General features: G+C 63.3%; 107 protein-coding genes, 1 tRNA gene, 2 pseudogenes and 1 riboswitch (2 of these 111 cut by a window edge). Of the genes and pseudogenes, 60 read left to right on the plus strand and 50 right to left on the minus strand.

The genetic code is table 11. The features are described 5' to 3' along the window. The 6 genes from proS to DBIPINDM_RS32860 form a co-directional block, all read left to right on the plus strand. Window positions 1-1,048 carry the 3' portion of a proline--tRNA ligase gene (gene proS / locus DBIPINDM_RS32835; protein WP_258583091.1) on the plus strand. It extends 281 nt beyond the left edge of the window, so the window shows 1,048 of its 1,329 coding nt (coding positions 282-1,329); the start codon falls outside the window, past its left edge; the stop codon is at window positions 1,046-1,048. Then, window positions 1,045-2,331 (plus strand): lipoprotein-releasing ABC transporter permease subunit, encoded by a 1,287-nt coding sequence (locus tag DBIPINDM_RS32840; RefSeq protein WP_258583092.1) that lies wholly within the window; start codon window positions 1,045-1,047, stop codon window positions 2,329-2,331. Before proS ends, DBIPINDM_RS32840 begins: the two co-directional genes overlap by 4 nt. After that, a complete protein-coding gene (locus tag DBIPINDM_RS32845; protein WP_258583093.1) occupies window positions 2,283-3,011 on the plus strand; it encodes an ABC transporter ATP-binding protein in 729 nt (242 codons plus the stop codon). The genes DBIPINDM_RS32840 and DBIPINDM_RS32845 overlap by 49 nt, the downstream gene beginning before the upstream one ends. Before the next feature lie 131 nt (window positions 3,012-3,142). Next, window positions 3,143-3,436: a GYD domain-containing protein gene (locus DBIPINDM_RS32850; protein ID WP_258583094.1), complete on the plus strand. Its 294-nt coding sequence runs from the start codon at window positions 3,143-3,145 to the stop codon at window positions 3,434-3,436. A gap of 445 nt (window positions 3,437-3,881) precedes the next feature. Then, window positions 3,882-4,034 (plus strand): hypothetical protein, encoded by a 153-nt coding sequence (locus DBIPINDM_RS32855; protein WP_258583095.1) that lies wholly within the window; start codon window positions 3,882-3,884, stop codon window positions 4,032-4,034. Between the two features lie 387 nt (window positions 4,035-4,421). After that, the gene (locus tag DBIPINDM_RS32860) at window positions 4,422-5,672 is read left to right on the plus strand and encodes a site-2 protease family protein (RefSeq protein WP_258583096.1); all 1,251 of its coding nucleotides are present in this window, start codon (window positions 4,422-4,424) and stop codon (window positions 5,670-5,672) included. Between the two features lie 22 nt (window positions 5,673-5,694). Here DBIPINDM_RS32860 and lipB read toward each other — a convergent pair whose 3' ends face one another. Beyond that, window positions 5,695-6,438, minus strand: a complete 744-nt coding sequence (gene lipB / locus DBIPINDM_RS32865; RefSeq protein ID WP_258583097.1) for a lipoyl(octanoyl) transferase LipB — start codon at window positions 6,436-6,438, stop codon at window positions 5,695-5,697. Window positions 6,439-6,674: 236 nt separating this feature from the next. On the opposite strand from lipB, the gene DBIPINDM_RS32870 reads away from it, so the two are divergent. Further along, window positions 6,675-6,759 (plus strand) — tRNA-Leu (locus DBIPINDM_RS32870). Between the two features lie 292 nt (window positions 6,760-7,051). Here the strand turns inward: DBIPINDM_RS32870 and DBIPINDM_RS32875 are convergent. Next, window positions 7,052-8,014 carry an AraC family transcriptional regulator gene (locus DBIPINDM_RS32875; RefSeq protein ID WP_258583098.1) on the minus strand — a complete coding sequence of 321 codons (963 nt, stop codon included), beginning with the start codon at window positions 8,012-8,014 and terminating at the stop codon, window positions 7,052-7,054. 213 nt (window positions 8,015-8,227) lie between these two features. Here DBIPINDM_RS32875 and DBIPINDM_RS32880 point away from each other — a divergent pair, with 213 nt between their 5' ends. The 4 genes from DBIPINDM_RS32880 (at window position 8,228) to DBIPINDM_RS32895 (ending at window position 10,739) form a co-directional block, all read left to right on the plus strand. Continuing rightward, a complete protein-coding gene (locus DBIPINDM_RS32880) occupies window positions 8,228-8,998 on the plus strand; it encodes an alpha/beta hydrolase (RefSeq protein ID WP_258583099.1) in 771 nt (256 codons plus the stop codon). Window positions 8,999-9,147: 149 nt separating this feature from the next. Next, entirely contained in the window at window positions 9,148-10,008 is an 861-nt protein-coding gene (locus tag DBIPINDM_RS32885; protein WP_258583100.1) for an alpha/beta fold hydrolase, read from the plus strand. 67 nt (window positions 10,009-10,075) lie between these two features. After that, window positions 10,076-10,570 carry a DUF302 domain-containing protein gene (locus DBIPINDM_RS32890; protein ID WP_258583101.1) on the plus strand — a complete coding sequence of 165 codons (495 nt, stop codon included), beginning with the start codon at window positions 10,076-10,078 and terminating at the stop codon, window positions 10,568-10,570. A 4-nt stretch (window positions 10,571-10,574) separates the two neighbouring features. Then, the gene (locus DBIPINDM_RS32895; RefSeq protein ID WP_258583102.1) at window positions 10,575-10,739 is read left to right on the plus strand and encodes a glycine cleavage T C-terminal barrel domain-containing protein; all 165 of its coding nucleotides are present in this window, start codon (window positions 10,575-10,577) and stop codon (window positions 10,737-10,739) included. 53 nt (window positions 10,740-10,792) lie between these two features. On the opposite strand, the pseudogene DBIPINDM_RS32900 reads toward DBIPINDM_RS32895, so the two are convergent. From DBIPINDM_RS32900 to DBIPINDM_RS32935, 8 genes and pseudogenes are all read right to left on the minus strand, one after another. After that, window positions 10,793-10,984, minus strand: a pseudogene (locus DBIPINDM_RS32900) (succinate--CoA ligase subunit alpha); the annotation flags it as partial. A 37-nt stretch (window positions 10,985-11,021) separates the two neighbouring features. Beyond that, window positions 11,022-13,706 (minus strand): phosphoenolpyruvate carboxylase, encoded by a 2,685-nt coding sequence (locus tag DBIPINDM_RS32905; RefSeq protein WP_258583103.1) that lies wholly within the window; start codon window positions 13,704-13,706, stop codon window positions 11,022-11,024. Between the two features lie 73 nt (window positions 13,707-13,779). Beyond that, window positions 13,780-13,923 (minus strand): annotated as a pseudogene (locus tag DBIPINDM_RS43720) (D-glycerate dehydrogenase); the annotation flags it as partial. A gap of 46 nt (window positions 13,924-13,969) precedes the next feature. Then, window positions 13,970-14,869, minus strand: coding sequence for a succinate--CoA ligase subunit alpha (gene sucD / locus DBIPINDM_RS32915; RefSeq protein WP_258583105.1), 900 nt, complete (start codon window positions 14,867-14,869; stop codon window positions 13,970-13,972). A gap of 14 nt (window positions 14,870-14,883) precedes the next feature. Continuing rightward, window positions 14,884-16,068, minus strand: coding sequence for a malate--CoA ligase subunit beta (locus DBIPINDM_RS32920; protein WP_258583106.1), 1,185 nt, complete (start codon window positions 16,066-16,068; stop codon window positions 14,884-14,886). A 19-nt stretch (window positions 16,069-16,087) separates the two neighbouring features. After that, window positions 16,088-17,047, minus strand: coding sequence for an HpcH/HpaI aldolase/citrate lyase family protein (locus tag DBIPINDM_RS32925; protein ID WP_258583107.1), 960 nt, complete (start codon window positions 17,045-17,047; stop codon window positions 16,088-16,090). An 11-nt stretch (window positions 17,048-17,058) separates the two neighbouring features. Then, window positions 17,059-18,249, minus strand: a complete 1,191-nt coding sequence (locus DBIPINDM_RS32930; protein ID WP_258583108.1) for an aminotransferase class V-fold PLP-dependent enzyme — start codon at window positions 18,247-18,249, stop codon at window positions 17,059-17,061. 147 nt (window positions 18,250-18,396) lie between these two features. After that, window positions 18,397-19,017: a response regulator transcription factor gene (locus DBIPINDM_RS32935; protein WP_258583109.1), complete on the minus strand. Its 621-nt coding sequence runs from the start codon at window positions 19,015-19,017 to the stop codon at window positions 18,397-18,399. 426 nt (window positions 19,018-19,443) lie between these two features. Here DBIPINDM_RS32935 and mgtE point away from each other — a divergent pair, with 426 nt between their 5' ends. Next, on the plus strand, window positions 19,444-20,856 hold the full coding sequence (mgtE, locus tag DBIPINDM_RS32940) for a magnesium transporter (protein ID WP_258583110.1): 1,413 nt from the start codon (window positions 19,444-19,446) through the stop codon (window positions 20,854-20,856). A gap of 140 nt (window positions 20,857-20,996) precedes the next feature. After that, entirely contained in the window at window positions 20,997-21,383 is a 387-nt protein-coding gene (locus tag DBIPINDM_RS32945) for a MerR family transcriptional regulator (RefSeq protein ID WP_006203215.1), read from the plus strand. A 6-nt stretch (window positions 21,384-21,389) separates the two neighbouring features. Here the strand turns inward: DBIPINDM_RS32945 and DBIPINDM_RS32950 are convergent, their stop codons facing one another. Then, window positions 21,390-21,866 (minus strand): methyltransferase family protein, encoded by a 477-nt coding sequence (locus DBIPINDM_RS32950; RefSeq protein ID WP_258583111.1) that lies wholly within the window; start codon window positions 21,864-21,866, stop codon window positions 21,390-21,392. Beyond that, the gene (locus DBIPINDM_RS32955) at window positions 21,863-22,861 is read right to left on the minus strand and encodes a heparan-alpha-glucosaminide N-acetyltransferase (RefSeq protein ID WP_258583112.1); all 999 of its coding nucleotides are present in this window, start codon (window positions 22,859-22,861) and stop codon (window positions 21,863-21,865) included. Before DBIPINDM_RS32955 ends, DBIPINDM_RS32950 begins: the two co-directional genes overlap by 4 nt. 209 nt (window positions 22,862-23,070) lie before the next feature. Between DBIPINDM_RS32955 and DBIPINDM_RS32960 the strand changes: the two genes are divergently transcribed. Beyond that, a complete protein-coding gene (locus tag DBIPINDM_RS32960) occupies window positions 23,071-24,270 on the plus strand; it encodes an MFS transporter (RefSeq protein ID WP_258583113.1) in 1,200 nt (399 codons plus the stop codon). 3 nt (window positions 24,271-24,273) lie between these two features. Here DBIPINDM_RS32960 and DBIPINDM_RS32965 read toward each other — a convergent pair whose 3' ends face one another. Then, entirely contained in the window at window positions 24,274-25,431 is a 1,158-nt protein-coding gene (locus tag DBIPINDM_RS32965) for an aromatic ring-hydroxylating oxygenase subunit alpha (RefSeq protein ID WP_258583114.1), read from the minus strand. 141 nt (window positions 25,432-25,572) lie between these two features. Continuing rightward, window positions 25,573-25,771, plus strand: a riboswitch (cobalamin riboswitch). 32 nt (window positions 25,772-25,803) lie between these two features. Here DBIPINDM_RS32965 and DBIPINDM_RS32970 point away from each other — a divergent pair. Genes DBIPINDM_RS32970 through cobO form a run of 4 tightly spaced genes read left to right on the plus strand, consistent with a single transcriptional unit; the run spans window position 25,804 to window position 27,932 of the window. Next, window positions 25,804-25,983 (plus strand): CbtB domain-containing protein, encoded by a 180-nt coding sequence (locus tag DBIPINDM_RS32970; RefSeq protein ID WP_027029535.1) that lies wholly within the window; start codon window positions 25,804-25,806, stop codon window positions 25,981-25,983. A 15-nt stretch (window positions 25,984-25,998) separates the two neighbouring features. Beyond that, complete coding sequence (locus DBIPINDM_RS32975; RefSeq protein WP_258583115.1) at window positions 25,999-26,808, plus strand: CbtA family protein; 810 nt, start codon at window positions 25,999-26,001, stop codon at window positions 26,806-26,808. Then, window positions 26,801-27,316 carry a bifunctional adenosylcobinamide kinase/adenosylcobinamide-phosphate guanylyltransferase gene (gene cobU / locus DBIPINDM_RS32980; protein ID WP_258583116.1) on the plus strand — a complete coding sequence of 172 codons (516 nt, stop codon included), beginning with the start codon at window positions 26,801-26,803 and terminating at the stop codon, window positions 27,314-27,316. The genes DBIPINDM_RS32975 and cobU overlap by 8 nt, the downstream gene beginning before the upstream one ends. Window position 27,317: 1 nt before the next feature. Beyond that, window positions 27,318-27,932, plus strand: a complete 615-nt coding sequence (gene cobO / locus DBIPINDM_RS32985; RefSeq protein WP_258583117.1) for a cob(I)yrinic acid a,c-diamide adenosyltransferase — start codon at window positions 27,318-27,320, stop codon at window positions 27,930-27,932. A gap of 123 nt (window positions 27,933-28,055) precedes the next feature. Here cobO and cbiB read toward each other — a convergent pair whose 3' ends face one another. Further along, window positions 28,056-29,027 (minus strand): adenosylcobinamide-phosphate synthase CbiB, encoded by a 972-nt coding sequence (gene cbiB / locus DBIPINDM_RS32990; RefSeq protein WP_258583118.1) that lies wholly within the window; start codon window positions 29,025-29,027, stop codon window positions 28,056-28,058. Between cbiB and cobD the strand changes: the two genes are divergently transcribed. Together cobD and DBIPINDM_RS33000 are read left to right on the plus strand one after the other, a co-directional pair. Next, a complete protein-coding gene (gene cobD, locus DBIPINDM_RS32995; RefSeq protein ID WP_258583119.1) occupies window positions 29,026-30,072 on the plus strand; it encodes a threonine-phosphate decarboxylase CobD in 1,047 nt (348 codons plus the stop codon). The genes cbiB and cobD overlap by 2 nt on opposite strands. After that, window positions 30,069-30,578 carry a tyrosine phosphatase family protein gene (locus DBIPINDM_RS33000; RefSeq protein ID WP_258583120.1) on the plus strand — a complete coding sequence of 170 codons (510 nt, stop codon included), beginning with the start codon at window positions 30,069-30,071 and terminating at the stop codon, window positions 30,576-30,578. The genes cobD and DBIPINDM_RS33000 overlap by 4 nt, the downstream gene beginning before the upstream one ends. Window positions 30,579-30,582: 4 nt before the next feature. Here DBIPINDM_RS33000 and DBIPINDM_RS33005 read toward each other — a convergent pair whose 3' ends face one another. Continuing rightward, the gene (locus tag DBIPINDM_RS33005; protein ID WP_258583121.1) at window positions 30,583-31,386 is read right to left on the minus strand and encodes a creatininase family protein; all 804 of its coding nucleotides are present in this window, start codon (window positions 31,384-31,386) and stop codon (window positions 30,583-30,585) included. 54 nt (window positions 31,387-31,440) lie between these two features. Further along, entirely contained in the window at window positions 31,441-31,824 is a 384-nt protein-coding gene (locus DBIPINDM_RS33010) for a RidA family protein (protein ID WP_258583122.1), read from the minus strand. A gap of 265 nt (window positions 31,825-32,089) precedes the next feature. Here DBIPINDM_RS33010 and DBIPINDM_RS33015 point away from each other — a divergent pair, with 265 nt between their 5' ends. The 7 genes from DBIPINDM_RS33015 to DBIPINDM_RS33045 all read left to right on the plus strand — a co-directional run bounded on the left by DBIPINDM_RS33015 (window position 32,090) and on the right by DBIPINDM_RS33045 (window position 38,876). Beyond that, window positions 32,090-33,094 carry an ABC transporter substrate-binding protein gene (locus tag DBIPINDM_RS33015; protein WP_258583123.1) on the plus strand — a complete coding sequence of 335 codons (1,005 nt, stop codon included), beginning with the start codon at window positions 32,090-32,092 and terminating at the stop codon, window positions 33,092-33,094. A gap of 12 nt (window positions 33,095-33,106) precedes the next feature. Beyond that, window positions 33,107-33,931 (plus strand): ABC transporter ATP-binding protein, encoded by an 825-nt coding sequence (locus tag DBIPINDM_RS33020; protein WP_258583124.1) that lies wholly within the window; start codon window positions 33,107-33,109, stop codon window positions 33,929-33,931. Next, window positions 33,918-34,769, plus strand: coding sequence for an ABC transporter permease (locus tag DBIPINDM_RS33025; protein ID WP_258583125.1), 852 nt, complete (start codon window positions 33,918-33,920; stop codon window positions 34,767-34,769). The genes DBIPINDM_RS33020 and DBIPINDM_RS33025 overlap by 14 nt, the downstream gene beginning before the upstream one ends. Before the next feature lie 4 nt (window positions 34,770-34,773). After that, window positions 34,774-36,075 carry a cytosine deaminase gene (locus DBIPINDM_RS33030; RefSeq protein WP_258583126.1) on the plus strand — a complete coding sequence of 434 codons (1,302 nt, stop codon included), beginning with the start codon at window positions 34,774-34,776 and terminating at the stop codon, window positions 36,073-36,075. After that, entirely contained in the window at window positions 36,075-37,478 is a 1,404-nt protein-coding gene (locus tag DBIPINDM_RS33035) for an FAD-binding oxidoreductase (RefSeq protein ID WP_258589401.1), read from the plus strand. The genes DBIPINDM_RS33030 and DBIPINDM_RS33035 overlap by 1 nt, the downstream gene beginning before the upstream one ends. Before the next feature lie 229 nt (window positions 37,479-37,707). Further along, the gene (locus DBIPINDM_RS33040; RefSeq protein ID WP_258583127.1) at window positions 37,708-38,289 is read left to right on the plus strand and encodes an NAD(P)H-dependent oxidoreductase; all 582 of its coding nucleotides are present in this window, start codon (window positions 37,708-37,710) and stop codon (window positions 38,287-38,289) included. Continuing rightward, window positions 38,289-38,876 (plus strand): NAD(P)H-dependent oxidoreductase, encoded by a 588-nt coding sequence (locus DBIPINDM_RS33045; RefSeq protein WP_258583128.1) that lies wholly within the window; start codon window positions 38,289-38,291, stop codon window positions 38,874-38,876. The genes DBIPINDM_RS33040 and DBIPINDM_RS33045 overlap by 1 nt, the downstream gene beginning before the upstream one ends. A gap of 146 nt (window positions 38,877-39,022) precedes the next feature. On the opposite strand, the gene DBIPINDM_RS33050 is transcribed toward DBIPINDM_RS33045, so the two are convergent. The 5 genes from DBIPINDM_RS33050 to DBIPINDM_RS33070 are packed head-to-tail and all read right to left on the minus strand — an operon-like array spanning window position 39,023 to window position 46,611. Further along, complete coding sequence (locus DBIPINDM_RS33050) at window positions 39,023-41,476, minus strand: GcvT family protein (protein WP_258583129.1); 2,454 nt, start codon at window positions 41,474-41,476, stop codon at window positions 39,023-39,025. Next, window positions 41,473-42,654, minus strand: coding sequence for a pyridoxal phosphate-dependent aminotransferase (locus DBIPINDM_RS33055; protein ID WP_258583130.1), 1,182 nt, complete (start codon window positions 42,652-42,654; stop codon window positions 41,473-41,475). The genes DBIPINDM_RS33050 and DBIPINDM_RS33055 overlap by 4 nt, the downstream gene beginning before the upstream one ends. Next, the gene (locus DBIPINDM_RS33060; RefSeq protein WP_258583131.1) at window positions 42,647-43,552 is read right to left on the minus strand and encodes a homocysteine S-methyltransferase family protein; all 906 of its coding nucleotides are present in this window, start codon (window positions 43,550-43,552) and stop codon (window positions 42,647-42,649) included. Before DBIPINDM_RS33060 ends, DBIPINDM_RS33055 begins: the two co-directional genes overlap by 8 nt. After that, window positions 43,549-46,002 carry a GcvT family protein gene (locus tag DBIPINDM_RS33065; protein ID WP_258583132.1) on the minus strand — a complete coding sequence of 818 codons (2,454 nt, stop codon included), beginning with the start codon at window positions 46,000-46,002 and terminating at the stop codon, window positions 43,549-43,551. Before DBIPINDM_RS33065 ends, DBIPINDM_RS33060 begins: the two co-directional genes overlap by 4 nt. Before the next feature lie 21 nt (window positions 46,003-46,023). Beyond that, the gene (locus DBIPINDM_RS33070; RefSeq protein ID WP_416361726.1) at window positions 46,024-46,611 is read right to left on the minus strand and encodes a helix-turn-helix domain-containing protein; all 588 of its coding nucleotides are present in this window, start codon (window positions 46,609-46,611) and stop codon (window positions 46,024-46,026) included. 180 nt (window positions 46,612-46,791) lie between these two features. On the opposite strand from DBIPINDM_RS33070, the gene DBIPINDM_RS33075 reads away from it, so the two are divergent. After that, window positions 46,792-47,496, plus strand: a complete 705-nt coding sequence (locus DBIPINDM_RS33075) for a nitroreductase (protein WP_258583134.1) — start codon at window positions 46,792-46,794, stop codon at window positions 47,494-47,496. 98 nt (window positions 47,497-47,594) lie between these two features. On the opposite strand, the gene DBIPINDM_RS33080 is transcribed toward DBIPINDM_RS33075, so the two are convergent. Continuing rightward, window positions 47,595-49,037, minus strand: a complete 1,443-nt coding sequence (locus tag DBIPINDM_RS33080; RefSeq protein WP_258583135.1) for an MFS transporter — start codon at window positions 49,035-49,037, stop codon at window positions 47,595-47,597. 164 nt (window positions 49,038-49,201) lie between these two features. Continuing rightward, window positions 49,202-50,098, minus strand: a complete 897-nt coding sequence (locus DBIPINDM_RS33085) for a LysR family transcriptional regulator (RefSeq protein ID WP_258583136.1) — start codon at window positions 50,096-50,098, stop codon at window positions 49,202-49,204. Window positions 50,099-50,184: 86 nt separating this feature from the next. Here DBIPINDM_RS33085 and DBIPINDM_RS33090 point away from each other — a divergent pair, with 86 nt between their 5' ends. Together DBIPINDM_RS33090 and DBIPINDM_RS33095 are read left to right on the plus strand one after the other, a co-directional pair. Then, on the plus strand, window positions 50,185-50,697 hold the full coding sequence (locus DBIPINDM_RS33090; protein ID WP_258583137.1) for a DMT family transporter: 513 nt from the start codon (window positions 50,185-50,187) through the stop codon (window positions 50,695-50,697). Then, window positions 50,694-51,104, plus strand: a complete 411-nt coding sequence (locus DBIPINDM_RS33095) for a VOC family protein (protein WP_258583138.1) — start codon at window positions 50,694-50,696, stop codon at window positions 51,102-51,104. The genes DBIPINDM_RS33090 and DBIPINDM_RS33095 overlap by 4 nt, the downstream gene beginning before the upstream one ends. Window positions 51,105-51,227: 123 nt before the next feature. Here the strand turns inward: DBIPINDM_RS33095 and DBIPINDM_RS33100 are convergent, their stop codons facing one another. The 4 genes from DBIPINDM_RS33100 to DBIPINDM_RS33115 are packed head-to-tail and all read right to left on the minus strand — an operon-like array spanning window position 51,228 to window position 56,378. Then, window positions 51,228-51,815 carry a sarcosine oxidase subunit gamma gene (locus DBIPINDM_RS33100; protein ID WP_258583139.1) on the minus strand — a complete coding sequence of 196 codons (588 nt, stop codon included), beginning with the start codon at window positions 51,813-51,815 and terminating at the stop codon, window positions 51,228-51,230. After that, window positions 51,808-54,801 carry a sarcosine oxidase subunit alpha gene (locus DBIPINDM_RS33105; protein WP_258583140.1) on the minus strand — a complete coding sequence of 998 codons (2,994 nt, stop codon included), beginning with the start codon at window positions 54,799-54,801 and terminating at the stop codon, window positions 51,808-51,810. The genes DBIPINDM_RS33100 and DBIPINDM_RS33105 overlap by 8 nt, the downstream gene beginning before the upstream one ends. Next, window positions 54,798-55,094, minus strand: coding sequence for a sarcosine oxidase subunit delta (locus DBIPINDM_RS33110; RefSeq protein WP_224689726.1), 297 nt, complete (start codon window positions 55,092-55,094; stop codon window positions 54,798-54,800). Before DBIPINDM_RS33110 ends, DBIPINDM_RS33105 begins: the two co-directional genes overlap by 4 nt. A gap of 24 nt (window positions 55,095-55,118) precedes the next feature. Next, entirely contained in the window at window positions 55,119-56,378 is a 1,260-nt protein-coding gene (locus tag DBIPINDM_RS33115; protein WP_258583141.1) for a sarcosine oxidase subunit beta, read from the minus strand. Between the two features lie 184 nt (window positions 56,379-56,562). On the opposite strand from DBIPINDM_RS33115, the gene DBIPINDM_RS33120 reads away from it, so the two are divergent. Next, entirely contained in the window at window positions 56,563-59,052 is a 2,490-nt protein-coding gene (locus DBIPINDM_RS33120; protein WP_258583143.1) for a mechanosensitive ion channel family protein, read from the plus strand. A gap of 14 nt (window positions 59,053-59,066) precedes the next feature. On the opposite strand, the gene DBIPINDM_RS33125 is transcribed toward DBIPINDM_RS33120, so the two are convergent. Together DBIPINDM_RS33125 and DBIPINDM_RS33130 are read right to left on the minus strand one after the other, a co-directional pair. Beyond that, entirely contained in the window at window positions 59,067-59,942 is an 876-nt protein-coding gene (locus tag DBIPINDM_RS33125; RefSeq protein ID WP_258583145.1) for an NAD(P)H-binding protein, read from the minus strand. 141 nt (window positions 59,943-60,083) lie between these two features. Continuing rightward, complete coding sequence (locus tag DBIPINDM_RS33130) at window positions 60,084-60,905, minus strand: helix-turn-helix transcriptional regulator (protein ID WP_258583146.1); 822 nt, start codon at window positions 60,903-60,905, stop codon at window positions 60,084-60,086. A 225-nt stretch (window positions 60,906-61,130) separates the two neighbouring features. On the opposite strand from DBIPINDM_RS33130, the gene DBIPINDM_RS33135 reads away from it, so the two are divergent. The 14 genes from DBIPINDM_RS33135 to DBIPINDM_RS33200 all read left to right on the plus strand — a co-directional run bounded on the left by DBIPINDM_RS33135 (window position 61,131) and on the right by DBIPINDM_RS33200 (window position 76,312). After that, entirely contained in the window at window positions 61,131-61,394 is a 264-nt protein-coding gene (locus tag DBIPINDM_RS33135) for a hypothetical protein (RefSeq protein ID WP_032930670.1), read from the plus strand. Window positions 61,395-61,620: 226 nt separating this feature from the next. Continuing rightward, window positions 61,621-63,054, plus strand: a complete 1,434-nt coding sequence (locus DBIPINDM_RS33140) for a UbiA family prenyltransferase (protein ID WP_258583148.1) — start codon at window positions 61,621-61,623, stop codon at window positions 63,052-63,054. Window positions 63,055-63,056: 2 nt separating this feature from the next. Continuing rightward, the gene (locus DBIPINDM_RS33145) at window positions 63,057-64,409 is read left to right on the plus strand and encodes an FAD-binding oxidoreductase (RefSeq protein ID WP_258583150.1); all 1,353 of its coding nucleotides are present in this window, start codon (window positions 63,057-63,059) and stop codon (window positions 64,407-64,409) included. A 124-nt stretch (window positions 64,410-64,533) separates the two neighbouring features. Further along, window positions 64,534-64,968 (plus strand): EamA family transporter, encoded by a 435-nt coding sequence (locus DBIPINDM_RS33150; RefSeq protein WP_258583151.1) that lies wholly within the window; start codon window positions 64,534-64,536, stop codon window positions 64,966-64,968. Further along, window positions 64,965-65,972, plus strand: coding sequence for an NAD-dependent epimerase/dehydratase family protein (locus tag DBIPINDM_RS33155; protein WP_258583153.1), 1,008 nt, complete (start codon window positions 64,965-64,967; stop codon window positions 65,970-65,972). The genes DBIPINDM_RS33150 and DBIPINDM_RS33155 overlap by 4 nt, the downstream gene beginning before the upstream one ends. 61 nt (window positions 65,973-66,033) lie before the next feature. After that, window positions 66,034-67,506, plus strand: coding sequence for an aspartate aminotransferase family protein (locus DBIPINDM_RS33160; protein ID WP_416361727.1), 1,473 nt, complete (start codon window positions 66,034-66,036; stop codon window positions 67,504-67,506). An 8-nt stretch (window positions 67,507-67,514) separates the two neighbouring features. Further along, complete coding sequence (locus DBIPINDM_RS33165) at window positions 67,515-68,747, plus strand: glycosyltransferase 87 family protein (RefSeq protein ID WP_258583155.1); 1,233 nt, start codon at window positions 67,515-67,517, stop codon at window positions 68,745-68,747. Then, entirely contained in the window at window positions 68,744-69,502 is a 759-nt protein-coding gene (locus DBIPINDM_RS33170) for an FkbM family methyltransferase (protein WP_258583156.1), read from the plus strand. The genes DBIPINDM_RS33165 and DBIPINDM_RS33170 overlap by 4 nt, the downstream gene beginning before the upstream one ends. A gap of 151 nt (window positions 69,503-69,653) precedes the next feature. Then, window positions 69,654-72,215, plus strand: coding sequence for a GcvT family protein (locus DBIPINDM_RS33175; protein WP_258583157.1), 2,562 nt, complete (start codon window positions 69,654-69,656; stop codon window positions 72,213-72,215). Between the two features lie 93 nt (window positions 72,216-72,308). Further along, window positions 72,309-73,157 (plus strand): DUF1194 domain-containing protein, encoded by an 849-nt coding sequence (locus DBIPINDM_RS33180; RefSeq protein WP_258583158.1) that lies wholly within the window; start codon window positions 72,309-72,311, stop codon window positions 73,155-73,157. A gap of 88 nt (window positions 73,158-73,245) precedes the next feature. Continuing rightward, window positions 73,246-73,587, plus strand: a complete 342-nt coding sequence (locus DBIPINDM_RS33185) for a peptidase inhibitor family I36 protein (RefSeq protein ID WP_258583159.1) — start codon at window positions 73,246-73,248, stop codon at window positions 73,585-73,587. A gap of 140 nt (window positions 73,588-73,727) precedes the next feature. Further along, window positions 73,728-74,678, plus strand: coding sequence for an ABC transporter substrate-binding protein (locus DBIPINDM_RS33190; protein WP_258583160.1), 951 nt, complete (start codon window positions 73,728-73,730; stop codon window positions 74,676-74,678). An 87-nt stretch (window positions 74,679-74,765) separates the two neighbouring features. Then, complete coding sequence (locus DBIPINDM_RS33195; RefSeq protein ID WP_258583161.1) at window positions 74,766-75,539, plus strand: ABC transporter permease; 774 nt, start codon at window positions 74,766-74,768, stop codon at window positions 75,537-75,539. Further along, a complete protein-coding gene (locus DBIPINDM_RS33200; RefSeq protein WP_258583163.1) occupies window positions 75,536-76,312 on the plus strand; it encodes an ABC transporter ATP-binding protein in 777 nt (258 codons plus the stop codon). Before DBIPINDM_RS33195 ends, DBIPINDM_RS33200 begins: the two co-directional genes overlap by 4 nt. A gap of 28 nt (window positions 76,313-76,340) precedes the next feature. Here DBIPINDM_RS33200 and DBIPINDM_RS33205 read toward each other — a convergent pair whose 3' ends face one another. The 3 genes from DBIPINDM_RS33205 to DBIPINDM_RS33215 form a co-directional block, all read right to left on the minus strand. After that, entirely contained in the window at window positions 76,341-77,279 is a 939-nt protein-coding gene (locus DBIPINDM_RS33205; RefSeq protein ID WP_348647147.1) for a GlxA family transcriptional regulator, read from the minus strand. Window positions 77,280-77,646: 367 nt separating this feature from the next. Then, a complete protein-coding gene (locus DBIPINDM_RS33210; RefSeq protein ID WP_013894968.1) occupies window positions 77,647-77,781 on the minus strand; it encodes a hypothetical protein in 135 nt (44 codons plus the stop codon). A gap of 364 nt (window positions 77,782-78,145) precedes the next feature. After that, complete coding sequence (locus DBIPINDM_RS33215; RefSeq protein ID WP_095199791.1) at window positions 78,146-78,331, minus strand: hypothetical protein; 186 nt, start codon at window positions 78,329-78,331, stop codon at window positions 78,146-78,148. A 231-nt stretch (window positions 78,332-78,562) separates the two neighbouring features. Between DBIPINDM_RS33215 and DBIPINDM_RS33220 the strand changes: the two genes are divergently transcribed. Further along, a complete protein-coding gene (locus tag DBIPINDM_RS33220) occupies window positions 78,563-79,462 on the plus strand; it encodes a LysR substrate-binding domain-containing protein (RefSeq protein WP_027043894.1) in 900 nt (299 codons plus the stop codon). A 33-nt stretch (window positions 79,463-79,495) separates the two neighbouring features. Here DBIPINDM_RS33220 and DBIPINDM_RS33225 read toward each other — a convergent pair whose 3' ends face one another. From DBIPINDM_RS33225 to DBIPINDM_RS33265, 9 genes are all read right to left on the minus strand, one after another. Then, window positions 79,496-80,449, minus strand: coding sequence for an alpha/beta hydrolase (locus DBIPINDM_RS33225; protein WP_258583169.1), 954 nt, complete (start codon window positions 80,447-80,449; stop codon window positions 79,496-79,498). A gap of 127 nt (window positions 80,450-80,576) precedes the next feature. Then, window positions 80,577-80,867 (minus strand): hypothetical protein, encoded by a 291-nt coding sequence (locus DBIPINDM_RS33230; protein WP_258583171.1) that lies wholly within the window; start codon window positions 80,865-80,867, stop codon window positions 80,577-80,579. A gap of 189 nt (window positions 80,868-81,056) precedes the next feature. After that, entirely contained in the window at window positions 81,057-83,186 is a 2,130-nt protein-coding gene (locus DBIPINDM_RS33235; RefSeq protein ID WP_258583172.1) for an ASKHA domain-containing protein, read from the minus strand. Then, the gene (locus DBIPINDM_RS33240; RefSeq protein WP_258583175.1) at window positions 83,137-84,111 is read right to left on the minus strand and encodes a methyltetrahydrofolate cobalamin methyltransferase; all 975 of its coding nucleotides are present in this window, start codon (window positions 84,109-84,111) and stop codon (window positions 83,137-83,139) included. Before DBIPINDM_RS33240 ends, DBIPINDM_RS33235 begins: the two co-directional genes overlap by 50 nt. An 82-nt stretch (window positions 84,112-84,193) precedes the next feature. Next, window positions 84,194-85,285: a methylenetetrahydrofolate reductase gene (locus DBIPINDM_RS33245; RefSeq protein ID WP_095199795.1), complete on the minus strand. Its 1,092-nt coding sequence runs from the start codon at window positions 85,283-85,285 to the stop codon at window positions 84,194-84,196. Further along, the gene (locus DBIPINDM_RS33250; RefSeq protein WP_258583178.1) at window positions 85,282-85,878 is read right to left on the minus strand and encodes a methylenetetrahydrofolate reductase C-terminal domain-containing protein; all 597 of its coding nucleotides are present in this window, start codon (window positions 85,876-85,878) and stop codon (window positions 85,282-85,284) included. The genes DBIPINDM_RS33245 and DBIPINDM_RS33250 overlap by 4 nt, the downstream gene beginning before the upstream one ends. Further along, a complete protein-coding gene (locus tag DBIPINDM_RS33255) occupies window positions 85,871-86,173 on the minus strand; it encodes a virulence factor (protein ID WP_258583179.1) in 303 nt (100 codons plus the stop codon). The genes DBIPINDM_RS33250 and DBIPINDM_RS33255 overlap by 8 nt, the downstream gene beginning before the upstream one ends. A gap of 202 nt (window positions 86,174-86,375) precedes the next feature. Continuing rightward, window positions 86,376-87,149, minus strand: coding sequence for a formyl transferase (locus DBIPINDM_RS33260; protein ID WP_258583181.1), 774 nt, complete (start codon window positions 87,147-87,149; stop codon window positions 86,376-86,378). Between the two features lie 103 nt (window positions 87,150-87,252). Further along, window positions 87,253-87,828, minus strand: coding sequence for a DUF4893 domain-containing protein (locus tag DBIPINDM_RS33265; RefSeq protein WP_258583182.1), 576 nt, complete (start codon window positions 87,826-87,828; stop codon window positions 87,253-87,255). 154 nt (window positions 87,829-87,982) lie between these two features. On the opposite strand from DBIPINDM_RS33265, the gene DBIPINDM_RS33270 reads away from it, so the two are divergent. Further along, window positions 87,983-88,906, plus strand: a complete 924-nt coding sequence (locus DBIPINDM_RS33270) for an NAD-dependent epimerase/dehydratase family protein (protein ID WP_258583183.1) — start codon at window positions 87,983-87,985, stop codon at window positions 88,904-88,906. A gap of 6 nt (window positions 88,907-88,912) precedes the next feature. Here the strand turns inward: DBIPINDM_RS33270 and DBIPINDM_RS33275 are convergent, their stop codons facing one another. Next, the gene (locus DBIPINDM_RS33275; protein ID WP_258583184.1) at window positions 88,913-89,542 is read right to left on the minus strand and encodes a DUF1638 domain-containing protein; all 630 of its coding nucleotides are present in this window, start codon (window positions 89,540-89,542) and stop codon (window positions 88,913-88,915) included. A gap of 64 nt (window positions 89,543-89,606) precedes the next feature. On the opposite strand from DBIPINDM_RS33275, the gene DBIPINDM_RS33280 reads away from it, so the two are divergent. Next, window positions 89,607-89,744: an EncA/B family entericidin gene (locus tag DBIPINDM_RS33280; RefSeq protein WP_172227922.1), complete on the plus strand. Its 138-nt coding sequence runs from the start codon at window positions 89,607-89,609 to the stop codon at window positions 89,742-89,744. Window positions 89,745-89,829: 85 nt separating this feature from the next. On the opposite strand, the gene DBIPINDM_RS33285 is transcribed toward DBIPINDM_RS33280, so the two are convergent. Next, complete coding sequence (locus DBIPINDM_RS33285) at window positions 89,830-90,528, minus strand: corrinoid protein (protein ID WP_184873536.1); 699 nt, start codon at window positions 90,526-90,528, stop codon at window positions 89,830-89,832. 289 nt (window positions 90,529-90,817) lie between these two features. On the opposite strand from DBIPINDM_RS33285, the gene DBIPINDM_RS33290 reads away from it, so the two are divergent. From DBIPINDM_RS33290 to DBIPINDM_RS33305, 4 genes are all read left to right on the plus strand, one after another. Next, a complete protein-coding gene (locus tag DBIPINDM_RS33290; RefSeq protein WP_258583185.1) occupies window positions 90,818-92,392 on the plus strand; it encodes a trimethylamine methyltransferase family protein in 1,575 nt (524 codons plus the stop codon). Between the two features lie 89 nt (window positions 92,393-92,481). Further along, window positions 92,482-93,168: a hypothetical protein gene (locus DBIPINDM_RS33295; protein WP_258583186.1), complete on the plus strand. Its 687-nt coding sequence runs from the start codon at window positions 92,482-92,484 to the stop codon at window positions 93,166-93,168. Between the two features lie 107 nt (window positions 93,169-93,275). Then, window positions 93,276-94,013: a dienelactone hydrolase family protein gene (locus DBIPINDM_RS33300; protein ID WP_258583188.1), complete on the plus strand. Its 738-nt coding sequence runs from the start codon at window positions 93,276-93,278 to the stop codon at window positions 94,011-94,013. A 111-nt stretch (window positions 94,014-94,124) separates the two neighbouring features. Beyond that, window positions 94,125-95,303, plus strand: a complete 1,179-nt coding sequence (locus tag DBIPINDM_RS33305; RefSeq protein ID WP_258583189.1) for an NAD(P)/FAD-dependent oxidoreductase — start codon at window positions 94,125-94,127, stop codon at window positions 95,301-95,303. A 1-nt stretch (window position 95,304) separates the two neighbouring features. Here the strand turns inward: DBIPINDM_RS33305 and DBIPINDM_RS33310 are convergent, their stop codons facing one another. Then, window positions 95,305-95,856 (minus strand): chromate transporter, encoded by a 552-nt coding sequence (locus tag DBIPINDM_RS33310; protein WP_258583191.1) that lies wholly within the window; start codon window positions 95,854-95,856, stop codon window positions 95,305-95,307. Beyond that, window positions 95,856-96,410, minus strand: a complete 555-nt coding sequence (locus tag DBIPINDM_RS33315) for a chromate transporter (RefSeq protein ID WP_258583192.1) — start codon at window positions 96,408-96,410, stop codon at window positions 95,856-95,858. Before DBIPINDM_RS33315 ends, DBIPINDM_RS33310 begins: the two co-directional genes overlap by 1 nt. Before the next feature lie 212 nt (window positions 96,411-96,622). On the opposite strand from DBIPINDM_RS33315, the gene DBIPINDM_RS33320 reads away from it, so the two are divergent. The 3 genes from DBIPINDM_RS33320 (at window position 96,623) to DBIPINDM_RS33330 (ending at window position 99,816) form a co-directional block, all read left to right on the plus strand. Beyond that, the gene (locus DBIPINDM_RS33320) at window positions 96,623-97,183 is read left to right on the plus strand and encodes an RNA polymerase sigma factor (protein WP_258583193.1); all 561 of its coding nucleotides are present in this window, start codon (window positions 96,623-96,625) and stop codon (window positions 97,181-97,183) included. 2 nt (window positions 97,184-97,185) lie between these two features. After that, window positions 97,186-99,336, plus strand: a complete 2,151-nt coding sequence (locus tag DBIPINDM_RS33325; protein WP_258583194.1) for a vWA domain-containing protein — start codon at window positions 97,186-97,188, stop codon at window positions 99,334-99,336. Window positions 99,337-99,546: 210 nt separating this feature from the next. Further along, window positions 99,547-99,816: a hypothetical protein gene (locus DBIPINDM_RS33330; protein ID WP_258583195.1), complete on the plus strand. Its 270-nt coding sequence runs from the start codon at window positions 99,547-99,549 to the stop codon at window positions 99,814-99,816. Between the two features lie 15 nt (window positions 99,817-99,831). Here the strand turns inward: DBIPINDM_RS33330 and bmt are convergent, their stop codons facing one another. Further along, window positions 99,832-100,854, minus strand: coding sequence for a betaine--homocysteine S-methyltransferase (gene bmt / locus DBIPINDM_RS33335; RefSeq protein ID WP_258583196.1), 1,023 nt, complete (start codon window positions 100,852-100,854; stop codon window positions 99,832-99,834). A gap of 152 nt (window positions 100,855-101,006) precedes the next feature. Continuing rightward, window positions 101,007-101,864: a helix-turn-helix domain-containing protein gene (locus DBIPINDM_RS33340; RefSeq protein ID WP_258583198.1), complete on the minus strand. Its 858-nt coding sequence runs from the start codon at window positions 101,862-101,864 to the stop codon at window positions 101,007-101,009. 230 nt (window positions 101,865-102,094) lie between these two features. Here DBIPINDM_RS33340 and DBIPINDM_RS33345 point away from each other — a divergent pair, with 230 nt between their 5' ends. Beyond that, the gene (locus DBIPINDM_RS33345) at window positions 102,095-103,105 is read left to right on the plus strand and encodes a fatty acid desaturase (RefSeq protein WP_258583199.1); all 1,011 of its coding nucleotides are present in this window, start codon (window positions 102,095-102,097) and stop codon (window positions 103,103-103,105) included. 70 nt (window positions 103,106-103,175) lie between these two features. After that, window positions 103,176-104,003, plus strand: a complete 828-nt coding sequence (locus DBIPINDM_RS33350; RefSeq protein ID WP_258583200.1) for a phosphate/phosphite/phosphonate ABC transporter substrate-binding protein — start codon at window positions 103,176-103,178, stop codon at window positions 104,001-104,003. Here the strand turns inward: DBIPINDM_RS33350 and DBIPINDM_RS33355 are convergent. From DBIPINDM_RS33355 to DBIPINDM_RS33365, 3 genes are all read right to left on the minus strand, one after another. Then, entirely contained in the window at window positions 103,968-105,323 is a 1,356-nt protein-coding gene (locus tag DBIPINDM_RS33355; protein WP_258583201.1) for a M24 family metallopeptidase, read from the minus strand. The two genes, DBIPINDM_RS33350 and DBIPINDM_RS33355, sit on opposite strands and share 36 nt — an antisense overlap. Before the next feature lie 9 nt (window positions 105,324-105,332). Beyond that, complete coding sequence (locus DBIPINDM_RS33360) at window positions 105,333-107,903, minus strand: GcvT family protein (RefSeq protein ID WP_258583202.1); 2,571 nt, start codon at window positions 107,901-107,903, stop codon at window positions 105,333-105,335. A gap of 74 nt (window positions 107,904-107,977) precedes the next feature. After that, window positions 107,978-109,555, minus strand: coding sequence for a trimethylamine methyltransferase family protein (locus DBIPINDM_RS33365; protein WP_258583203.1), 1,578 nt, complete (start codon window positions 109,553-109,555; stop codon window positions 107,978-107,980). A 253-nt stretch (window positions 109,556-109,808) separates the two neighbouring features. Here DBIPINDM_RS33365 and DBIPINDM_RS33370 point away from each other — a divergent pair, with 253 nt between their 5' ends. The 3 genes from DBIPINDM_RS33370 to DBIPINDM_RS33380 all read left to right on the plus strand — a co-directional run. Then, window positions 109,809-110,984, plus strand: coding sequence for an MFS transporter (locus DBIPINDM_RS33370; RefSeq protein WP_258583204.1), 1,176 nt, complete (start codon window positions 109,809-109,811; stop codon window positions 110,982-110,984). A 92-nt stretch (window positions 110,985-111,076) separates the two neighbouring features. Continuing rightward, entirely contained in the window at window positions 111,077-112,231 is a 1,155-nt protein-coding gene (locus tag DBIPINDM_RS33375) for an MFS transporter (protein ID WP_258583205.1), read from the plus strand. An 84-nt stretch (window positions 112,232-112,315) separates the two neighbouring features. Continuing rightward, window positions 112,316-112,506, plus strand: partial view of a prolyl oligopeptidase family serine peptidase gene (locus DBIPINDM_RS33380; RefSeq protein ID WP_258583206.1) — the beginning only. The gene runs 1,873 nt beyond the window's last position; 191 of the gene's 2,064 nt are visible here — the first part of the coding sequence; its start codon is at window positions 112,316-112,318; its stop codon lies off the right edge, out of view.

The raw sequence follows: 112,506 nt of genomic DNA on the forward strand, positions 1-112,506 counted from the left end.
GCGCATCAAGGATCGCCAGGACCGCGACATGCTCTACGGTCCGACCAATGAGGAAGTGGTCACCGAAATCGTCCGCGCTTACGTCAAGTCCTACAAGGACCTGCCGCTCAATCTCTACCACATCCAGTGGAAGTTCCGTGACGAGGTGCGGCCGCGCTTCGGCGTCATGCGCTCACGCGAATTCCTGATGAAGGACGCCTATTCCTTCGACCTCGATTTCGAAGGCGCGAGAGCTGCTTATAACAGGATGTTCGTGTCCTATCTCAGGACCTTCACGCGCATGGGCCTGCAGGCGATCCCGATGCGGGCCGATACCGGGCCGATCGGCGGCGATCTCAGCCACGAATTCATCATCCTGGCCGACACCGGCGAGAGCCAGGTCTATTGCGATCGCGATTATCTGTCGCTCCAGGTGCCTGGCGAAAACACCGACTTCGCCAATGACGCCGAGATATCAGACATCGTCAAAACGTGGACGACGCCTTACGCCGCCACCGACGAGATGCATGACGAGGCGGCCTGGGACAAGCTCGGCGAAGCGGACCGGGTCTCGGCGCGGGGCATCGAGGTCGGCCACATCTTCCATTTCGGCGACAAATATTCCAAGCCGATGGGCGCCAAGGTGACCGGGCCCGACGGCAAGGATCATTTCGTCTCCGGCGGCTCCTACGGCATCGGCCCGTCGCGGCTTGTCGCGGCGATCATTGAAGCCAGCCACGACGAGAACGGCATCATCTGGCCGGACGCCGTGGCGCCGTTCGACATCGGCCTGATCAACATGAAGGTGGGCGACGCCGACTGCGACCGTGTCAGCGACGAGCTCTATGCCGCCTTCGCAGCCAGCGGCAAGGATGTGCTTTACGACGACACCGACCAGCGGCCGGGTGGCAAGTTCGCCACCGCCGACCTGATCGGCCTTCCCTGGCAAGTGATCGTCGGGCCGCGCGGCGTGGCCGCCGGCGAGGTCGAGATCAAGAATCGCAAGACCGGCGAGCGCGAGACGCTGCCGATGGCTGAGGCGAAAAAACGCTTTGGTGCCGCCGCATGAGCGAGGCGGCGGCAGCAAGATCGGCGGGCGCCGGCCCGTTCTCCTTCTTCGAACGTACGGTGGCGTGGCGCTATCTGCGCTCGCGGCGCAAGGAGACGGTGATCTCGGTCATCGCCTCGATCTCCTTCCTCGGCATCATGCTGGGCGTGGCGACGCTGATCGTCGTCATGGCCGTCATGAACGGGTTTCGCGCCGAGCTTCTGACGCGCATCCTCGGCGTCAACGGCCATCTGATCGTGCAGCCGCTCGATTCGCCACTTGAGGACTACGCCCAGGTTGCCGGCCGCATCAATGGCGTGCCCGGCGTCAAATACGCCATTCCGCTGATCGACGGCCAGGTTTTGGCGCAAGGCAATGTCGGCGGCGGCACCGGCGCGCTGGTGCGCGGCATACGTGGTGAAGATCTCGGCAAGATCGCCATCGTCGCCAACAACATCAAGCAGGGTTCGCTCGCCGGTTTCGATTCCGGCGAGGGTGTCGCCATCGGCAAGCGCATGGCGGAGAATCTCGGCCTGACGCTCGGTGACACCATTACGCTCATCTCGCCCGATGGCGACGTGACGCCGATCGGCACGACACCGCGCATGAAGGGCTACAAGATCGCGGCGATCTTCGAAGTCGGCATGTCCGAATATGACACGTCCATTGTCTACATGCCGTTTTCCGAAGCGCAGCTCTATTTCAACATGGACGGGCGCGCGCAGACGATCGAGATCTATGTCGACAATCCCGACGATGTCGACGCGCTGAAACCGAAGGTGGAAGAGGCGGCGCAGCGGCCGATCGACATGGTCGACTGGCGCCAGCGCAACGAGACCTTCTTTTCGGCCCTGCAGGTCGAGCGCAACGTGATGTTCATGATCCTGACGCTGATCGTGCTGGTGGCGGCGCTCAACATCATTTCCGGACTGATCATGCTGGTGAAGGACAAGGGGCACGATATTGCCATCCTGCGCACCATGGGCGCGACGCGCGGTGCTATCCTGCGCATCTTCCTGATGACGGGGGCGGCGATCGGTGTGACCGGTACGCTTGCCGGCGTGCTGCTTGGCGTCGTCATCTGCACCAACATCGAATCGATCCGCCAGTTCTTCTCCTGGATGACCGGCAAGGTGCTGTTCAACCCGGAGCTCTATTTCCTCAGCCAGTTGCCGGCGAAGATGGATCCGCGCGAGACGACCTATGTCATCATCATGGCGCTCGGCCTGTCCTTCCTGGCAACGGTGTTTCCGGCATGGCGGGCGGCCCGGCTCGATCCCGTCGAAGCCTTGAGGTACGAGTAGTGGCCGAGGTCATTATCGAGCTGAAGAGCGTCGAGCGGCACTATGTGCAAGGGCCGCGCAAGCTCACCATCCTGAACGGCGCCGATTTTTCGCTGAAGCGCGGCGAGATGGTGGCGCTGGTGGCGCCGTCGGGCACCGGCAAGTCGACGCTGCTGCACACGGCCGGCCTGCTGGAACGCCCCGACGCCGGCGATGTGATCCTGTCCGGCCGGGCCTGCGGGCGGCTGTCCGACGACGAGCGCACGTCGATCCGGCGCAACGATGTCGGTTTCGTCTACCAGTTCCATCATCTGCTGCCGGAGTTTTCCGCGCTGGAAAACATCATGATGCCGCAGCTCATCAAGGGCCTGCCGCGCAAGGAGGCGTCCGAGCGTGCGGCGCAACTGCTCGACTATATGCAGATCGGCAAGCGCGCATCGCACCGGCCGGCCGAATTGTCCGGCGGCGAGCAGCAGCGCGTGGCCATAGCGCGTGCAGTCGCCAATGCGCCGCTGGTGCTGCTGGCCGACGAGCCGACCGGCAATCTCGATCCGGTCACCGCCTCCTATGTGTTCGAAGCCCTGGAGGCGCTGGTGCGGCAGTCGGGCCTCGCGGCGCTGATCGCCACCCACAATCACGAGCTGGCGTCGCGCATGGACCGGCGCGTTACGCTGGCCGACGGCAAGGTGGTGCCGTTGTAGGCTGCGTTGTGGTGCGCGATGGCGCGTCTGGCCGCCTGTGGTTCGCACACCCGGCTCGTGTTATCTTAGGGCCCTGGGAGACGGCGGACGCGCCGTGAGCGCCCGCCCGCTCCCCACTGTGGGAGGAACGAATGGCTTACTACGTACTGCTGTCGAATTTCACAGATCAAGGTATCAAGAGCATAAAGGATACTCAGAAGCGTGCTGAGGCCTTCAAGGCGATGGCCAGCAAAAGCGGTATCAAGGTTCACACCCTGTTGTGGACGCTTGGTCAACATGACGTCGTGGCGATTGCCGAAGCGGACGACGACATTGCAGCGACGGCACTAGCCCTGTCGATAGCGTCGCAAGGTAACATCAGAACTCAGACGCTGAGGGCGTTCGACACGGCAGATATGACCAAGATAATGGCAAAGATGGCCTGACCGGTGCATAGGCATTCACGCCATCTCGGCTAGTCACCACGGCTCACACCAAGGTGCGTTGGAGGCTTCCCGCCCGCAGCGGGCTTAATGGCAGCAATCGCAGTTGCGACTTCCGGATTATCGGGAACTGCCCGACTGTGGGCGAGAAGATCGCTTGCCGCAGAGTTGAGATCACCAAGGGCGAGGTGCGCCATACCGCGCTGCTTCAGTGCGCCAAATTGCCGAGGCCCCGGGCAATGGTGCGAGAAAGATCCTCTATGGTCTCACTTGGACGGCCGACTTCCACGTTGATCCTTGCACGCTCGACCAAGAACCTCGCATTTTTTGGGTCGAGGGAAATGCTCGGTCGAAATCGCTGAAAGCAGCAGCAAATTGTCGACAATCGCCTGGCCGCCCCACCGCTTCGGTGTGGTATCGTCCGGGCACTCGCTGGTCGGAGGCCACCGTGAAAAAGATCATTCTCGGGGTTGCGGCGTTGCTGTTCTTGGTAGCCGTCCTGGCGACCGTCTATTCATTGATCTTCGGTTGCCCGCATGGCGGTTCATACCGGTGCGTGCAGGGCTTCAACCGGGAAGTCTGTAGCTGCCCGCAATCGTAATTTTCGCGGCGCTCCTCGCCGAAGGCTTGCCTCATGTGGTCAATAGCAGCGTCACTCGTACCTCCCAGCGAACGGTTAACCTTTCACTAACCGTGCCCAATTCCCATTCTATCTCCGTATCTCTCCGGACGTTGACATTGAAACAAAATTAGAACAAATTGCGAACATATCAACAACAGGAGAGAGTTATGACCGATCTGGTTCAGGATGTCATCTCACTGGTTTGCATGAGCACATTCCTCATTTCCATGGCGATCTGGATCGGCGCCATGTGATTTGGCGGCTCTCGCCGCCGCAGTTTTCCGGTGGGCGAACACCGTTCCCCCGTTAAGCCTTTCTTGCCGCCGCGGCGCTAGGGTGCGCCTCTAAGGCAGGAGCAACGTCCAGGTGTCGCCCATCGTCACGGCCATTCTGGTGGCCAGCAATCTCGGGCTGATCTTTCTCTTGATGACCGTGCCGCTTGGTTTGCGCACGGTCAGGATGAGCTGCGTGATCGCGATGGACCGCCATCGCCTCTGGCAGGCACTGTGGCCGCTTGGCAGCGATGCCGGCTGGTCCGGCGAGATCCTGTCGGCGCAGCCGCTGGACGGGGAGGGCGTGTCTCGCATCATGCTGTCGTGGGAAGGCCGCGACGGCAAGCCGATCGAACGCAGGGCGCGGTTTGAAGACGTTGTCGAGGGCAGCCGCTTCGCCATGCGCGTCCTCGAGGATACCGCGCTCGATGGCTCGTTCTGGAAAGACTATCGCGAAACCGCCGAACTCGTCTCCGAAGGCAGCGGCACGCGGGTGTCGCTCAGCCAGACGGATCGTTACCGCGGCGCTGCCTTTCTGGTGTTTCGGTACTTCGCCATGCGCCGCGAGCTGTCCAAGCTGGAGCGTTGGGCGGTAACCGGACAGTATCGCAAGGGTGGCTGGTTCGAGCATCCGCTGAGCCAGGTCGGCTTTGCCGTGCTGTCGGCATTGATCCTGTGGCCGTTCTTCGGCCTCCATCTCGGCGGGCTGGCGCTGGCCGCTATCCTCACCTCGGTCGTGGCCCTGCACGAGCTCGGCCACATGGCGGCATTCCGGCTGATGGGCCACCGCAAGGCGCGGATGATCTTCATCCCGCTGCTCGGCGGCATCGCCATTGGCGGCCGGCCCTATAACAGCCGTTTCGAGGTGGCCTTCGTGGCGCTGATGGGGGCGGGTTTCTCCGCCTTCCTGGTGCCGATCGTCATTGCCGCCAGCGCGCTGGCCGGTAGCGAGGGGCACAAGGCCGCGGCCGCGCTGCTGGCAGCGCTGGCAGGCTGTGCGGCCCTGTTCAACATCGCCAATCTGGTGCCGGTGTGGAAGTTCGACGGCGGCCAGGTGCTGCGCCAGATCTGCCCCGGGCCGATCGCGCTGGCGCTGGCCTCGTTCTTCCTGCTTTCCGTCTTCCTGGCACTCGGCCGACAGGCAGGCTTCTCCTCCGGCTTTCTAATCGTGGCGGGAGCGGTCTTTTCGATCCTCAGCCTGCTCACTGTCGGCAGTGGCGTGAAGCCTCGCCACGAGTTGGAGCCAATCCGCACCGTTGACCGCTTCGCCATCGCCGGCGCGCTGCTGGCGGTGTTCACCATTCATGGCTGCGGCGTTTTGTGGGCGTCGGCGCAGCTGCTTTGAACTCGAGTTGAACCGGAAAGGGTCAACCGGCCTTGCGGGCTGCTTCGGCAGTCAAGGCCGTGGCAGGACCGAACACATCCTCGAAGGCTGATTTCAGCGCCAGATCAAGGTCGGCCATGCCAACGGGAAGGCCGAGATCGACGAGGCTGGTGACGCCGTGGTCCTGCACGCCGCAGGGCACGATGCCGCCGAAATGGGAGAGGTCCGGTTCGACATTGATGGCGATGCCGTGAAAGCTCACCCAGCGCCGGAGCCGGATGCCGATCGCCGCGATCTTGTCCTCGGCCGGCGAGCCGTCCGGCAGGCGAGGGCGATCGGGCCGCACCACCCAGACGCCGACACGGTCCTCGCGGCGCTCACCATGGACGTTGAAGGCAGCAAGCGTGGCGATGATCCACTGTTCGAGCGCGGCGACGAAGGCGCGCACGTCTTCACGCCGCCGCTTCAGGTCAAGCATGACATAGGCGACCCGCTGGCCGGGCCCATGATAGGTGTATTCGCCGCCACGGCCGGCCGAAAAGACCGGAAAGCGATCAGGCTCGATCAGGTCCTCGATGCGGGCGCTGGTGCCGGCGGTGTAGAGCGGGGGATGTTCGACCAGCCAGACCATTTCGCCGGCGGCGCCGCTGCGGATCGCCTCGGCCCGCGCTTCCATGAAGGCGAGCGCCTCGGGATAGGCGGTGAGACCAGGCTCGATGCGCCATTCGACTGGTGCCGAGCCGGGCAGGGGCAGGAACGACGTGGCAATCTGGCTGCGTTCTGGCATGGCTTTTCGTTTTTCGCTTATGCATGTCGCGCCCTCAAAACCGCTTTGCACTTTTGGGCAACGTGCATCTGTCCTCCATATGGCGGTATCAGGCGCAAACGTCCAGTTCCGGCCCTGCATTCCAATCCTGTGGACCGTTATGCCAATCGCCTGAGATTATTGCATGCGGCGCACTTGTTTCGCCGGAAACGATTTGCTACACGCCGCGAGCCGGTCGGTTCCGGCTCCTACCACGTGCGGTCGTGGCGGAATTGGTAGACGCGCAGCGTTGAGGTCGCTGTGGGGCAACCCGTGGAAGTTCGAGTCTTCTCGACCGCACCAACTCTCGATCCGTCGGCATCGCGATTGCCGCCATCCGAAGCCGAAACAGAGATCAGATCTTGAGGTCGAGCAGCCGCGGGCCTTGTTGCACACCCTCGTGGAGCCGGCAGTGCGCGGCGTTGAGGTCGCTGTAGGGCAACCCGTGGAAGTCGATTCTTCTCGACCTCGCCATTTCGGTACAAAACTGGGCGCTCCTGCCGGAGCCGCTCCGCCGCCTATTTTCAGAACCGTCCGCCTTCCGTGCCGTCCACGTCGACGTTGTCGATCACCGCGCGGCGACAAGCGCGGGAGGTCAATCGACGACTTCTGCTTCCAGATCGTCCCCTTGCCTCCGGCCACCGGCAGAGCGGCGAAATGCTCGGTAACGGCCAGGCGATAGGCCGTGATGTCGATGGAACAGCTTCGAAAACGCGGCCGCGGTCTCATAGCCGACACGGGTCGCAATCCGTGCAATCCCCTCGTCGCTTGTTTCGAGCAGAAACGCGGCCTCCGACATCCGGCGTGCGATCAGATAGCGGTACATGGACTCGCCAACGAGCTTGGTGAAGCGAGCCGAAAACGCCGAACGACCAAGTCCCACGCTTTGCCCGAGGTCGCCAAGCGTCCAGGGCCGATCCGGTCGTTCGTGGATCAACTGAAGTGCCGGTCCTATGTGCGGGTCCGCCATCGCCCCCAGCCACCCGCCTTCTCCGGGGCCGAGCGACTTGATCCAGCTTCGCAACACCTCGACGAAGAGCACTTCAGTCAGACGTGAGAGCGCGACGCCTTGTCCGGGGCGCTCGAACGCCGCCTCGCTCACCATGCGTTGCAGAATCGCCTCGAGCCATCCTCCGTCTTCCGTCGGCTTCAGGAGAAGCAGGGGCGGAAGCAATTCCAAAACGCTACCGCGCGACGGCCGTGCCACAGTGAAATTACCACAGATCATCGTCGCGAGCGGCTGCTCGCCGCCTCCATGACGAACGAGGCCAAGACGCCCGGCTAATCGATCGATGTCGACAATCGGCACCGGCTCCGTCCGGCTATCCGAGTAGATCACATGGGGCTCGCCACGCGTGACGACAACAAAGTCGCCCTCGGTCATGTGGAGCTCTCGTCCCTGTTCGAGCGCGAGGGTAGCCGAACCACGGCTGAGATAGTGGAACAGGGCGTAGGGGCGCTTTGGCAGCGCGAGATTCCAGGGATGGCCGAGCTCGAAGTGGAACAGCAAGGTTCCGCCAAGGCGAACGCGATCGAGCACTTCAGCGAGGATGTCCATGCCACTGACGTTAATCCTCCGGACGGTCAGACACAACATTCGGACGATTGAGGCCTAACGTCCAAATGCTCCACGTACTAGTTGATCGCAAGTCGAGCCAACAGGTCGCGCGGCAACCATCACCCGAACGGCAGATGGGAGAGCCGCGACTGTTGCCGACACGCCTGCCTTTCCTCGGACTCGCGTCGTCCGTCATCTCAACAGGAGCAACCAATGCGAAATCTTCTACTCTCAGTCGCCACCGTCCTCATGGCCGGAGCAACAGTCGCCGCCCCCGCCCAATCAGCTCAACTGCCCAAGGGGGCGGCTCACAATATCGTGCTCGTCCATGGCGCTTTCGTCGACCAGACGAGCTGGAAGCCGGTTGCCGATATCCTCACGAAGAAGGGCTACAACGTAACGCTCGTCGAAAACCCGCTCACCTCCCTCGCTGCGGACGTCGATGCCACCAAACAGGCGCTCGCGAAACAGAACGGCAAGACCGTCCTCGTTGGCCACTCCTGGGGCGGTGTGGTCATCACGCAGGCAGGTGACGATCCCAACGTCTCGGCGCTCGTCTACGTCTCCGCATTCGCGCCCGACATGGGAGAATCTTTGGCGAGCTTAGCCAAGAGCGGTCCGGCAACCGAAGGCGCCGCGGCGATTCATCCCGACGAAAAGGGCAACCTCTACATCGATCCTAAAGTGTTTCCTTCAGCAGTCGCGGCTGACCTTCCTCCGGAGATCGCCGAATCCTTGGCAAATCATCAGCTCCCGTTGAACCACACGGCGTTCGAGGCTCCCGTCGATAAGGCAGCTTGGCACGACAAGCCGACGTTCTATGTGATCAGCACGAAGGACAAGGTCATCGCACCCGAGATCCAGAAGATCTTCGCCAACAGGATGAAGGCACAGACGACGGAGGTCGCCGGCAGCCATGCCTCCCTGGTCGTCCACGCTAAGGAAGTCGCCGCAGTGATTGAAAAGGCCGCACTCGTGAAGTGACGATACCGCTCCCGGCACTTTCGTGCCGGGAGCGCCACGCGTGCTCGGCGGGCTACGGAATGCCTTGGGCCGCGAGCGGCTCAGACCTAGCCAAAACCGCACCAGCTACTCCCACTCGATTATTTTATGCCAAGCATCCGGAGGATGACATGACTGAGTTCGACACCGCGAGCCAGGACGCCGCCATGCTAGAAACGGCGCCCACCCGTTATATCGAAGGCAGCGGAATCCGCTTCGCCTATCGCCGCCTCGGCCCATCGACCGGAACGGCGTTGATTCTCCTGCAGCATTTCTCGGGCAACATCGACGCCTGGGACCCCGCTGTCGTGAATGCCCTGGCCGCCGATCGCCCGGTGATCGCTTTTGACAACGCCGGGGTCGGCCGCTCGACAGGACAAACGCCGGACAGTATCGAGGCGATGGCCCGAGACGCGGTCGCCTTTATCAACCTGCTCGGCCTCTCCCAAGTCGACCTGCTGGGCTTTTCCCTCGGCGGCTGCGTCGCGCAGCAGATCGCCGCCGAGCACGGAACGCTGGTCCGCAAGCTCATCCTCGTCGGCACCGCTCCGAAAGGCGGAGAGGAACACCTATTGGCGGTTCTGCAGGACGCGTTTTCCCAAACCGAGGCGCCGGACCCCCGCCTGCCGCTGTTCTTCACGAAGTCGTCCGCCAGCCAGTCGGCCGGCCGAGCGTTTCTGAAGCGGGCGAAGGTGCGCAAGGAAGATCGGGATACCGATAACGGCAGCACGGTGACCGATCCGCAGGCCAAGGCGCTTATTACCTGGTGCGCCACTCCTGATCCCGAGCACGCCACGCTGCGCGCCATTCACCAGCCCGCCCTTGTGGTCAGCGGCAGCCACGACACCATGCTGCCGGCGGACAACGCCTACGCAATGTTCAAGGCTCTAAGCAACGCCCAGCTTGTCCTCTATCCCGATTCCGGCCACGGCGCCCTGTTTCAGTACCACGAATTGTTTGCCAGCCACGTCCGTACCTTCCTGGAAGCGTAACCGGCGTTGCCTAATCCCGGCGCAATCGGCCGCGCCTTTATTCATGAGAGCTGTTGCGGAGAAAGAAATGACAATCGCCAAGGTCGAGGTTGAGCGTTTCAGCCTGACGAGTTCCAAACCATTCGACGCCGTTGTGGCCGCGCTCAAGTCAACGGTTGGGCAACCTGACATGGTAGAGTTTTTCAAGGCCACGAGCGCCGCAAGTTCCTTTCCGGAATTGGAGCGCGTTGTGCAAAGCGGCCTCGGCCGCACAGGTCTCATGCTCTTCGCGGAATTCGACTTGGGCGCCATTCTGCGCCGCGAAACTGGAACCGAGACTCCCAAGAGCATGCGGTTTCTGGTGGGCAATCCACTCATCATGAAAGAAATGGTCAAGCACGTTCCGGATGCTGGATCTTACGCTCCAGTCACAGTCCTTGTTGATGAACGTCCCGATGGCGTGCATGTCTCGTACGACAAAATGGAGAGTTGTCTGCTCTCTTATGGTAGTTTGGAGGCTCTTGCTGTCGCCCGCAATCTTGATGCCAAAATCACAACCTTGTTACGCGAATGCGCAAGCTAAGCTCATGATGACGCTTCAGGCGGCGGGTTACTCCCAGGCGTTTGGCCATGACATAGCATTGGCGCTGCTGCCGCTGGGGCTTGGCACGCCCGGCACGGCGCTGGAGGTTTCAATTCTCGGCGAGCGGCGCCCGGCAAGGGTGATCGCCGATCGCCGACTTTCCCTGTGACCCGGAAGGCGCGCGGGCGTATGAGGGACCCCCAGCGTGGAGAGGCGCGGAAATCACGCCGCCTTCTTCATCCGTGCCAGCGTATCCGCCACGACCTCACCAAACGACGACGGCGTCGGCACGATGATCACGCCGGCCTCTTTCAGGATTTCGACCTTTTCCTGCGCCGACTCGCCGAACGCCGAGATGATGGCGCCGGCATGGCCCATGCGTCGGCCCTTTGGCGCCGAAAGCCATGCGCTGTAGGTGCCTTGAACGACCACGCGCTGGCAAAAGCCGAGCCTATCCCGTCCACCCGAGGCCGGCCGAGATGCAATTGATCGATACGAGCAGAGCGTCGGTGGCCCGCTTTTGATCCGCCGTGCCGGTATTTGTCCGAACTTCACGCAACAGATCGACCTGCAGCCGGTGAATGTCATCCATCTGTCGCCGCAGATTGTCGAAACGCCGCTTGAACATCGGAAAGCGCGCGGAAAGATCGCCTCCCGTGAGGTCACCAATCAGGCGCCGCGTCAGCTCGTATTCGGCGGCGATGCGGGCGTGGATCCGTCGGGCCGCATCGCTGTCGGACACCAGGCGGGCGTAGAGCTGAGCGATCTCCATGTCGGACTGGTAAAGCGTCTTTTCAGCCTCGTCGACGATCAGGCGGAAGAAGCGCGAGTGCTCGAACATGCGAGCCAGAAGCTCGCGCCCGGCCTCGCCGCGCACCGCGACGAAAGCGCTGAGCGCGCTGCCGATGCCATACCAGCCGGTCAACAGATGACGGTTCTGGCTCCAGGCGAACACCCATGGAATGGCGCGCAGGTCAGCAATACCGCTGGCGCCGAAACGGCGCTCCGGCCGTGAGCCCATTTTCAGGAGCGCCAGTTCCGCGACCGGGCTCGCCTGGTTGAAATAATGAAGAAAGCCAGGCTCAGCCATCAGCCCGGCATAGGATGCCTGCGACATGCCTGCCAGCGCTTCCAGCGCTTCGTTGAATTCCGGCGTTTCCTTCGTCTCGACATCACCGGGCGATCCGACACTGTGGGCCAGCACGCCGGCGGCGAGAATCTCGAGCTGGTTGAGGCCGGTGCCGCGATTGGCGAATTTCGACGATACGACCTCGCCCTGCTCGGTCACCCGCATGGTTCTAGCGACAGTGCCTTCGGGCTGCGCCGCGATCGCCCGGCCGGTCGGTGCGCCGCCACGGCTGACCGAGCCGCCGCGACCGTGGAAGAAACTGATCCTGACCTTGTGCTTGTGCCCGACGGCAGCGAGGCGCTTTTGCGCTTTGGCTAGTTCCCAATTGGAAGCGAGGAAACCGCCGTCCTTGTTGGAATCTGAATAGCCAAGCATGATCTCCTGGCGCGCGCCGAAATCTCGCACCGTCCGCCTTACCAGCGAAACGCCGAGCAAATCATTCAGGATGCCAGGGGCGGCCTGTAGATCAGCGATGGTCTCGAACAATGGCACGATCCGCAGCCTGATTGTGCCGCCGCCACCGGGCGAGGTTGAAAGTCCGCAATATTGCGCCAGCAGATAGACCGCGAGAAGATTGTCGGCCGAGCGAGTCATGCTGAGGACGAAAGAGCCGACAGCGTCGGCATCCAGGCCGGAGGTATGGTCGCGGACGACAGAGAATGTCGAAAGCAGTTCACCTGCCTCAGGCGAGAGCCGGCCTGCGTCGATCTCCAGCCGCTCGCCCTGGCTGACGGCTGCGCGAATGCGCGCCGACCATTGCGGCGTGCCAGCTGCGACCGGATCGGTGGGATTTGTCAGCGCAAACAACTCGGCTAGCACCCGGTTGACCACCGTGGAGTTCTGCCGGATGTCGAGCGAGACCGTGCGGAAGCCGAAGCTTCCGACTTGCCAGAGCAGAGGCTGGACGAAACGCTTGGCTACCGCGCGTCCTCCGATCGCTTCGAGAACACAAGACAGGCCGTTCAGATCAGCACGAAACGCCTCTGCCGAGTGGTACGCCGCCGTACCGCCGTTTCGCGTGGCCTCCAGCCGGGCAAGCAAGACCGAAGCGAACTGGCGAAGCGGTTCGTCAGGGTTGCGGGTGGCGATCATGTGCGCCTGTCCGCTTTTATCAAGCGCGGTCTGCAGCACCGGTTTGAAGCTGGCCGGCAGAGCGACGACATTCGAGCTGGCGCTGAGCACCGTCACCAGCCGCTGCACCTGCGTCAGATACCAGCTTATGGCGGTATCGCGGTACTCGGTCATGGCATGGGCGGTGACCGCAGCCGTCACATTGGGATTGCCATCGCGATCGCCGCCGATCCACGAGGCATAGCGCATGAAGGAGGGAATTCTGATCGGCTCTCCCGGATAGTGACGCTCGAAGGCGCCTTGAAGCTTGCCATAGAGCTGCGGCGTTGCCTCGAAGATGACTTCGCGAAAGAAATGCAGCCCCCAGGCGATTTCGCGTTCGACAGTCGGGCGCTCAAGTCGCAACTCGCCCGTCATCCACAGAAGCTCGATCTCGCTTTCCAGATCGGCGATCAACAGGTCGCGTTCGCGCGGCGCCCAGCGCGGCTGATCGAGCTCGGTCAGCTTGCGATAGATACGGCGGTGGATCTCCAGCACCGTGACACGTTTGGCCTCCGTCGGGTGCGCGGTCATGGTCGGGCCGACGCAAAGCTCATTGAGCGTCGCCTGGACTTCCTCCGCTGAGTGGCCGTTGGCTGCCATCTGCGCGATCACGCTGGCGAAAGAACCCGGCACTTCGTCGACACCCGCGCCTTGTTCGAGCTCGCGACGCGCCCGCATGGCAAGCAACTCGTCTGCAATCGCCAGCAACTGGAACCATACGCCGCTCGCCTGAAGTGCCGGGATGCGCTGCTCCGCGGCGAGGGAGACAAGCGACCTGCGTCCGGTCAGAACGGCGGCGATCTCGGGCTCACGCGCGCTTGCGACCTGCAGCAGCAGGCGCAACAAAAGGCTGCGCTCGTCCTCACGAAAGTTGATGCGTCTGCTCTGTTCCAAACTGCTTTCCTGATCCGTCCGCATCGATTGCTGCTATAGCCGCGCCCTGAATCGAGGGCGGCGCCGGCTGTCGGGCGACCCGATCGGGGACCGGGCGACCCTCGAAGAAGGCGGTCGAGTTCACCACCTTCATGCCCATCGCCACCCGCGTTTCCTCGGTCGCACTGCCGAGATGCGGCAACAGCACGACGTCCTCCAACAGCTTCAGTGCCGCTGGAAAAGACTTCACGTCTTGCGCTATGCGGCCTTCGCCCGGTCGGCCATCACGCCGCCTTCTTCATCCGCGCCAGCGTGTCGGCCACGACCTCGCCGAAGGACGACGGCGTCGGCACGATGACGACGCCTGCCTCTTTCAGGATTTCGACCTTCTCCTGCGCCGACTCGCCGAAGGCCGAGATGATGGCGCCGGCATGGCCCATGCGGCGGCCTTTCGGGGCGGAAAGGCCGGCAATGTAGGCGATCAGCGGCTTGCGCATGTTGTCGCGCGCCCAGATCGCGGCTTCGGCTTCCTGTGGCCCGCCGATCTCGCCGATCATCACCACGGCGTCGGTCTCGTCGTCCTGTTCGAACAGCTTCAGAATATCCTTGAAGGACGAGCCGTTGATCGGATCGCCGCCGATGCCGACGCTGGTCGACACACCGATGCCCAGCGCCTTCATCTGCGAGGCGGCCTCGTAGCCGAGCGTGCCGGAGCGCCCGACAATGCCGATACGGCCGGGCAGGTAGATGCTGCCCGGCATGATGCCCATCAGCGCCTGTCCGGGCGTGATGATGCCGGCGCAGTTCGGTCCGACGAGCCGCATGCGATCCTCATAGCGGTAGCGGCGCATGTAGCGCTTGACCTGCATCATGTCCTGCGAGGGGATGCCGTCGGTGATGCAGACGCAGAGTTTTATCCCGGCATCCGCCGCCTCCATGATCGAATCGGCGGCGAAGGGCGGCGGCACGAAGACGATGCTGGCCTCGGCGCGGGTCTCGCGCACTGCGCCTTTGACCGTGTTGAAGACGGGCAGGCCGAGATGCGTCTGGCCGCCCTTGCCGGGGGTGACGCCGCCGACAAGCTTGGTGCCGTAACGCTTCATGTCCTCGGCATGGAAGCTGCCGATCTTGCCGGTGAAACCCTGGACGATGACGCGGGTGCTGCGGTTGAGCAGGATTGCCATTTTTTCGACCTCCCTCAGGCTGCTTTTTTCTTGGCGACCGCGCGCCAGGCGGCGACGGCTTTTTCGGCGGCTTCGGCAAGCGTGTCGGCGACGATCACCTTCTCCCCGGAATCGGCCAGGATGCGACGCCCTTCCTCGGCCCTGGTGCCGGAAAGCCGCACCACCAGCGGCACGGTGACGCCGACCTCGCGTATCGCCTTGATGACGCCCTCCGCGACCCAGTCGCAGCGGTTGATGCCGGCGAAGATGTTGACCAGTATGGTCTCGACATTCTTGTCGCCAAGCACGGCGCGGAAGGATTTCGCCACCCGCTCGGGCGAGGCGCCGCCGCCAATGTCGAGGAAGTTGGCCGGCTCGCCGCCGGCGATCTTGATCATGTCCATCGTCGCCATCGCCAGCCCGGCGCCGTTGATGATGCAGCCGATGTTGCCGTCGAGGCCGACATAGGAGAGGCCGCGGTCGCTGGCGAAGGTCTCACGCGGGTCTTCCTGGCTCTTGTCGCGCAGTTCGGAGATTTCCGGCCGCCGAAACAGCGCGTTCTCGTCGAACGACATCTTGGCGTCGAGCGCGATCAGGCTGCCGTCGCGGGTCACCACCAGCGGATTGATCTCTAGCATCGAGGCGTCGTAATCGCGGAACACCTGGTAGCAGCTGAAGATGGTCTCGGTCGCCTTGCCAATGAGGTTGTCCTCCAGACCCAGGCCAAAGGCGATCTCGCGTGCCTGGAAGCGCTGCATGCCGACGCCGGGATCGACCGTGGTGCGCAGGATGGAATCGGGCGCCTTCTCGACGATGTCCTCGATCTCCATGCCGCCGGCCGCCGACGCCACGATCATGACGCGCTCTTCCTTGCGGTCGAGCACGAAGCCGACATAGAGCTCCTGGGCGATGTCGACGGCTTCCTCGAGATAGAGCCTGGAGATCAGCTTGCCGCGCGGGCCGGTCTGCTGGGTGACCAGCTTGCGCCCGAGCATCGCTTCGGCGGCACTCGAGATCTCCTCGTCATTGGCGCACAGTTTTATGCCGCCGGCCTTGCCGCGGGCGCCGGAATGAACCTGCGCCTTCAGCACCCATTTGCCGCCGCCGATCTCGCGCGCCCTGTAAGTCGCCTGTTCGGGGCTGTAGGCCAGCCCGCCGCGCGGCACATGCACGCCATGCCGGGCGAGCAGTTCCTTGGCCTGATATTCGTGGATGTCCATTTTGTCCTCCCAAAACCCGTCAGTGTGTAGCGTGCGCCTGGCCGGCGCGTTCGATGGCCTCGTTGACCACCAGAACATTGCGCGCCATGCGTTCCGACGCGGCGTCGATCATCTTGCCGTCGAGGGCGGCCGCTCCCTTGCCCTGCGCCTCGGCCTCCTTCAGCACTTCGAGAATGCGCCTGGCACGGGTGACCTCTTTTTCCGGCGGCGAGAACACCTCGTTGGCGAGCGCGATCTGCGAGGGGTGGATCGCCCATTTGCCTTCGATGCCGAGGGCGGCGGCGCGCCTGGCGCCGGCGATGTAACCCTCCGGATCGGAGAAATCGCCGAACGGCCCGTCAATGGCGCGCAGGCCATAGGCGCGGCAGGCGACGGTCATCCGCGACAGCGCGAAATGCCACTGGTCGCCGGGATAGTCGGGGTTGAGGCCGCCGATGTTGACGGTGCGCGCCTTGCAGCTCGCGGCATAATCGGCGACGCCGAAATGCATGGCTTCCAGCCGACCGGGCGTGGCCGCTATGGCCTCGACATTGGCCATGCCGAGCGCCGTCTCGATCAGCGCTTCGAGGCCGACGCGGGTCTTGAAACCCTTGGCCATCTCGATCTGGTTGACCATGGCCTCGACCATATAGAGATCGGCCGGGACGCCGACTTTCGGCACCAAAATGGTGTCCAGCCGGTCGCCGGCCTGCTCCATCACGTCGACCACGTCGCGATACATGTAGTGGGTGTCCAGCCCGTTGATGCGCACCGAGACGGTCTTGCCCTTGGCGCGCCAGTCGATGTCGTTGAGCGCCTGGATGATGTTCTTGCGGGCGCGTTCCTTGTCGGGCGGGGCGACCGCATCCTCGATGTCGAGGAAGACGAAGTCGGCGGCGCTGTTCGCCGCCTTGTCGATCATCTCCGGGCTGGAGCCGGGAACGGCCAGTTCGCTGCGCTGCAGCCTGAGTTTCTTCAGATGGTTGATGGTGTGGCTCATCGTCTGCTCCGTCAGGCGGCTTCGGCGACCGGCACGGCGGCCGAGGCGCGAAAATGCTGGATGGCGGCGCCGACACCGGAGCCCGGCGCCAGCCGCACGCCGCAATCGAGCAGCGCCATTTCGGCCGCCGACAGCGAGGCGAGCACCATCACCTCGTTCAGCCAGCCGAGATGGCCGATGCGGAAGACCTTGCCCATCACCTTGTTGAGGCCGCCGCCGAGCGACGTCTGGTATGTCTGGTAGGCGCGCTTGACGACGTCGCCGCTATCGATGCCATCGGGCACCAGGATGGCGCTGACCGTATCGGAATGCCATTTCGGCGCCCTGGCGCAGAGTTTCAGGCCCCAGGCGTCGACCGCCTTGCGTACGCCTTCGGCGAGGCGATGGTGGCGGGCGAAGATGTTGTCGAGCCCTTCCTCGGCGATCAGGTCGAGCGAGGCGCGCAGGCCGCGCAGCAGCTGCGTCGCCGGCGTGTAGGGGAAATAGCCGGCATCGTTGGCGCGGATCATGTCCTCGAAGGAGAAAAAGCAGCGCCGGTGGGTGGCGCTCCTTGAAGCGACAAGCGCCTTCTTGCTGACTGAGAGGAAACCCAGGCCGGCGGGCAGCATGAAACCTTTCTGAGAACCGCTGACGGCGCAGTCGACGCCCCATTCCTCCTGGCGGAAGTCGATCGAGCCGATCGACGAGACGCCGTCGACGAAGAGCAGGGCGGGGTGGTTTGCGTCGTCCAACACGGCGCGGCAGCCGGCGACGTCGCTGGTCACACCGGTCGCCGTCTCGTTCTGCGTGCAGAAGACGGCCTTGATGCGGTGCGTCTTGTCGGCCTTCAGCCGCTCGGCGTAGAGCTCTAGCGGCACGCCGGTTCCCCATTCGCAATCGATGACATCGACCTCGAAGCCGAGGCGTTCGGCCATGTCGACCCACAAATGCGAGAACTGGCCGAAGCGCGACATCAGCACGCGGTCGCCGGGGCTGAGCACATTGGTCATCGCCGCTTCCCAGGCGCCGGTGCCGGAGGATGGGTAAATGAAGACGCGGCCGGTCTCGTTCTTGAAAACTTTTTTGATGTCCTCGAACAGCGGCAGCGTGAGATCAGGGAAGGATGCGGCGCGCATGTCCTCCATCGGCAGGTTCATCGCCTGCCGGACCTGTTCGGGGATGTTGGTCGGCCCGGGAATGAATAGATGGGTGAAACCGGCCATGATGCGAACTCCTCCTGATCCAGCAAAGCGGTGGGGGGAGTTTCGTTTCGACGGCTAAAGCCAACAACACCTTGGCGGGTAAGATCTCGCCGCGCGCGGGTGGGGAAAGCCTACCCGGTTGGCCTACCCGAGTGCTCCGGGTTTGTCCTACCCGAAAGGCTGCTTCTGGGTACGCCTCTCTCGCGAATAGAGCGCAACAGCCATCGCCCGGTTGCGGACGTCGAGCTTGTCGTAGAGATTCTTGAGGTGGTACTTCACCGTGTTCTCGGAAATGCCGGTTCGCGTCGCGATCTGCAGATTGGTCCAGCCGTCGGAGAGCACCGCCAGCAGCTCGCGCTCACGCACTGTGAGCTGCGCCAGGGGCGTGTCGTTGACCTTGTTGATGTCGATGTAAGGGATGCAGATGCGGCCATGCGCGACGGCCAGAATCGTGTCGAAGATGATGGCTGGATCGTCGAACTGGAAACAGTAGCCCTGGGCACCGAGCCGCACGCATTGCTTCAGGATGCCGATGTCATGATCATTCGAAAAGACGGTGATGCGCACATCGAGCTTGCGGCTCTGGACCTCGGCCAGCACATCAGCGCCGTCCATGTCGGCGAGCTTCCAGCCGATCACGGCGACGTCGAACCCGCCCTTGTCAGCCAGATCCAGGAATTGCTTGCCGCTCTGCACGGTGCTCAGCAATTCGAAACGGCCGTCGCATTCGAGCATTTCGCGCAGCGCCGATATGACGAATGGATTGCGCTCGGCGACGACAATGCGCATGCGCCGATCGCCAATTGCCTTGCTCGTTTTCCCGGGCTTGCTGTTCAAGGGCCGTTTTTGTCCTGGGCTGGTTGTGCCGCAACTCGGAGGCCAGGTTTCAAACCTGGATCCTTATCATGACAATTCTGCCCCAATCGTGCTGGGGTGCTCTTTCCCCAGCGACATCGGCTGTCGCGCCGTCTGAAGCCGGGATTCGCCGGTTCGTGATGGGATTGGCATTGCCAGGTCAGGCATCCGAGATACGCCCGCCGAGTGGCGTGGAATAAGCGTTTCGTTTGATATTCCGTGCCTTAGAGCGATAAGTTCTCAAAATCGAATCGCGTCTGCACGTGAGATGCATCGGATTTCCGCGAAACCGATTTCCGCTTTGAGGTCCGATGCTCTAGACCTGAGACACAATTTTTTCCGGGATGGCGGGAGGCGCTGGTGGAGGACAAGCATACGACCTCCGCCAAGGCGGCTGACGACGCCCATGCCGACATCTATGGCGAGGACGGCGCGGTGCTTTCGTCCTTCCTTGCCCAGATCGGGGCTGCGCTCGCCGACCGCGATACGCTGGCCCTCAAGCATGAAGTCGACCATCTCCACCAGTCGGAACTCGGCGACCTGATCGAGGCGCTGCATCCTGAACAGCGGCGGACCCTGGTCGAACTCCTGGGTGCCGATTTCGACTTTTCCGCGCTGACCGAGGTCGATGAGGCGATCCGGATGGAGATCGTCGATCACCTGCCCAATGCGCAGATCGCGCAGGCGGTGCAGGCACTCGATTCCGACGATGCGGTCTACATTCTCGAAGACCTCGAAAAGGAAGACCAAGACGAGATCCTGTCGCAGTTGCCGTTCACCGAACGGATCAGGCTGCGCCGCTCGCTCGACTATCCGGAAGAGACCGCCGGGCGGCGCATGCAGACGGAGTTCGTCGCGGTGCCGCCGTTCTGGACCATCGGCCAGACCATCGACTACATGCGCGAGGACAAGAACCTGCCTGAGCGCTTCAGCCAGATCTTCGTCATCGACCCGACCTTCAAGCTGCTTGGCACCATCGACCTCGACCAGATCCTGCGCACCAAGCGCACAGTCAAGGTCGGGGAGGTCATGCATGAGACGCGGCACGCCATTCCGGCGACGATGGACCAGGAAGAAGCGGCGCGCGAATTCGAACAGTACGATCTCTTGTCGGCCGCCGTCGTCGACGAGAACGAGCACCTGGTCGGCGTGCTGACCATCGACGATGTCGTCGACGTCATCCAGCAGGAAGCGGAGGAAGATCTGCTGCGCATGGGCGGTGTCGGCGACGAAGAACTCTCCGACAGTATTTTTTCGACCTCCCGCTCGCGCGTTCCCTGGCTACTGATCAATCTCTTGACGGCATTCCTGGCGGCGTCGGTGATCAGCCTGTTCGACCGCACGATCGAACACATCGTGGCGCTTGCCGTGCTGATGCCGATCGTCGCCGGCATGGGCGGCAATGCCGGCTCGCAGACCATGACCGTCACCGTGCGGGCGCTGGCGACCAGGGATCTCGACATCTACAATGCCGGCCGCATCATCCGCCGCGAAATGGGCGTCGGTTTCATCAACGGCATCATCTTCGCCGTGCTGATTGGCATCGTCGCAGCGGCCTGGTTCCGCGATCCCAATCTCGGCGGCATCATCGCGGCCGCGATGATCATCAACATGTTCGTGGCAGCCCTGGCCGGCATCCTGATCCCGCTGCTGCTCGACCGGTTCAAGATCGACCCAGCGGTTGCTTCGGCGGTGTTCGTCACCACGGTCACCGATGTCGTCGGCTTCTTCGCCTTCCTCGGCCTTGCCACCTGGTGGTTCGGCGTCGCGTGAGCGGCCTCAATTGACTTTTACGTAAATGCCGTGCGACGCTGACGCGGGGTGCTGTGCCGATTCCGGCGTGGCAGGGATTTGGTTCGGGACAGAGGGGCGACGCCGCGTGGCGTTGCCCGGGATTCCGGCATGGAGTGACAATGCGGGAATATTATTCGATCACCGAACTGACCCGCGAATTCGACGTGTCGACGCGGACGCTGCGTTTCTATGAGGATGAGGGACTGGTGCAACCGGTGCGGCGTGGCCGCACGCGGCTGTTTCGCCCGTCCGATCGCCATCTCATCCGGCAGATCATGCGGGGAAAGAGGCTCGGCTTCTCGATCAACGAAATCCGCGAAATCATCCAGATGTACAAGGAGCCGCCGGGCGAGGTCGGGCAGCTCAAGCTGATGATCAAGCGCATCGAGGAAAAGCGCGAGGATCTGCGCCAGAAACGCCGCGACCTCGAGGAGACATTGGCCGAACTCGACCAGGCCGAGGAATCCTGCGTCGAGCGGCTGGTCGAGCTCGGCGTCAACACGTAAAGCTGTTCAAATCCAGCGCCGCACGCGCTTCGCGTAGTCGCGGTATTTCTTGCCGAATTTCGCCGCCAGGATTTTTTCCTCGCCCTCGATCGCGACCTTCTGCGTAGCGAAGGCCGCGATGAAGGCCAGCGGCAGGAACCAGACGATCCCCGAGACAAAGGCGACGCCGATCAACAGCATCGTGTTGGCGAGGTACATCGGGTTGCGGGTGATGCCGAAAGGACCTGTGGTGACGAGGTGGTCGGGTACCGCGTTGGGGTTGAGCGTGGTCTTGGCCCGCATCATGGTACGGATCGCGGTGAACCAGAGTGCCGCGACGCCGAACAGCGCCACCCAGCCGGCGGCGAACAGCAGGTCGCCCAGGAGATCGCCGATCCAGGGCAGGGGATAGAAAAGACCGAGGGCGACACTGATGGCGATGGCGGCGATATAGATCAGCGGCGGCCATGGGATCACCCCGGGCTTCGGTTGGGTTTCGGTCATTGCGTTCCTCCCTCGTCCATCTTGTCTTCGGTCTGGGCCGTGCAACTGCCGGCCAGATCGCCCAGATGCGCTCGCCATTCCGCAGTCTGGTCGTTGTTCTCGAGCCGATCAAGCGTGGCCTCACCCTCAAGCGTCGTCAGCATGCAACTGCAATAGCTCGAGCAGAAGGTTGCATTGCGCGTCTGCTCGCACGAGCGCTGGCAGGTTTTCAGGAAATTGACTTGTGGGGTTTCGACCTGGGCCGGCATGACCTGCGAAAACAGCCAGACGCAGCCGATCAGCAGCGGCTGGTGAATCAGGTAGAAGGCGAGGCTGTGGCGGCCGATGAAGAGCAGCGGATTGGCCCAGCGGCCGGGCATCAGGCCCGCCAGTCGCGCTCGTATACCGGCGGCAGAAGCGAGTTTCGTCACGCCTATGCCGATAAGCACCGCGCCGAACCATGGAAACAGCGGCACATAGTCGTTGGAGCGCGGATTGATCGCCGACAGGCCGATCCACCACAGCCAGGGGTGATCCAGGGCCTCGAAGCGCAGGTAGATGGGCGCCGCGATGACGAGCGCGGCAACGACAAGCGTCAGCAAGGCCGGCAGTTGCAAGAAGGCGAGGCCGAGCAGGCTGGCGAGCGCGATCTCGTGCAGGATGCCGAAGAAGATGAAACCGTCCGGCGTCGCGATGCGGGTGACCACCGAAATAGCGATCGCCGCACCGGCGACCATGGCGAAACGCTTCCAGAAGCCGTTCCAGCGGATTTGCTGGCCGTGCGCAAGGTAGAGGCTGACGCCGACCAGGAACAGGAAGGTCGAGGCGATGCAGCGTGCGTAGATCTTCCACCAGCCGAAGGCGGTGAGGCCGGGGTCGGTGTAGCCGAAGAATTCCAGATCCCAGGTGAAATGGTAGCTCGCCATGGCCAGCAGCGCGATGCCGCGCACGATGTCGATGGCGACGATGCGCCTGGATGGCTCCGGAACGAGTGCGGTCGGCGTGTGGATGGTCATGGTCTCGCGATCTGATTCAGCCCCGCCTGAGGACTATCACGGTTGGGCGGGACAGAAGAAGGCCGGGGCATCGGGTCAAGCGACGCTTTAGGCCAGAGCCGGGAAGCCTTTGACCGGTTTCACTTTTTGCCGGTTATGCGTCGGTTTCCTCTTATTGGCTCGGGATCGACCACGGCAGATTTGGTCGGTGATTCTGCTTTGGGGAAGCAATGTCCACCCATGTGCGCCATCCGATCTGGCTCCCGGCCCTCAAGGCCGCGGATGCGCGCACCTTCGCCTCGCTCTACGCGGTCGAATCCTTCGCCCGCGCCACGGTGTCGAGCGTCATCCCGATCCAGGCCTACGAAATCCTTCACAACGAACAGATCGTCTCGATCCTCTACACCATCGTGGCGATGCTCGGCCTGTCGGTAACGTTGTTCATGCCGATGCTGATCCGCCGGTTTGCCCGGCGCTGGGTCTACACAGCAGGCGCTTGCCTGCTCGCCATCGGCTCGTTGTTCTTCGTCACCCACACGCTTGCCGGGCAAATCGCAGGCATGTTGTGCCGGGTGATGGGCGCCAGCGCGCTGTCGATCACGCTCAACCTTTACATCATGGACCACATCCGCAAGACCGACTTCATGCAGGCCGAATCGCTGCGCATGGCGTGGTCGATGTTCGCCTGGACCGGTGGGCCGACGCTCGGCATCTTCCTCTACACACGCTTCGGCATCTATGCCGCGCACGGCGCGGTGGCGGTGTTCGCGCTGGCGCTGCTGGCGCTGTTCTGGACCTATCGGCTGGGCGACAACCGGTCGATACGGCCGGGCAAGACCCGGCCGGCCAATCCGCTCGCCAATATCGGCCGCTTCATCGCGCAGCCGAGGCTGAGGCTTGCCTGGCTGATCGCCTTCGGCCGGTCCTGCTTCTGGTCGACCTTCTTCGTCTATGGACCGCTGTTCATGGTCATCACCGGCGAGGGCGAACTGGCCGGCGGCCTGCTGGTCTCGGCCGGCAATGCGCTGCTGTTCATGGCCATCTTCTGGGGCAAGGCGGGAAAACGCTTTGGCGGCCGCAAGACCATGACTTTTGCCTATTTCGCCATGTCGGCAATGCTGCTGGCGGCAGGCACGGTGGGAGCGAGTGCGCCGCTGCTGACCGGCGCTTTCCTGCTTGGTGGCGCGTTCTTCACCATTGCGCTCGATGCACTGGGTTCAACCGCCTTCATGCGCTCGGTGCGCTCCTATGAGCGGGCGCAGATGGCGGCGGTCTACCGCACCTATCTCGATTTTTCGGAGCTGACGCCGCCGCTGGTCTATTCCGTTGTGCTGGCCTTCTTCGGACTGGGCTCGGTGTTCATCACGCTCAGCCTGCTGGCCGCTGTATGCGGCTTCGTGACGTGGCGTTACCTGCCGAAGTCTTTGTGAGGATCAGGCAGAAAGCGCTGCGTGGCGCTCGCGCACCCAGTTGTGGAAGCGGTGCAGTTCATATTCCTCGGGCATCAGCACGCCGGCTTGGTGGCGCATCGAGCGCAGGCCCTTCTGGTTGACCTCGCAGATACCAGCATCCTCTTCCAGCACCTGTGTGCCGAAGGCGACGATGTTGTCGATGTCGGTCGTGGCCAGCGCCTCGGGCGCGAACAGCCATTCGGCGACAAGCTCCGTCTGTTCGGGGCCGAGCGGCACCAGGCGCACGGTCCTGACATAATCGACATGACCGACGATGAACATCGAGGGCAGGCTGGTGGCGTAGGTCTGGCCGGCGGCACGTTCGGCCGGTGTCAACCCTGAGAAGACCGGCCCGTGCGTCTGGCCGTCGCGCGACCAGGTTTCGGCCCCGGCGCGCAGGCCGCCTGAAAATTCCGGCGCATCATTGTCGGCGTGGCGGGTCCATTCTGGATCGTCATGCCGGCTCATCAGGCCGCGGCCATAGATCGGCACCAGCCGCGACAGGTCCTTGTGGACGCCCGGACAGTGCAGGCACTCGTTGAAGTTTTCCCAAAAAATCTTCCAGTTGCACTGCATCACCTTGCGCAGCACATGGCCTGAGACCAGCGTTTCCAGCGGCCAGTTGCCGAGATTGCCGGAGGCGGGGTCGAAGGATGCCTGTGCGGAGCCCGCCGCATTCTCCTGCAAATTGATGAAGACGAAGCCGCGCCACACCGAAAGTGCGACGCGATAGAGCGGGTGGTCGGCCTTGTCGAAGCCGTCCGGCAATGATTTCGACGGCACCCGCACGAGATCGCCGCGCAGCGAATAGGACCAGGCATGATAGGGGCAAGTGATCAGCCGCGCCTTCAGCCGGCCCTCGCTCTCCTGGCAAAGCTGCGAGCCGCGATGCCGGCAGGTGTTGTGGAAGGCGCGCAACTCGCCGGTGTCGTCGCGCAGCACGATGATGTCCTGCGTGCCGATGCGGAACCGGCGGAAGGCCAGCGGCTGGGCCAGATCGGCCTCGCGACAGACCAGCAGCCAGTTCTTGCACCAGATGGCATCGAGGTCGCGCTGGTAACTCTCACCATCCCAATAGGCCGACGAGGGCAGCGTCGGTTCAACCTGGGTCAGGCCGTTGTAGGGCGCGCTCGCTGGCAATCGGCTGCATGGCTGGCTTCCTGTGAAGAGGTCAGCCGACACCCGGCCATGACAATTGTCAATTGTCGTGCTTGGGGATGGCATGGCGCAATCGCGCTGATTGCCGGCGGAATTTGGTTTGCCGCGTGTTGCGATTTTCCCTATAGTCGCACAGTCGTCGGTTCCGTTTTGGAGCCAAGAGGGAATGCGGTGCGGGCTGACTTGTTGCCCAATGCCGTGGCTGCCCCCGCAACTGTGTGCGGTAGTCCTCTCCATATGCCACTGAAGATTTGTCTTCGGGAAGGTGGAGAAGGGCGCTGATCCGCGAGCCAGGAGACCTGCCGACGACGGCAAAACTGACAGGCCCTCGGGTGGAGGGTGAAAGGACAAGATATGACTACTGCTTCCGTCTCCCTCGGCGCCTCCGTCTCCTCGCAGTCGCGCTTCATGCAGCTGGCACTCGCCGCGCTGCTCGGCACCTTCATCATCGGCTTTGTCGGCTTCTCGCACATCGATGCGGTCCACAATGCCGGTCATGATAACCGGCATTCGATGGCGTTTCCCTGCCACTGACGAGGATCTGACATCATGAATCTGTTTCGCAACGTCGTGTTCATCGCGGCGATCGCCGGGCTCGTGGCCGGCGTCGTCCTCGCCTGCATGCAGGCCTATGCCACCGTGCCGCTGATCCTCAAGGCGGAAGTCTACGAACAGGCCGAAGGCGGCCACAAGCATGAGCACGCCGCGGCGCCGGCCGAAGCCGCCAGCGGCAACGCAATGGGCTCCGCCGCTCCTGCGGCATCGAACGCCATGAGCACTGCTGCGCCGGCACCGGCCGAGGCTGCCGCTCCGGCCGAAGACGAGGGTTGGGCGCCGGCCGACGGCTTCGAGCGCTTTGCCTTCAACGTCGTGTCCAATGTCGTCACCGGCATCGGCTTCGCGCTGATCCTGGTCGCGGTTTCGGAATTCGCCGGCGGCATCGGCAATTGGCGCCAGGGCGTCTTCTGGGGTCTTGCCGGCTTTGCCGTGTTCACGCTGGCGCCCGGTCTCGGCCTGCCGCCGGAACTGCCGGCCATGCCGGCGGCCGACCTGACGCAGCGCCAGATTTGGTGGGTGGCAACCGTGATCGCGACTGCCATCGGGCTCGGCCTGATCGCGTTCCGCAAGTCGCTGCCGCTGGCCATCCTTGCCGTGCTGCTGATCGTCGCTCCGCACATCGTCGGCGCGCCGCAGCCCGACAGCTTCGAGACGCCGATCCCGGAAGGCCTGCACCACCAGTTCGTGGTGGCGGTGACCGTGACCAATCTGGTGTTCTGGCTGGTGCTTGGTGCCGTCGTCGGCGTGGTGCGCGGACGCTTCACCGGCACCGCGACCAGCCTGCGCGACAGCTTTGCCTGATCACGGCAAGCTGACCTTCATCATTGGCGGTGCGCGCTCCGGCAAGAGCGCGCACGCCGAAACCCTGGCGATGGCGTTGCCCTCACCATGGGTCTATATTGCCACCGCGCAAGCCTATGACCACGAGATGTGCGAGCGCATCGCACTGCACCGCTCGCGGCGCGGCGAAGGCTGGACGACCATCGACGCACCGCTCGACCTTGCCGGCGCGCTTACGGCTTTGCCCGACAACCAGCCGGTGCTGGTCGACTGCCTGACGCTGTGGCTGACCAATCACATGCTGGCCGATCACGATCTCGAGCTGGAATGCCGGCGGCTGACGGATGTGCTGTCGCGGCCGCGCGGGCCCTGGTTCGTGGTGTCCAACGAAGTCGGCCAAGGTATCGTGCCTGACAATGCCCTGGCGCGCCGTTTTCGCGATGACGCCGGACGGCTCAACCAGCAGGTCGCGGCGATCGCCGACACCGTGCTGCTGATGGTGGCGGGGCTGCCGCTCAAGGTGAAATGAGATGACCGACATCGACAATAAGGACGAAGAGCGCCATCGCGCCAAGATGGCCAAACGCAAGGCGGTGCAGGACGCCGAGGTGGCGAGCAAAACGGTCGAGAAGGGGCTGCTGATCGTCAACACCGGTCCGGGCAAGGGCAAGACGACGGCTGCCTTCGGCCTGGCGCTGCGGATGCTCGGCTATGGCAAGCGCGTCGGTGTCGTCCAGTTCATCAAGGGCAAGTGGCACACCGGCGAGAAGGATGCGTTTGCTGCCTTCGGTGACCGTGTCGTCTGGCATGCGATGGGTGAAGGGTTCACCTGGGAAACGCAGGATCTGAAGCGCGACATCGCGGCAGCGGAAGCTGCCTGGGCCAAGGCGCTCGAGTTGATCGCCGATCCCACGATCAGCCTCGTCGTGCTCGATGAACTCAACATCGCGCTGCGTTACGACTATCTCGATCTCGACAAGGTGGTTGCCGCGCTGAAGGGCCGCCGCGAGGGCCTGCATGTCGTCGTTACCGGCCGCAACGCCAAGCCAGCGCTGGTCGAGGCGGCGGATCTGGTCACCGAGATGGGCGTGACGAAGCACCACTTTTCGGCAGGCGTGAAAGCGCAGCAGGGGATCGAGTTTTGAGGCTTCTCACCCTCCCCCTTGTGGGGAGGGTCGATCCGCGAAGCGGAGCGGGGTGGGGGGCTTGGCGCCGCACCCCCACCCCGGCGCTGCGCGCCGACCCTCCCCACAAGGGGGAGGGTGAGATCACGCCAGAATGACGACGACCGAGACCAACCCGAACAGCACGATCAGCAGATAATCGGCGACGCGGTAGAGTTTCAGTGCCTGCCTGATGTCGTCGCTGTCGACGTCGCGGCGGCCGCCTTCGCCCATGAAGACGTCGTCGACCACGATGCCGCCATAGCTGCGCGGCCCGGCCAGTGCCAGGCCAAGCGCGCCGGCCATGGCCGCTTCCGGCCAGCCGGCATTGGGCGAGCGGTGTTTTTTCGCATCGCGCCGCACCGCCTGCCAGGCACGGCGGGGGTCGGCATCCCTGACCAGGAAAGCCGCCAGCACGATCAGCAGCGCCGTCAGCCGCGATGCCGGCAGGTTGATCCAGTCGTCGAAGCGCGCCGCCGCCCAGCCGAAGGCCTCGTGGCGCGGCGTGCGGTGGCCGATCATCGAATCGGCGGTGTTGGCGGCCTTGTAGGCGGCGCCGCCTGCCAATCCGCCGACACCGGTCCAGAAGGCGGGGGCGACGATGCCGTCGGAAAAATTCTCGGCCAGGCTCTCGATCGCCGCGCGGCAGACGGCGGCGCGGTCGAGCGCTTCGGGGTCGCGGCCGACGATTCGCGAGACGGCGACACGGCCCATGGCGAGGCCGGCGCTGTCGAGCGCATCGGCCACGGCCTCGACGTGCTCGTAGAGGCTTTTCTGCGACAGCAGCGACGTGGCCAGAAGGGCGGCGATGAAGAACCCCAGGGGAACGAACCAGAGCAGGACAAGCTGCACGCAGAGGCCAATCACCGCCGGCACCAGCACGATGACCAGCAGCGCCTGGACACCGCGTTGGCGACGCAGCGCGTCGGGATCAGTGGCGCGGTTGAGCCTGCGATCGAGAAAGGATATCAGCCTGCCGAACCACGTCACCGGATGGCCGATGGCGCGGAACAGCCAGTCCGGGTAACCCAGGATGAATTCGACGGCTAATGACAGGAAAGCGATCAGGACTGACATGAAGCTTCTTGATGGAGCGGTGGACCATGGTGGAAGTCTTGGCCGGGCGCGGGGGCTTTTCCCCAACGCTCGACAGCCTTTCGTCGACCTCTCGACTGGTATCAATCCGCACTCCTACCCGCTTTTCGACCTGCCCGCCACCTCGCTGTCGCGATTGCCGGAAGCCGGGCGCGGGCGCGAGCTGACAGAAATCGCGGCCAGCACCTATGGCGCGCCGTCGCCAGCCAATGTCGTCGCAGCGCCCGGCACGCAGATCCTGTTGCCGCGCGTGGCGTCGCTGATGGGGCCCGGCAAGGCATTGGTGCTGGGGCCGACCTATGCCGAACACGCGCGAGCAGCGGCGATCGCCGGTCACGGGGTGACGGAAGTCAGCGATTTTGCTGCACTGGCGGACGCCGACCTTGCCATTGTCGTCAATCCGAACAATCCGGACGGTCGCGTCATCGAGCGCGACCGGTTGCTGGCGCTGGCCACCGGGCTGCGCGCAAAAGGCGGGCTGCTGGTCGTCGACGAGGCATTCATGGATGTCGGCCCGCGCGAACACAGCCTCGCCGGTGATGTCGATCAAGGTGGCATCGTCGTGCTGCGCTCGTTCGGCAAGTTCTTTGGCTTGGCCGGCCTCCGGCTTGGCTTCGCGCTTTCCGATGCCGCAACCGTAGAATTGCTGGAAACGCAATTCGGCCCATGGGCCGTGGCCGGTCCGGCGCTGGAATATGGCATTCGCGCGCTTGCCGATATTGGCTGGCAGGACGCGATGCGGGCATCCCTTGCCGAGGCAGCCGCGCGGCTCGACGGACTGTTCGGCTGTTTCGGCGTGCCGGTCGCGGGCGGCACCACGCTGTTCCGCTATCTCAGCCTGCCGGATGCCGCCGGCGTGTTTTCAGCGCTGGGCGAGCGCGGCGTCCTGCTTCGGCATTTCTCCGACCGGCCGCATGTCCTGCGCGCCGGTCTGCCAGGGAGTCAGGAGGAATGGCTGCGGCTCGAATCCGCCCTTGCCGAATGGGCGACACGGCGCGAGGATCGGTCAAAGGGTTCAAAACGATGATCCATGTCTGCTCGCTGGCGAAGATCGAGGAAACGGTGGCAAGGACCGGCGCCGACCGCATGCTGTCGCTGCTTTCCGTCGGAACCGATGTGACGCGTCCGCCCTCGATAGCGAGGGAAAACCACCTGCACCTGGTCATGCACGACATCGCGGTGGCGCAGGACGGCATGACCATGCCGGGCGAGGAGCATGTCCGCAACCTGCTCGATTTCGCCCGCCGCTGGGACCGGGCGAAGCCCATGGTCGTGCATTGCTATGCCGGCATCAGCCGCTCGACGGCCTCGGCCTATATCATCGCCGCTGCACTCGCGCCAAAACGCGACGAGGCCGAACTGGCCCGGACGTTGCGGGCGCTGTCGCCGTCGGCGACGCCCAATCCACGGCTGATTGCCGTGGCTGACGCACTGCTTGATCGCAACGGCCGCATGATCGAGGCGATCCAGTCTATCGGGCGCGGCGCCGATGCTTTTGAGGGCACGCCGTTCGCGCTGAAGATCGATAGCTAGGCGGCTATCTCAGCCAGTCGGCGAGCTTCGCCTTGCGCACATCCCTGAGCAGGCTGATGAAACCATCGGCCTGATATTCAGCGGTCAGCCGGCCTTTCTCTGATGTCGCAATGCTGGCGTCGCCGACCACGCCGTTCGGGTTGAGATCCCCAGCGATCCAGGCGAAGGCGTGGGTGCCGGTGTGGCGCAGCAGCGCGAATTCCTTCTCAGCCCTGGCGACATTGGAAACGAAATTGTCGGCCTTGCCCATGTCGACGAGATCCGGCCGGAAATGCAGCATCAGCGAGGTCTCGACATCGCCGCCATGGATGCCGTGACGGTCCTCGAGCTCGGTGTACATGCCGGCCGGGCGGCCGAAGCGCTGCCAGCTGGTCTTTACCGCCAGCATCTTTTCGCGCACGCGCAATTCGCGCGTGATGATGCCCATGATCTCTTCATTGCCGCCATGCGAGTTGACGACGATGAGCTTGCGCACGCCGGCGCGCGCGATCGACAGGCCAAGCTCGGTCCAGGCCTCGACCAGCGTCGTTGCCGGCAAAGTGAGGGTGCCCGGTGCATGCAGATGCTCGTTCGACTTTCCCACCGCCTGGACCGGCAGGATACGGATGTCGAGATCGTCGGGCAGGCGGGCGATCACCGTGTCGAGCATGCCGTTCATGATCGAGGTGTCGGTCGAGACAGGCAGATGCGGTCCATGCTGCTCGATCGCCGCCACCGGCAGCACGGCGATCGTCGCCTCCGGATCGATCGATGCATATTCGGTGGTCCGGTAGTCGCCCCACCACACACGTCTTTTGGCTACAGTCATGTCATGCCTCTTGAATGGTCGGCCAGACCTAGCGCGGCGCGGGCGGCCTGTCGATCACCCGGCCGCGATGGCTTCGACCTCGACCTTGAACTCTGGCCGGGCAAAGCCGGAAACAATCATCAGCGTCGAGGCCGGCGCAGGGCTCGAAAACAGCCGGTCGCGGACGTCCATATAGGGGCGCAAATGCGCGCGGTCGGTGACGTAGGCGTTGATGCGAACGATATACTGGAGTCCCAGCCCAGCCTCGCCGAGGATCGCCTCGATGTTGCGGAAGCAGAGCTCGGCCTGGGCGCCGGCGTCCTCGGGAATCTGGTCGTCCGCCGTGATCGCGACCTGGCCGGAGCACAGCACCAGCCGCTTGCCCGGCGGCACCTCGACGCCGTGGCTGTAGCGGGCAAAAGGCGGCTTGATCGACTTCGGGGTGAGGAATCTGAACATGGCAATCTCCTGGATACCGCCAGCCTAAGGTGGGATGCGTTACAGCTTCAAGATGGCGGTGCATGTTGCCCGTGCGATTGTGGACAGGCGTTCAAAAAATAGGCACGATGCCTCCGGTGCAGCACGACCTTTCCGGCTTTCGCAGATGGCTGTGGTGCAGGCGGGCGGGTCCCGGCGCGAGACGCCGGTGGCATGTGTCTTGCTTCTTGAATCTTTGGTGTCGAGCCTGGCGCGTGGCGCCGGAGCAAACAGAGGGTGGTTGTCGATGTACGCAAAACAGAAGATCTCGGTGGCGGTGGTGGCCCTGCTGGCGGCCAGCACGCTGGGGGCCGCGGCGAATGAAAAAGTCACCTTCGGCACCAACTGGTTGGCCGAGCCGGAGCATGGCGGCTATTACCAGGCCGTGGCGGACGGCACCTACGCCGCCTGCGGCCTCGACGTCGCCATCATGCAGGGCGGCCCGCAGGTCAGCGGCCGGCCGATGCTTTTGGCCGGCAAGATCGATTTCTACATGGGCGGCAATCTGCTGTCGGCCTTCGACGCCGTCCAGCAAGGCATTCCGATGCGCGTGGTGGCCGCCGACTTCCAGAAGGACCCGCAGGTCATCATGTCCCACCCCGGCGAGGGGCTGGATAAGTGGGAAGACCTCAAGAACGCCGCGCAGTACATATTGGGTGACGAGGGTGCCCAGACCTTCTTCCAGTGGATGGTCATCGAGCTCGGCTTCGACGCCGCCAAGCGCGCGCCCTACACCTACAACACCGCTCCCTTCCTCGCCAACAAGAAGTCGATCCAGCAGGGTTACGTCACCTCGGAGCCGTTCGCGGTCAAGAAGGAAGGCGGCTTCGTGCCGAACCAGTTCCTGCTCGCCGACTATGGCTGGGACACCTATTCGACGACGATCGAGGTGATGCAGGACACGATCGACAAGAAGCCGGAAGTGGTCCAGTGCTTCGTCGATGGCTCGGCCAAGGGCTGGTACAAATACCTCTACGGCGACAACAAGGTCGCCAACGACATGATCAAGAAAGACAATCCTGACATGACGGACGACCAGATCGCCTTCTCGATCGACCAGATGAAGAAGTTCGGCCTTGCCGATTCCGGCGACACCGAGAAGCTCGGCATCGGCGCCATGACCGATGCGCGGATCAAGAGCTTCTATGACAAGATGGTCAAGGCCAAGGTCACGCCTGCAGGCATCGATATCACGAAGGCCTATACGCTGACCTTCGTCAACAAGGGCGTCGGGCTCGACCTGAAGAAATAGGCCAGTCCGGGCATGATAGGGGAAAAGGTGGCGCGAGCGCCGGCATCGGACGTCGCTCCGACCTTGCTGGCGCTGCGCGGCGTCGGCAAGGTGTTTTCCAACGGCGTGACGGCGTTGAGCGATGTCGACCTGACGATCCGGGAAGGCGATTTCCTCAGCCTGCTCGGGCCGTCCGGCTGCGGCAAGTCGACGGCGTTGCGGCTGATCGCGGGCCTGTCGACGCCGACCTCCGGCGTGCTCGACTGGCGCGGCGGCGGCTCGCTCGACCGCGCCAACATCGGCTTCGTCTTTCAGGAGCCGACGCTGCTGCCTTGGGCGAGCGTCTTCGACAATGTCTGGCTGCCGCTGCGGCTAAAAGGTATTTCCCGCGCCAAGGCCGCACCGGCGATAACGGAGATGCTGGCGCGGGTGCACCTGACCGGCTTCGAGGACGCCGTGCCGCGCGAACTGTCCGGTGGCATGAAGATGCGCGTTTCGATCGCGCGGGCCATGGTGACCAAGCCGCGCGTGCTTTTGATGGACGAACCGTTCGCGGCGCTCGACGAGATCACCCGCTTCAAGCTCAACAACGACCTGCTGGAGCTTTGGCAAGAAGAACGCTTCACCGTCGTCTTCGTCACCCACAGCGTTTTCGAGAGCGTGTTTCTCTCCAACCGGGTGGTCGTCATGGCGGCGCGGCCGGGCAGGGTCTTCGACGAACTGGCCATCGAGGCCTCCTATCCGCGCGACGAGGCGTTTCGCACCTCGCCCGACTATGCGGCGCTTTGCCGGCAAGCCTCGGACGTGTTGGTCAATGCCATCAATTCAACAGCGGGCGCGCATCATGACGGCCATTGACGAAGGTGTGCTCAAACTCGACCCGGAGGAAGCGCGCCGCGTGCGCCAGGAGCAGTTTGAACGGATCGGCCGCTGGGTGCTGCCGCTGGCGATCATGATCCTGGCGATCTGGCTGTGGGACCGCATCTGCGTGTGGAACGAGATTCCGCAATATATCCTGCCGCGCCCCGGCGTGGTGTTGCAGACACTCTTCAACGACGCTGGCCTGCTGTTCTCCTCGCTGCTGGTCACCTTGCGCATCACCTTCCTCAGCCTGGCCTTGGCTGTCATCGGCGGCGTCGGCCTGTCAGTGCTGTTCACGCAGTCGAAATGGGTGGAGATGTCGTTCTTCCCGTTCGCCATCGTGCTGCAGGTGACGCCGATCGTGGCGATCTTTCCGCTGATCAACATCTATGTGAACAATCAGACGACCAAGCTTCTGCTGTGCGCCTGGATCGTCGCCTTCTTCCCGATCCTGTCCAACACCACGCTTGGCCTGAACTCCGTCGACCGCAATCTGCGCGACCTGTTCAAGCTCAATGGCGCGACGCGCTGGCAGCAGTTGCGCTATCTCAGATTGCCGGCGGCGATGCCGTATTTCCTCGGCGGATTGAAGATCGCCGGCGGTCTGTCGCTGATCGGCGCCGTGGTGGCCGAGTTCGTCGCCGGCACCACCGGCCAGTCGTCGGGGCTCGCCTCGCGCATCATCGAGGCCGGCTATCGGCTCAACGCGCCAAGGCTGTTCGCGGCGCTGTTCCTGATCTCGCTGACCGGTATCCTGATCTTCCTCGTGCTGTCGCTGATCTCGCATCTCATTTTGCGGCGCTGGCACGAGAGCGCACTGAAGCAGGAGCGGTAGTGCCTTGATTCCAGACTCAGCTTCATACCGGCTCGCCAATGCCCGACTTCACGCATCGCTGACGTCGGGGTTCGCTGCGGCCTATGACGGGGATGGCTTTGCGCTGGTCGACATCACTGTCACCGACGGCAAGATCGCGGGCATTACCGCGCATGATCGGGCAGCGGCGCCGGATGGCGCGGTCAATCTTGCTGGCCGCATCATGCTGCCCTGCTTCGTCGACTGCCACACACATATCGACAAGGGCCATATCTGGCCGCGAAAGCCCAATCCCGATGGCACTTTCATGGGAGCGCTCAATGCCGCGGGCGCCGACCGCGTCGCGCGCTGGAGCGCCGAGGATCTTGCCAAGCGCATGGATTTCTCGCTGCGCTCGGCCTATGCGCACGGCACCAGGGCGCTGCGCACCCATCTCGACAGCGTCGCGCCGCAGGAGGAGATCTCCTGGCCGGTGTTCGAAACGATGCGCGAGGCCTGGCGCGGTCGTATCGAATTGCAGGGCGCCTGCCTGCTCGGTATCGAGGGCGTGCGCGACAGAAAGTGGTTCGACAGGCTGGCGAAACGGGTTGCCGGCGCCAAGGGCGTGCTTGGTGTGGTCACCTATATGGTGCCGGATTTGGAAGAGCTGCTCGACCATGTCTTCGCACAGGCGATCAAGCATGGCCTCGATCTCGATTTCCACGCCGACGAAACCAACGACATTGCCGCCATCTCGCTGAAGAAGATCGCCGAGGCGGCGCTCTGGAACGGCTTCGAGGGCAACATCCTCGTCGGCCATTGCTGCTCGCTGGCGCGCCAGCCCGATCTCGAGGTGCTGGACACGCTGGACAAGGTGGCGAAGGCGGGGCTGGCGGTGGTGTCGCTGCCGATGTGCAACCTCTATCTGCAGGATCGGCGCGGGGACCAGACCACGCCGCGCTGGCGTGGCGTGACGCTGCTGCATGAGATGAAGGCGAGAGGCATTCCGGTCGCCGTCGCGTCCGACAATACGCGTGACCCCTTCTATGCCTATGGCGATCTCGACATGCTGGAAGTCTACCGCATGGCGACGCGCATCCTGCATTTCGATCATCCGGTCGCCGACTGGCCGCAAGCGGTCACCGCGACGCCGGCCAGGGTGATGCGGCTCGACGGTTTCGGCACGCTTGCCGCCGGCGGCGATGCCGACTTTATCCTGTTCAAAGGTCGAAGCTGGACCGAATTGCTGTCGCGGCCCGAATCGGATCGCATCGTCGTGCGCGCCGGCCGCGCGATCGACCGGCAATTGCCCGACTATGCCGAACTCGATGAACTGATGGTGGAATGATGGATGTTTCGGCGCTCAAACGCGATCTCGACGGGCTGAAACTCGACGACAATCCGGCCATCGTCCAGCAGAAGAGCCGTGACTTCTACTGGTACAGCCCGGTGCTGAAACAGCAGCTCGACCATGTCACCGGCGATTTGATCGTGACGCCGAAGACCGAGGCCGAGTTGATCCGTGTGCTCGCCGCTTGCCATAGGCATGGCGTGCCGGTGACGCCGCGCGGCAGCGGCACCGGCAATTACGGCCAGGCGATGCCGCTCTCCGGCGGCGTGGTGCTCAACCTTGCCGAGATGAACGAGATCAAGTCGATCGCGCCGGGGCGCGTGGTGACCGGACCGGGCGCGGTCCTGGCCGATATCGACAAGGCGACGCGGGCGCATTCCGGGCAGGAGCTGCGGCTGTCGCCGTCCACCTACAACACCGCCTCGATCGGCGGCTTCATTGCCGGTGGCTCGGGCGGCGTCGGTTCGATCAATTTCGGCGGGTTGCGCGATTTCGGCAACGTTCTGCGGCTACGCGTGGTGACCATGGAGGCCGAGCCGAAGGCGCTCGAACTCACCGGCGAGGATTTGCATAAGGTGACCCACGCCTACGGCACCAACGGCATCATTACGGAAGTCGAGATGCCGCTGACCGCGGCCTATGAGTGGGTCGATGTCATTGTCGGCTTCGATGCCTTCATGGATGCGGCGCGCTATGGCAATGCGCTGGCGTGCCAGGACGGCATCCTGACCAAGCTGATCACGCCGATCGCCTCACCCGTGCCGCAGCTTTATTTCAAACGCCACCAGAAATTTTTCAAGGAAGGGCAAAGCATCTGCGTCGTCATGGTGGCGCAGCATGGGCTGGATGCCTTCCTTGCCTTCACCCGGCGCGCCGGCGGCGAGGTGATTTTCAACGCCGCCACAGCGACGCCGGAGGAGAAAAAGGGCCTGCCGCCGGCCTATGAGCTGGCCTGGAACCATACGACGCTGAGAGCGCTGCGCGTCGATCCAGACATCACCTATCTGCAATCGCTCTATCCGTTTCCCAACCAGTTGGCGCTGGTCGAAAAGATGGACGCGATGTTTCCGGGCGAAGTGTTCTCGCATCTCGAATTCGTGCGGCTGGACGGCAACATCACCTGTTTCGGCCTGCCGCTGGTGAAATTCACCACCGAGGCGCGGCTCGACGAAATCGTTCGGTTGCATGAGGAAAATGGCTGCCCGATCTTCAACCCGCACCGCTACACGCTGGAGGAGGGCGGCATGAAGCAGACGGATGCCGTGCAGCTCGCCTTCAAGCGTGAGACGGACCCGCAAGGCCTGCTCAATCCGGGCAAGATGATCGCCTGGGAAAATCCCGACTATGACTACCGGTCCGGGCGGACTTTCTTGTTCAAGGGGCTGCAGAGGGCGGGATGAGGAGAGGTTTGCGCTTGAACACCCCCCTCTGTCCTGCCGGACATCTCCCCCGCAAGGGGGGAGATCGGGCTGCCGCAACGCTTTCGCCAATTGTCAGCGTGGCAGGTTGGCCGCAGCGCTTAAGCTGCCAATCTCCCCCCTTGCGGGGGAGATGCCCGGCAGGGCAGAGGGGGGTGCCTCGCGCTGACGTCTGGGATGTGCTTCGCGCTGACCTGCGGGACGTCCTCCCGTGAACATCCTCGTCCTCCACGCCCATCCGGTCGAGACCAGCTTCAATGCCGGCCTGCACCGGTTGATCGTCGAGCGGCTGACGGCGGCGGGCCATACGGTCGACGACTGCGATCTCTACGCCGAGGATTTCGACCCGCGGCTGACGCGCCAGGAGAGGCTGGACTATCACAACCAGCGCGGCTCCGCAGACCCAGTTGCCCCTTATGTCGAGCGCCTGTTGCGGGCCGAGGCGCTGGTGCTTTCCTATCCGGTCTGGAACTACGGCTTTCCCGCGATCCTCAAAGGCTTTTTCGATCGCGTCTTCCTGCCTGGCGTTTCGTTCAGGCTGGTCGACGGCAAGGTGCAGCCGTCGCTGCACAACATCAAGAAGATCGCGGCGGTCACCACCTATGGTGGCAGCCGGTTCCGCGCCATTGTGATGGGTGATCCACCGCGCAGACTGATCAAGCGCATGCTGCGCGCCACGGTAAAGCCGGGCGCACCGGTGGCTTATCTCGCGCACTACGCAATGAACCTGTCGACCGACGAAACGCGGAAATCGTTCATGACCAGGGTTGCGGCGAGCATGGATGCGTTCTGATGCGGGTCCTCGTGGTTTATTGCCATCCGGTGCCGGAAAGCTTTTGCGCCGCCATTCGCGACACCGCTCTGGATGTGCTGAAGGCAAGGGGCTGGGAGGTGCGGCTGCTCGATCTCTATGCCGAGAAATTCGACCCGGTGATGGGCTGCGAGGAGCGGCGCAGCTACAATGACCAGGCGCCACGGGATCCGGCGCTGAAGCCGCATTTCGAACTGCTCAACTGGGCCGAGGCGATCCTGTTCGTCTATCCGACCTGGTGGTACGGGCTGCCGGCGATGTTGAAGGGCTGGCTCGACCGGGTGTGGGCGACCGACGTCGCCTTCAAGCTGCCGGCGGGCAAGGGGCGGATCAAATCGCTGATGACGCATGTTACCAAGGTCGGCGTCATCACCACCTGCGGCGCGCCGACCTGGTGGAGCGTCGTCGTCGGCCAGCCCGGACGCAAGACCTTGCTGCGCGGCATGCGGGCGCTGTGCGCGAGACGCTGCAAGACGTTCTTCTTGGCGCATTATCTGATGGATGCCTCGACGCCGGCAACGAGGGCGGCGTTTCTGGCAAAGGTGCGGACGAAGCTGGCAAGGTTTTGAGGAATTAGCGTCCTTCTCCCCGTTCTACGGGGAGAAGATGCCGGCAGGCAGATGAGGGGCAGCGCGAACTTTCGAATGCCAGCGCCGCCCCTCATCCGGCCCTTCGGGCCACCTTCTCCCCGTAAACGGGGCGAAGGAAGACCGCGCTACATCCTCGTGCGTTCCGCTTTCGGATCATACATCGGCTTCAACGACGCCTCTGCCGCAAACCGCTCGCCGGCGATCTCGATTTCGTAGGATGAGGTCAGCACATCCGCCTCGCTCTCGCCTTGGCACGGCACATAGCCCAGCCCGATCGCGCCGCCGAGATGGTGGCCGTAATTGCCTGAGGTGATCGGGCCGACGATCTTGCCGTCGCGCAGGATCGCTTCGTTGTGGAAGAGCAGGGGTTGCGGGTCCTTCAGGCGAAACTGGACCAGGCGGCGGCTCAATCCGGCTTCCTTCTTCTTCAACACCGCATCGCGGCCGAGAAAATCGCCCTTGGCCGTCTTCACCGCGAAGCCGAGACCGGCCTCCAGCACGTTGTCCTCGTCGGTGATGTCATGGCCGAAATGCCGGAAGGCCTTTTCGATGCGGCAGGAATCCAGCGTGTGCAGGCCGCAGAGTTTCAGCCCGACATCCGCGCCGGCTTCGTCGATCGCCTCGAAGACATGGGCGGCCTGATCGGTCGAGACATAGAGCTCCCAGCCGAGTTCGCCGACATAGGTGACGCGGTGGGCGCGGGCGAGGCCCATGCCGATCTCGATCTCCTGAAACGTGCCGAACGGGTTGTTCTTATTGGAGAAGTCGTTCGGGCTGACCTTCTGGATCAGCTTTCGCGCATCGGGCCCCATCAGGCAGAGCACGCTTTCAGCGGCGGTCACATCTGTGATGACGACGAATTCCTCGCCGACATGGCGGCGCAGCCAGGCGAGGTCGCGCTGCAGCGTGGCACCCGGCACGACGAGGAAGTAGGCCGTATCCGACAGCCGCGAGACGGTGAGGTCGCTCTCGATGCCGCCGCGCTGGTTGAGCATCTGCGTGTAGACGATCTTGCCCGGCGCCACGTCCATGTCGTTGGCGCACAGCTTCTGCAGGAAGGCACAGACGTCACGGCCCTCGACACGGATCTTGCCGAAGGAGGTCATGTCGAACAGGCCGACCTTGTTGCGGACCGCCAGGTGCTCCTCGCGCTGGTTGTCGAACCAGTTCTGCCGCTTCCAGGAATAGCGGTATTCGCGCTCCTGTCCCTCGCGGGCGAACCAGTTGGCGCGCTCCCAGCCAGCGACCTCGCCGAACACGGCGCCACGCGCCTTCAGGTGCTCATGCAAAGGCGAGCGGCGAACATTTCTAGACGTAGCCATCTGGCGATAGGGGAAATGGTCGGCATAGAGCAGGCCGAGCGTTTCGGAGACGCGCTCCTTGAGATAACGGCGGTTTTTCTGGAACGGCTGGGCGCGGCGGATGTCGACTTCCCAGAGGTCGAAGGGCGCTTCGCCATCGTTGATCCATTGCGCCAGCGCCATGCCAGCGCCGCCGGAGGAGACGATGCCGATCGAATTGTAGCCGGTCGCCATCCAGTAGCCGGACAATTCCGGCGCTTCGCCGAGATAGTAGCGGTCGTCGGGTGTAAAGCTTTCGGGGCCATTGAAGAAGGTGTGGATGCCGGCGGTGGCCAGCATCGGCATGCGGTTGACGCCCATTTCGAGGATCGGCTCGAAATGATCCATATCCTCGGGCAATTGGTCGAAGCAGAAATCCTCGCGGATGCCGTCCATGCCCCATGGCTTGGCCACCGGCTCGAAGGCGCCAAGCATCATCTTGCCGGCGTCTTCCTTGTAGTAGGCGCACTCGTCGGGTACGCGCAGCACCGGCAGGCGGGAGAGGCCGGGGATCGGCTCGGTGACGAGATAGAAATGCTCGCAGGCGTGCAGCGGGATGGTGACGCCGTTCTGGGCGCCCAGTTCGCGCGCCCACATGCCGGCGCAGTTGACGACGATGTCGGCCTCGATGGTGCCTTGGTCCTCGCCCTGTGCCCAGGATACGCCGGTGACGCGGCCGTTCCTGGTATGGACCCTGGTGACCTTCACATTCTCAACGATGGTGGCGCCGCGCTGGCGCGCACCCTTGGCCAGCGCCATGGCGATGTTGGCCGGGTCGCACTGGCCGTCGAGCGGCAGATGCACGGCGCCGACGACGTCGGAGACGTTGAGATGCGGATACATCTCTTTGACTTCGTTGGGAGAAATCTCGCGCACGTCGACATCGAAGGCGCGGGCGAGCGACGCCTGCCGGTAGATCTCGTGCTTGCGCTCCTCGGTGAGCGCAACGGTGATCGAGCCGACCTGGCGCATGCCGGTGCCGACCTCGGTCTCGGCTTCCAGCTTGACGTAGAGATCGGCCGAATATTTCGCCAGCCGCGTCATATTCTGCGAGCCGCGCAGCTGGCCGATCAGGCCGGCGGCATGCCATGTCGTGCCCGAGGTCAGCTGCTTGCGTTCCAGAAGCACGATGTCGGTCCAGCCGAGCTTGGCCAGGTGATAGGCGACCGAACAGCCGGAGACACCGCCGCCGATGATGACGGCCCTTGCTTTGGTGGGGATGGTCTTGGGGGCGCTCATGCGGCCTCGCGGCGATAGGTGGAAGCAAAACGGCGCAGTCGAAGTGCTGCTTCTTGGAGAATCGGCTGCGGTTGGCAGAGGCTGATGCGGATGTGGCCGGCGGCGGCTTCGCCGAAGCTGGAGCCGGGCATCACGCCGACATTCTCCTTGTCGAGGAAGGCGAAGGCGAATTTCTCGTCGTCGGGTTCGACCGCAGATATGTCGAGCATGACATACATGCCGCCTTCGGAGCCGCGCACGCTGACATCGTTCATGCCGCGCACGGCATCGAGGAAGACGGTGCGGCGCGCCGCGTAGCGCTCGGCGATGTCCTTGACGCCGTAATGGTTCTCAAGCGCCTCCGCGCAGGCGACCGAGATGAAGGCCGGCAGGCCGTAGGTCGTCACCAGATTGAGATTGATCAGCAGCGTGATCATCGCCTCAGGACCGGTCAGCCAGCCCATGCGCCAGCCGGTCATGCCATGGCTCTTGGACATGGAATTGATGACCAGCGTGCGCTCGGCCATGCCGGGCAGCGAGCGCGGCGAGACGTGCTCGCCGCCGCCCAGCGTCCAGTAGACTTCGTCCGACAGCAACCAGAGGTCATGCTCGCGGCAGATTTCGGCCAGCTGTTCGAGCCGCTCGCGCGAATAGACCGCACCGGTCGGGTTGTTCGGCGTGTTGATCAGGATGGCGCGTGTGTTGGGCTTGAGTGCAGCGCGGATCATGTCGGCGTGCGGCTGGAATCCATCCTCTGCCGGCGTCTCTACCACGGTGAAACTGGCACCTGCAGCGCTGAACGTGTTGGGATATGTAGCGTAGTAGGGGGCAACGACGATGGCGTGGTCGCCCTGGTCGAGCACGGCCTGCACGGCCGCGTAGAGTGCGGCCTGGCCGCCGGGCGTGGCGATCACCTGATCCGGCGTCGTCTCGACGCCGGTGCAGGCGCTCGATGCGACCGCCATCGCCTGACGCAGGCGCGGCAGGCCGGGCAACGGCGTGTAGTGGTGATTGCTGCCGCGAACCGCGGCCACGCAGGCCTCGATCGTTTGCGAGGGCGTGTCGAAATCATGGTCGCCGACCGACAGCATGATGATGTCCTCGCCGGCCGCCTTGCGAGCCCAGGCGGCCGAGTGGACTTCCCAGCCATCCTTGCCCGACGGGACGATGCCGGAAATGCGAGACGATGGTCTAGGCATGTATATCTCCCGAAATCTCATAGCCGGCCTGTTCGAGCCGGTCGCGCAGCGCAGCGATATGCGGCGGTCCGACTTCGCAGCAGCCGCCGACGATGTCGGCACCTGCCTCCACCCAGCCGATCGCCTGCTCGGCATAGGCGTCCGGGCCGAGGTCGTGGCGGGCGTGCAGCACATCGACGGTACCGCCGTGCTTGAGCGCCTCAGTGGAGGTGAAGCCATTGGCATAGGCGCCGACCGGGCCGCCGAGATCGATCAGTTCAGGCAAGGCGGCGGCGATCGCTTCCGGCCGGCAGCAGTTGAGCAGCCGCGCCGCTATCGGCAGGCCATCGAGCGCGCTGGCCGCGGCGGCTATTGTTTCGCCGCTGCGCAGCCGCGGTGCGCCGTGATCGGCGAGCGTCCACGACACCCAGACCGGCTTGCCACTTTCCGATGCCGCGGTGACGGCCGCGCGCGCCTCATCGGCCGACGCCATGGTTTCGCAGAGGAAGAGATCGACACCGTCCGCCTGCTCGGCAACGATGCGGCGGTAGATGTCGAGCGTCTCCTGGTAAGAGATGGTCAGCGCCGGGGCGTAGCTGCCGAAAAGCGGCGACAGGCAGCCGGCGATCGCCGCGTCGCCGGCTTCGTCGCGAGCTTGCCTGGCCAGTTCGATGCCACGCTTCTGCAACGGCTTGAACAGGTCCTCGGCGCCCTCGCGCGCCAGGCGTTCGGGTGTCGCGGAATAGGTGTTGATGGTGATGACGCGCGCGCCGGCACGGATGAATTCGGCATGCAGGTCGCGCACCAGATCCGGTTCATCGATCAGCACCCTGGCCGACCACAACGGCGTCGGCTCGGACTTGCTGCGGCGGACCAGTTCCTGGCCCATGCCGCCATCGGTGAGGATGACTTTCTTCATGCGCGCAGCCTCTCGTTCCTGGGATCCCAGAGCGGCTCATCCTTCTGCACCACCGCCTGGAAACGGTCGCCGAAGATTTCGACCTCGACGGAGGTGCCCGGCTCGGTCAAATCCACGCGCAGCATGCCGAGCGCGATCGACTTGTCGATGCGATGGCCCCAGCCGCCTGATGTGGTCTCGCCGACGATCTGGCCGCCATGCCAAAGCGTCGACATGTAGGGCGCGTCGCAATCGCCGGGGTTTTCGACGACCAGCGTGACGAAGCGCTTCTTCACGCCTTGCTGCTTTTCGTTCTGAAGTGCGGCCTTGCCACGGAAGTCGGGCTTTTCCCATTTGACGAAGCGCTCGAGCCCGCCCTGCAGGATGGAATAGTCGGTCGACAGATCGCCCTTCCAGGTGCGGTAGCCTTTTTCGAGCCGCAACGAATCCAACGCATACATGCCGAACGGTTTCAGGCCATGCTTTTGTCCTGCCGCGCAGATGGCATCGAAGATGGCGGCGGTATCGTCAACCCTGGTGTGGATTTCCCAGCCGAGCTCGCCGGCGAAGGAGACACGCACCAGCTTGGCCCAGCGGCCGGCGATCTTCGTTTCCTGATGCGTCAGCCACGGCAAGGAGAGGTCGGCGTCGCAGACATCGGCGAGGATTTTTCGTGAGTTGGGGCCAGCAAGGATCTGGGTGGAGAATTCCTCTGTCCGGTCGATCAGCTTGAATGGTGCGTCCTTGGGCATGCGCGATTTCAGCCACTCGAAATCGTGCCATTGCGCGACCGCGGCAGTGATCAGCGTCATCACATTCTCGTCGTGGCGCACGACGGACATTTCTGTGACGATGCGGCCCTTGTCGTCGGCGAAATAGACGAGGCCGATGCGGCCGGGCTTCGGCACCAGGCCGGTGACCTGCAGGCTCAGCCATTCGGCGGCACCGGGGCCTTCGAGGTTGAAGCGCGAGAAACCCGGCAGGTCGAGGATGCCGGCGGCGTCGCGCACCGCCAGGCACTCCTCGCGGACGCGATGCTGCCAGGGCCCGTTGCGGCGGAAGGTCAGCGTCGCTTCCTCGGAAATGTCGTCGCCGTCCTTCGCGTACCAGGTGGCGCGCTCCCAGCCATTGTAGGCATCGAAGCGGCCACCGAACGCCTTGATGCGGTCATGGATCGGCGACAGTTTGCGGTCACGCCCTTCAGGCCAGGCATGGCGCGGGAACTGGATGGCGTATTCGTTGCCGTAGATTTCCATGCCCTTGGCGACGCAATAGTCGGGCGCCGAGGCAAAGGACGTGAAGCGGCGCGGATCGCAGGACCACATGTCCCATTCCGTGTGGCCTTGCGTGATCCATTCCGCCAGCACCTTGCCGGCGCCACCGCCCTGGGCGATGCCGAAGGTGAAGACGCAGGCCTCGAAGGCATTGGGCACGCCGGGCATCGGGCCGATCAGCGGATTGCCGTCCGGCGCATAGGGGATCGGTCCGTTGATAACCTTGGACAGGCCGGCGGTGCCCAGGATCGGCACGCGGGCGACGGCATCGGCCAGGTAATGTTCCAGCCGGTCGAGATCGTCGGGGAAGAGCTGGAAGGAAAAATCCTCCGGCATCGGATCGTTTTGGGTTGCCCAATGCGCCCGGCAATTGCGCTCATAGGGGCCGAGATTCATGCCGGCCTTTTCCTGGCGCAGATAATAGGACGTATCGACGTCGCGCAGCAGCGGTAGTTTCTTGCCCTGTTCCTTCGACCAGGCGGCGAGCTCGGGGATCTTCTCGAACAGGATATATTGGTGGCTCATCACCATCATCGGCACCTCGCGGCCGAACATCTTGCCGACTTCGGCGGCACGGTAGCCAGCGGCGTTGACGACGATCTCGCAGCGGATCTCGCCTTGCGGCGTGGTGACCACCCATTCGTCCTTTTCGCGGCGAACGCCTGACACCGGGCAGAAGCGGATGATTTTCGCGCCCATGTCGCGCGCGCCCTTGGCCAGCGCCTGGGTGAGCTGCGCCGGGTCGATGTCGCCGTCGCTCGGGTCATAGAGCGCGCCTTTCAGGTCATGCGTCTCGATGAAGGGATAGCGGCGCTTGATCTCGTCGACGCCGACCACGTCGATGTCCATGCCCTGATAGCGGCCCATGCCCTTGGCGCGCTGGAATTCCTGCATCCGCTCCTTGGAATGGGCGAGCCGCAGCGAGCCGGTGACGTGGTAGTTCATGGGATAGTCGACCGCGTCGGCGAGGCCGCGGTAAAGCTCGGTCGAATAGCGCTGCATGTTCATCAGCGACCAGGACGAGGAGAAGGTCGGCACATTGCCGGCGGCATGCCAGGTCGAGCCCGATGTCAGCTCGTTTTTTTCCAAGAGCACGCAGTCGGTCCAGCCCGCCTTGGCAAGATGATAGAGCGAGGAGGTGCCGACAACACCACCTCCGATGATCACCACGCGCGCCGTGCTCGGCAAACCCGCCATGTTCTTCTCCCAGAAATTGACTCAATAGACCGGTGGTGAAACCACCCAGATGATGACCGCCGGCTCGGTGCCTGGATTGCGCCAGCGATAGGGCTTGCCTTCGAAGCGGAAGGAATCGCCTTCGCCGAGCCGGTGCCAGACGCCCGCTATCTCGATCTCGAAAATACCCGAGGCGATATAGCCGGCTTCCTCGGTCGGCCGCAGCTGCTCGGTCTTCATCTCCGCGCCCGCCGCGAAGATCGAGCGCACCATCTCGAAGCTACCACCGAGATCGGGCGACAGAAGTTCTTCCACCAGGCCGGATTCGCTGGTGCCAAGCGTGCGGCGCCTGCCGGCCCGCACCACGACGCCGCGCTCGCTCTCGACCGGTACGTCATGGCTGAAGAACAGGCTGATCGGTACGCCGAACAGGTCGGCGAAGGCCCTGAGATCGCTGAGCGATGGCGTCGACAGGCCGCGCTCGACCTGGCTGACCCAGCCGACCGAACGGCCGAGTTTCAGCGCGATCTCGGCCAGCGTCAGCCCGCGTGCCCGGCGCAGCGCCCTGATATCGCTGGCCAGCACGCGTTCGTCAGGCCCCTGTAATGTTCGTGCGGTAGTGGAGGGCAAAACGCGCTCTTCATGAAAATTTCAATTCGAATTTCATGAGAAATCAAGCTCATGAAAAAATCAAGCAGAATTTCACCGATGTTCAAGATTTACTTGCAGGATTTTGACGGTTCATGCAAAGGCTCCGCCGCGAGCGGCGAGTGGGGACGTCCGATCGACACAAAGGCTAAGGGACGGCCCATGCTGGAAAAGAAGGCTCGAATCGCGGATGAGGCCGAGATCGTCGACGAGGCGATCGTGTCGCGCCGTTCGGTGCGCGCATTTCTGCCCGATATGATCGACGACGACACCATCCGCGACATTCTGGCGGTTGCGGCGCGCGCTCCGTCCGGCACCAACATGCAGCCATGGCGGGTCTACGTCACCAAGGGCGAGACCAAGCAACAGATGTCGGATGCTATCCTGAATTCCGGTATCCGCGCCGAAAAGGCCGACTGGGACGAGTATCGCTACTATCCGACCCAGTTCTTCGAACCGTATCTCACCCGCCGCCGCGCCAATGGCTTCGGCCTTTATGGCGCGCTCGGCATCGGCCGCCGCGAGGTCGACAAGATGCGTGCCCAGCACGACCGCAACTTCGTCTTCTTCGACGCGCCGGTCGGCATGATCTTCACCATCGACCGCCGCCTCAACCAGGGTTCGTGGATCGACTACGGCATGTTCCTGCAGAACATCATGGTCGCGGCGCGGGGCAGGGGTCTGCACACTTGCCCGCAGGCCGCCTTCGCGCCCTATCACCGGCAGATCCGGCCGGTGCTCAACATTCCCGACGAGGAAATCGTCGTCTGCGGCATGGCGCTGGGCTATGAGGACACATCCAAGCCGGAAAACGCCTTCCGCACCGACCGTGTGCCGCTTGAAGAGTGGGTGACGTTCAGCGAATAGAGCAATTCCAGGAAAAGTGTGAAACGGTTTTCCGTCCGGAATTGCGTCAAAACAAAGAGTTAGAGCGGCCGCCGAAAAGACTTGGCGGACCGTGCTGGCTATTCGGTATTCATCTGCATCCCATGGCCACTGACATGGGCGCCGTCCTGCGGCGTCAGCTTGAGATAGGCTGATAGCGCGCAGAGCGTGATGACACCTTCGATCGCGAACAGGATCCGGAAATCATTGGTCACGGCAGGGCCGCCGCCGGCCAGGAATGACAGCATCGCCGCCGCAAGGCCGACGCTGACCGCCACCGCCAGCTGCCAGAGGATGTAATAGAGCGCACTGAAGCGGGCGAGCTGTTCGGGGGCGATGTCGGAATAGGCGAGGTTTCCGGTCGAGGCCCATTGGATGGAACGGAAGACGCCGAAAACGAAGATATAGCCAAGCACGATCCAGACCGGCGTCGTCGCCTGCATCAAGGCGAAGCCGGCAACCATGGCGGCCACGAACGGCGTGTTGAAGACCAGCACGCGGCGGAAACCGAACCGGTTGAGGACGCGCGGCATGAAGAACCGCATGATCACCGACCCGAGCGCGGCAACGAAGGTCAGCGATCCCGCCTGCACCGCGCTCATGCCGAAACCAAGCTGGAACATCAGCGGCAACAGGAAGGCGACGGAACTGAGGCCGATCGTGTCCAGCCCGCCGCCGGTGAGAAACGAGATGCGGAAAGTGCGGATACGCAGCAGCTTGAGGTCGAGCAGGGGATTGGGCACGCGCAGGCAGTAGAGCGAGGCGATCGACAGGATGACGACCGCCAGCGCCAGTTCACCGGCGACTATGCCGCCGACGGCGTCTTTGGCGGCAAGGGAGTCCATGCCGAACACAAGCAGGATCATGCCGCTGCCGACCAGCAGGAAGCCTGGAAAATCGAAGCGCGTGCGCGCGGGCTTGGTCACTGTCGGGAAGAGTGAGGCGGCAAGGATTGCCGCCGCCAGGGCGAACGGCACGTTGATGAAGAAAATCCAGCGCCAGGAAATGTAGGTGGTCAGCGCGCCGCCGACGAGCGGCCCGACCAGCGGCCCGGTCTGGCTGGCCACCGAGATATACATGTTGACCTTCAGCGTCCGGTTGCGCGGAAAGCTCGACAGGATCACGACCTGGCCGAGCGTGCCCATCAGAGCGCCGCCGAAGCCTTGCAGTGCGCGGGCGCCGACCAGCATCCAGATGTTGTCGGACAATCCGCAGAGCGCCGACGAGCCGGCGAACACCAGCAAGGCAAAGCAGTAGACGTTGCGCAGGCCGAAGCGGTCGGCGGCCCAGCCGCCGAGCGGCATCGAGATGATCAGGCTGGCGACATAGACGGTGATCAGAAGGCCGAGCTGGCTCGGCGGGCGGGCGAGGCTTTCACCGATGCCGGGCAGCGCCGTCACCACGACGTTCTGGTCGAGGCTGGTCATGAACACGCCACAGGCGACCGTCAGCGGCAGCAGGAGCAAGGCTCTCGCCGACACATCGGCGCGATCCGTGGCGCCGGCGGATATTTCTGCGGTCATGGGGATGTTCGAACCAAACGAATGTGCCGAGTCTGAGACGGGATTTTTCACCCCTTAGGCCGATTGGGCGGCCATATTTTCCACCATGGCCGCCCGCGGCGCGATTCTCTAGCGGCAGAACCGGCCGGCATTGAGGCCAGAAATGCTTTCCGTCGTTTGGCCACTCAACCGTCAAGCAGATGCTGAAGCTGCGACCGCAGCCATTGGTGCGCAGGGTCGCCATCCCGCCGCTTGTGCCAGATCTGCGTGAACTGAAAGGCCGGAATTTCGAAAGGTGGGGTGAAGACGCAAAGCCGGGTGTCCGGCGCCGGCAGGATCCGGCGGGCGACGGTAAGCACCAGGTCGGTGCCGGCGATCAGGCGCGGCGCCACGCCCCAATGCGGGATGACAAGGCATAGCCGCCGCTTGCGACCCATTTCGGCCAGGGCCTTGTCGACCTCGCTCTGACGCTCGGGCCGCAAATCGACCAGCGCGTGCGGCCGCTCGAGATAAGTCGCCAGATCCATCGTCTGTCTGCCACCAAGGCTTGCCGCGTCGGCAAGACAGGAAAAGCGCTCGTCGAACAGCCGATGTGAGCGCACGGATCGATCCAGGCCGGGAAAGACGCCAAAGGCAAGATCGATCTCGCCGTCGATGATTTGCGAAACCATCACCTCGCGGCTCGCCTGGCTGACCACGAGGTCGACCTGCGGTGCCTGCGCCCGCATGAGCGGCAGCAGGGCCGGCAGGATGACCGCCGCGCCATAGTCCGACATGGCAAGCCGAAACGTCCGGCGCTCTGTCGCCGGGTCGAAGCCAGCCGGCGCCAGAAGGTGCCGCGTGCGATCGAGCGCCTCGGTGAGCGCCGGAGCGATTTCCATCGCGCGCGCCGTCGGCTCGAGGCCACCTTGCCGCCTGACCAGCAGCGGGTCATCGAGGAGGTGGCGCAGCCTGGCCAGCGCATGGCTCACTGCGGGCTGGCTCTTGTTCAGCCGGATTGCAGCCCGCGAGACGTGGCGTTCGGCCAGCAAGGCCTCCAGCACGACGAGCAGGTTCAGATCGATACCAGCAAGATTATTCATCTCATGCATACTATGCGTGCGGCAATCGAATTTCCATACGCAAAGCTGATGGTCTAATTCGGCATGATCGATATGGAGACTATCTCATGCCCAGCACCTTTTCCTTTCTGGTCGCTGCCTTGCTGGCCGGGGCCATCGTCCCCTTCCAGGCAGGGGCGAACGCCATGCTTGGCCGCCTTCTCGGTCATCCGCTCTGGGCAACCTTCGTTTCGCTGGGGGTCAGCGTCGTGCTGATCGTCCCGGTCATGATCGGCTTCAGGCTGCCGGTTCCTGCCGTCGGATTGGCACTCAAAGGTCCATGGTGGATCTGGATCGGCGGCGCGGCAGGCGTGGCCTACATCACCGCCGCGCTGCTTCTGGCGCCGAAACTCGGTGCTGCGAGCTTCATCGTTGCCGTCATCGCCGGCCAGATGGTCGCGTCGCTGCTCATCGATCATTTCGCCTTGATGGGCTTTGCCCATCGGCCGGTGACCGTCGCTCGTTTCGCCGGACTTGCGCTGATCATCGGCGGGCTGGTCGTGACGCAATGGGCAAGCACGATTGTACCGCAGGCAACCCAACTCGACTTCAATCCGACCCAAAAAGGAGACCGCAAATGAAACCTCACCTGGTGCTGCGTGTGGCGCGGCCGACGAACGACCTGGCGGCGGTCATCCACTTCTACCGGGATGGTCTCGGTCTCCAGGAGCTGTTTCGCTTCAGCGACCACGATGGCTTCGACGGCGTCATGCTCGGGCAGCCCGGCGACGCCTATCATTTCGAATTCACCCACGCCCATGGTCACGATGCCGGCAGGGCGCCTACAGCAGACAATCTGGTCGTCTTCTACATACCGGATCGTGGCGCCTGGGAAGCGGCCATCCGGCGCATGAAGGAACACGGCTATGCCACGGTACCGTCCTTCAATCCCTATTGGGACAGGCAGGGCGTCACCTTCGAGGATTGCGACGGCTATCGCGTTGTCCTGCAGAACGCCGACTGGCACGCCGTCGCGCAGCAGCCTTAGAGCAATTCACCGTTTCACGGAAACTGCGAACTGCTCTAACTGTTTGTTTTGACGCAATTCCGGACGGAAAACCGTTTCACACTTTTCCTGGAATTGCTCTAGCCGGCACCGGGCGAGGTGGGCCTATTGCACTTCGTAGCCGACTTCCTCGCTGGCATGGCAAAGCGCCTTCCAGAACGAACGCGCGAAGGAGCGGAAGACGTAGATGTCGAACTGGTCGGCGCCGGTGCGCTGGATCTGGGCGAAGACATCGTGATGGGTGGTCGAGCGGCCGGCGCCGATCGGGAAGGCCGGCAACGCGAAGTCGATGGCGAAGAATTTCGCCAGCACCCATTCGGCCTTCGGCCCGGCGATGCGGATGGCGGTGCGGCCATGCGACAGGTCCGTCACCGTGCCGATAGAAGGCGTCACCGCCTTGGCAAAGGAAGCGGCCAGCCCTTCGGCCTCGTCGGCCACGGTGAACTTTCCCGGCGCAAAGCCGAACACAGATTTCACGCCGTCGCTCAAGCCGCCGCCGGCGCCGTCGGGGAGCGCCAGACCGGTGACGGTGCGGATGGCTGATATCAGCGTCTTCTCCTCGCCCGGCCAGGCGGCGAGCTGCACGATCGAGCCCGGCCGCGTTTCGGTGAGGATGATTTCGACACCATGCTCGAAATTGCCGTGCGAGCCGATGTGAAACTCCGACTCAAGCGGGGATTGGCGCTCAACCATGCATGCGGGTCCCTTCCGGATCGTAGAAATGGTTGGAGACGATTTCGACCGGCCCGAAGCGGTTGCGCAAGGGATCCGAGACATGGGCGCGCGTGCCGTGCCTGGCCTTGCCGCCCTCGACCAGCGCCAGCGCGATATGCTTGCCGAGCGCCGGCGAATAGCAGCAGGCGGTGATGTGGCCGATCGAGCCGTGCGGATTGGCCTCGTCAAGCTCTTCGACAATGTGCGCGCCGCCATTGAGCGGCCGGTTGTCGAGCGCGATCAGGCCGACCAGTTCCAGGCGGTCGGACGCGATCAGGCCTTCGCGATCCATCATCGCCGAGCCGATGAAGGGCTTCTTCTTCGACAGCATCCAGTCGAGATGCAGGTCGCGCGCCGTGGTGCGGCCGTCGATCTCGGCGCCGGTGACATGGCCCTTTTCGATGCGCATCGTGCCCAGCGCCTCGAGCCCGTAGGTGACCAGTCCGAACGGCTTGCCGGCTTCAATCAAAGCTTCCCAGACATGGGTGCCATGGCCGGCGCCGGAATAGACCTCGAAGGCCATTTCGCCGGAGAAGGAAAGCCGGCAGATCATCACCGGTACACCAGCGATCTCGCCACGCACGATGCCCATGAAGGGCAAGGTGGCGTTGTCGACCGCGGTGCCGGTGACGCAGGCCGCGAGGATCTGCCTGGCCTTCGGCCCGCCGATCGCGGCACCCGCCCATTCATCGGTCATCGAGGTGACGTGGACTTTCAGCTCCGGCCAGATGACGTCGAGGAAATATTCCAGATGCTGCATCACCTTGCCGGCATTGGCCGTCGTGGTGGTCATCAGGAAATCCTGTTCGCCAAGCCGCCAGGTGGTGCCGTCATCGAAGGCGAAGCCGTCCTCGCGCAGCATCAGCCCGTAGCGGGCCTTGCCGACGGCCAACGTCGAAAACATGTTGGTGTAGACGCGGTCGAGGAATGCGGCGGCGTCGGGGCCTTGCACGGCAATCTTGCCGAGCGTCGAGACATCGACAATCCCCGCGCTTTCGCGCGTCGCCTTGGCTTCGCGCACATAGGCCTGCTCGACCGTCTCGCCTGAAAGCCCGTAGATCATCGGCCGATACCAGAGGCCGGCGGAATACATTGTCGCGCCATTGGCGAGGTGCCAGTCATGCATCGGCGTCAGCCGTTCCGGCCTGAGGTCGCCAAAGCGCTCCGCCGCCAGCGAGCCGATCGACACCGGCGCGAAGGGTGGCCGGAAGCGCGTCGTGCCGACTTCGGGGATCGGCTTGCCCAGCGCTTCCGCCATGATGGCGAGGCCGGGGACATTGGAGCTCTTGCCCTGGTCGGTCGCCATGCCAAGCGTGGTGTAGCGCTTCAGATGCTCGACCGAGACAAAGCCTTCGCGATGCGCCAGGCGGACATCCTCCGCCGTGACATCGTGCTGGAAGTCGACGAAGCTCTTACCCTTGGCCCTGATCTCGAAGACAGGAGCCGGATCGGGGTCGCCGGGTACGGCTTCGACCGCGGGCAATGCCGCCGGCGTGCTGGTTCCACCAGCGGCCGCCAAGCCGGCGGCGCGGCCTTCGGCGATCGCCTCGGCGGTGGAAAAACTGCCGGTGAAGGCGCCGGCTCCGATCCATTGCTGCGTCGGCTTCGGCGGCAAAAAGGCCTGTCGCGCGGCATTCCATTCCGCTTTGGCGCCGGCCTGGCTGGCGAGATGGATGGTCGGCGACCAGCCGCCCGACATCAGCAGGCAGTCGGCATGGATGCTTCGTTCATCGCCGCTCAGCGCACCGGTGACCATGTCGAAACGCTGGACCTTGATGCCGGAGAGCGCCTTGCCGCCCTCGGTGGCGACGACGGCGTGGCCGGCAAAGATCTCGGCCTCGGCTTCCGTCGCCAGCTTGCGCATTTCTGGCGAAAGTTCGGACCTGACGTCGGCGATGGCAACGATCGCGGCGCCTGCCTTCTTCAGGGCGACAGCCGCGCGGTAGGCGCTGTCATTGTTGGTGAACAGCGCGATCCGCTCGCCCGGCAGCACGCCGAACTCATTGGCATAGCGCTCGGCGGCATGCGCCAGCATCACGCCCGGCCGGTCATTGCCCGGGAAAACCAATGGCCGTTCGAAGGCGCCGGTGGCCAGCACCACGGATCTGGCGCGGATTGCCCAATAGCGATGGCGCGGCTCGCCCTTGGCAGGCTGCTCCTTGTGGTCGCTGACCCGTTCGAGCGCGGCAAGCGTGTTGTTGTCGTAATAACCCCACACCGTGGTGCGCGGCAGAAGCCGGACATTGTCGCGGCCTTCGAGTTGGGTAACCGTGCGGCGCGCCCAGTCGGCGGCCGGTGCGCCATCGATGGTTTCGTCGGACCAATGGGTCGAGCCGCCGAAACGCGGTTCGAGATCGGCCAGCATGATGCGTGCGCCCTGATCGGCGGCGGCCTTGGCGGCCATCAGGCCGGCCGGGCCGGAGCCGACCACCAGCACGTCGCAAAAGGCGTTCATGCGCTCGTAGCGGGCAGGGTCCTTCGCCGATCCGGCGCTGCCGAGGCCGGCGGCACGGCGGATGAAATGCTCGCAGAACATCCAGAAACGCGTGCCCTTCAGCGGGCCGACCACCGGTCCCATGAAGGTCTTGTAGTAAAAGCCGGCCGACAGGATCTTGCCGCCGAGCTGGTTGACGGCATGGATGTCCCAGGCGAGCGAAGGAAAGCGGTTCTGGCTGATGGCGACCAGCCCGTCATGGATCTCGACCATGGTCGCCGGAATGTTGGGCTCGCGCACCTCGCCCTTCAGCACCGTCACCAGCGCATTCGGCTCCTCGACTCCGGCGGTGAGCAGGCCGCGCGGACGGTGGTATTTGAACGAGCGCCCGAAAAGCGTGACGCCCTTGGCCAGCAGCGCGGAGGCCAGCGTGTCGCCGGCATGGCCAGTATAGGCAACGCCGTCGAAAGTGAAGCGGATGGTCTTCAGCCGGTCGATGCGGCCGCCAGTGTCGGTGCGGCGCGGGCTCATGCCTTGTCCTCCGCCTTGCGGCGCGCGGCCGAGCCATGATCGCCGCGCACGAAGGCGACGCTGGAAATCTCATGCGTCAGTGTGTTGCGCACGACCCTGAGATGCGCGCGGCAACCGCCGGAATGCTGCCAGATCTCATTGTGGTCGCCGGCCGGGTTCAACCGGTCATAGACATAGGCGTTCCATGCCTCGAAATTCTGCGAGGCCGGGTCAGGCCGCTCACGATTGCCGTCACCTTGATAGGTGAACTCGATGACGTCGCGCGGGCCGCAATAGGGGCAAGTGATGAGCATCGAATATTCCTAATGCAGCCTTGCTTAGTGAAGTCGGGGGTTCGCGCCCTGGCCCTTGTCGTCGATGACGAGGCCACGGTGGAAACGGTCGAGGGTGAACGGGGCGTTGAAGTCGTGCGGCTCATCCTTGGCGATGGTCCAGGCAAAGGTCCAGCCGGAAGCCGGCGTCGCCTTGAAGCCGCCATAACACCAGCCGCAGTTGAGATACATGCCGGGCAGCGGGCCGGTGGTGATGATCGGCGAGCCATCCATCGACATGTCGCAGACGCCGCCCCACGAGCGCAGCATGCGCACCCGCGCAAGGCCCGGGAACAGCGCCAGCATCTCGCTCATCACCTCGTCGACGATAGGCAGGTTGCCGCGCTGGGCGTAGCTGTTGTAGCCGTCGATGTCGCCGCCATAGACAAGGCCGCCCTTGTCGGACTGCGACATGTAGAAATGCCCCATGCCGAAGGTCACGACCGTGTCGATGAAGGGCTTTAGCGATTCCGTCACGAAGGCCTGCAGCACGTGGCTTTCGATCGGCATCGTCTCGATGCCGGCGAGTTGCATGACGCGTCCGGTGCTGCCGGCCACGGCCACCGCCACCTTTTTGGCCCTGATATCGCCGCGTGAGGTGGTGACGCCGGTGACGCGGTCGCCATCGCGCAGGAAGCCGGTGACCTCGCAATTCTCGATGATGTCGACACCGCGGCGGTCGGCGCCGCGCGCATAACCCCAGGCGACCGCATCGTGGCGGGCGGTGCCGGCGCGCCGCTGCATCAGGCCGCCGACCACCGGAAAGCGTGCATCGCTGGAAATATCGAGCGCCGGGATCAGGCGCTTGATTTCGGCCGGCGCCATCAGTTCGGCGTCGACGCCGAGATGGCGCATGGCGTTGCCGCGCCTTGCATAGTCGTCGAACTGGGCCGGCGTGTGCGCCAGGTTCAGGCAGCCGCGCTGCGAGAACATGACGTTGTAGTTCAGTTCGTGCGACAGGCCCTCCCACAGCTTCATCGAATGCTCGTAGAAGCGGGTGTTGGCCGGCAGCAAATAGTTCGAGCGCACGGCCGTGGTGTTGCGCCCGACATTGCCGGAGCCGAGCCAGCCCTTTTCCAGCACCGCCACATTGGTGATGCCGTGTTCCTTGGCGAGATAGTAGGCGGTCGCCAGCCCGTGGCCGCCGCCACCGATGATGATGACATCATAGGAAGCCTTAGGGTCGGGCTTGCGCCAGGCCGGCTTCCAGTCCTTGTTTCCCTTGAGCGCGTTCGCGAGCAGCGAAAAGGCCGAGTACTCTGCCATCATTGTCATCCGGTTCGGGCGATGCGGCAGACTATAGAGCAGGCCGCATCCGCAAAGCCAATATTGCGCCATGGCCTTTCGACTGGCCGACGCCGCGATGCGACGGCTTGCCCCATGATATGGCCGTCTTTATCAAGGACAGGCTTTTTGAATGTCTTTGCCGCCGGTGAGTCGCCAACAAATCATGCTTTTTCGATTGCTTCGCCTCATCCTGATCCTCGCGCTCGTTATTTCGGCGCCGCCTTCGTTCGAGGCGATGGCGCAGGCGCTTGGCCAGGGCTCCGCCGGCTTGATTGCCGATCAGCAGAAAGTCATCCAGGGCCTGACGGCCAAGACCGACGATCTCGAGAAGAAAATGCAGCAGGACGGTGAGGACGATGCCTCGCTCGTGGATATCCGCCTGCAACTGGAGGATCTGTCGCGGGCGGCATTGACCAGTGCGCTGGCGTTCCGTTCGCGGCTGACCGACATCAACAATCGCATCGAGGTGCTCGGTCCACCGCCGGCTGCGGGCCAGCCCCAGGAGCCCGATATCGTGACCGGCGAACGCCAGGCGCTGGCGTCGGAAAAGGCCGAGATCAACGCGGTCGTCGCCGCCGCGCAGAACCTGTCGATCCGCATCAGCGGGCTGATCGACAAGATCGGCAATATGCGCAGCGCGCTGTTCCGCAACCTTTTGACCAAGCGCTACGTGCTGTCGGATGCGCTGAGCCCGCAGGTCTTCTCCGACGCCCAGGAGGAATACGCCAACTTTTACAAGGCGGTGTCGTCCTGGCTGAGCTTCGCTTTCAAGTTCAAGTTCCAGGCCATCCTGGCGGCAACCTTCGTGGCGCTCGGCCTGGCGTTGGTGCTGCTGGTCGGCGGCAGGCGCCTGTTCGGGCGCGTGTTCGAGGCCGACCCCTCCAACGAAGACCCGTCCTATCTCAGCCGCCTGTCGGTGGCCTTCTGGTCTACCTTGCTGCCGACGCTGGCGGTCGGTTCGTTTCTCGGCTCGACCATCTTCTTTTTCAACTATTACAATGTGTTGCGGGGTGACATTGGCCTGTTTCTCAATGCCCTGGCGACTGCCATCGGGGTGGTGTTCTGCGTCAACCGGCTGACCAACGCAGCGCTGTCGCCACGGCTGCCGAACTGGCGCCTCATCCCGGTCGAAACCGGGCCGGCGCGCTGGCTGGTGCGCCTGGCGACCGCCATGGCCGTGGTCATCTCAGTCAACACCTTCCTGTCGATCATCAACGACAAGATGGGCTCGCCGCTGTCGCTGACCATCGCGCGCAGTTTCGTCGCCACCATTGTCGTCGGCATCATCCTGATCCTGATGGCGATGCTGCGGCCGTTCAAGGCACGGGACGGAAGCTGGCGGCCGTGGCCGGCATGGCTGCGCTACCTGGCGCTGGCGCTTGGCCTGTTCACCATCATCGCCGCCTTGCTCGGCTATATCGGTCTCGCCCTGTTCGTCTCGCTGCAGGTCGTGGTCACCGGCACGGCACTGATCACCGCCTATATCGGCTTCCTGTCGGCGCGGGCGATCGGCGAGGAGGGGGCTTTCGCCAACACCACTGTCGGGCGCTGGCTGTCGGCCAATTCCAGCTACGAGGACACGGCACTCGACCAGCTCGGCCTCGTCGTCAGTGTCGCCATCAACCTGTTGATCGTGCTGGTTTTCCTGCCGCTGATCCTTTTGATGTGGGGGTTCCAGCCAGGCGACATCCAGGCCTGGGCCTACAAGCTGGCGACCGGGATCAATATCGGTTCGGTGACGATTTCGGTCACCGGCATCCTTTCGGGCATCGTCGTCTTCGTCATTGGCTATTTCCTGACGCGCTGGTTCCAGGGCTGGCTCGACGGTTCGGTGATGGCGCGCGGCAAGGTCGACACCGGCGTGCGCAACTCGATCCGGCTGGCGGTCGGCTATGCCGGCGTGGCGCTGGCGGGGCTGGTCGGCATCTCGGCGGCGGGCATCGACCTCTCCAGCCTGGCGCTGGTCGCTGGTGCGCTTTCCCTTGGTATCGGCTTCGGCCTGCAGAATGTGGTGTCGAATTTCGTGTCCGGCCTGATCCTTTTGGCCGAGCGGCCGTTCAAGGTCGGCGACTGGATCGTCGCCGGCGACGTCAGCGGCACGGTCAAGAAGATCAGTGTGCGCGCCACCGAGATCGAAACCTTCCAGCGGCAGTCGGTGATCCTGCCCAATTCGAACCTGATCAACAATGCCGTTGGCAACTGGACGCATCGCAACAAGCTCGGCCGCATCGACATCAAGGTCGGCGTCGCCTATGGCAGCGACGTCAAGCAGGTTCACGCCATCCTGCTGGAGATCTCACGCAGCCACCCTATGGTGCTGAAGAACCCCGAACCCTTCGTGCTGTTTTCCAATTTTGGACCCGCAGCGCTCGAATTCGAGATCCGTGTGTTCCTGGCCGATGTGATGAACGGCAACATCGTGCAGAACGACGTCCGCTTCGCCGTGCTGGATAAATTCAGCGACCAGCATATCGAGATCCCCTCGACGCCGCGCGCCGTCGTCGAGACCAAGCATGCGAAGGCCTGGCCGACCGACGACGACAAGATCGAGGCCGACTTTGCCGACCAGCAGCAGGCGAAGGCAGACGCCGCGGCCGAAGCGAAAAAGCTTGCCAAATCGGGGCGCAAGCTACGCAAGCCGGATCCCGATTAGAGGCCAGTTCCCCGTCAGCTTTTGGCAATCAGGGCGGCAAGTGCTGTCCGAAGATCGGTCTCGCCGCGCCTGATCTCGCCGACGCCGTGTTCCACATCGATGCGGCCGGCATTGTGGGCGTCGAACGTCGCTGCGACTAGTTCGGCGTAGCTCGTGCTGATGCCGCCGCCGACGAGGGCAGGGACCCAGTCCTGCCTCGGCAATTCGCGGGCGACGACCTCGCGGCCGGCAATCTCGCCAAGCGTCCGCGCTACGTCGGTTGCGCTGTAGCGATCAGGCCCTTCAGCATGGACCATGCGCAGCGCATCGCCATTGCCCGACAGGAGGAGATCCGCCGCCATCAGGCCGACATCGCCGGCCGAGACCGTCGGGAAGGATTTGGAGACGGGATGATGCAGGCTCGGCAGCACGCCGGTCTCGATCGCGCGGCCAACCAGGCGGTTCCAGTTCTGCATGTGCTCGGCGGAACGCAGCACCGTCAGCGCCGCCGGGATTTTCTTCAGCTGCGATTCCAGATGGTGGAAGGTGAGCGTGATGCCGGTGCCGGCGGCAAGCTGGGCGCCATAGTCCGAGATCGCCAGAATGCTTTCCGGCCTGACTTGATCAAGTGCATCGACGATGGACCGGATGGTGGATTCCATCTCCGCCGACGCATCATCGGCGCGGACGCCGGTGGGACAGATGACCTGAACAGCGGTGGCGCCCTTTGTTGCCCGCGCCAATGCCGGCGCATCGCGCAGATCGGCGATTTCTGTCTCGCAACCAAGCGCACGGAACTCTTCGGCATGCGCCGGGTTTCGCACCACGGCCCTGACCGGAACGCCATGTCGACGCAGTGCACCGATGCTGGCCCGTCCAATCTTTCCGGCAGCGCCCAACACAACAAACATGTCCGTATCCTTCAATCTGACCAATGGGATGTCAGCAATGCCGGATGGGCGGGCTTGGGTCGCCCAGATATGGACGGCGGAAGACAAAAACGGATGGTTGGCTTCGAAAGCCGAAGGCGGCGAAAAATGCCGGACCGCTGGCTATCGCTGCATGCGGATCAGTGCGGCAGGCGTGACGCCGAGGATGCGCTTCATGCTCTGCGCCATGTGGCTCTGATGCGAAAAGCCTGCCTCCAACGCGATCTGGCTGAGCGGCATTTTCGCCTGATGCAACAAGGTTCTGGCCCGCTCGACGCGGCGATGGATGACATATTGGTGGGGCGGCATGCCGAAGGTGCGGCGAAACAGAACCTTCAGATGCGAGACGCTGATGGCAGCCATTTGCGCCAGATCATCCAGCGAAAGGTCCTGGTCGAGATTGGCTTCGATGAAATCGGTCAGCCGGCGCTTCTGGCCGAAGGAAAGCGTTTGCCTGGCTGGAACCTCCGGCTTTGACGCAGCACCCTGTATGATCTGCACCGCCAGCGCCTTGGCCAGGCTTTCGAAATACAGCCGGTCGGATGGCACGTCCGGGCTGAGCCCGGTCGCCAGCGCATGGGCGATATGCTCGATCCTCGGATCGCGGCGTTGGAACTGCGGATTGACGACGACCCGGTTCGGATCGATTTCGAGGTCCTCGGCGGCACGGCGAACCAGCGCCGGGCTGACCCACAGCCGAAGGATGGTGCAGTCCGCGTCATCCTCCCAGTCGCCGTCGAGCCCGGCGGGCACGATATCGATATCGCCATCCGACTGGACCCGCCGGTGATGTTTTCCGTCGCAGCGGCACGATGCGTTGACCGGCGCCCCGACGTGGATTCCGAGCCGATGGTTGACGGATGCAGGCACATAGTGGGTCAGCCGCGCGGTAATCCTTCGCGACTCAACCCCAACGCCGATCGTTTCCAGCCAGTTATCGTGCATGGTCTTTTCTTCGCGTTGACCGCCTTCGACATCATATCGTGCCGGTCGGCGAAATTAACAGGGCTGGGCGTGCGCCCGCAGCCGACATTGGAGAGGCCAAAACCAATTGCGGCATGAATGCGGCATTCAGTTGCGGTTCAGCTTCCATCTCATATAAGCTCCATGCAAAGGGCGAAAATGCCTTGCGAAATGCAACAGAGGCGGTGGGAACACCGATATTGCAACATGTGGAAGTCTCTCGTCGCTGCCGTCGCCTTGCTCGCCGTGAGCGGCTCGGCTCATGCCGCCAGCGCGGTCAACAAGGACGCCGAGACCCGCACGCTGGTCGTGACCGAGGGCGGCAGCAAGACCGACCTTGCGCTGGCCGGAGGTGAAACCGTCGAGTTCTGCCAGAACGGCTGCTTCGTCACCTTGCCCAACGGTGACCTCGAAGCCCTGACCGGCTCGGAAACCGTCGAAATCTCGGGCGGCGTCGCCCGCATCAAGTAATCTCGATGGCATGATTGGAAAGGCCGGGCATTTGCTCGGCCTTTTATCGTTTCCGGTAGCCGTTGTTTAACAATGACGCCGGAAATACCGTTGCGGCAGCCGCCTGCAACCAGGCGTTTTAACGTTCGCTACGTCATCCCCCGCTATACCAGCGTCAAGACGCCGAAAAGCGGCGCGCAACCAGATTCCGGTTTCCCGGATCATACGCTGGCAGGGCAGGACGGACATGGACGCGCGGTCGGACAGGAACGCAATACCGCTTGCGGTCGATCTCGACGGCACGCTGATCGCGACCGACCTGTTGTGGGAAGGCTTGTTCCTTCTCCTCAAGAAGAACCCGCTCTATATTTTCCTGGTGCCATTCTGGGCGGCCGGCGGGCCGGCACGGCTGAAGCAGGCGATCGCGCAGCGCATCGACATCGACCCCACGACGCTGCCCTATCGCGCGCCGCTGCTCGACCGGCTCCGTGCCGAGCACGGCGAAGGCCGCAAGATCGTGCTGGCGACCGGCACGCCGCGCAAATTCGCCGAAGCCATAGCCGGCCATCTCGGCATCTTCGACCGGGTGCTGGCCACCGACGGCTTCGACAATCTCACCTCCGGCAAGAAGCGCGCCTCGCTGATCTCAGCCTATGGCGATGGCGGTTTCGACTATGCCGGCAACAGCCGCCATGACCTTCAGGTCTTCGACGCCGCGCGCAATGCAATCGTTGTCGCGCCCGACCGTCATGCCGCGCGCTGGCAGGCGGCGCATGGCGCCGAGGCGATGCCGGCGCCGAAGCCGACCTTGCGGACCATCGTCAAGATGCTGCGCGTGCATCAGTGGCTGAAGAACTCGCTGATCGCCGTGCCGATGGTGCTGTCGCACGAGTACTTCAACACCAACATGATCTGGCAATGCCTGCTGGCGTTCATCTCGTTCAGCGCGGTGGCGTCGGCGATCTATATCCTCAACGATTTCTTCGATCTCGCTCTCGACCGCAAGCACGCCACCAAACGCAACAGGCCGTTCGCCAGCGGCGCACTGTCGATCCCGTTCGGCCTCGGCGCGATCGCGGTGCTGCTGACGATCGGCATCGGCACCGGGCTCTTCCTGTCGCCCGAATTCCTGGCCGTGCTCGGTGGCTACATGGTCGTCACCACGGCCTATTCACTGTCGTTCAAGCGCATGCTTCTGGTCGACGTGCTGACGCTTGCCGGCCTCTATACGATCCGCGTGATCGCCGGTGCGGCCGCGACCGGCGTCGACGTCTCGTTCTGGCTGCTCGCCTTCTCGATCTTCTTCTTCCTGTCGCTGGCGCTGGTGAAGCGCTTCGTCGAACTGCGCACCACCGCGATTCCGCCGGGCGAACGCATCGCCGGCCGTGGCTATCGCACCGAGGACCAGGAGATCGTCGCCCAGGCCGGCATGGCCTCCGCCTTTTCCTCTGCACTGGTGCTGGCGCTCTACATGGACAGTGTCGCGGTGCGCGAACTCTATCCGCATCCGTGGCTGATCTGGCCGCTGCCGCCGATCGTGCTTTACCTCACCATGCGCGTCTGGATCCTGGCGCGCCGCGACGAGATGCATGACGACCCGGTCGTCTTCATCATCCGTGACTGGCGTAGCCAGATCGTGGTGCTGATCGGCGCCGTGCTGCTGGTCATCGGGGGCTGGTAGGCATGACCGTCGAGCGCTTCCAGAGCTTCGGCCTGGCCACGCCGCCTGCGGCAAGGGCGATTCGCGCCGACGATGCCATCGCGCTGCTGCAGAGCGGCCAGGCGAAGGATGCGTCGCTGTTGGCCTATGGCAACGGGCGGTCCTATGGCGATTCCTGCCAGAACCAGGCTGGCGCGGTCGTCGACATACGAACCCTGAACCGCATCCATACCTTCAACGCCGAGACCGGTGTCCTTGAAGCAGATGCCGGCGTGCTGTTGTCGGATATCATCGCGCACGCAGCACCCTACGGCTTCTTCCCGGCGGTTGTTCCGGGCACGCAATTCGTCACGCTCGGCGGCGCCATCGCCAATGACGTGCACGGTAAGAACCACCATCGGCGCGGCACGTTCGGCTGCCATGTCGAGAGCTTCACGCTGCTGCGCTCCGATGGAAAGACCTATCGCTGCTCGGCGACTGACAATCCGCGCTTGTTCAGGGCCACCATTGGCGGCATGGGCCTGACCGGCCTGATCCTGTCGGCCTCGATCCGGCTGATGCGGGTGCATTCGCTCGACATCGTCGAGAAGGCGACGCCGTTTCGTGATCTCGGCGAATTCTTCGATCTGGCCGAGGCGGCGGACCAAGCCAATGAATATGCGGTCGCCTGGATCGACCAGCTCGCCGGCGGCCGCAACAGTGGCCGCGGGCTGCTGTTCACCGGCAACCACGCCGAGCATGGCTCGCATGCGGCCCTGCGCGCCGGCGGCAACCTCACGGTACCGTTCCAGCCGCCGTTCAATGTGCTCAATCGGCCGTTCCTGACCGCTTTCAATGCCGCCTATCGGTGGAAGAAAGGCCGGGCGACGATACCGCGCCACACCGGCTATCAAGGCTTCTTCTTTCCGCTCGACGGCGTGCGCGACTGGAACCGGCTTTATGGTCCCAATGGGCTGTTCCAGCACCAGAGCGTGGTGCCGGAAGAGGTCGCGCGTGCCGTGGTGCCGGAACTGCTCGCCGCTGCCCGGCGGGCTGGGCAGGGGTCTTTCCTCACCGTGCTGAAACGCTTCGGTTCCATCCGCTCACCGGCGCTGCTGTCGTTCCCGCGGCCGGGCTACACACTGACGCTGGACTTCCCCAACAAGGGAGCGGCGACGCTGGCCCTGCTTGGCGAACTCGACCGCATCACCATCGCGGCCGGCGGCGCGGTCAACCCTTACAAGGATGCGCGCATGAGCGCTGCGACCTTCGCCGCCTCCTTTGCGGACTGGCCGAGGCTGGAAGCGCTGCGCGACCCTGCCTTCATGTCCGATTTCTGGGCGCGCACGGCTGGCAGCATCGACCTGCGGCGGCGCGGCGCCGAGGCTGCGGAATAGATAAAATTAGAATGAATCGTGGTTAGCGAATGATTAATTGCAAGGTTTACTCAAAACATTCTTGTGAGTTCACGAAATCTTTTCAGCTTTGTATTACTGGAAATCACGGGGTGGGTGCGCGGACATGAAATATATCGTCTTCATTCTCTTTACGGTCATGACCAATGCCGCTGCGCAGCTGATGCTGAAGCAAGGCATGATGTCGCTTGGGCCGATCTCTTTCGAGGGCGTCAATCCGCTCGTCAAGCTGTTGCAGATCGTCTTCAGCCCCTGGGTGTTCCTCGGCCTCTGCACCTTCGTCATTTCCATGGCCTCGCACCTTTATGTGCTGTCCAAGGTCGAGCTTTCCTTCGCCTATCCCTTCCTCAGCCTCGCCTATGTCGCCGTCGCCATCTTCGCCTATTTCGTCTTTCGCGAGGACCTCAATGGCTGGCGCATCGCCGGCATCGCCTTCATCTGCGTCGGCACGGTGCTGATCGCGCAAAGTGGGCGAGGGCATGAGGACCAGACCGCTTCCATCACGTCCGACAAGATCCCTGCAAACGAGACCGTTCGATGAGACATGTGATTTTCGGCGGTGACGGCTTCGTCGGCCGCCACCTTGCCCCAAAGCTTGTGGCCGATGGCGAAGAAATTGTCGTCGCCGACATCGTCAAGAGCGACCTGGCGCATTATCGCAATGTCGGCTTCGTCCAATGCGACGTCACCGATCCGGCGTCGGTCGCCGCTGTCGGGCTCAAGGCCGACGACATGGTCTACAATCTCTCCGCCAAGATGCTGTCGCCGATCCAGGTGCGCGCCAAGCGGCACGATTTTTTCTTCCCGGTCAATTTCCATGGCACCGAGCACATCATGCAGGCCATGGACAGGGCCGGCGCGCCCAGGCTCGTCCACTACACGACCGACATGATCTACGGCCACACGGTCACCCAGCCGATGACCGAGGAGCATCCGGTTGCGCCGCTCGGTGAATATGGCTGGTCGAAGCAGAAGACTGAGGAACTGGCGGCCGAATGGCGCAAGCGCGGCATGTCGATCTCGCTGTTTCGCCCGCGCCTGATCATCGGGCCCGGCCGGCTGGGCATATTGGAGAAACTGTTCAAGCTGATCGACTGGAATCTTCCCGTGCCGATGATCGGCTCGGGCAGAAACCCCTATCAGTTCATTTCTGTGTTCGATTGCGCGGAAGCTGCCCGCGCGGCCTGGAAGGCGGGTGTGCCCAACGAGGCCTATAATCTGGGTTCGCTCAATCCGCCGCCGGTGAAGAAATTGCTTGGCGACCTGATCCGTCATGCCGGTTCGAAATCGATCCTGCTGCCGACGCCCGGTTGGGCGGTCAAGCGCACGCTCGACCTGCTCGACCTCATGAACATGCCGATCATGGATCCGGAACAATATCTGATCGCCGACGAGGAGTGCGTGCTCGACGTGTCCAAGGCCGAACGCCAGCTCGGCTGGGCGCCGCAATATCGCGACGAGGACATGCTGATCGCCGCCTACAGCGAGTACCGCGCCAAGAAGGCCGGGCACGCCGTTGCCACCAAACATGTGCCCGCCGAATAGCGGGCCCGCCAAACAGTTTATGGCGCACGACGCTGGTCGTTAGCGCGGACAGGAGATTGAAATGACCGTCATGGCCAAGCCCGAACAGACGAATGCGCGCACCCTGGTCAGCGCGCCGGCGCTGTCGCCCGCCACCATCGCCAAGCCCGATTTGATCAGCGTCGAGCAGGCCAAGGCGATGGATGTCGCCCGCATGACCGATCTGTTCAAGGCGCATCTCAATCCCGGCCAGCTGCATTTCATGAAGCTGCTCGGCTTCCACAAGATCAAGATCGAGCGTGCCGAAGGCATGTTCTACATCGACCAGAACGGCCGCAAGATCCTCGATTTCTTCGGCGGCTTCGGTTCGCTGGCCTTCGGCCACAACCATCCGCGCATTCTCGAAGCGCGCAGAAAATTCCAGGAAGAAAAGCGCCAGGAAATCGCCATCGCCTTCATGTCGCAATATGCGGCGGCGCTTGCGCACAACATCGCCAAATGCTCGCCCGGCGATCTCGACATGGTGTTTTTGGGTTCGTCCGGCTCGGAGGCGATGGAAGCGGCGGTGAAGCTCGCCGAGCGCGCAGCCGGACCGAAGCGGCCGAAAATCGTCTATGCCGAGAATTCCTTCCACGGCAAGACCAAGGGCGTTCTTGGCATCACCGACGGCCAGCTTTATCGCGCTGATTTCAAGATGGCCGAGAACACGGTGCGCATTCCCTTCGGCGACATCGAGGCGGTCGAGCGCCTGTTCCGCAGCGATCCGGAGGTCGGCGTCATCGTGCTGGAAACCATCCAGGGCGGCGGTGGCATCATCCAGGCACCAGCCGAATACTGGCAGAAGCTGCGTGGGCTGTGCGACCAGTATGGCGTGCTGTGGGTGGCCGACGAAGTGCAGTGCGGCTACGGCCGCTCGGGCCGCTTCTATGCCTTCGAGCATTATGGCGTGGTTCCCGACGTGACCGCGCTGGCGAAGTCGCTCGGCGGTGGCAAGGCGGCGGTCGGCGCGATGATCGCCAAACGCGACGTCTACATGAAGGCCTATGGCACGCCGAAGACAGCGATGATCCATGCCATGGCAACCTTCGGCGGCATGGGCGAGGCCTGCGTCACCGCGATCGAAGGCCTCAATGTGCTCTATGACGAGGGGCTGATCGACAACGCCGCCGTCACCGGCGACTATTTGCTGCAGCGCTTGCAGGCGCTCAAGGACAAGTATCCCAAGATCATCAAGGATGTGCGCGGCAAAGGCTTTATGGTCGGCCTCGAGTTCCACGACTTCTCGCAGACCTTGCCGATGGTGCTGCGCCCGATCGTCAGTGTGCTCGACGACAAGCTGAAGGGCTCGCTGTCCGGTTTCGTCGGCGCGCTGCTCCTGCGCGACTACGACGTGCTCGTCGCCTTCACAGAATACAACCGCAACGTCATCCGGCTCGAGCCGCCGTTGATCTGCCAGCGCGAGCATGTCGACCGCTTCGTCGATGCCTTCGACAGCCTGCTGTCGCGCGGCATCGTGTCGATCGTGAAGGATTTCGTCAAAAGCCAGGTTCGCTGAGTTCAACAATGCTGACCAAGTCTCCCGCTGCGAAAAACCCGCTCGACCGGCTCGCCGAGGCCGGTCTGGCGTGGGGCGAGGGGACCTATGCCCGGTTGGCGGCACCGATCGGCGCGGCGGCCTTCGCGCTCTACATCCTCTTGACCGCGTTCACGGCTTGGGTGATGCCGGACGCCAATTGGGACATGCTGCCCTATCTCGCAATATCAGAGGAAGGCAGCTATCCCGATGCGCAGGCGCTGCATGACTATGCCTACAGCACCGTCAAATCAGGCGTGTCGGCCGGCGACTACAATGCGCTGACCGACGATGGCGGCGGCTTCCGCAGCCACATGACGGAGAATGCCGCCGATTTCCATTCGCTGCTCGGCATGTACCGGATCAAGTTCCTCTATGCCGAGATCCTGTCGGCGCTGAGCGCGGTGATGTCGCCGGTCGAGGCGATGCGCCTGGTGCAAGTGTTTTCGGTGCTCTTGTTCGGCGCGATCGCGCTGCTCTGGTTGCGCAGGGAAAAGGCTTTGGCCTTGGCGCCGGTGGTTGGTGCGGTGCTGATCATGGCCGATTTCGGCGACGCGGCGCGGGCTTCGACACCGGACCTGCTCACGTCGGCATTGCTGCTTGGCGGGCTCTATGCCTATGTCAGAGGCCGCGAGGTGGCGACGGCGATCCTGCTCTTCCTCGCCTTCATGGTGCGGCCGGACAATATCGTTTTCCTTGCCATATTCGCGGTGCTGCTGGTTGTCTTCCGGCAGAAGGCATGGGGTGCGCTGGCCGGCTTTGCCGCATCCTTCGTCGCCTATTTCGCCATTTCGCACTGGGCGCATCATCCCGGCTGGTGGCCGCATCTGTGGTTCTCCAGCATCGAGCAGCACTACAATATGGACGGCTTCGAGCCGGCGTTCTCGGTCACCGCCTATCTCAGGGCGTTCGCCACCTCGCTGCTGCGCGCCGTCAACCTGAACAGCTGGGTCGGCGTTTCGGTGCTGGCGATGGCCGGCTGGTTCGCCGCCGGCCGCGCCGGCTTCCGCCTCGATCGCCGTGCCGGCATCCTGTTTGCGGCGCTGGTGCTCGGCGCGCTGGCGAAGTTCACGGTCTTCCCGATCCACGACACGCGCATCTATTTCCCCCATCTGATCCCGCCCTTCCTGCTGCTGGCGCCGCCGTTCATGGCGCTGTGGGCGGCCGTGTCGCGCGGCCAGCATCGCGCCGCCTTGCACGTCATTCCCGGAGACAAGCCATGAGTTCGCTATCCAGCCTGGCGCGCATCGCCTTGTCGCTCGGCCTTCCCTCTGGCCTGCTCGATCGCGGGCCGTCGCTGCGCGGCACGAAATTCCTGGCCAAGGCGGCGCTGAAGGCCCGCTTCAGTGGGGTAGGGCAGCCGTTCCAGATGGTCAATGTCGGTGCCTGCGACGGCGCGCTGTTCGACGATGTGACGCCCTGGCTGCACAAGATTTCCGGCGCCCGCGCCATGCTGGTCGAGCCGATCCCGTACAATCAGAAGCGGCTGCGCGCCAACTATCCCGACACGGACCGCTTCATCATCGAGCCTGTGGCGGTCACCAGGACCAAGGGCACGATCACCGTCCACACCTTCGATGCCGCCGCCCTTGAGGCCGGCACGCTGCCGATCGAGTTCATCGGTTGCTCCTCAGTCACCGACACCAATCTGATGTCGGGCAAGAATGCCTGGGGCGAGGCCGATGCCAACTTCAACAAATTCGCGCCGCATCTGAAGGACATCGAAGTGCCGTCGGAGACACTGCAGACGCTGCTCGACCGCAACGGCATCACCCATATCGATGCCTTCCTCGTCGATTGCGAAGGTGCGGACTGGATCGTCTTCGAGCAGCTCGACCTCAAGCGCTATCGTCCGGGCATGATCAAGGTCGAGGTCGGCGCGCTGCCGGCAGCCGAGATCGGCCAGGTCGTGGTCAAGCTGAAGACGGCGGGCTACCAGGTCGGCTTCCAGGCCGAGGATGTCTGGGCGTTTGCCTGACAGGCCGCGATTTTTCCTGATCCATATCGGGTCGCGCCGCATCTGCGGCGTGTCGCAAACAGGCGGTAGCCTGCCCGCCGTCGCCTGCATATTGTGCGCCGATCAAACGGGCGCCGACGCTGCCCGCAATAGCACTTTGGAGTCGCGGGCAATGGCAGAGTTTCCGAAAAAGGCGAAGGTCGTCATCATTGGCCTTGGCGGCATTGTCGGCGCATCGATCGCCCATCACCTGATCGAACGTGGTTGGACCGACATTGTCGGCATCGACAAGTCCGGCATCCCGACCGATATCGGTTCGACCGCGCACGCCTCCGACTTCTGCTACACGACCAGCCACGATTTCCTGTCCTGCTGGACGACGCTCTATTCCATCGATTTCTACGAGAAGATGGGCCATTACGCCCGCATCGGCGGCCTCGAGGTGGCGCGCGTCGGCGACGACAGCCGCATGGACGAGATCAAGCGCAAGATCGCTTCGGCCAAGGCATTTGGTACACGCGCCCGCCTGATCGAACCGGCCGAGATCAAGGAAAAATTTCCGCTCATCGAAGAAGAGATTGTGCAGGGCGGCCTGTGGGATCCCGATGCCGGCCTCGTCATCCCGCGTTCGCAGACCGTTGCCGGCAAGCTGGTCGACCAGGCGGAAGCGTCGGGCAAGTTGAAATCCTTCGCCAACACGCCGGCCAGGTCGCTCGTCGTCAAGGACGGCCGCATCAGCGCCGTGGTGACCGATCGCGGCACGATCGAGGCCGATTATGTCATCGTCTGCGCCGGCATCTGGGGCCGGCTGATCGCGGAAATGGTCGACGAAGACCTGCCGGTGATGCCGATCGACCATCCGCTCACCTTCTTCGGCCCCTACAATGAGTTCGCCGGCACCGGCAAGGAGATCGGCTGGCCGCTGCTGCGCGACCAGGGCAATTCGGCCTATATGCGCGACACTGGTGATCCCAAGACCGCCGAGGGCGGCCAGATCGAATGGGGTTACTACGAAGAAAACAATCCGCGCCTTTGCCATCCGCGCGACTTGCTGGAAAAGCATGAGGCGCGGCTGTCGCCGTCACAGCGCGACCTCGACATGGAGCAGATCCTGGCGCCGCTCGAACGCGCCATGGAGCTGACGCCGATCCTGGGCGAACTCGGCTACAACGAAAGCCATTCCTTCAACGGCCTGCTGCAGGTGACCGCGGATGGCGGCCCGTCGATGGGCGAAAGCCAGAAGGTGCGGGGCCTCTGGTATGCCGTCGCCATCTGGGTCAAGGACGGCCCCGGCATGGGCAAGCTCATCGCCGACTGGATGACCGACGGCCGCACGGCGATCGACCATCACGCCATCGATTATGCGCGCTTCTATCCGCACCAGACCAAGGAGCAGTTCATCTGGGATCGCTGCACCGAGACGGCGATGAAGGTTTACAATCCGGCGGTGCATCCGCGCGAGCCGTTCTCCAAGGGCCGCAACATCAGGCGCTCGCCGTTCTGGGAGCGCGAGAAGGAACTCGGCGGCTATTTCATGGAACTGGGCGGCTGGGAGCGCGCCCATGGCTACGCTGCCAATGAGCATCTCCTGGAGAAGTATGGCAACCGGGTTCCCGTACGTGAGAACGAATGGGACAACCGCCATTTCTGGCGCGTCTCCAATGCCGAACACCTGGCGATGAGCGAGGATTGCGGCATCGTCAACCTGTCGCATTTCTCGATGTATGACGTCGAAGGGCCCGACCATGTCGCGCTGCTGGAATGGTTGTGCGCGGCCAAGATCGGCGGCGACAACAACATCGGCAAGGGCATCTACACCCACTTCCTCGACGAGGAAGGCATGGTGCGCGCCGACTTCACCGTCATCCGCATGGCTGACCGCTGCCGTTTGATCGATGGCGCCGACGCCGGCCCGCGCGACTTCCGCTACATGCAGCGAACCGCGCAGGACAAAGGTTTTGACGTCACCATCACCGATGTGACGGAGAAATACGTCACCATCGGCATCTGGGGTCCGAACGCCCGCAAGACCTTGCAGAAGGTGGTCGAGAATCCCGAGGGCCTGTCGCCGGAGAATTTCCCATTCGCGGCGATCAAGCCGGTCAGGATCGGCGGCAAGGATGTCACCGCCTTCCGCATCTCCTATGTCGGCGAGCAGGGCTGGGAACTGCACATGCGCTATGAGGACGGGCTGGCTGTCTGGGATGCGCTGCGCTCGACCGGCGTCATGCCGTTCGGCGTCGAGACCTATGCCAACACGCGCCGCATGGAAAAGAGCCTGCGGCTGCAGAACGCCGACCTGCTGACCGAGTATAATCTGCTCGAAGCCGATCTGGCGCGTCCGAAGGTCAAGGAGAACGATTTCTGCGGCAAGGCCAAGCATGTCGAATACCGCGCCCGCGACCACCAGCCGGCGACGTTGTGCACGCTGGTGATGACCGAAAACACCGATTCCAAGGGCGTGGCGCGCTATCCCGTCGGCATCATGCCGGTGCTGGATCCGGCCACCGGCGAGACACTGGTCGATGAACTCGGCCGCCGCTCCTTCACCACATCGGTCGCCTATGGCCCGACCATCGGCAAGAACATCGCGCTCGCCTATCTGCCGCACGCGTATGCGCAGGAAGGCCGCAAGCTCAATGTCGAATATTTCGGCGAGACCTATCCGGTCGAAGTCGCCGGCGTCGGCTACAAGCCGCTCTACGACCCGGAAAACCTCAAGCCGCGCAGCTGATCGCGGGGCGGAGCAACGGACAGATCGCAAAAGCCTGGTCTTTGGCCGGGCTTTTGTCTTTTTAACCAGGCTGTTTTCGCTTACCCTTGCGGCATGTCTGCTTTCCCCCGCGCAAGACATCTCCTTTCCCGCTGTGCCGCACTGGCGCTGATGCTCTGGCTGGCGCCGCAGTCCCGTGCGGACGAGCCGGTCGATGTCGAGCTGGTGCTGGCGGTCGACGTTTCACTGTCGATGTCGGCGGACGAGCTCGAGATCCAGCGTCACGGCTACGCGGCGGCGCTGACACATGACAATGTGCTGCAGGCGATCGCCGATGGTGCCTATGGCAAGATCGCGGTCACCTATGTCGAATGGGCCGGCACCACATGGCAACGCGTCATCGTGCCGTGGACGGTCATCGCCAACCGTGCCGACGCCGAGCGGGTGGTGGCGCAATTGTCGGCCCAGCCGCCGAACAGCGCGCGACGCACCTCGATCTCCGGCGCGCTGGAATTCGGCAGCGACCTTTTCGCCGAAAGTGGCTACCAGGGAACCAAGCGGGTCATCGACATTTCCGGCGACGGACCCAACAATCAGGGCGCGCCCGTCAATCTCGCCCGCGACGGTGTCGTCAGGCAAGGCATCGTCATCAACGGCCTGCCGCTGATGACCCGGGGCGGATTTTCCGGCGCCTACGACGTCAACGATCTCGACCGCTACTACAGCGATTGCGTCATCGGCGGGCCGGGAGCCTTCATGATCCCGGTCAATGACTGGACGCAATTTCCCGAAGCCATCCGCCGCAAGCTGGTGCTCGAGCTTGCCGGTCCGGCGTCACCGCAATGGGCGGCGGAGGAGGCTGATCATCCGCCAGTGGTGCTGGCGCAGGACAAGCCCCCCGCCGACTGCCAGATCGGTGAGAAAATGTGGCGCAACCGCAGCTGGATGCTGGACAGTCGCTAGCCTAGGCTGCGGGCTGGAGCATTGGCAAACGGTCCGGACCGCGCTATCCAGCGGTGGGGGACCGCGGTCGAAACCGAGGAAACATGAGATGAAACGCCTTGCTATCCTGACAGCTGTCGCGTCCGTGCTTTTTGCCGACGGCGCCAGCGCCCAATACAACGACCAGCCTGCCTGCGTCATGTTCGAGCACGCAAACTTTCGCGGGCGGTCGATCGAAATGGGACCCGACGATTCGGTGAACTTTCGTGGCGGTCAGTTCTGGAACGATCGTGTGTCGTCGGTGTTCGTTCGCCGGGGTTGCACGCTCGTTGCCTATGAAGATACGAACAGGGGGGGCGAATCGATCGAAATCAGGCGCCAGGCCCGCTGGTTGGGCGAGGACTGGAACGACCGCATCTCGTCGGCCGAGTGCTATTGCGACGGCTATTGACCGGGCAGGGCTTTAGCCCTGTCGAGCGTCGGCGACCAGTCCGTCCCAACGACCGTGCCATCGAACACGTTCCTGTTGATTGACAAGCCGATTGGCGTCTGTGAACAATTCCCCTCAAGAGAAACAAAAGGGGAACTCACATGAACCGGATCGCCGTTTTCGCCGCTACTTTGACGCTTGCCGCCAGCCTGTCCGCTCCGGTGATGGCCGCCACATCGGTCACCATCGGCATCAGCGGCTGGACCGGCTTCGCACCGCTGACGCTTGCCAGGCAGGCAGGGCTTTTCGAGAAGCATGGCCTTGACGTGACCTTGAAGAAGGTGCCTCAGGCCAGCCGTCCGCTCGCCATCGCCAGCGGCGACCTGCAATGCGCCGCCACCACCGTCGAGACCTGGCTGGTGTGGAACGCCAGCGGGGTGACCACCAAGCAGATATTCCAGCTGGACAAATCCTATGGTGCCGACGGCATTGTCGTGCGCAACGACATCAAGACCGTCGCCGATCTCAAGGGCAAGAACGTCGCCTCCTCGGCGCCGGGCACGTCGCCCTATTTCCTGCTCGCCTGGGTGCTGAACAAGAACGGCATGTCGACCAAGGACGTGACGGTCGTCAACCTTGAGCCGGACGCCGCGGCGCAGGCCTTCCTTGCCGGCCAGAACGATGCGGCGGTCACCTATGAACCGTTCATCTCGGCCGTGCGCGACAAGGCCGACCAGGGCCACATACTGGCGACCACGCTCGACTATCCGATGGTTCTCGACACCGTCGGCTGCACGCCCGAATTCCTCAAGGCCAATCCGGATGCCGCCAAGGCGCTGGCCGACAGCTATTTCGACGCGCTCGACCTGATCAAGAAGGACCCGCAGAAATCCTATGAGATCATGGGCGCCGATGTGAAACAGTCGGCCAAGGAATTCGAGGATTCGGCGAAGTACCTGAAATGGGCCGACAGGGCCGAGAACAAGCAGTTCTTCACCAAGGAATTCCTGGACTTTTCCAAGACCGCCGGCGATCTGCTGCTGCAGATGGGGCTGATCAAGGAAGCGCCCGATGTCGCCACGCTGGCCGACACCAGCGCGGTGTCGAACTGATCGTCCGGCCTTTGCCCATTATGCGGCGGCGCCTGGCGCCGCCGTCCTCTCCTGGACAAATGACCATTTGATGGGGACGATGTGAAGATGCGCCCCTTGCATCCAGTCTCGCCGGGCCTGCGGACCGTGCTCGGCATTTCCTTCTTCGTGCTGTTCATTGCCTTCTGGGCCTGGATCACGCTTGGCGGCCACGTCAACCGCATCTTCCTCGCCGATCCGCTGTCGATGCTCAGGGATGGTTGGCGGCTGCTGGTCGAGGACCGTTTCTGGCTCGACATATTGATCACCATCTGGCGCGTCTTTGGCGGCTTTCTGCTGGCGTCGGTGGTGGCCGTGCCGATCGGCATCGCCATGGGCGCCTGGAAGCCGGTGGAAGCGTTCCTGGAGCCCTTTGTCTCCTTCGCCCGCTACCTGCCGGCCTCGGCCTTCATTCCGCTGCTCATCCTGTGGGCCGGCATTGGCGAGCTGGAAAAGCTGCTGGTCATCTTCGTCGGCTCGGTGTTCCAGATCATCCTGATCGTCGCCGTCAAGGTCGGTTCGACGCGGCGCGACCTGGTCGAGGCCGCCTATACGCTGGGCTCGACCAACAACGGCATCGTCAAACGGGTGATCATGCCGGCCAATGCGCCCGAAATCGCCGAAACGCTGCGGCTGGTGCTCGGCTGGGCCTGGACCTATGTCATCGTCGCCGAGCTGATCGGCTCGTCTTCCGGCATCGGCTACATGATCATCAACAGCCAGTCGCGGCTGGCGACCGGACAGATCATCTTCGGCATCATCGTCATCGGGCTGATCGGGCTGTTGTCCGATTTCGCCTTCAAAGCGTTCAACCGCTGGCTCTTTCCGTGGAGCCTGGCGTGAGCAAGCTTCTCATCGAAGGCGTCTCGCGCACCTTTGCCGGTGTGCGCGGCGGGCAGCCGGTCAAGGCGCTGATGCCGGTCGACCTGGCGGTCGCGGCCAATGATTTCATCACCATTCTGGGACCATCAGGCTGCGGAAAGTCGACGCTGCTCAGGATCGTTGCCGGCCTCGAGGCGCCAAGCGAAGGCCGTGTGCTGCTCGACGGCAAGGCGGTGACGCGGCCGGGGCCTGATCGCGGCATGGTCTTCCAGTCCTACACGCTGTTCCCCTGGCTGACGGTGGCAGAAAACATCGCCTTTGGCCTGCGCGAACGCGGCATGGCGCAAAAGGAAAGGGATGGGATCGTCGCGTCCTATGTCGACCTCGTCGGGCTGAAGGGCTTTGAGAACCATTGGCCGAAGCAGCTTTCCGGCGGCATGCAGCAGCGCACGGCGATCGCCCGCGCGCTCGCCAACGATCCCGAGATCCTGTTGCTGGACGAGCCGTTCGGCGCGCTCGACAACCAGACGCGCGGGCTGATGCAGGAGCTTCTGCTCGGCATTTGGGAGCGGCGCAAGAAGACGGTGCTGTTCGTCACCCACGACATCGAGGAAGCGATCTTCATGGCCTCGCGCGTCATCGTGATGACGGCCCGGCCCGGCCGCATCAAGTCGGATGTCGCCATCGACCTGCCGCATCCGCGTCACTACACGCTGAAGACGAGTCCGGAATTCTCGGCGCTGAGGGCACGGCTGACCGAGGACATCCGCGTCGAAGCGATGCGCACGGCTTAGGGGCAGACAGCCTAGCCGGATTGCGGGATCAGGCCGCCAGCAACTGCTTGCGGTCGACGCGCTCCTGCTGCGGCGAGCGGGCGTAGAGCTCGCGGTAGCATTTGGAGAAATGCGAGGCCGAGACGAAGCCGCAGGCGACCGCCACCTCGACCACGGGCATCGACGACTGGATCAGCAGGTGCCTGGCGCGGTCGAGCCGGATTTCCAGATAATAGCGGGCAGGGGAGCGACCCATCTCGGTGCGGAACAGGCGCTCGATCTGGCGGCGCGACAGGTCGACATGGTCGGCGATCTCGATCAGCGACAGCGGCTCGGACAAATTGCCTTCCATCAACTCGATGATGGTCAGCACCTTCGAGTTCTGCACGCCGAGGCGCGCGCGCAGCGGCAGGCGCTGGCGGTCGGTCGGGCTGCGCACGCGGTCGGTCAGCACCTGTTCGCACACGCGGTTGACGAGGCTCTCGTCGAAATCGTCGCCGATCAGCTTCAGCATCATGTCGAGCGCGGCGGTGCCGCCGGCGCAGGTGTAGATGTTCTGGTCGATCTCGAAGAGGTCGGCAAAGACATTGGCCTTCGGGAACGCCTCGGAAAAGCCCGGCAGGTTTTCCCAATGGATGGCGCAGCGCTTGTTCGACAGCAAGCCAGCGGCGGCGAGGATATGCGCGCCGGTGCACAGACCGCCGACGGCGACGCCGCGATTGTACTCTTCGCGCAGCCAGGCGAAGGCGGATTTGTTCTGGTAGCGCTCGACATTGATGCCGCTGCAGACGATGGCCATGTTGGGCCGGTCGGGGCCTGCCATCTTCTTGCGCTCTTCCTCCAGCGAGGTGTTGACCGCGCATTCGACGCCGTTCGAGGCGCGCACCGGCTTGCCGTCAATGCTGGCCAGGCGCCAGCGATAGGCCTCGTAGCCAAGCATGCGATTGGCGGAGCGCAGCGGGTCGAGTGCGGTCGCAAAGGCGATCATGGTGAAATCAGGAACAAGGAAGAACACAAACGATCGCTTGATCGGATGCTTGACGGCGTTCACGGGAACCTCATCTGGCCATGACGCGAACAGGATGTCGCGAATAGCATAGCGACATCAGGAAAAACCATGCTTGTCAATCGGCTACGCTGCCTCAGTGAGACAAAATTTGCGACATGGGTCGCAAATGGGCAATTGCTGTGCGGCAATGCCCTTGGAACATGCAGTCATGTTCCGGGGGAGCGGCATCAACTGTCCAAGCGGCGGGCAAAATGCGCAAAGGCGAAACAAAAACGCCGCCTTGGCTGGAGCCAGGCGGCGTTACAGTCTTAAGCAGCGGCAGGGAGGCGCTGCCTTGCAAAAATGGTCAGGCGACGAAGCCGAGGCGCGCCGCAGCCATCGCGCCGGTCTGGCCGGGCATGGTGTTGGCGAGGCGCTGACGCTCGAGAGCGGTGGTCAGGTTCATTTCGCGGCGGGCGAAGAGGCGGGCAAAAAGCTTCATGATCATCTCCAATCGGTTGCTCAGACGGGTCGCCTTCGCTTGATGGAGTGGGGCAGCTCGTTTGCTGGTGGTGATATAGGCTTGTGCTGCGTGAAACTAAATCGCAAAAGCGAAGCGCTTGATATGAAATGCGACACCGAATGCGACAAATTTGGGCAGCGTGCCTGAAATTTACGATTATTTACAAGGCATTAATCGGAAATAAGCGCTGCTATGCGGCTTGCTCATATGCGCCATGCAGCGGCAGCATGGCTCGAAAACTCATTTGAATACAAATAAAGTGCAGAGGACCTAAAGGGTAAAATAGAGAAGGCCTGCCGGGCTGGGTGCGCGCGGCAGGCCTTCGGCATTTGGTACACACGGTTTACTTTGCTCCAGCCCAGGATCCAACGCCGTTGCGAATGCCGGTCTTGGTGTCGGAAGCTTCGGGCCAGCCAATATCCTTCTGCAGTTCGATCGGCAGGGAGCGGATGGCGCGTTCGGTCTGGTAGCGGGCGCGTGCTGCGCTGAATTCAGTCGCGATGCGACCGAGGGACGACAGGATAGACATTTCATTCTCCTTTGATGGCGGGCCGGAGACATTCCGACCTTTGATGGTGGGGCCTTACACGCGGGGTGTTTCAACCCCATTTCATGTCGATTGCAGGTCTGTGTCGTGGTGGTTTCGTGGCTGCTTGTGGCAGCAACCTCAATCGATGGAGTTGACTATCCTCCCAATCTGATGTTCAATCAAACGAAATGGAATGATGCTTTGTATCAGAAAAATTGAAGGCCGCTTCCCATGAACGCCCCGCTCAATCATCCGCTGCCACTGCTCGATCTCGACGTTTTGCGCACTTTCGTGGCGATTGCCGAGACCGGTAGCTTCACCACCGCCGCCAATGCCGTCTTCCGCACACCGTCCGCGGTCTCTATGCAGATCAAGAAGCTGGAGGACATCCTTGGCCGCTCGGTGTTCGCGCGCGACGCCCGCTCGGTGTCGCTGACCACGGACGGCGAGATGCTGCTCGGCTATGCCCGCCGGCTGCTGTCGATCAACCGCGAGGTGGTGTCGAAGTTCATCATTCCCGAGATTGTCGGGGTGGTGCGGCTGGGCTCGCCGGATGATTACGGCGAGCGCGTGCTGCCGCATGTGCTGAAGCGTTTCGCGCAATCGCACCCGTCGATCGCCGTGGACGTCACCATCGACCAGAGCAGCAATCTGCGCCGGCGCATGGACGACCGCGCGCTCGACATCACGCTTCTGACCAACTCCTACAAGACCAGCGCGCTCGGCGCCGAGGTGCTTTTGACCGAGCCGATCGTGTGGGCCGGCGCCAAGGGCGGTTGCGCGCATCTGCGCGAGCCCTTGCCGGTATCGCTGTGGGAAGAGGGCTGCGCCTGGCGAGCCGGCGCGCTCGATGCGCTGGGACGCGAGGGCCGCAACTATCGCGTCGCCTATATGAGCGCGCATACAGCCGGCCAGCGCGCCGCGATCATGGCCGACCTCGCGGTCGCGCCGCTGCCGCGATCATTCCTCGGCAACGACATGGTCGAACTCTGCCCGAAGGACGGCATGCCCGATATCGGCACCTACAATCTGGCCATGGTGGTGGCTCCGGACGCCAGCGCGCCGGTCAAGGCCGTCGCCGACCATATCCGCGCAACGTTCGAAGTGTTCCGGGAAACCGGCAAGTTCTGATCCGTCAACAGGATCGGACCGAAGACAGAAGCGTTACTCCGCAGCCTCCGCGGAGGGCGCTTCGAACCTTGTTCTCGTGTCTTGCTTGATCGGCAAGGGGCTCTCATTGAGAAACGCCACGATGTGCTGGCGCGCGCGTCGCGATTCCGGCATGTCGATCAATGGCCAGGCGTGGAACATGCCTTCCTCGTGGATGACATCAATCTCGACACCGGCGTCCCGCGCCTTTTGCGCGAAGATCAGATTGTCGGGCGTCAAGAGATCGTGCGAGCCGGTCAAAAGCAGCGTTTTCGGCAGCACCGACAGGTCGCCATAGATCGGGCTGATGTGCCAGTCGCTGCGGTCTATGCCGGCGCTATACATGCGGATCGCTTCGAGGCCGCCGGGAATGCCGAGCCAAGGGTCGTTGCGCTCGGCCTCGAACAGCTTTGGGTTGGAAAGCGACATGTCGAGCCCTGGCGAAATCAGCACATGGCGCGATGGCAGCGGCAAGCCTTCTTCGGCAGCCATCATGGTCAGCACCACGGCCATGTTGCCGCCGGCGGAATCGCCCATGAAGATGATGTCTTCCGCTTCCGTCTCGTCGAGCATCTGGCGATAGACGTCGCCGACCATGCCGAACATGGCGTGGAAATCGTGTTCTGGGGCGATGGGATAGATCGGCACGGTGATGCCGTAGCCCAGCCGGTCGGCCATCTCGGCAATCAGGTGCCAGTGATAGGGCGTGATCTCAAACACATAGGCGCCGCCATGCAGATAGAGGATCCGCTTGTGCTCGCCGGCCTTCGGAGCGATTTCGTAGACCGGAAAACCATCGACGGTGCGTGTCTGAATGTCCAAGCGCTGGTGTAGCGAGGCCGGCGGATGGTGATCCTCGGTCTTGCGCGCGGCAGCGATCCAGCGCTGCAGGTTTTCCGGGCTGGAAAAGGCCTTTTTGCGGCTGTACCTGAGCACGAAGGACACGAAGTGGCTTTTCAAACTTGGCATGCGGATACACGAACTTCGGCAACAGCCGACTAAGAGAAACCTCCACTATCCCCGAACATCGTACCTTGGTCGAAAATGTCAAGATTTACGCAGTGTCCACACGGCGGAGTGATCCGCGCCGCTGTCGTCAGCGGCGCGGTAAAAGTGCTGCGCGCAGCCGGTTGCTGGTTGCCGCCGGGGATGTGCGAAATCCTCGGCGCCTGCCGAGCAATTTGCATTTGTCGGCGAAGGTCATCAGCGCGCCGTACCCAGAAGCAGCGACGTGAGCGCGGCCTGCGGGTCGCTGGGCGGTGAGGCCGGCCAACCAATGTCCTTCTGGACGTGCGCCGGCAGGCTGTTCAGCGCGGATCGCCTTGTTCCTGGCATGGGTCTGCCTGATGGTCACACCGAAGCGACCGAGATTTCCGAACATCGACATTTTCATCTCCCTTGAAGAACGGCCACGGCCGAGGATTATCTTCGGCCGCCGTTCGACGCGGGGTAATTGCGCCTGCCATGTATCGGATGGATTTCGCGAAAACAGCGTTTCGGTTTCCGGATCGGTTCGATCCGGAAACATTTGCATGCAAATGAGTTTGAAGTTTGAAACGGCTTGGGAAGGCCGCGTCTATTCGCGGCTGCGCCTTGCCGCGTGGCCTTCGCGCGAGCGCCGGCGCGGGGTGGCGTCGCCGGCGACACCATCCTCGCTGACCGTCTTGCGTGGCGGCAGTTTTACCACCGCCGACAGTTTCGGGAACGGATCGACCTTGTTGGGCAGCGCCATGGCATAGACGAAATGCTCCTGGAATTTTGGCTCCAGTGCGGTCTCGATCTTCTCGATCTGGCTCACCGTCTCCTCGATCTCGCGGCGATAGCCGCGATTGAGCAGCGCCATGCGCGCGCCGGCGCCGGCGGCGTTGCCGACGGCCGAGACCTTGTCGAGGTCGCAATCGGGGATCAGGCCCAGCACCATGGCGTATTTCGGATCGATGAAGGAACCGAAGGCGCCGGCGAAATGGATGCGATCGACATGCTCGGTGTTCTGCTTTTCCATCAAGAGCTTGGTGCCGGCATAAAGCGCTGCCTTGGCGAGCTGGATGGCGCGCACGTCGGTCTGGGTGATGGTGATTTTTGGTTCGCCTTCCTTCAGCACATAGGAGAAGGTGCGGCCGTTGGCGGTGACCCGCGGCGAGCGCGCACTCAGCGACCCGTCGACGACGCCGTCCTCCGAGATGATGCCGGCGAGATACATCTCCGCCACGATCTCAATGATGCCGGAGCCGCAAATGCCGGTGACGCCGGTCGCCTGCACGCTGTCGAGGAAGCCCGGTTCGTCGGACCACAGTTCCGAGCCGATGACGCGGTATTTTGGCTCCAGCGTATCGGGGTCGATGCGCACGCGCTCGATGGCGCCGGGCGCCGCACGCTGGCCGCCGGAGATTTCGGCGCCCTCGAAAGCTGGACCGGTCGGAGAAGAGGCCGCCACGACCCGCGCACGATTGCCGAGCACGATCTCGGCATTGGTGCCGACGTCGACGATCAGCATCATCTCGTCCTGGCGATGTGGACCTTCCGACAGCGTCACCGCCGCCGCGTCGGCGCCGACATGGCCGGCAATGCAAGGCAGCATATAGAGGCGCGCGCCCTGATTGAGCTTCAGGCCGATGTCGGAGGCCTTGATGCGCACGGCGCCCGAGACGGCGAGCGCGAAAGGGGCGCCGCCGAGTTCGGTCGGATCGATGCCGAGGAACAGATGGTGCATGATCGGATTGCCGACGAAGACGGAATCCAGAATGTCGTTGCGCTGGACATTGCCTTCCGCACACACCTTGTCGACAAGGCTGGAGATCGCCTCGCGCACGGCGACCGTCATGCCTTCGCGGCCGTCCGGGTTCATCATCACATAGGAGACGCGGCTCATCAGATCCTCGCCGAAGCGGATCTGCGGGTTCGATGTGCCGGAGGAGGCGGCGACGCGGCCCGACAGCAGCGACACCAGATGCATGGCGATGGTGGTCGAGCCGATGTCACAGGCCAGCCCATAGGCCTCGTTCTTGAGGCCGGGCCACAACGCGATGACGCGCGCTATGTCGCTGTCGGCATCCTTGTGGATGGCGGCGGTGGCGGTCCAGTTGCCCTTGCGCAATATGCCTTGCACTTGTGGCAGCAGGTAGAAGTCGAATTCGAGATTCTTGAAGCCCCAATCCTTCATCAGCGCGATCTTCAGCCGGTCGAGATCGCCGAGCGGCTTGTGCATGTCGGGCTCTTCGATCTCGACATAGCACATGCGGATCGCCGTATCGCGGGCGATCACCCTGGTGTCGGCATCCTTGCGGATGGTCTGCGCATTGATGACCGTATCCTGCGGCACGTCGATGACGAGGTCGCCGAGGATTTGCGCCGAGCAGGAGAGGCGGCGCCGTTCGGGCAGGCCGCGCACGCGCTCGTAGCGCTCTTCCTTGGGGCCCTTGGGCGAAATGTGGTCGTTGGACGAGACGATCTTGTGCTTGGCGAAATTGCCTTCCTGCACCTCGATCTGGCAGCGTCCGCACGTGGCGCGGCCGCCGCACACGCTCTCGACATAGACGCCGAGCTGACGCGCGGCATCCAGCACCGGCGTGCCGACAGGAAACCGCCCGCGCTTGCCTGACGGCATGAACAGCACGAGCGGATCGGTGATGTTGGCAGGTGAATTCACGATTGCGCGCTTATCCTCGACCCATCCGGGCCTCACGGCCACCACGGCGGCGACCGCCATTGCCGCCGCCCTCGCCAGGGGCGTTGACCGCCGTCGGCGCTGCGACAGCCTGGCCGCCTTCGGCCGGCTTGTAGTCCTTGTAGGTCCTGATCCAGTTGGTGCAGTTCTCGTCGGTGCCGTTCAGCACATTGGCGCCGCGCACGGCTTCCATTTCCTGCGGCCGCACCGGGTTCATGATGGCCGAGGTCATGCCGGCGCCGATCACCATCGGGATGAAGGCGGCGTTGATGCCGTGGCGGTGCGGCAGGCCGAAGGAGATGTTGGACAGGCCGCAAGTGGTGTTGACCTTGAGTTCTTCGCGGAGCCGACGCAGCAGCGCGAACACCTGGCGGCCGGCATCGCCCAGCGCGCCGATCGGCATGACCAGCGGATCGACGACGACGTCATGCGCGGGAATGCCGAAATCGGCGCAGCGCTGCACGATCTTCTTGGCGACGGCGAAGCGCACGTCCGGATCCATCGAAATACCGGTCTCGTCATTGGAGATGGCGACGACCGGCACATTGTATTTCTTGATCAGCGGCAGGATGGCTTCGAGTTTTTCCTCCTCGCCGGTGACGGAGTTGACCAGCGGGCGGCCCTTGGCGACCTTGAGCGCTGCCTCGATCGCGGCGGTGACCGAGCTATCGATCGACAGCGGCAGGTCGACGAGACCCTGCACGATCTCCAGCGTCTGCACCAGCAGCGCCGGCTCGGTCGCGTTGGGGTCGACCGCGGTGACGCCGGCATTGACGTCGAGCATGGTGGCGCCGCAGGCGGCCTGCTCCAGCGCGTCCTTGATGACGGTGTCGAAATTGCCGGCGACCATCTCGGCGGCGAGCTTCTTGCGGCCGGTCGGGTTGATGCGCTCGCCAATCACGCAGAAGGGCTGGTCGAAGCCGATAATGATTTCTCGTGTCGCCGAGGCAACGATGGTCCGGGTCATGAAATCTCTCCGTCGTGATATAAAGAGTTCTTTATATCGTTATCTCTTGTCGATCAAGCGAATGGGTGGCCGTCCGCGCAGGTCAATGCGCGGTCTTCACCATATCCACCTGGGTTTCGGTAATCTCGTCGTGCAGGATGTGGTCGAGCCGGTCGGCAACCATCTGGTCGTCGCGACGGATTTCGCGCTTCCAGGGCTGGCGGCCCTTGAGCACGCCCGATTCATCGACGATCTCGGCGACATATTCCTCCTGGCGGTAGGCCATCACATGGATGCCCGAGATACCGGGGATTTCCTTCACCTCGTTGATGATGTCGATGCAGAGCTGCTTGCCTTCCTTTTTCTGGTCCTGGGCGCCCTCCAGCCGCTTGATGATAGCGTCCGGAATATGGATACCGGGCACGTTGGAGCGGATCCACTTGGCGGTCTTGGCCGAGGCGAGGGGGCCGACGCCGCACAGGACGAACACCTTTTCGGTGTGGCCGAGATCGCGCGCCTTCTGCATGAAGGTCCTGAACATCGGCACGTCGAAACAATACTGGGTCTGCACGAATTGCGCGCCGGCGGCGATCTTCTTGCCGAGATGGATCGGGCGGAAATCGAAGGGCGGCGCGAACGGGTTGACGGCAGCACCGAGGAAAACCTGCGGCGGCGTCGTCAGCTTGCGGCCGGACAGGAATTTGCCATTGTCGCGCATGATGCGGACGGTTTCGAGCAGCGACATGGAATCGAGATCGAACACCGGCTTGGCACCGGGCTGGTCGCCGGCCTGCACGCCGTCGCCAGTCAGGCACAGCATGTTGGCGACACCCATCGCCGCACCGCCCAGCACGTCGCCCTGGATGGCGATGCGGTTCTTGTCGCGGCAGGCGATCTGCATGATCGGGGCATAGCCCATGCGGGTCAGCAGCGCGCAGATACCAACCGAGGACATGTGGCAGTTGGCGCCCGAGGCATCGACGGCGTTGATGGCGTCGACCCAGCCATCGAAGATCTTGGCCCTGTTGTAGACGTCCTCGGGATCGGCGCTGTCGGGCGGATTGAGCTCGGTCGTCACCGCGAATTCACCGCGCCGCAGCACACGCTCCAGCCGGCCTCGGGAAGAGTGGCCGGGCAGGGGATCGAGCGGCAGGTGAATGCCGGCCGGGTTCTCGTCACGCTGACGGGCGGTCATGCGGCGGCTCCGGTCTTTGGCGCGGCAGCGGCTTCACGGGCTGCCGCCGCCTGCGCGGTGACCCGCAGCCAGGCCGAGGTTTCGCGCAGCGACTGGTCGACCGGCTTCTGCACGGTCAGGATCTTGTCTGAGTTGACCATGTTCTGCGAGCCTTCCCAGGCCTTGACCCAGACGCAGGGCATATCGGGCTCGACTTCGCAATTGCCATTGGCGCGCACGCCGCCGCAGGGGCCGTTGCGCAGCTGCTTGGGGCAGTTCATCGGGCACGACATGCCGGTCGAGGACAGGATGCACTGGCCGCACATGCGGCAGTCGAACATGAAACCCTTGACGCGCTTCTCGACGAATTTCACCGGGGCCTCGACGCGACCGTAGCCGATGCCCTTCCACAAGGGGTGGAGGAGCAGAAACATGTCGGCGAAACGGGAATAGAACCATTCGAGCAGGCGCGAATGCCGGATCGACCACAGCCTGACCGCAAACGAGCGCTGCACGCGCCGCTGCGGCGACACGTCGGCCGGCTTGTAGTCGGATTTCGGCGCTGCCTTCTTGACCAGGGTGGCCTGGGTAACCGCCGGATTCGTCTCAGACATTTTCTTTGCCGCCCGCCTTGACCAGAGCGACCAGCCGCTCGCGGTCATATTTCGTGTCGAGCTCCTGAAAAGCCCTTTCGACTTCGGCTTCGAGATCGTCGCCGACAGGAACGGGATCGGCCTTGCGCCATTCGGCCAGATAGTCGTCGGTGCCGCCGGCGCCGGTGCGCATGGCGCACATGTCGATGGCCTCGGTGAAGCGCAGCGGCAGTTCACGCTTGGCGTTCTGCCGGCCCTTCTTGACGATGACCTGGGCAGGGATGTCGCGCCAGTAGACGACGATAAGATCGGCCATGAATTCTCGCTCCTCGATCTGCGAGCATTGCCGGATGTGCAAGTGACCCGCTTGTTATGGGACGACGCGCGCGCATTCAAAAGCGACGCATTTCAATGTCGTAAAATGAAAGGCGTGTTTATTCGTTTGCGACGGGCACCGGCGGCAGGGTCGGCGTGCCAAAAATGCCGTCGTGCCTTATGCGGTTCCGGGCTGGCAAGACCTACCAGATTCCGGTTCTGACGCCTTTCCAGAGGTAGAACCAGATCGTCGGGTGATGCCATTGTTGTGACGGCAAGCCCGGATCGATGGTGGCGAGTTCTCCAGCCAGCACGTCGCGGACGGCTTCCACGCAGATGTCGCGCGAGAACGAAGCCTGCCGCAGCGCATAGCTCGAAATGTTGTCGCCGCGCTCGGGTTTGCCGCGCGCTTGCCGCAGCGCGCCGCCGGTGTCGACGCCGGCATCGACCAACAGCACTGTGGTGCCGAAATTCTGCGCATCGCCTGATGCCAGCGCCCAGTAGCCGCCGTTCATGCCACGGTATTTGGGCGTGATGCCGGCGTGATAGTTGATGACGGGACAAGCGATTTTCGACAGCGTGTCGCGTGTCAGCATGCGGCAACCGGCAAGAAACACGACGCCCGGCTGGAGCCTTGCGATGGCGTCCAGACATTCGGGTGCATTGGCCGAGGGAACATCGATGATCGATTGCCCCGGCCTCGGTTCGGTCTGCAGCTTCTGCTCAGCGATCATCCGCTCGGCATGACCGGCGAAGAAGCGCTTTCCCAGCCGCGTCAGCACCATCGTGCCAAGCTGGCCGATGACCGAGACCCAGCCCTGGCGCCGGGCACGCCTGACCAGCAATTGCTTTTTGGATTCAGGCGTTTCGAGGATGACGTTGACAGGACCCAAACTGTCGGCGATGGCGTTGATGATGGCCCAGATATGCGGGCCGCCTTCGGTGACGACGACGATGTTCGACTTCGGGGGTTCCATGGTTCGGGACGCACCGCTGGACAAGACACGGCCGGTTCCGGCCTTGGCATGTGCGATGCTAAGTCGTCCGGGTTAATCCTTGGTGATCAGCGTTCCATGAAGCTCAACGCTTGAACTCGATGATGTCGAGCTTCGATTCGTAATAGGGCGCGGGCAATTCGATGCGCCATTCCTTGGCGCCGGTGCGGAAGGCATAGCCGACCTGGTCGGTCTGCGGGCCGCTGCCATAAGGCTTTGCCCGATCGTTGTTGACGGAGCCGGAGCCGAGATAGATCGCGCGCTTCTCGCTGTCGTCGAAGAAGCGGCCCTGGGTTCGCTGCGAGCCGCTGATCTTTTCCAGCCGCCAGCCGGAGCCGTCGTCGGTCACCTTGCATTTGAACCAGCCATAGATGACGAGCGGGCTCAACCCGCCCGCCTTGATGGTGCGGCACTGCCAGTTGCCGGTCAGGTCCTTGTCGGAGAACGACACCAGCGGCTTCGCCAGCAAGGCATCGAGTTGTTTGACATCGGCGGGGTTGCCCGCCTTCGCTTCGGCGAGCGCTGCCTTGCGGGTCTCGCCATATTTGTCGAGGCGGGCCTTGTCGGCCGGCGTGATCAGCTTCTGCACCTCGCCGTCGGCAAAGGCGGGCAAGGTGCAGCAGAGCAGGCCGATGGCGACGAGCAGTGGGCGAAGGATCATCTGGAACTCCCTGAATCTATAAAATGGCAGTCGATAAAAATGGCAGTTAATGTCTGGAGCAGCGTCGTTGCCGGCCGATGGCTGATTTTACCGGGTCGCTCGCGCCTGTCATCCGTGCTTAACAGCGTCACCGTCAAAAATCATGGTGTGACGCATGCGAATCTTGCTCACGGGATCGTCGGGTTGGCTGGGCAGCGCGCTGGCGCCGCGCCTGCGTGCGCTTGGCCACGAGGTGATCGGCCTTGACCCCGTTCCTTCGGTGGAAACGCAGATGATCGGCTCGATCGCTGATCGTGACCTGGTCATGCGGACGGTCGGGGATAACAGAATCGAAGCCATCATTCACAGCGGCGCGCTGCACAAGCCCAACATAGAGAGCCGCGCCAACAGCGATTTCGTCGCGACCAATGTGCAGGGCACGCTGAACCTGCTCGACGCGGCTGTGGCGACCGGCGTGCAGCGCTTCGTCTTCACCTCGACGACTTCGCTGATGATCTCGCAGGCGATACGTGACGGCTTCGAGGGCGGTGCCCGCAAGGCCGCCTGGCTGACGGAAGAGATGTCGCCAGAGCCGCGCAACATCTATGGCGTCACCAAGCTTTCAGCCGAACATCTCTGCCGCCTCTATCATCTTCAGCACGGCCTGCCGGTCGTCGTGCTGCGCACGGCCCGCTTCTTTCCCGAAGCCGACGACATGGCGCATGCTATCGAGCAATCAGATGCCAACACCAAGGCGAACGAGTTTTTGTTCCGGCGGCTGACGGTGGAAGATGCGGCGCAGGCTCATATCGCTGCGCTGGAGAAGGCGCCGCAGCTCGGTTTCGATACCTTTATCATCTGTGCGCCGACGCCGTTCCAACCCGACGACTGCGACGCGCTGATCAGAGACGCGCCGTCGGTTGTCGCGCGCTATTTTCCGGACTTTCCGGCGCTCTACGCGCGAAAGGGCTGGACGATGTTTTCCTCCATCGACCGGGTCTATGACGCGTCTCGGTCGCGGGAGAGGCTCGGCTTTGTCTGCAAGACCGACTTTGCCGATATGCTGGCGCAATTGCGGGCTGAGGAGAGCGTCTCCTAGGAGTCGTCAGGCGTGCGCGGCCGCTTGCGCCATTCCGGCCGTCAGGTCGCCATAGCCTGTCGGCCGCCGCTCATAGGCGAGGCCAAGCAGGGCCGCGGCTTTTTCCGCGACCTTGTCGAGTTCGGGATCGTCGGTCTGGGCGAGATAGATCAGCTTCTGATAGTTGCCGAAATAGTCCTTGATCAGCTCCGGGTGCTTGTCGAGGCCCAGCGGCTTCATGAAGAAGGCATCGAACTGGCGGCACAGGAAGTCCGTCATGTAGAAGGACATCATGTCGTCATCGGCGACCTTCGCATAGGCCTCCATGCCTTGATAGAAGGCGAAGCAATGCGGTCCGGCCATGCGCTCGACGCTATGCTTCTCTAATACGCGGTCAAGCAGGCCGCCGGTGCCGCAATCGGCATAGCCGACGAAGATGTTGGTATAACCCTCCGTCTTGGCCTTCTCGATCGCCTTGTCCATGGCGGGCGCGATGCGGTCGGGATAGAAATGAAACTCTGCCGGCAAACAGGTCAAGTCGAGGTGATTCAGCCCGAGCTGTTCCTTGACGGCCAATACCTCGCGCGCAATCATCCCGCAGGCGATGACGAGCAGCCTGTCCTCTTGATTCGGTTTCGTTTTCTGTGTTTTGGCCATGGAACCAGTCGAACCGGCGTTCGTTGCTGTGGGGCTAATTTATCTGTTGAGGGAGACACCGTCCATGAAACTGCTACGCATCGCACCGATTGCCATTCTTGCCTGTGCCTTGGCCCTTTCCGCTTGCGCGAACACCGTCCGCGGCGTCGGCAAGGACGTCAAATCGACGGCCAGGGCAGTCAAGGACACTGTCGCCAACTGATCGGCAGCCTCGTCCATCAATTGGGAACAAAAAAGCCGCGCTGCAAGGCGCGGCTTTTTTGTTCGGTCCATCCTGATGCCTTGGGTCAGGCCGAAGCGCGGACGTTGTGCTTGCGCTTCATGAAGTCCTTGGCGGTCTCGACCGCCACCGCGGCATCGCGGCAATAGGCGTCGGCGCCGACGGCTTTGCCGAATTCCTCGTTGAGCGGCGCGCCGCCAACCAGCACGACATAATCGTCACGGATGCCCTTTTCCTTCATCGTGTCGATGACGACCTTCATGTAGGGCATGGTCGTGGTCAACAGCGCCGACATGCCGATAATGTCGGGCTGATGCTGCTCGATCGCATCGAGATATTTCTCGACCGCATTGTTGATGCCGAGATCGATGACGTCGAAGCCGGCGCCTTCCATCATCATGCCGACGAGGTTCTTGCCGATGTCGTGGATGTCGCCCTTGACGGTGCCGATCACCATCTTGCCCTGCTTGGGCGCGCCGGTGGCGGCGAGCAGCGGACGCAGGATGAACATGCCGGCCTTCATGGCGTTGGCGGACAACAGCACTTCGGGAACGAACAGGATGCCGTCGCGAAAATCCTCGCCGACGATGCGCATGCCTTCGACCAGCGCCTCGGTCAGCACCTTGTAGGGCACCCAGCCGCGCTCCAGCAGGATCTGCGTGCCTTCCTCGATCTCTTCCTTCAAGCCGTCATAGAGATCGTCGTGCATCTGCTGCACCAACTCGTCGTCGGAAAGTTCAGAAAGGATGATCTCGTCGTCGGACATTTTAATCCAGCTCCTCACGGCATCGCGACTGTGTCGCAAGGCACAAAATTTTAGCGTTCATACCTAACCCGCAATGGGCGGGTATCCATAGCTGATTTGCGACTTCCCGCAAAAGGAAAGCGACTGGAAAATCTATTGGTTTTCTTGTCGATTTTGCGACAGGCGTTGGCGCGGACGGGCCGTTTCGAATAGGGTGCATGGCTACGATCCGGCGAAAGCCGCGCCATGCGGCCGCAACGGTTACGGACCAGCCATCGTCAGGCCAGGCCATATTCAGGGAAGAGCGATCATGAGCGAACACGCGGCAGTCGACCAGGAAGCGTCAAACGCACGGCGTGGACGCGCTGCCAGCGGCGGCGCGGCGGCAAGGCGCGCAGCGCGTTCGGGCGGTGGCCCCGGCACGCAGCTCACCTACATCAAGCGCAAGATCAACGTCTATGAGGTGCTCGACGAGGAAGGCCTGGCGCTGATCGAGAAGAACACCGACACGGTGCTCGAAGAGATCGGCATCATCTTCCGTGACGACGCGGAAGCGCTTCAGCTGTGGAAAGAGGCCGGCGCCGACGTCAAGGGCGAGCGCGTGCATTTCCCGAAGGGGCTTTGCCGTTCGCTGCTGAAGACCGCGCCGTCCGTCTACACCCAGCATGCCCGCAATGCCGAGCGCTCGGTGCAGATCGGCGGCAATGCTACTGTCTTCGCGCCGGTCTATGGCCCGCCCTTCGTGCGCGATCTGGACGGCGTCAGGCGCTATGCGACGATCGAGGATTTCCAGAATTTCGTGAAGCTCGCCTATATGGCGCCGTCGATCCACCATTCGGGTGGCACGGTCTGCGAGCCGGTCGATGTGCCGGTCAACAAGCGCCATCTCGACATGATCTACAGCCACATCAAATATTCCGACAAGCCGTTCATGGGCTCGGTCACCGCACCGGAGCGTGCCGAGGATACGGTGGCGATGGCCAAGCTCGTGTTCGGCGACGATTTCGTCGAAAACAACACGGTGCTGACCAGCCTGATCAACGCCAACTCGCCGATGGTGTTCGACGAGACCATGCTTGGCGCCCTGAAAGTCTATTCGCGCCACAACCAGGCCTGCATCGTTACGCCGTTCATCCTGGCCGGCGCGATGAGCCCGGTGACGGTCGCCGGCACGCTGACGCAGGTCCTGGCCGAAGTGTTGGCCGGCGCGTCGTTCACGCAGTTGATCCGGCCGGGCGCGCCGGTGCTGTTCGGCACCTTCGCCTCGTCGATCTCCATGCAGTCGGGTGCACCGACCTTCGGCACGCCGGAGCCGTCGCTGGTTTCTTATGGCGCCGCCCAACTCGCACGCCGGCTCGGCCTGCCGTTCCGCACCGGCGGTTCGCTCTGCGCATCCAAGGTGCCGGATGCTCAAGCGGCCTATGAAAGCGCCAACACGCTGAACTCGACGATCCTTGCCGGCACCAACTTTGTCCTCCACTCGGCCGGCTGGCTCGAGGGTGGGCTGGCGTCCTGCTATGAAAAGTTCATGATGGACATCGACCAGCTCGGCATGACGCAGAAATTCTCCGAAGGCGTCGACCTGTCGGAGAACGGCCAGGCGATGGATGCCATCCGCCAGGTCGGGCCGGGCAGCCACTATCTCGGCTGCGACCACACCCAGGCCAATTTCCAGACCGCCTTCTACCGCTCCAACATTGCCGACAACAATTCCTACGAACAGTGGCTGGCCGAGGGCGAGAAGACCGCGCCGCAGCGCGCCAACGAACTCGCCCGCCGCTGGCTGGAAAGCTATGAAGCGCCGTATCTCGATCTGAGCATCGACGAAGCGCTGAAGGAGTTCATCGCCAAGAAGAAGGGGTCGATGCCCGACGCCTTCACTTGAAAGGAGCCCGAGTCAGGCGGGGCTAAAGTCGCCAACATCATCCACAAGGAAGTCTGGCGGAGCGCGTTCTCCGACCCGGACAAGAAGGGATGATTGCGCGCGGCATGATCGAAGAGATCACGGCCGCGCTTGGCGCCAACGGCCTCATCCTGCGCGGCGGCTTTGTTTTCCCTGATGGCGAAGATGCTCCCCATGGCTCGTCGGGCGCTCCCGCCAAATCCGTGCTGCTGGTGGGGCAGGCGGGGGCGGCACCCTGGCCGCATTTCCTGCGCTGGCGGGAGCAGCAGCCACAGGTAATCGCCAATCCGCTCGACAGCTGGTCGCGGCAGGTCATCGGCGATGTGGCGGCGGCATTCGGCGCGCGCGCTGTTTCGCCTTCCGACAAACCCTATCTGCCGTTTCAGCAGTGGGCGATGCGGGCGGAGGGATTAAAACCGTCGCCGCTCGGCATCCTCATGCATCCGCAATATGGGCTCTGGCATGCCTATCGCGGTGCTTTGCTGTTCGAGGACGAGATCGCGCTTCCGGAGCAGGGCGAGGCGCCCCATCTTTGCGACGCGTGTGTCGAAAAGCCTTGCCTGAAATCCTGTCCGGTAGACGCCTATTCCAGGGAAGGGTTCGCCTATCAGGCCTGCCTGGCGCATGTGCGGGGAGCGAACGGTGAGCCGTGCCGCAGCGGCGGCTGCCTTGACCGCAATGCCTGCCCCTATGGCACGGAGTATCGCTATCCGCCGGAGGTCCAGGCATTTCACATGGTTGCATTCGCGGGCCTGTAAACACGTCACGCGATCCTGCACGAAATGTTGACGGCCACCTCTAGGGAATGCCTTGCCGTGGCAGGCCGCGCGGATATGTATCGCGCATCTGACAAACGGAGCAGGCAATGACGAAGCAGGACCTTCAGATCAAGACCCGTGATGGTACGGCCAAGGCGGGCCTGTTCCGCTCGGCCAAGACCTCCCCGGCCAAGGCCGGTATCATTCTCTATCAGGATGCCTTCGGTCCGCGCCCGGCGCTCGATGGCATGGCCGAGCGGCTGGCGGGCGAGGGCTATGCGGTGCTGGTGCCTGATCTCTTCCATCGTAACGCGCCTTACGGTCCCTTCGACGCCAAGACCGCCTTCACCGAGGAAAAGACCAAGGCAGCATTGATGGCGCTGGTTACCGGCACGACGCAGGAGATGACCATCAGCGACAGCGCCGCCTTCCTCGAAGCGTTCGCCGGCGAAGGGGTCACCGGGCCGATCGGCACTGTCGGCTATTGCATGGGCGGCGCCCGGGCACTGAACGCCGCCGCGGCCTACCCTGACAGGATCAAGGCCGTCGCCAGTTTCCATGGCGGCAATCTCGCCAGCGATGCCGCCGACAGCCCACACCGCAAGGCGGCGTCCATCAAGGCGCGGGTCTATGTCGGCATGGCGGGCGTTGACAGGAGTTTCCCGCCGGAACAGTCGACGCGGCTGGAAGAGGCGCTGCGGAATGCAGAGGTCGACCACACGATCGAGAATTATGTCGGCATGGCACATGGCTGGTGCGTGCCTGACCATGGCGTCTATAACGAAGCTGGCGCCGAGCGCCATTGGAAGCGGTTGACGGCGCTGTTCGCCGAAACGCTGATCTGAGTTTTCGCGCGGCTGTTCTTGCCTGTTGGCTGCCCGAACCGTTCGCGGTATCAGGCAGCCTGAATGACGGCCCCTGAATTGAGCGGGGGCCGAGCGGGATCGACTAGCCTCATGCAATCCTATGATGTCGTGATCATCGGCGCTGGCGCCGCCGGAATGATGTGCGCCATGGAGGCCGCCAAGCGTGGCCGTTCGGTGCTGATCCTCGATCACGCGGCGATGCCTGGCGAAAAGATCCGCATCTCCGGCGGTGGCCGGTGCAATTTCACCAACATCCACGCCAGTCCGAAGAACTTTATCTCGGGCAATCCGCATTTCTGCATCTCGGCGCTCAGCCGCTATACGCAACGCGACTTCATCGCGTTGGTCGAGCGTCATAACATTACCTATCACGAGAAGACGCTGGGGCAGCTGTTCTGCGACGGCTCCGCGCGGCAGATCATCGACATGCTGGTCTCGGAAATGCAGGGCCGGGGCGTCCAGCTCGCACTGTCCACGGAGGTCAGGGATATCAGAAAAACCATGGAGGGGTTCGTGCTCACTCTCTCCACCGGTACGGTCACTTGCCAGTCCTTGGTGGTGGCGTGCGGCGGCAAGTCGATCCCCAAGATGGGGGCGACCAGTTTCGGTTACGATCTTGCCGAACGGTTTGGCCTTGCCATTGTCGAAACGCGGCCGGCGCTGGTGCCGCTGACCTTCGACGCCAAAACGCTCGAGCGGCTCGCGCCCTTGGCCGGCAACGCGGTCGACGCGGAAGTCAGCTGTGGCAAGACGCGATTTTCAGAGGCCATGCTGTTCACGCATCGCGGCGTCAGCGGGCCGTCCATCCTGCAAATCTCATCCTATTGGCGCGAGGGTGACGAAATCCGTATCGCCATGCTGCCCGGGGTCGATGTGGCGGACCTCATCCGCACGGCCAAGCGTGCCAATGGGCGGCAGGCGGTGCAGAGGGTGCTGGCAAATCACCTGCCGAAACGGCTTGCACAGTCGATCGCAGAGCGCACCGGGTTCGACGGCAACCTCGCCGATCTTTCGGACGCCCACATCAAAACGGTCGACGCCGCGGTTAACGACTGGCGCATCAAGCCGGCGGGTTCCGAGGGTTACCGCACCGCCGAGGTGACGCTTGGCGGGGTGGACACCAACGGACTGGACCAGAAGACGATGCAGGCGAAATCCGTGCCGGGCCTGTTCGTCATTGGCGAAGTGGTCGATGTAACGGGTTGGCTGGGCGGTTACAATTTCCAGTGGGCGTGGTCGTCGGGCTGGGTGGCAGGGCAGGCCGTCTAGACTAGACCAAGCCCGCCATGTGAAGTGTGACGAAAATGGCCACGCCTGCGCCGATCAGGAGAAGTGGATTCACCCTGGTCAGAAGAAGCGTTGCCGTTGATGCCAATGCGATGGCGCGCGCGAACCAGCCGCCATCGATGGCCTGTAGCAGCACATAGGTCGCGGCAAGGATCATCCCCGCGGCGACTGGCCGGAGCCCTGCCTCCAGCGCTCGCTTCCAGCGCGCGCCGCCATTGCGGGACCACATATGGGCGACCGCGTAGATAAGAAACGTGGTTGGACCGAAGATTGCAATCGTCGCAACCACGGCGCCCCAAAACCCCGCGACTTGCCAGCCAATCAACGTAACCAGCAGGGATCCCGGCCCTGGGGCCATCCGCGAGATGGCGAAGGCGTCGACGAATTGCGCCTGGCTCAGCCACTGATGGACGTCGACGACCTGCCGGTTGATATCAGCGATGGCGCTCTGTCCGCCGCCAATGGTGACGAGGGAGAGCGGAGCAAATACCGCCAGCAAGCTCACCAACAACGATGTGTGTGGGGTCTCGCTCATCAACTTGCCCGGGCGTAGGTGTAGGCGACGCTGACGAATCCGGCGGCGAGAACGACCCAGAAAAGCGGCCAGTGCAGGAGTGCGACGGCAATGAATGTGCCGGCCATGATCGCAATGGGAACAGCCTTTCGAGGCACCGCCCGCGCGGCCGTGATGCCCATCGACAGCAACAGGCCAACAGCGGCCGCCGCGGCTCCGGTCAACGCCACATGCGTCAGCGAATACCGCGACAACGAGGCGAATAGCGTTCCCAACAGGACTATGACAATGGCAGGGGGAACGATAATGCCGACAAAACCAACGACGGCGCCCCGCCAGCCAAGCAGCCTGTAGCCGATCCAGACGGCCATGTTCTTGACGTTCACGCCTGGCAGCGCCTGGGAAATCGACAGGCCGTTGAGAAATTCTTCCTGCGTCATCCACTTGCGGTTTTGAACAAATTCCCGCAGCAGCCAGCCGCTCAGTCCACCGCCGAAACTCGTCAAGGCGATGCGTGTGAAAATCCAGAACAGCTGCGAGCAGCTAGGGGCGGATGGTGGTTCCGGTGTCGACATGTTCAACGTTCTGGCCGCAGCCGCTGGTGAGGGAACCAGAGACCGAGTCGAGATGGATTTGCCAGCGCCATACGGATGACCACAGGTCACTCTTTTTTGCGTCTATCGTGAAGCCGTCCCAGTGGGCCATCCCACCGTCAAAGCGCTGGGCTGAAAAAAATCTTTGCATCACCCCAAGGATTCGCCATTAGCCTGCGTCCAACAGGCAAATGATGGCGATGATGCTGGATGAGAGCGAAGCCTCCGACGCCGAACTGATCGGGCGGGCGAAGGGCGGAGACAGGGGGGCCTTCGGCACATTGCTGGAGCGCCACTACGACTTCGTCTATCGCGCCGCCTATCGCTGGTGCGGCAAGAAGGCCGACGCCGAGGACATTGCCCAGGAAGTCTGCGTCCGGCTCGGCAAGGCGATCCGCGACTATCGCGGCGGCGGCGCCTTCACGACATGGCTCTATTCCGTGACGATGAACGCCGCGCGTGACATGATGCGCAAGACCCAGCGCGAGACGGTGAAGACCGAAGCTTACGGTGTCCATGCGCTGATTTCGGGCGAGGCCCCGGCCGAGAGCGAGGATCCGGCCGAGGCGCTGTGGGCCGCGGTGCGGCAGCTGCCGGACAAGCAGCGAGATGCCGTGCTGCTGGTCTATGGCGAGGGCTTGAGCCACGCGGCCGCCGCCGAGGCGATGGCGATCTCGGAGACGACGGTTTCCTGGCACATCCATGAAGCGAAGAAACGGCTGAAGACGCTGATGCGCTCGGCCGGGGAAGTGTGACCATGGTCGACGACAACGAACTCAAGAAGCTGCGCGACATCGCAGCACCGGCGCCGGGCGAGAGCGCGAAGGCGCGCGCCTTCGAAGCCGCCTTGCGCGCCTATGATCAGGAAAATATTTCTGCCGTCACCCAAGGATCGGTCGGCGGCCTTCGTCTCACAGAGCGAGCACAAAAGCTCTGGAGCGAGATCATGCAAAAGAAACTCATTGCCACGCCGGCCATTGCCGGGCTCGTCGCCCTGCCGATCGCTGGATACGCCACCTTCCATCTGCTGAGGGAACAGCCGCCCAAATTCGGTGGCGACGAAAAGATCACCGAGACGCTTGCCGACAAGCCGGCGACCCTGAAGCCGGCCGAGCCGAAGCAAGCTCCGACGGAACTGGCGAAAGACAAGAAGGCTGACGCCGATGTGGAAAGCCGCGACGCCAGCGACGCACTTGTGGCGCCGGCTTCGCCCCCAAAATCCGAATCGACCGCCCTTGGCGGGGTGGCGCAGCAAAATGCGCAAGGGCGTGGTGTGCCGGCTGATGCTCCGGCAACAATCAACGAACCGGAGTCCGACACTTTGCAGGCTTACAAGCCGGCACCAGCGCCGACGGGAGAGTTCGCACTGGATGGCACGACAAGCGCGCCCTCGCGGGTTGCCCGCATGCCGGCTGCAGAGTCCAAGCTGATAGCGCCGCAGCCCACCGCACCGGCGGATCAGATCGCGCCGCAGGAGGAAAACCGCAACCGCGTCCAGGATTTCAAGACCAATCCGGTGCATGCGGCACTCGAAGACCCGGTCTCGACCTTCTCGATCGATGTCGACACCGCCTCCTATTCCTTCGTGCGCCGTTCGCTGAAGGAAGGCGCCGTGCCCCAGGCCGACACGGTCCGTGTCGAGGAGATGATCAATTACTTCCCCTATGACTGGAAGGGACCGGACTCGGCGTCGACGCCGTTCAACTCGACCGTCAGCGTCATGCCGACGCCGTGGAACGAGCACACCAAGCTGATGCACGTCGCCATCAAGGGCTTCGACATCAAGCCGACCGAGCAGCCGAAGGCCAATCTGGTCTTCCTGATCGATGTCTCGGGCTCCATGGACGAACCCGACAAGCTGCCGCTGCTCAAATCGGCATTCCGGCTGCTGGTCAGCAAGCTGAAGGCCGACGACACGATCTCCATCGTCACCTATGCCGGCGAGGCCGGCACCGTGCTGATGCCGACCAAGGCTGCCGAGAAGGACAAGATCCTCAATGCCATCGACAATCTGCAGCCGGGCGGTTCGACCGCCGGCGAGGCAGGCATCAAGGAGGCCTACAAGCTTGCCCAGCAGTCCTTCGTCAAGGACGGCGTCAACCGGGTGATGCTGGCCACCGACGGCGACTTCAATGTCGGCCAGAGCGACGACGATGATCTCAAGCGCCTGATCGAGCAGGAGCGCAAGAGCGGTGTCTTCCTGTCGGTGTTCGGCTTCGGCCACGACAATCTGAACGACCAGATGATGCAGACCATCGCCCAGAACGGCAACGGCACCGCGGCCTATATCGACACGCTGGCCGAGGCGGAGAAGGTGCTGGTCGAAGATGCCTCCTCGACGCTGTTCCCGATCGCCAAGGACGTGAAGATTCAGGTCGAGTTCAACCCGAACAAGGTCGCGGAATACCGCCTGATCGGCTACGAGACCCGGGCGCTCAACCGGGAGGACTTCAACAATGACCGCGTCGATGCCGGCGATATCGGCTCCGGCCATTCGGTCACCGCGATCTATGAGATCACGCCGAAGGGCAGTGGTGGCGAGCAGATCGATCCGCTGCGTTATGGCCAGGCCACGGTCAACAATGGCGGTGTCGCCAATGCGGACGAATATGCCTTCGTCAAGATCCGCTACAAGCTGCCGAACGAGGACGTTTCGAAGCTGATCACCACGCCGGTGACCTCGGCCAATGAGGTCCAGTCCTTCGACCAGGCCAGCACCGACCAGCGCTTCTCCGTCGCTGTTGCCGCCTTTGGCCAGAAGCTGCGCGACGAGGATGCGACCGCCAAGTTCGGTTACGACAAGATCATGGAGATTGCCACTGCCGCCCGAGGAGCCGACCCGTTTGGGTACAGGTCCGAGTTCCTTTCGCTTGTGCGCCTTGCCTCGGCGCTGGGCGGTAACCGGTAGTGGCGATGACGGCCGGTTTCTTTCAGATGGGATCGTTCTGATACGGGAAGCCGGCCTACGGGCGGGTGAGGCAGGCCGGCGAGGGATCATTCCCTTGCCGGCCTTTTTTTCGGAATTTTCAGATCGTTAAATTTCGCGGCATTTCCGGTACCGGATCGCAATTTCCTCTTGTTACATCGGTCATGTTTACAGGGCTTGAGGGAGCCGGAATTGCAGATCAGGACTATCGCCAACTCGCCGCCGCCGGCTCGGGACACTTCGCCGGTTTCGTCAGCCCCATCAGCCGAATCCAGGCGCATCAGTGACGATGTCGCGCAGGCGCGTCACACCGCCATGTCGGCGCTGACCAACGACCGCTTCCGCGCCATGCTGGAACAGATAACGGATCCAGGCGCCTCGGGCGCGCTGATGACGATGCGAGGCGACAACGTGGTCGATTTCAAGTCGGCGCAGTCGAGCTACGCCGACAACAGCGAATAACCGTAAGATGTCGCTTCAGGCTCGGCTGCGGCGCCGTTCGCGGCGGGCTTCACTGGTCTCGGCGGTGTTTTCCGTCGCCACCTTGTTGCGCATCGGACCGATGCGCGCGACGATCGCCGCAACCGTCGGACGATCCGCCTTGGTGTGGGCGTCGAGCGCCTTGCGCATGACGGCAAGGTGCTGGAACGAGGTGCCGCAGCAGCCGCCGACGATTTTCGCGCCGGCATCGACAGCGAGACGAACATAGTCGGCCATCAGTTCCGGCGTGCCGGAGTAATGGATCTCGGTGCCGCGGAATTCGGGAATGCCGCAATTGCCCTTGACGATTACCGTCGCCTGCGGCTTCGCCTCGGTCATGTCGAGCAGCGAGGCCAGGATGTCGGAGGCACCGACGCCGCAATTGGCGCCAACACCGAGCGGTGGCTCGGACAGCCCGTCGACGACGCCGTGGATGTCTTTCGGCAGCAGGCCCATCATGGTGCGGCCGGCGGTGTCGAAGGAGCCGGTATAGGTGTAGGGCAGGCCGACGCGGATCGCCGCTTCGGCGGCGGCGCGGATCTCGTCGGGCGCCGACATGGTTTCGATCCAGGCGACTTCGGCGCCGCCTTCCTTGAGACCCTCGATCTGTTCGGCAAAGGCGTCGACCGCCTCGTCATAGGTCATGGCGCCGAGCGGCACGAGCAATTCACCGGTCGGGCCGACGGAGCCGGCAACGATCACCTTGCGGCCGGCCTTGTCGGCGACGGCCCGGGCGATCTCGGCGGCGCGCTTGTTCAGCGCATGCACGCGGTCCTGCGCATGGTGGAGTTTCAGCCGGTGGCGGGTGCCGCCGAAGGAGTTAGTCAGGATGATGTCGGCGCCGGCGTCGACGAAATTCTGGTGCAGGCTGGTGATGGTGTCGGGCGCGGTCTCGTTCAGCAGTTCCGGCGCCTCGCCGGCCTCCAGGCCCATCGCGAACAAATTGGTGCCGGTGGCGCCATCGGCCAGCAGCACGCCCTTTTCAGCCAGCAGCGCATCGATCGGATTGGTCGTCGTCATCGGATTGGCTTTCGTGTTTCGAATTCGAATAAGGATATAAAGAAGTCTTTATGTCCAGTCAATGATTTGCGGCGACCTTTCGGCAATGTGATTGACCTGGCCTTGGCCATATCGATGCCCAAGGCCGGTCGAATGACCACCATTGCTATCGATCAGACAGAGCCTGATGAGAACGACATGCCGGCCAGATTGCGCGCGTAGGCGGCGGCCTCGTGCGGGTTGACGTCGGCGGCGCGGATCAGATTGTCGAAATGCTGGGTCAGCGCCTGGATCGGCTGGGTGGCGTTCAGCACCACATACATGTCGCCGACATAGATGGCGGCGCGGTAGGGGCCGAAGATGGTCAGCGGGATCGAATAGCGCATGCGGCCGTCATAGAGAAACAGGCGGAAGGTCGGGTAGAGATCGTCGAGCAGCGTCGCCATATGGGCGAGCTGCTGCCTACGGTCGGCTTCCGGAAAGCGGTCCCAGACGCCGAGGCCGCGCGCAAAAATCTCCAGCGTGTGGCGCGGCATGCAGACTTCCATGTCGGTTTCCGGACGCCGGTTGTATTCGATGCGGTATTGGGTCTCGCTGGCCTGTGCCAGGCGGCTCCTGTTGGTGATGTTGGCCTCGTAGTCGACCAGCGCGCGGGTTCTTAGCAGATCGGGAATGCCGGCCGGGACGTAGCGGATCTTGGTGCCCGCGGCCTCGGCGAACCATTTGGCGAGCAGCGTGCGGTCGAAACCATCGGGCGCTTCCTCGATCTCCAGGCTTTCGCGGATTTCGCCGGTGACGCCTTCGTCCTGGCTCAAGCCCAGCAGCCAGTCCAGCGACACCTTGAATTCGGCCGCGATGTTGAGCAGCGTTTCGGCGCGCGGCAGACGCGTCGAGGCACCCGACATCAACTGCGACAGCGCCGATCGATCGATGCCGACTGCTGACGCGAATGCCGACTGGTTGAGGTCGGAGCGTGTCAGGAGCAGCTTCAAACGCTCCCGAAAGATTGCCGACAGGTCGCGTTTGTCCATCGTCCGGTCCTCCGAATCTTGAGGAAAAATTTGCGCCGGAGCGGCCCGGCGGGCTGTCTCAGGCGTAAATGAATCCCTAAGGTTGTTTACAATGTGTAACATGTGCAGTCAAAAATGCGCAATCGCAACATTTTGTACACTTTGTCTCGTTGAGTGGAATCACTTCTCCTGACACTATGCTGTCAGGAGCCATTGGGGGTTCCGGCGACTGAAGGACAGTGGTCGATAGCATGACAGGCAAGAGCATCAAGCGACGCAACGCACCGGCCATCGAATGGCCCACCGTGGTTCTCGCTTTCTTCTGTTACGGAACATGGCTTGCCACCGGTTTCCTGCTCTGGCCGTCCTATCCCATCCTCGCGCTCGCCATCCTCGGCTTTATCCTGGCACTGCAGTCGTCGATCATGCACGAAGTGCTGCATGGCCATCCGACGCGCAGCGCGTTGATCAACGAAGCCTTCGTCTTCCTGCCGATCGGCCTCGTCTGGCCGTTCCGTCGCTTCAAGACATTGCATTTGCGCCATCATGCCGACGAGCGGCTGACCGATCCGCTCGACGATCCGGAAAGCTATTACCAGGCGATGTGGCAGCATGACGATTTGCCGCCGACGATGAAATTCCTGCTCAAGATCAACAACACCATGGCCGGCCGTTTCTTCCTCGGCCCCTGGCTGTCCTGCATCGGCTTCTTCATCGACGATTTCAAGCAGATGATGGCCGGCGACAAGGCGATCCGCAAAGCTTGGCTGCTGCATGCGATCGGTCTCGCCATTGTGGCGCCGATCGTGCAGTTCGGCTTCGGCATTCCGCTGTGGCTCTACATCCTGGCTCCGGTGTGGCTCGGCCAGTCGCTGATTGCGATCCGCACCTTCGCCGAGCATCAGTGGTCCGAGCATCCGGAAGGTCGCACGGTGATCATCGAGCGCTCGCCGCTGTCGTTCCTGTTCCTCAACAACAACCTGCACTTCGTCCACCACAAGACGCCGACGGTGGCCTGGTACAAGTTGCCGAAACTGTTTCGCGACCGCCGTGACGAATGGCTGCGGATGAACAATGGCTATGCCTATCCGAACTATTTCGCGCTGATCAAAGCCTATGCCTTCAAGGCGAAAGAACCGATCGTGCACCCGGTGCTGCGGCGCGCGCCTGAGCACGGCCGGGCGTTCAAACCACGCATCCGGGCGCGCAACATCAATGGGCTCGGCACCGCGCCGGTGCCCGCCGAGCCGCCCAAGGAATAGTTTTGCGGCGGGCTGCCTGCTAGACTGGCTGCGGTCGGTTTCCTTCAATCCAAGAATGGTCAGATTCGGCATGAGCGAATTGGTTGCGGCGTTGCCGATGTATGATTGGCCTGAAGCGCGCGGTGAAGTTGATGCGCAATGGCTGCTGCCGCGCGACGCCTTCCGGCAAAAAGGCATCGATGCGCCGCAAACCATCGTGCGCCGCAATGGCGACCTGCCGCCGGTGCCGGGCGGCATATTCGATGCCCAAGGAACCTTGATCGCGCCGGACCCGGCGACATTGCCGCCGGACGAACTCGATTATCACAAGCTCTGGCTGCATCCGGCGCTGTTGTTCGCACAGACCTGCTGGGGGCCGATGGAACTCGGCCTGTCCCGCCATGTGCAAGTGGTCGGCCAGCCGAGCTACGACGCCTATGAAGGCGGGCAAGGCGAGCTCTATTCGAGCGCGCTGGTGATGCGGACGGGCGAGGGGCCGGAGGCGCGATCGCCCGCGGATGGCAAGGCCTTCCTCCCACTGGATCTGATCCGCGGCAAGCGCTTCACCTTCAATGGCCTCGATTCGATGTCGGGCATTATCGGGCTGACGCGTGATCTGCAGGCGGCTGGCGAAAGCCTCGATATCTTTTCGGCGCGCAGCGCAAGCGGCGGCCATCGCGCCTCGATCGTTGCCGTTGCCGAGGGCAAAGCGGATATCGCCGCGATCGACTGCGAAAGCTGGGCGCTGGCGCAGCGTTTCGAACCGGCAGCGCGGAAAGTGGCGATTGTCGGTTGGACGGCACGGCGCAAGGGCCTGCCATTCATCACCGCCAGAACAACGCCGGAAGAGACGGTCCGAGCAATGCGCGAAGCTCTTGCCGGATTAGCCGAGCAGCCTCGTATCCAACGGGTAGGTTGAAAGCTGCTTATTGCCGGTTTCGGTGATCAGGATCTGCTCCTCGATCTTGACGCCTTCGCGCCCACCCAGCCTGCCAATATAGCTTTCCACGCACAGCACCATGCCTGGTTCGAGCACGCCATCCGGCGTGTCTGGTGTCCAGTCGCTGGCATGCGGCAGTGTCGGGTATTCGTCGGCCAGGCCAACGCCGTGATAGAGCACGCCGTAGCGGGTCGGGAAACAGTCCCCAGGTGGCACCGCTGAGCGTTCGACAAGGTCGCGAAACGAGATGCCGGGTTGCATCAATTCAGTGTTGTGTGTGATCTGGTCGGCGGCGATGCGGAACAGGTCGCGCTGTTCGTTCGACGGTTTTGCGTCGCCGCACAGCCAGGTGCGCGACAGGTCGGCGCAGAAGCCGTAGGGGCCGATCAAGTCGGTGTCGAAGGCGACGAGGTCGCCAGCCTCGATCTTGCGCGACGAGCACTCCTGGAACCACGGATTGGTGCGCGGGCCTGATGCCAGCAGCCGTGTCTCGATCCATTCGCCGCCGCGCGCAATGTTGCCACGATGCAGTTCCGCCCACAATTCGTTCTCGGAAATGCCTGATATCAGCGCCTGTTCCATCTCGCCCATCGCCGCCTCGCAGGCGACGATGGCGCGGCGCATGGCAAGGATTTCGTCTGATGATTTGATCAGCCGCGCATTCTCCATCACCGCTTCACCATTGCCGATGGAGACACCAAGCCGCGCCAGTTCCTCGACGCCTTCGGGATTGAGGTGGTCGACCGCGATGTGGCTGTTGCCGCCGCCATGGTCTCTCACCAGATCGGCGATGCCGGCGGCCCAGCGGCGGACCTTTTGCTCCGTCAGCTCGCCGCCATAGAGATACATCCACGAGACGGCCGGGCGCACCTCGTCGACGACGCCGGAATGGTCGGACAGATGCTCGCAGGAAAAATAGTCGAACAGCACCACCGGCCCTTCGGTGGCGACGAAACAATGCCGCGTCGGATTGTGCGCAACCCACAGCTGCATGTTGGTGCTGTCGGTGGCGTAGCGGATGTTGACAGGGTCATAGAGCAGGGCGCCGGCATAGTTGCGGCGCTTCAGTTCGGCGCGGATGCGCTCCAGCCGGTATTTTCGCATCGCCGGCAGGTTTGGCGCGGCAATGCCTGCCGCCGCCCATTCCGCCTCAGCTTGCGCGCCATAGCCCAGCACATGCTGGTTGAGCGAAGCCGCCTTCTGGCGAGAGCCTTCGCGCAGGGCCTCGATCGAGCCTGGCTCGAACGGCATGATCTTGCGGTGGCGGCCGAAACCGCCTTTTGGCGCCGCGCTGTCCATGACTGAGCCTCAGGTCCGCATCTTCTCGCCGCTCGGGTCGAAAGGCGCCTCGACATTGATGCGGGCCGGCCGCCGGTGTCCGAGGATCTCGATCTCGAACAGGCCCGCACTTTCGTCTTCGGCAAGGGCTGCCGGCACATAGCCCTGCGCCATCGACTTCTGGACATAGTGGGCGTAGCCGCCCGACGTGACCCAGCCGACCACGCGCCAGTCGCCGTCGACAATGCCGCGCACGGCGGAAGCGCCTTCCGCCGCCTTGGAGCCACGCACTTCCTTGCCCTTGTCGTCGAAACGCGGCGCGCCGTAGCCATGCGGCTTTTCCACCGTGCCGAAATCCTTGCTGACCTTGGCCCAGATCGGCTCGTCGCCCATCACGTCGGCGTCGGCAGCGTCGACGATGAAGGAGACACGGCGCAGTTTTGGTCCTTCCGCCTGTTCCTTGGCGGCGGCTTCGCGTCCAATGAAGTCGTTCTTCTCGAGCTTGATGAAGCGATCCATCGAGCCTTCGAAAGGGCCGTAGATCGGACGTAGCTCGCGGAACCAGGTCGGGAAGTTCTTCTCGAGACGCATGGAGAGCAAAGCGCGCATGCCGAAATCGACCAGGCCGAATTCCTCGCCGGCATCCTTGATCGCCTTGTACACCAGGCGCTGGTAGGCGGGGGCCATCCATATCTCGTAGCCGAGATCGCCGGTATAGGTGATGCGGTTGACCATGCAGGGTGCGCCGCCGACCGCCATCTCACGGAAATCCATGAAGCGGAAGGCCTTTGTCGAGATGTCGACATCGACCAGCTTCTGCAGCAGGTCGCGTGATTTCGGTCCGGCGATCGAGAGGCCGACCAGCGTCTGGTCGAAGCGATGGATGCGCACCGAACCGTCCTTCGGCAGGTGCTTTTCAAACCAGCGCATGTGGTATTTCTGCGCCGCCGACGAGCCCCAGATCATGAAGCGGTCTTCGCCGGCCTTGGCGATGGTGAAGTCGCCGATCAGCTTGCCGAATTCGTTGATCATCGGGGTGAGCACGATGCGGCCGGTCTTCGGCATGCGGTTGGTCATCAGCCGGTTGAGGAATTCTTCCGCGCCGGGTCCCGACACTTCGTATTTGGCGAAGTTGGCGATCTCGGTGACGCCGACGCGCTCGCGCGTGGCGCGCACTTCCTCGCCGATCGGGCCAAAGTCGTTGGAGCGGTGGAAGGAGACGATATCCTTGGGTTCCTTGCCCTTCGGTGCGAACCACAGCGGCGTCTCAAGTCCCCAACTGTCGCCCATGACCGCATTGTTGGCGAGCATTGTGTCGTAGAGCGGCGTCGTCTGTGCCGGGCGTGCGGCCGGCAGTTCCTCATTGGGGAAGCGGATCGAGAAGCGGCGCGAATAGTTTTCGCGCACCTTGGCGTTGGTGTAGCGCAGGCCGGCCCATTCGCCGAAGCGGGCGACATCCATGCCCCAGACGTCGAAGCCCGGATCGCCATGCACCATCCAGTTCGACAGAGCGAGGCCGACGCCGCCGCCCTGACTGAAGCCCGCCATGACGGCGCAGGCGCACCAGAAATTGGTCAGGCCCTGCACCGGGCCGACCAGCGGATTGCCGTCGAGCGCGAAGGTGAACGGGCCGTTGATGATCTGCTTGATGCCGGCCTTCTCGATGCCGGGGAAATGCTTGAAGCCGATCTCCAGCGACGGCGCGATACGGTCGAGATCTGGCGGCAGCAATTCATGGCCGAAATCCCACGGCGTGTTGACCGGCGACCACGGCTTGCAGGCCTTTTCATAGGTGCCGAGCAGGATGCCGTTGCGCTCCTGGCGGGTGTAGATTTCGCCCTTGAAGTCGAGCACGCCGATCATCTCGCGGCCGGTCGACTTGTTGAACTCCTCGACCTCCGGCATCGGCTCGGTAAGCAGGTACATGTGCTCCATGGCCAGCACCGGCAGCTCGACGCCAACCATGCGACCGATCTCGCGCGCCCACAGGCCGCCACAATTGACGACATGCTCGGCGTGGACCGTGCCCTGTTCGGTGACGACGTTCCAGGTGCCGTCCGGCTGCTGCGTCAGGTCGACGACGCGGTTGCGCAGCACGATCTCGGCGCCGAGTTTCTTGGCCGCCTTCGAGTACGCGATCGTGGTGCCCGAGGGATCGAGATGGCCCTCGACCGGATCCCACATGGCGCCGACGAAGTTCTTCTCGTCCATCAGCGGGAACATCGCCTTGGCTTCGGACGGTGTAATCAGTTCGGTGTCCATGCCGAGATAGCGGCCCTTGGCGTGGGCAAGCCGCAGGAAGTCCATGCGCTCCGGCGTATCGGCCATCATCACGCCGCCGGTCAGATGCAGCGAGCAGGACTGGCCGGAGATTTCCTCGATCTCCTTGTAGAGCTGCACGGTGTAGGCCTGCAGCTTGGCGACGTTGGGGTCGCCGTTCAGCGTATGGAAGCCGCCAGCTGCGTGCCAGGACGAGCCGGAGGTCAGTTCCGAGCGCTCGATCAGCATGATGTCGGTCCAGCCGGCCTTGGCCAGATGGTAGAGCACCGAGCAGCCGACGACGCCGCCGCCGATGACAACCGCTTTTACATGGGATTTCATGAAGATAGGTCCGTTTTTGCGTAAATTGAATCAGAGGTTTTGGTCGCTGTCGTGACGACGTACGTCAAGCACGATCAAAAATCGGTCGGCGCGCCGCCTTCGGCCGTGCGCTTCTGGACGAAGTCGTTGAGCTCCTCGCGGATCGCCGGGTCCATGTAAGGTTCTTCGTAGGACGCCAGCCGTTCCTTCCAGACCTTGTTGGCCTTTTCCAGCGCTGTCGGCGAGCCGGCTTCCGCCCAGGTCTCGAAGTTGCGCCAGTCGGAAAGGATCGGCGAGTAGAAGGCGGTCTTGTAGCGGTCCTGCGTGTGCTGGGTGCCGAAGAAGTGGCCACCGGGGCCGACCGACTGGATGGCGTCGAAACCGAGCGCCTCTTCGGACAGGTCGAGCGGGGTGAGGAATTCGGCCACCATCTGCAACAGGTCGATGTCCAGAATGGTTTTTTCGTAGGAGCAGCGCAGGCCACCCTCGAGCCAGCCGGCGGCGTGCATCATCAGATTGCCGCCGCCCTGGATGGCGCCCCATAGCGAGAACACGCTCTCATAGGCCGCCTGTGCGTCGACCGTGTTGGCGGCGCAGGTGTTGGAGGTGCGGTAGGGGATGTTGTAGCGGCGGGCAAGCTGGCCGCCGACGAGCTGCGCCTTCATATATTCAGGCGTGCCGAAGGCCGGTGAACCGGACTTCATGTCGACATTGGAGGTGAAGCCGCCATAGCCGACCGGCGCGCCCTTGCGCACCATCTGGGCAAAGGCGATGCCGGACAGCGCCTCGGCATTCTGCTGCACCAGCGCGCCGGCGATGGTGACCGGCGCCATGGCGCCTGACAGGGTGAAGGGCGTGACGACGACGACCTGGCCCTTGCTCGACATCTGGATGATGCCTTCCATCATCGGTACGTCGAGCTTGAGCGGCGAATTGGTGTTGATGATGGTGAAGACGGACGGCTCCTCGAGCAGTTGCTCGTGGCTGATGCCGCGCGCGATCCTTGCGATCTCGATACCGTCGACATTGCGCTCCTTGCCGAGCGAATAGATGTGGAACACCTTGTCGGTCAGCGTGGCGAGGTCGCGGATGCATTCGAGGTGGCGGACCGAGGGATGGATATCGGTCGGCTCGACCGGATAGCCGCCGGTGCAGTTCAGGATGTTGTGCATCTGCGCAAGACGCAGGAAATTGCGGTAGTCCTGCTGGTTGCCAGGCCGGCGGCCACGATCGATGTCGGAGCAATTGGGCGCCGACGCCATCATCGAGATGATCAGATTGTCGCCGCCGAAGCGCACATTGTGCGCGGGATTGCGGGCATGGATGGTGAATTCGGACGGGCAGTTCGACACCAGATCGAGGATCATGTCGCTGTCGAAGCGGACACGCTCACTGCCTTCGCTGACATCGGCGCCATGCGCCTTCATGATGCGGCGGGCCTCGTCATGCAGGACATCGACACCGATTTCCCTGAGCACGCGTAAGGAGGCGAGGTGGATCGATTCCAGCTCGTCTTCGGAAACCAATTTGGTGGGCGTGAGCGGGTTTCTCAGCTGGCGGAAAGCCGGCTGCTCGAACGCGGCGGAACCGCCGGCGCGCTTTCCGGCGCGGCCGCCACGGCGGGCACGGTCGGGTGCCTGTGCCGATTCTAAGGGTTGTAGGGCGGCGGTCATGATGGTCCTCGTAGGATGCGATAGTGGGCGGCATAATGGACCGGCGGCCCCCCGGCCATTGCGGAGGTGGCGACCACTAGGGCGAGGGAAGCGACATGCCGGAACGGCAGCTGCGTGGCCATGACATCGCCTGACCACCGTGCGGTTGGCGCAAGCGGATTTCCCTTGCCGGCCCTTTCTTTCCCCGGATTGAACCAGTAGCAGTGACCTTGCCGGCCGGGAGGTCTGCCGGCACCTCACATGGAATGACGGAATGGTGGCAACCGGCTCTAGCGAAGGCGAAGCGGGAACGCAGTGGGCAGCGCTCGCTGGCGTCACTGCCGCACTTGCCATGTTCGGCGCCGCGCAAGGGCTGAGCTCGCCGCTGTTCACGCTTCTGATGCAGAAGCAAGGCATGTCGCCCGGGCTGATCGGCCTGTCGGCGGCGATGATGCCTCTCGGGCTCATCCTGTCGGCATCGTTCGTGCCGGCGGCGGTGCGGATGGTCGGTGCGCGCAACCTGGCGGTCGGCTGCTCGCTGATCGGAGCTCTGTGCTTCCTGGCGATCGGCTATCTGCAGAACTGGGTGGCCTGGTACCTCATCCGCTTCATCATCGGCGTCGTCATCAACCCGCTCTATATCCTTGGCGAGGTCTGGGCACTGTCGCTGGCGCCGCCGTCGCGGCGCGGCCGGGTGATGGGGGTGTTCAACACGCTGATGGGTGCCGGCTATGCGGCGGGGCCCTTCACCTTGACCCTGGTCGGCACATCGGGCTGGGCACCCTTCAGCGTCGGTGTCGGCGGCTTCATGCTTTGCGCGGTCATTTTGCGCCTTGTCTCGTCAAAACTCACCGGCTTCGAGGATGACGGTCAGCCTGCCGGCAGCTTTATCGGCTTTGCCCGGCTGGCGCCGGCGCTGCTGCTGGCCGTGCTGGTGTCGGCCGCCGTCCAGCAAAGCACCTATGCGCTGGTCCCGGTCTTCGGTGCCGGCTATGGCCTACCGGAAGCGATCCTCGCCGCGCTGGTGATGGCGCTGTCGCTCGGCAACATCCTGCTGCAGATCCCGCTCGGCCTGCTCGCGGAGCGGTTCGGCGGCCGCCCGATGATCGTGGCCTGCGCGGTGGCGACGGCAATCTGCGCGGCGCTGCTGCCGCTGCTGATCACGACGCCGCTGATCTGGGGCGTGCTGCTGGTGATGGGCGCGGTCGGCTACGGCGTCTATACGATGGCGCTGGTCGAACTCGGCAGTCGGTTCAAGGGCACGCTGCTTGTCACCGGCAATGCGGCCTTCGCCTTGCTGTGGGGCGTTGGCGGCATTGTCGGCCCGCCGGGTGCCGGCCTGTTGATGCAAGGCATCGGTCCGCTGGGGCTGCCCGTGGTGATCACCGGTCTCGACGCGGTTCTGGTTGCCTTCGCTTTGTACCGCTCCTGGCAACGTCGAGCCTCCTGACATGCATCTGGCTGGAGCAAGCGCTTTCCACCGGCGGGGCTTACCGCTGTTTGGCCGAACCGCTAATCCTGCCGCACACCAACGGTAGGACCATGGCCGCAGCGGAAACTGGCGAAGGGATGCAATGGGCAGCGATCACCGGTGTGATCGCGACCGTCTCGGTGTTTGCCATCGCCCAGGGGCTGTCCTATCCGCTGTTGAGCTTCATCCTGCAGCGCCAGGGCGTCTCGCCGGCAATGATCGGCCTGTCGGCGGCCATGACGCCGATCGGCTTCATCGTCTCGTCGCCACTGATCCCGGGGCTGGCGCGGCGGTTCGGGGCAGGGCGCACGGCGCTGACTTGTGCCGCGCTCTCGGCTGTCGTGCTGGCGCTCATCGGCTGGACGCAGAATGTCTATCTCTGGTTTCCGCTGCGCTTCCTGATCGGCGTGGTGACCAATCCGCTCTATGTCTTGAGCGAAATCTGGGTGATCGCACTGGCGCCGCCGGCCCGGCGCGGCCGCATCATGGGCGTCTATTCGACGATCATCTCGGCCGGATTTGCGACCGGGCCGCTTTGCCTGCTTGCCGTCGGCACGCAGGGGTGGCCGCCCTTCCTCGTCGGTATCTGCGCCTTCGTGCTGTGCGGCATCTGCCTGGCGTCGGTGCTGCCGCGCCTGCCGAAGGTCGACGAGGCCGGTCATCAGGTTTCCGTCCTGGGCTTCGTGCCGATGGCGTGGCTGCTCTTGTTCGCCGTCATCGTGGCCGCGGGTTTCGAGCAAGGCGCGCTGGCTTTGCTGCCGGTCTATGGCACCCATCACGGCATTGCGGAAATCCGCATGTCGGCGCTGCTGTCGATGATGATCGCCGGCAACATCGCCATGCAGGTGCCGCTCGGCCTGCTGGCGGAGAGGCTGACCGCGCGCTTGGTGCGGCTTGCCTGTGTTTCCTTGACGGCACTTGGATGTGTCCTGCTGCCGCTTCTCATCGAAACGCCGCTGATCTGGCCGATGATTTTCGTCTGGGGCGCGGTTTCCTACGGCATCTACACGATGTCGATCATCGAACTCGGCGAGCGCTTCACCGGCTCGACACTGGTCGCCGGCAATGCCGCCTTCTCGCTGATGTGGGGCGTCGGTGGCATTGCCGTGCCGCCGCTGGCCGGCACCGCCATGGATATACTGGGCGCAAGAGGCCTGCCGATCACGCTTGGCCTGATGTGCCTGGCGCTGGCGGTGGCGAGCGTCGCCGGTCGCGGGAAGGCCTGAATCCTCTGTCGAGATGCCGCAACTCTTGAATATCGGACGCGGCATGTCGATGTTGCGTGCCGAAGCATGCCTATTGGAGATTCCATGACCAAGCCCATCGCCAAGCCGGAAGCCAGCACCGCGGATCCCTTCCTCTGGCTGGAGGACAGGACCAGCAAACAGTCGCTCGACTGGGTGCATGGCCAGAACGAGATCACGACAGGCGAATTGCAGGGCGATCCGTCCTATCAGGCGTCGTTCCAGACGGCGCTCGATTTGATGACGGCCGAGGACAA

This window comes from Mesorhizobium sp. AR02 (genome assembly GCF_024746835.1).
Taxonomy (GTDB): domain Bacteria; phylum Pseudomonadota; class Alphaproteobacteria; order Rhizobiales; family Rhizobiaceae; genus Mesorhizobium.

Coding starts and splice junctions, on each gene's coding strand:
- DBIPINDM_RS32950 (WP_258583111.1), bottom strand. CDS start 21,866: ATGACCGAAACCCAACCGAAGCCCGGGGTGATCCCATGGCCGCCGCTG.
- DBIPINDM_RS33035 (WP_258589401.1), top strand. CDS start 36,075: ATGGATGTTTCGGCGCTCAAACGCGATCTCGACGGGCTGAAACTCGAC.
- DBIPINDM_RS33240 (WP_258583175.1), bottom strand. CDS start 84,111: ATGACCCGGACCATCGTTGCCTCGGCGACACGAGAAATCATTATCGGC.
- DBIPINDM_RS33175 (WP_258583157.1), top strand. CDS start 69,654: ATGGCAGAGTTTCCGAAAAAGGCGAAGGTCGTCATCATTGGCCTTGGC.
- DBIPINDM_RS33345 (WP_258583199.1), top strand. CDS start 102,095: ATGACAGGCAAGAGCATCAAGCGACGCAACGCACCGGCCATCGAATGG.
- DBIPINDM_RS33050 (WP_258583129.1), bottom strand. CDS start 41,476: ATGAGCGCCCCCAAGACCATCCCCACCAAAGCAAGGGCCGTCATCATC.
- DBIPINDM_RS32875 (WP_258583098.1), bottom strand. CDS start 8,014: ATGGACATCCTCGCTGAAGTGCTCGATCGCGTTCGCCTTGGCGGAACC.
- DBIPINDM_RS32925 (WP_258583107.1), bottom strand. CDS start 17,047: ATGAGCCACACCATCAACCATCTGAAGAAACTCAGGCTGCAGCGCAGC.
- DBIPINDM_RS33165 (WP_258583155.1), top strand. CDS start 67,515: ATGCTGACCAAGTCTCCCGCTGCGAAAAACCCGCTCGACCGGCTCGCC.
- DBIPINDM_RS33315 (WP_258583192.1), bottom strand. CDS start 96,410: ATGTCGACACCGGAACCACCATCCGCCCCTAGCTGCTCGCAGCTGTTC.
- DBIPINDM_RS33255 (WP_258583179.1), bottom strand. CDS start 86,173: ATGGCCGATCTTATCGTCGTCTACTGGCGCGACATCCCTGCCCAGGTC.
- DBIPINDM_RS33075 (WP_258583134.1), top strand. CDS start 46,792: ATGCTGGAAAAGAAGGCTCGAATCGCGGATGAGGCCGAGATCGTCGAC.
- DBIPINDM_RS32850 (WP_258583094.1), top strand. CDS start 3,143: ATGGCTTACTACGTACTGCTGTCGAATTTCACAGATCAAGGTATCAAG.
- DBIPINDM_RS33125 (WP_258583145.1), bottom strand. CDS start 59,942: ATGTTTGTTGTGTTGGGCGCTGCCGGAAAGATTGGACGGGCCAGCATC.
- DBIPINDM_RS33365 (WP_258583203.1), bottom strand. CDS start 109,555: ATGACCGCCGCCCTACAACCCTTAGAATCGGCACAGGCACCCGACCGT.
- DBIPINDM_RS33305 (WP_258583189.1), top strand. CDS start 94,125: ATGCAATCCTATGATGTCGTGATCATCGGCGCTGGCGCCGCCGGAATG.
- DBIPINDM_RS33135 (WP_032930670.1), top strand. CDS start 61,131: ATGTGGAAGTCTCTCGTCGCTGCCGTCGCCTTGCTCGCCGTGAGCGGC.
- DBIPINDM_RS33275 (WP_258583184.1), bottom strand. CDS start 89,542: ATGGCCAAAACACAGAAAACGAAACCGAATCAAGAGGACAGGCTGCTC.
- DBIPINDM_RS33080 (WP_258583135.1), bottom strand. CDS start 49,037: ATGACCGCAGAAATATCCGCCGGCGCCACGGATCGCGCCGATGTGTCG.
- DBIPINDM_RS33105 (WP_258583140.1), bottom strand. CDS start 54,801: ATGAGCCCGCGCCGCACCGACACTGGCGGCCGCATCGACCGGCTGAAG.
- cobD (WP_258583119.1), top strand. CDS start 29,026: ATGAAGCTTCTTGATGGAGCGGTGGACCATGGTGGAAGTCTTGGCCGG.
- DBIPINDM_RS33120 (WP_258583143.1), top strand. CDS start 56,563: ATGCTTTTTCGATTGCTTCGCCTCATCCTGATCCTCGCGCTCGTTATT.
- DBIPINDM_RS33045 (WP_258583128.1), top strand. CDS start 38,289: ATGCGGGTCCTCGTGGTTTATTGCCATCCGGTGCCGGAAAGCTTTTGC.
- DBIPINDM_RS33210 (WP_013894968.1), bottom strand. CDS start 77,781: ATGAAGCTTTTTGCCCGCCTCTTCGCCCGCCGCGAAATGAACCTGACC.
- DBIPINDM_RS33000 (WP_258583120.1), top strand. CDS start 30,069: ATGATCCATGTCTGCTCGCTGGCGAAGATCGAGGAAACGGTGGCAAGG.
- cbiB (WP_258583118.1), bottom strand. CDS start 29,027: ATGTCAGTCCTGATCGCTTTCCTGTCATTAGCCGTCGAATTCATCCTG.
- DBIPINDM_RS33170 (WP_258583156.1), top strand. CDS start 68,744: ATGAGTTCGCTATCCAGCCTGGCGCGCATCGCCTTGTCGCTCGGCCTT.
- DBIPINDM_RS33095 (WP_258583138.1), top strand. CDS start 50,694: ATGAAACCTCACCTGGTGCTGCGTGTGGCGCGGCCGACGAACGACCTG.
- DBIPINDM_RS33280 (WP_172227922.1), top strand. CDS start 89,607: ATGAAACTGCTACGCATCGCACCGATTGCCATTCTTGCCTGTGCCTTG.
- DBIPINDM_RS33060 (WP_258583131.1), bottom strand. CDS start 43,552: ATGAAGAAAGTCATCCTCACCGATGGCGGCATGGGCCAGGAACTGGTC.
- DBIPINDM_RS33190 (WP_258583160.1), top strand. CDS start 73,728: ATGAACCGGATCGCCGTTTTCGCCGCTACTTTGACGCTTGCCGCCAGC.
- DBIPINDM_RS33015 (WP_258583123.1), top strand. CDS start 32,090: ATGTACGCAAAACAGAAGATCTCGGTGGCGGTGGTGGCCCTGCTGGCG.
- DBIPINDM_RS33245 (WP_095199795.1), bottom strand. CDS start 85,285: ATGACCGCCCGTCAGCGTGACGAGAACCCGGCCGGCATTCACCTGCCG.
- DBIPINDM_RS33290 (WP_258583185.1), top strand. CDS start 90,818: ATGAGCGAACACGCGGCAGTCGACCAGGAAGCGTCAAACGCACGGCGT.
- DBIPINDM_RS32975 (WP_258583115.1), top strand. CDS start 25,999: ATGAATCTGTTTCGCAACGTCGTGTTCATCGCGGCGATCGCCGGGCTC.
- DBIPINDM_RS33350 (WP_258583200.1), top strand. CDS start 103,176: ATGAGCGAATTGGTTGCGGCGTTGCCGATGTATGATTGGCCTGAAGCG.
- sucD (WP_258583105.1), bottom strand. CDS start 14,869: ATGGCAATCCTGCTCAACCGCAGCACCCGCGTCATCGTCCAGGGTTTC.
- DBIPINDM_RS33225 (WP_258583169.1), bottom strand. CDS start 80,449: ATGCCAAGTTTGAAAAGCCACTTCGTGTCCTTCGTGCTCAGGTACAGC.
- DBIPINDM_RS33320 (WP_258583193.1), top strand. CDS start 96,623: ATGGCGATGATGCTGGATGAGAGCGAAGCCTCCGACGCCGAACTGATC.
- DBIPINDM_RS33110 (WP_224689726.1), bottom strand. CDS start 55,094: ATGCTCATCACTTGCCCCTATTGCGGCCCGCGCGACGTCATCGAGTTC.
- DBIPINDM_RS33055 (WP_258583130.1), bottom strand. CDS start 42,654: ATGCCTAGACCATCGTCTCGCATTTCCGGCATCGTCCCGTCGGGCAAG.
- DBIPINDM_RS32845 (WP_258583093.1), top strand. CDS start 2,283: ATGGCGGGCGGCCCGGCTCGATCCCGTCGAAGCCTTGAGGTACGAGTA.
- DBIPINDM_RS32920 (WP_258583106.1), bottom strand. CDS start 16,068: ATGGACATCCACGAATATCAGGCCAAGGAACTGCTCGCCCGGCATGGC.
- DBIPINDM_RS33085 (WP_258583136.1), bottom strand. CDS start 50,098: ATGAATAATCTTGCTGGTATCGATCTGAACCTGCTCGTCGTGCTGGAG.
- DBIPINDM_RS33150 (WP_258583151.1), top strand. CDS start 64,534: ATGAAATATATCGTCTTCATTCTCTTTACGGTCATGACCAATGCCGCT.
- DBIPINDM_RS33025 (WP_258583125.1), top strand. CDS start 33,918: ATGACGGCCATTGACGAAGGTGTGCTCAAACTCGACCCGGAGGAAGCG.
- DBIPINDM_RS33065 (WP_258583132.1), bottom strand. CDS start 46,002: ATGGCGGGTTTGCCGAGCACGGCGCGCGTGGTGATCATCGGAGGTGGT.
- DBIPINDM_RS33360 (WP_258583202.1), bottom strand. CDS start 107,903: ATGAAATCCCATGTAAAAGCGGTTGTCATCGGCGGCGGCGTCGTCGGC.
- DBIPINDM_RS33285 (WP_184873536.1), bottom strand. CDS start 90,528: ATGTCCGACGACGAGATCATCCTTTCTGAACTTTCCGACGACGAGTTG.
- DBIPINDM_RS33130 (WP_258583146.1), bottom strand. CDS start 60,905: ATGCACGATAACTGGCTGGAAACGATCGGCGTTGGGGTTGAGTCGCGA.
- DBIPINDM_RS33140 (WP_258583148.1), top strand. CDS start 61,621: ATGGACGCGCGGTCGGACAGGAACGCAATACCGCTTGCGGTCGATCTC.
- DBIPINDM_RS32895 (WP_258583102.1), top strand. CDS start 10,575: ATGATGACGCTTCAGGCGGCGGGTTACTCCCAGGCGTTTGGCCATGAC.
- DBIPINDM_RS33005 (WP_258583121.1), bottom strand. CDS start 31,386: ATGACTGTAGCCAAAAGACGTGTGTGGTGGGGCGACTACCGGACCACC.
- DBIPINDM_RS33270 (WP_258583183.1), top strand. CDS start 87,983: ATGCGAATCTTGCTCACGGGATCGTCGGGTTGGCTGGGCAGCGCGCTG.
- DBIPINDM_RS32930 (WP_258583108.1), bottom strand. CDS start 18,249: ATGGCCGGTTTCACCCATCTATTCATTCCCGGGCCGACCAACATCCCC.
- cobO (WP_258583117.1), top strand. CDS start 27,318: ATGACCGACATCGACAATAAGGACGAAGAGCGCCATCGCGCCAAGATG.
- DBIPINDM_RS32885 (WP_258583100.1), top strand. CDS start 9,148: ATGACTGAGTTCGACACCGCGAGCCAGGACGCCGCCATGCTAGAAACG.
- DBIPINDM_RS33195 (WP_258583161.1), top strand. CDS start 74,766: ATGCGCCCCTTGCATCCAGTCTCGCCGGGCCTGCGGACCGTGCTCGGC.
- DBIPINDM_RS33020 (WP_258583124.1), top strand. CDS start 33,107: ATGATAGGGGAAAAGGTGGCGCGAGCGCCGGCATCGGACGTCGCTCCG.
- DBIPINDM_RS32935 (WP_258583109.1), bottom strand. CDS start 19,017: ATGCGCATTGTCGTCGCCGAGCGCAATCCATTCGTCATATCGGCGCTG.
- DBIPINDM_RS33310 (WP_258583191.1), bottom strand. CDS start 95,856: ATGAGCGAGACCCCACACACATCGTTGTTGGTGAGCTTGCTGGCGGTA.
- DBIPINDM_RS32970 (WP_027029535.1), top strand. CDS start 25,804: ATGACTACTGCTTCCGTCTCCCTCGGCGCCTCCGTCTCCTCGCAGTCG.
- bmt (WP_258583196.1), bottom strand. CDS start 100,854: ATGACGACGACCAATCCGATCGATGCGCTGCTGGCTGAAAAGGGCGTG.
- DBIPINDM_RS33230 (WP_258583171.1), bottom strand. CDS start 80,867: ATGTCGATGTTCGGAAATCTCGGTCGCTTCGGTGTGACCATCAGGCAG.
- DBIPINDM_RS33010 (WP_258583122.1), bottom strand. CDS start 31,824: ATGTTCAGATTCCTCACCCCGAAGTCGATCAAGCCGCCTTTTGCCCGC.
- DBIPINDM_RS33155 (WP_258583153.1), top strand. CDS start 64,965: ATGAGACATGTGATTTTCGGCGGTGACGGCTTCGTCGGCCGCCACCTT.
- DBIPINDM_RS33340 (WP_258583198.1), bottom strand. CDS start 101,864: ATGGACAAACGCGACCTGTCGGCAATCTTTCGGGAGCGTTTGAAGCTG.
- DBIPINDM_RS33260 (WP_258583181.1), bottom strand. CDS start 87,149: ATGGAACCCCCGAAGTCGAACATCGTCGTCGTCACCGAAGGCGGCCCG.
- DBIPINDM_RS33185 (WP_258583159.1), top strand. CDS start 73,246: ATGAAACGCCTTGCTATCCTGACAGCTGTCGCGTCCGTGCTTTTTGCC.
- DBIPINDM_RS33300 (WP_258583188.1), top strand. CDS start 93,276: ATGACGAAGCAGGACCTTCAGATCAAGACCCGTGATGGTACGGCCAAG.
- DBIPINDM_RS33370 (WP_258583204.1), top strand. CDS start 109,809: ATGGTGGCAACCGGCTCTAGCGAAGGCGAAGCGGGAACGCAGTGGGCA.
- DBIPINDM_RS32955 (WP_258583112.1), bottom strand. CDS start 22,861: ATGACCATCCACACGCCGACCGCACTCGTTCCGGAGCCATCCAGGCGC.
- DBIPINDM_RS32945 (WP_006203215.1), top strand. CDS start 20,997: ATGCGGGAATATTATTCGATCACCGAACTGACCCGCGAATTCGACGTG.
- DBIPINDM_RS33250 (WP_258583178.1), bottom strand. CDS start 85,878: ATGTCTGAGACGAATCCGGCGGTTACCCAGGCCACCCTGGTCAAGAAG.
- DBIPINDM_RS33355 (WP_258583201.1), bottom strand. CDS start 105,323: ATGGACAGCGCGGCGCCAAAAGGCGGTTTCGGCCGCCACCGCAAGATC.
- DBIPINDM_RS33090 (WP_258583137.1), top strand. CDS start 50,185: ATGCCCAGCACCTTTTCCTTTCTGGTCGCTGCCTTGCTGGCCGGGGCC.
- DBIPINDM_RS32890 (WP_258583101.1), top strand. CDS start 10,076: ATGACAATCGCCAAGGTCGAGGTTGAGCGTTTCAGCCTGACGAGTTCC.
- DBIPINDM_RS32840 (WP_258583092.1), top strand. CDS start 1,045: ATGAGCGAGGCGGCGGCAGCAAGATCGGCGGGCGCCGGCCCGTTCTCC.
- DBIPINDM_RS33220 (WP_027043894.1), top strand. CDS start 78,563: ATGAACGCCCCGCTCAATCATCCGCTGCCACTGCTCGATCTCGACGTT.
- DBIPINDM_RS33235 (WP_258583172.1), bottom strand. CDS start 83,186: ATGGCGGTCGCCGCCGTGGTGGCCGTGAGGCCCGGATGGGTCGAGGAT.
- DBIPINDM_RS33180 (WP_258583158.1), top strand. CDS start 72,309: ATGTCTGCTTTCCCCCGCGCAAGACATCTCCTTTCCCGCTGTGCCGCA.
- DBIPINDM_RS33100 (WP_258583139.1), bottom strand. CDS start 51,815: ATGGTTGAGCGCCAATCCCCGCTTGAGTCGGAGTTTCACATCGGCTCG.
- DBIPINDM_RS33205 (WP_348647147.1), bottom strand. CDS start 77,279: ATGATCGCCTTTGCGACCGCACTCGACCCGCTGCGCTCCGCCAATCGC.
- DBIPINDM_RS33145 (WP_258583150.1), top strand. CDS start 63,057: ATGACCGTCGAGCGCTTCCAGAGCTTCGGCCTGGCCACGCCGCCTGCG.
- DBIPINDM_RS33325 (WP_258583194.1), top strand. CDS start 97,186: ATGGTCGACGACAACGAACTCAAGAAGCTGCGCGACATCGCAGCACCG.
- DBIPINDM_RS33295 (WP_258583186.1), top strand. CDS start 92,482: ATGATTGCGCGCGGCATGATCGAAGAGATCACGGCCGCGCTTGGCGCC.
- DBIPINDM_RS33115 (WP_258583141.1), bottom strand. CDS start 56,378: ATGGCAGAGTACTCGGCCTTTTCGCTGCTCGCGAACGCGCTCAAGGGA.
- DBIPINDM_RS32880 (WP_258583099.1), top strand. CDS start 8,228: ATGCGAAATCTTCTACTCTCAGTCGCCACCGTCCTCATGGCCGGAGCA.
- DBIPINDM_RS32960 (WP_258583113.1), top strand. CDS start 23,071: ATGTCCACCCATGTGCGCCATCCGATCTGGCTCCCGGCCCTCAAGGCC.
- DBIPINDM_RS33215 (WP_095199791.1), bottom strand. CDS start 78,331: ATGTCTATCCTGTCGTCCCTCGGTCGCATCGCGACTGAATTCAGCGCA.
- DBIPINDM_RS33160 (WP_416361727.1), top strand. CDS start 66,034: ATGACCGTCATGGCCAAGCCCGAACAGACGAATGCGCGCACCCTGGTC.
- DBIPINDM_RS33375 (WP_258583205.1), top strand. CDS start 111,077: ATGGCCGCAGCGGAAACTGGCGAAGGGATGCAATGGGCAGCGATCACC.
- DBIPINDM_RS33265 (WP_258583182.1), bottom strand. CDS start 87,828: ATGATCCTTCGCCCACTGCTCGTCGCCATCGGCCTGCTCTGCTGCACC.
- lipB (WP_258583097.1), bottom strand. CDS start 6,438: ATGCCAGAACGCAGCCAGATTGCCACGTCGTTCCTGCCCCTGCCCGGC.